The organism is Mucilaginibacter gossypiicola, from assembly GCF_900110105.1.
Classification (GTDB): Bacteria; Bacteroidota; Bacteroidia; order Sphingobacteriales; family Sphingobacteriaceae; genus Mucilaginibacter; species Mucilaginibacter gossypiicola.
In genome coordinates this window covers 1-115,343 of sequence record NZ_FOCL01000020.1, presented here as the reverse complement: position 1 = coordinate 115,343, position 115,343 = coordinate 1, and the positions used below count along the sequence as shown (strand labels likewise).

At 42.2% G+C, this 115,343-nt stretch carries 97 protein-coding genes (1 of these 97 running past the window's edge); 31 read left to right on the top strand and 66 right to left on the bottom strand.

The window, feature by feature from the left end; translation table 11 throughout:
• Positions 1-408 carry the 5' portion of a Fur family transcriptional regulator gene (locus tag BMX50_RS33190; RefSeq protein ID WP_091222155.1) on the bottom strand. It extends 60 nt beyond the left edge of the window, so 408 of the gene's 468 nt are visible here — the first part of the coding sequence; the start codon lies at positions 406-408; its stop codon lies off the left edge, out of view.
• Positions 409-542: 134 nt separating this feature from the next.
• Positions 543-2,765, bottom strand: coding sequence for a RelA/SpoT family protein (locus tag BMX50_RS33185; protein WP_091222197.1), 2,223 nt, complete (start codon positions 2,763-2,765; stop codon positions 543-545).
• 109 nt (positions 2,766-2,874) lie between these two features.
• Here BMX50_RS33185 and BMX50_RS33180 point away from each other — a divergent pair, with 109 nt between their 5' ends.
• From BMX50_RS33180 to bshB1, 3 genes are read left to right on the top strand one after another with little or no spacing between them, the layout of a single operon-like run.
• Positions 2,875-3,489, top strand: a complete 615-nt coding sequence (locus BMX50_RS33180) for a DUF4294 domain-containing protein (RefSeq protein WP_091222150.1) — start codon at positions 2,875-2,877, stop codon at positions 3,487-3,489.
• A 4-nt stretch (positions 3,490-3,493) separates the two neighbouring features.
• A complete protein-coding gene (locus BMX50_RS33175) occupies positions 3,494-3,997 on the top strand; it encodes a glutathione peroxidase (RefSeq protein ID WP_091222145.1) in 504 nt (167 codons plus the stop codon).
• Positions 3,998-4,013: 16 nt separating this feature from the next.
• On the top strand, positions 4,014-4,739 hold the full coding sequence (gene bshB1, locus BMX50_RS33170) for a bacillithiol biosynthesis deacetylase BshB1 (protein WP_091222143.1): 726 nt from the start codon (positions 4,014-4,016) through the stop codon (positions 4,737-4,739).
• A 95-nt stretch (positions 4,740-4,834) separates the two neighbouring features.
• Here the strand turns inward: bshB1 and BMX50_RS33165 are convergent, their stop codons facing one another.
• Both BMX50_RS33165 and lat read right to left on the bottom strand, forming a co-directional pair.
• Positions 4,835-5,272, bottom strand: coding sequence for a hypothetical protein (locus BMX50_RS33165; protein ID WP_091222140.1), 438 nt, complete (start codon positions 5,270-5,272; stop codon positions 4,835-4,837).
• 226 nt (positions 5,273-5,498) lie between these two features.
• Positions 5,499-6,830, bottom strand: coding sequence for an L-lysine 6-transaminase (lat, locus tag BMX50_RS33160; RefSeq protein WP_091222137.1), 1,332 nt, complete (start codon positions 6,828-6,830; stop codon positions 5,499-5,501).
• A 334-nt stretch (positions 6,831-7,164) separates the two neighbouring features.
• On the opposite strand from lat, the gene BMX50_RS33155 reads away from it, so the two are divergent.
• Positions 7,165-9,204, top strand: a complete 2,040-nt coding sequence (locus tag BMX50_RS33155) for a PAS domain S-box protein (RefSeq protein ID WP_091222133.1) — start codon at positions 7,165-7,167, stop codon at positions 9,202-9,204.
• Positions 9,205-9,270: 66 nt separating this feature from the next.
• Here BMX50_RS33155 and BMX50_RS33150 read toward each other — a convergent pair whose 3' ends face one another.
• Positions 9,271-10,161 carry a 1-aminocyclopropane-1-carboxylate deaminase/D-cysteine desulfhydrase gene (locus tag BMX50_RS33150; protein WP_091222128.1) on the bottom strand — a complete coding sequence of 297 codons (891 nt, stop codon included), beginning with the start codon at positions 10,159-10,161 and terminating at the stop codon, positions 9,271-9,273.
• 75 nt (positions 10,162-10,236) lie between these two features.
• On the opposite strand from BMX50_RS33150, the gene BMX50_RS33145 reads away from it, so the two are divergent.
• A complete protein-coding gene (locus BMX50_RS33145) occupies positions 10,237-11,271 on the top strand; it encodes an RluA family pseudouridine synthase (RefSeq protein WP_091222125.1) in 1,035 nt (344 codons plus the stop codon).
• Positions 11,272-11,347: 76 nt separating this feature from the next.
• Entirely contained in the window at positions 11,348-12,184 is an 837-nt protein-coding gene (locus tag BMX50_RS33140) for an aminotransferase class IV (protein WP_091222120.1), read from the top strand.
• Positions 12,185-12,437: 253 nt separating this feature from the next.
• On the opposite strand, the gene BMX50_RS33135 is transcribed toward BMX50_RS33140, so the two are convergent.
• Positions 12,438-13,112 (bottom strand): DUF3050 domain-containing protein, encoded by a 675-nt coding sequence (locus tag BMX50_RS33135; protein ID WP_394332331.1) that lies wholly within the window; start codon positions 13,110-13,112, stop codon positions 12,438-12,440.
• Positions 13,113-13,273: 161 nt separating this feature from the next.
• Here BMX50_RS33135 and BMX50_RS33130 point away from each other — a divergent pair, with 161 nt between their 5' ends.
• Together BMX50_RS33130 and tnpA are read left to right on the top strand one after the other, a co-directional pair.
• Positions 13,274-13,987 (top strand): hypothetical protein, encoded by a 714-nt coding sequence (locus BMX50_RS33130; RefSeq protein WP_143065326.1) that lies wholly within the window; start codon positions 13,274-13,276, stop codon positions 13,985-13,987.
• A gap of 150 nt (positions 13,988-14,137) precedes the next feature.
• Positions 14,138-14,605 carry an IS200/IS605 family transposase gene (gene tnpA / locus BMX50_RS33125; protein WP_091222107.1) on the top strand — a complete coding sequence of 156 codons (468 nt, stop codon included), beginning with the start codon at positions 14,138-14,140 and terminating at the stop codon, positions 14,603-14,605.
• 171 nt (positions 14,606-14,776) lie between these two features.
• Here the strand turns inward: tnpA and BMX50_RS33120 are convergent, their stop codons facing one another.
• From BMX50_RS33120 to BMX50_RS33100, 5 genes are all read right to left on the bottom strand, one after another.
• Positions 14,777-15,547, bottom strand: coding sequence for a YqjF family protein (locus tag BMX50_RS33120; RefSeq protein ID WP_244281164.1), 771 nt, complete (start codon positions 15,545-15,547; stop codon positions 14,777-14,779).
• Positions 15,548-15,557: 10 nt separating this feature from the next.
• Complete coding sequence (locus BMX50_RS33115) at positions 15,558-16,358, bottom strand: M48 family metallopeptidase (RefSeq protein WP_208864853.1); 801 nt, start codon at positions 16,356-16,358, stop codon at positions 15,558-15,560.
• 5 nt (positions 16,359-16,363) lie between these two features.
• Positions 16,364-17,017 (bottom strand): glycerol-3-phosphate 1-O-acyltransferase PlsY, encoded by a 654-nt coding sequence (gene plsY / locus BMX50_RS33110; protein ID WP_091222098.1) that lies wholly within the window; start codon positions 17,015-17,017, stop codon positions 16,364-16,366.
• A 102-nt stretch (positions 17,018-17,119) separates the two neighbouring features.
• Complete coding sequence (gene nadC / locus BMX50_RS33105) at positions 17,120-17,965, bottom strand: carboxylating nicotinate-nucleotide diphosphorylase (protein ID WP_091222092.1); 846 nt, start codon at positions 17,963-17,965, stop codon at positions 17,120-17,122.
• Positions 17,966-18,239: 274 nt separating this feature from the next.
• Complete coding sequence (locus tag BMX50_RS33100) at positions 18,240-18,635, bottom strand: DUF4783 domain-containing protein (protein ID WP_091222088.1); 396 nt, start codon at positions 18,633-18,635, stop codon at positions 18,240-18,242.
• 194 nt (positions 18,636-18,829) lie between these two features.
• On the opposite strand from BMX50_RS33100, the gene gpmI reads away from it, so the two are divergent.
• Together gpmI and BMX50_RS33090 are read left to right on the top strand one after the other, a co-directional pair.
• The gene (gene gpmI, locus BMX50_RS33095; RefSeq protein WP_091222083.1) at positions 18,830-20,353 is read left to right on the top strand and encodes a 2,3-bisphosphoglycerate-independent phosphoglycerate mutase; all 1,524 of its coding nucleotides are present in this window, start codon (positions 18,830-18,832) and stop codon (positions 20,351-20,353) included.
• Positions 20,340-20,906 (top strand): hypothetical protein, encoded by a 567-nt coding sequence (locus tag BMX50_RS33090; RefSeq protein WP_091222079.1) that lies wholly within the window; start codon positions 20,340-20,342, stop codon positions 20,904-20,906. The genes gpmI and BMX50_RS33090 overlap by 14 nt, the downstream gene beginning before the upstream one ends.
• Before the next feature lie 277 nt (positions 20,907-21,183).
• Here BMX50_RS33090 and BMX50_RS33085 read toward each other — a convergent pair whose 3' ends face one another.
• Entirely contained in the window at positions 21,184-21,834 is a 651-nt protein-coding gene (locus BMX50_RS33085; protein WP_091222075.1) for a tetratricopeptide repeat protein, read from the bottom strand.
• Positions 21,835-22,202: 368 nt separating this feature from the next.
• On the opposite strand from BMX50_RS33085, the gene lon reads away from it, so the two are divergent.
• Positions 22,203-24,677, top strand: a complete 2,475-nt coding sequence (gene lon / locus BMX50_RS33080; RefSeq protein ID WP_091222072.1) for an endopeptidase La — start codon at positions 22,203-22,205, stop codon at positions 24,675-24,677.
• A gap of 292 nt (positions 24,678-24,969) precedes the next feature.
• Positions 24,970-25,929 carry a lipid A deacylase LpxR family protein gene (locus BMX50_RS33075; RefSeq protein ID WP_091222067.1) on the top strand — a complete coding sequence of 320 codons (960 nt, stop codon included), beginning with the start codon at positions 24,970-24,972 and terminating at the stop codon, positions 25,927-25,929.
• Between the two features lie 161 nt (positions 25,930-26,090).
• Here BMX50_RS33075 and arfB read toward each other — a convergent pair whose 3' ends face one another.
• Positions 26,091-26,501 carry an alternative ribosome rescue aminoacyl-tRNA hydrolase ArfB gene (arfB, locus tag BMX50_RS33070; RefSeq protein WP_091222063.1) on the bottom strand — a complete coding sequence of 137 codons (411 nt, stop codon included), beginning with the start codon at positions 26,499-26,501 and terminating at the stop codon, positions 26,091-26,093.
• Positions 26,502-26,572: 71 nt separating this feature from the next.
• On the opposite strand from arfB, the gene cmk reads away from it, so the two are divergent.
• Positions 26,573-27,250, top strand: a complete 678-nt coding sequence (cmk, locus tag BMX50_RS33065; RefSeq protein WP_091222059.1) for a (d)CMP kinase — start codon at positions 26,573-26,575, stop codon at positions 27,248-27,250.
• A 122-nt stretch (positions 27,251-27,372) separates the two neighbouring features.
• On the opposite strand, the gene BMX50_RS33060 is transcribed toward cmk, so the two are convergent.
• Positions 27,373-27,825, bottom strand: coding sequence for a deoxycytidylate deaminase (locus BMX50_RS33060; RefSeq protein ID WP_091222055.1), 453 nt, complete (start codon positions 27,823-27,825; stop codon positions 27,373-27,375).
• 89 nt (positions 27,826-27,914) lie between these two features.
• A complete protein-coding gene (locus BMX50_RS33055) occupies positions 27,915-29,549 on the bottom strand; it encodes an MFS transporter (protein WP_091222052.1) in 1,635 nt (544 codons plus the stop codon).
• Positions 29,550-29,716: 167 nt separating this feature from the next.
• Here BMX50_RS33055 and BMX50_RS33050 point away from each other — a divergent pair, with 167 nt between their 5' ends.
• Positions 29,717-30,373, top strand: coding sequence for a LysE family translocator (locus tag BMX50_RS33050; RefSeq protein WP_091222049.1), 657 nt, complete (start codon positions 29,717-29,719; stop codon positions 30,371-30,373).
• A gap of 249 nt (positions 30,374-30,622) precedes the next feature.
• On the opposite strand, the gene BMX50_RS33045 is transcribed toward BMX50_RS33050, so the two are convergent.
• From BMX50_RS33045 to BMX50_RS33035, 3 genes are all read right to left on the bottom strand, one after another.
• On the bottom strand, positions 30,623-32,530 hold the full coding sequence (locus BMX50_RS33045) for an amidophosphoribosyltransferase (protein ID WP_091222045.1): 1,908 nt from the start codon (positions 32,528-32,530) through the stop codon (positions 30,623-30,625).
• A 170-nt stretch (positions 32,531-32,700) separates the two neighbouring features.
• A complete protein-coding gene (locus tag BMX50_RS33040) occupies positions 32,701-34,683 on the bottom strand; it encodes an amidohydrolase family protein (protein ID WP_091222042.1) in 1,983 nt (660 codons plus the stop codon).
• 480 nt (positions 34,684-35,163) lie between these two features.
• Positions 35,164-35,772: an alpha-ketoglutarate-dependent dioxygenase AlkB family protein gene (locus tag BMX50_RS33035; protein WP_091222038.1), complete on the bottom strand. Its 609-nt coding sequence runs from the start codon at positions 35,770-35,772 to the stop codon at positions 35,164-35,166.
• A 312-nt stretch (positions 35,773-36,084) separates the two neighbouring features.
• Between BMX50_RS33035 and BMX50_RS33030 the strand changes: the two genes are divergently transcribed.
• On the top strand, positions 36,085-38,082 hold the full coding sequence (locus BMX50_RS33030) for a KUP/HAK/KT family potassium transporter (protein ID WP_091222034.1): 1,998 nt from the start codon (positions 36,085-36,087) through the stop codon (positions 38,080-38,082).
• A 445-nt stretch (positions 38,083-38,527) separates the two neighbouring features.
• Here the strand turns inward: BMX50_RS33030 and BMX50_RS33025 are convergent, their stop codons facing one another.
• From BMX50_RS33025 to BMX50_RS32935, 19 genes are all read right to left on the bottom strand, one after another.
• Positions 38,528-39,835, bottom strand: coding sequence for an ammonium transporter (locus BMX50_RS33025; RefSeq protein WP_091222030.1), 1,308 nt, complete (start codon positions 39,833-39,835; stop codon positions 38,528-38,530).
• Between the two features lie 95 nt (positions 39,836-39,930).
• Complete coding sequence (locus BMX50_RS33020; protein ID WP_091222026.1) at positions 39,931-41,424, bottom strand: NADH-quinone oxidoreductase subunit N; 1,494 nt, start codon at positions 41,422-41,424, stop codon at positions 39,931-39,933.
• A gap of 7 nt (positions 41,425-41,431) precedes the next feature.
• Entirely contained in the window at positions 41,432-43,417 is a 1,986-nt protein-coding gene (locus BMX50_RS33015) for a DUF4139 domain-containing protein (RefSeq protein ID WP_091222023.1), read from the bottom strand.
• Positions 43,418-43,424: 7 nt separating this feature from the next.
• A complete protein-coding gene (locus BMX50_RS33010) occupies positions 43,425-45,029 on the bottom strand; it encodes a complex I subunit 4 family protein (protein ID WP_091222019.1) in 1,605 nt (534 codons plus the stop codon).
• Positions 45,030-45,034: 5 nt separating this feature from the next.
• Positions 45,035-47,092, bottom strand: coding sequence for an NADH-quinone oxidoreductase subunit L (gene nuoL, locus BMX50_RS33005; RefSeq protein ID WP_244281163.1), 2,058 nt, complete (start codon positions 47,090-47,092; stop codon positions 45,035-45,037).
• The gene (locus BMX50_RS33000; RefSeq protein ID WP_091222015.1) at positions 47,089-47,832 is read right to left on the bottom strand and encodes a hypothetical protein; all 744 of its coding nucleotides are present in this window, start codon (positions 47,830-47,832) and stop codon (positions 47,089-47,091) included. The genes nuoL and BMX50_RS33000 overlap by 4 nt, the downstream gene beginning before the upstream one ends.
• A 3-nt stretch (positions 47,833-47,835) precedes the next feature.
• Positions 47,836-48,141: an NADH-quinone oxidoreductase subunit NuoK gene (gene nuoK, locus BMX50_RS32995; RefSeq protein ID WP_091222011.1), complete on the bottom strand. Its 306-nt coding sequence runs from the start codon at positions 48,139-48,141 to the stop codon at positions 47,836-47,838.
• Complete coding sequence (locus tag BMX50_RS32990) at positions 48,138-48,686, bottom strand: NADH-quinone oxidoreductase subunit J family protein (RefSeq protein WP_091222006.1); 549 nt, start codon at positions 48,684-48,686, stop codon at positions 48,138-48,140. The genes nuoK and BMX50_RS32990 overlap by 4 nt, the downstream gene beginning before the upstream one ends.
• A complete protein-coding gene (locus BMX50_RS32985) occupies positions 48,683-49,273 on the bottom strand; it encodes a 4Fe-4S binding protein (RefSeq protein ID WP_091222003.1) in 591 nt (196 codons plus the stop codon). Before BMX50_RS32985 ends, BMX50_RS32990 begins: the two co-directional genes overlap by 4 nt.
• Before the next feature lie 97 nt (positions 49,274-49,370).
• Positions 49,371-50,441 carry an NADH-quinone oxidoreductase subunit NuoH gene (nuoH, locus tag BMX50_RS32980; protein ID WP_091222000.1) on the bottom strand — a complete coding sequence of 357 codons (1,071 nt, stop codon included), beginning with the start codon at positions 50,439-50,441 and terminating at the stop codon, positions 49,371-49,373.
• A gap of 390 nt (positions 50,442-50,831) precedes the next feature.
• The gene (gene murI, locus BMX50_RS32975) at positions 50,832-51,677 is read right to left on the bottom strand and encodes a glutamate racemase (protein WP_091221997.1); all 846 of its coding nucleotides are present in this window, start codon (positions 51,675-51,677) and stop codon (positions 50,832-50,834) included.
• Between the two features lie 66 nt (positions 51,678-51,743).
• Positions 51,744-52,256: an OmpH/Skp family outer membrane protein gene (locus BMX50_RS32970; protein WP_091221994.1), complete on the bottom strand. Its 513-nt coding sequence runs from the start codon at positions 52,254-52,256 to the stop codon at positions 51,744-51,746.
• A gap of 226 nt (positions 52,257-52,482) precedes the next feature.
• Positions 52,483-52,995, bottom strand: a complete 513-nt coding sequence (locus tag BMX50_RS32965) for an OmpH/Skp family outer membrane protein (RefSeq protein ID WP_091221989.1) — start codon at positions 52,993-52,995, stop codon at positions 52,483-52,485.
• 48 nt (positions 52,996-53,043) lie between these two features.
• Complete coding sequence (locus BMX50_RS32960; RefSeq protein WP_091221985.1) at positions 53,044-53,574, bottom strand: OmpH/Skp family outer membrane protein; 531 nt, start codon at positions 53,572-53,574, stop codon at positions 53,044-53,046.
• A 16-nt stretch (positions 53,575-53,590) separates the two neighbouring features.
• Positions 53,591-56,143, bottom strand: a complete 2,553-nt coding sequence (gene bamA, locus BMX50_RS32955) for an outer membrane protein assembly factor BamA (RefSeq protein ID WP_091221981.1) — start codon at positions 56,141-56,143, stop codon at positions 53,591-53,593.
• A gap of 63 nt (positions 56,144-56,206) precedes the next feature.
• On the bottom strand, positions 56,207-56,947 hold the full coding sequence (locus tag BMX50_RS32950; protein WP_091221977.1) for an isoprenyl transferase: 741 nt from the start codon (positions 56,945-56,947) through the stop codon (positions 56,207-56,209).
• A 371-nt stretch (positions 56,948-57,318) separates the two neighbouring features.
• Complete coding sequence (locus tag BMX50_RS32945; RefSeq protein ID WP_091221973.1) at positions 57,319-57,846, bottom strand: ExbD/TolR family protein; 528 nt, start codon at positions 57,844-57,846, stop codon at positions 57,319-57,321.
• Positions 57,847-58,021: 175 nt separating this feature from the next.
• On the bottom strand, positions 58,022-58,807 hold the full coding sequence (porG, locus tag BMX50_RS32940; protein ID WP_091221968.1) for a type IX secretion system protein PorG: 786 nt from the start codon (positions 58,805-58,807) through the stop codon (positions 58,022-58,024).
• A 9-nt stretch (positions 58,808-58,816) separates the two neighbouring features.
• Positions 58,817-59,698 carry an NAD kinase gene (locus tag BMX50_RS32935; RefSeq protein ID WP_091221965.1) on the bottom strand — a complete coding sequence of 294 codons (882 nt, stop codon included), beginning with the start codon at positions 59,696-59,698 and terminating at the stop codon, positions 58,817-58,819.
• Positions 59,699-59,964: 266 nt separating this feature from the next.
• Here BMX50_RS32935 and BMX50_RS32930 point away from each other — a divergent pair, with 266 nt between their 5' ends.
• A complete protein-coding gene (locus BMX50_RS32930; RefSeq protein ID WP_091221962.1) occupies positions 59,965-60,627 on the top strand; it encodes a response regulator transcription factor in 663 nt (220 codons plus the stop codon).
• A 111-nt stretch (positions 60,628-60,738) separates the two neighbouring features.
• Here BMX50_RS32930 and BMX50_RS32925 read toward each other — a convergent pair whose 3' ends face one another.
• The 6 genes from BMX50_RS32925 to ubiE form a co-directional block, all read right to left on the bottom strand.
• The gene (locus tag BMX50_RS32925) at positions 60,739-61,401 is read right to left on the bottom strand and encodes a CBS domain-containing protein (protein ID WP_091221957.1); all 663 of its coding nucleotides are present in this window, start codon (positions 61,399-61,401) and stop codon (positions 60,739-60,741) included.
• The gene (locus BMX50_RS32920; RefSeq protein ID WP_091221954.1) at positions 61,402-62,175 is read right to left on the bottom strand and encodes an alpha/beta fold hydrolase; all 774 of its coding nucleotides are present in this window, start codon (positions 62,173-62,175) and stop codon (positions 61,402-61,404) included.
• A gap of 218 nt (positions 62,176-62,393) precedes the next feature.
• The gene (locus BMX50_RS32915; protein WP_091221950.1) at positions 62,394-62,843 is read right to left on the bottom strand and encodes a GatB/YqeY domain-containing protein; all 450 of its coding nucleotides are present in this window, start codon (positions 62,841-62,843) and stop codon (positions 62,394-62,396) included.
• A 140-nt stretch (positions 62,844-62,983) separates the two neighbouring features.
• Entirely contained in the window at positions 62,984-63,742 is a 759-nt protein-coding gene (locus tag BMX50_RS32910) for an SDR family oxidoreductase (RefSeq protein ID WP_091222185.1), read from the bottom strand.
• A gap of 222 nt (positions 63,743-63,964) precedes the next feature.
• A complete protein-coding gene (porT, locus tag BMX50_RS32905) occupies positions 63,965-64,699 on the bottom strand; it encodes a type IX secretion/gliding motility protein PorT/SprT (RefSeq protein ID WP_091221945.1) in 735 nt (244 codons plus the stop codon).
• Entirely contained in the window at positions 64,696-65,427 is a 732-nt protein-coding gene (gene ubiE, locus BMX50_RS32900) for a bifunctional demethylmenaquinone methyltransferase/2-methoxy-6-polyprenyl-1,4-benzoquinol methylase UbiE (RefSeq protein ID WP_208864852.1), read from the bottom strand. The genes porT and ubiE overlap by 4 nt, the downstream gene beginning before the upstream one ends.
• Before the next feature lie 354 nt (positions 65,428-65,781).
• Here ubiE and BMX50_RS32890 point away from each other — a divergent pair, with 354 nt between their 5' ends.
• Positions 65,782-67,152 (top strand): Gfo/Idh/MocA family protein, encoded by a 1,371-nt coding sequence (locus tag BMX50_RS32890; protein WP_091221933.1) that lies wholly within the window; start codon positions 65,782-65,784, stop codon positions 67,150-67,152.
• Positions 67,153-67,174: 22 nt separating this feature from the next.
• Positions 67,175-67,912 (top strand): 3-keto-disaccharide hydrolase, encoded by a 738-nt coding sequence (locus BMX50_RS32885; RefSeq protein ID WP_091221929.1) that lies wholly within the window; start codon positions 67,175-67,177, stop codon positions 67,910-67,912.
• Between the two features lie 221 nt (positions 67,913-68,133).
• Here BMX50_RS32885 and BMX50_RS32880 read toward each other — a convergent pair whose 3' ends face one another.
• Positions 68,134-68,622 carry a VOC family protein gene (locus BMX50_RS32880; RefSeq protein WP_091221925.1) on the bottom strand — a complete coding sequence of 163 codons (489 nt, stop codon included), beginning with the start codon at positions 68,620-68,622 and terminating at the stop codon, positions 68,134-68,136.
• A gap of 148 nt (positions 68,623-68,770) precedes the next feature.
• Here BMX50_RS32880 and yihA point away from each other — a divergent pair, with 148 nt between their 5' ends.
• From yihA to BMX50_RS32855, 5 genes are all read left to right on the top strand, one after another.
• On the top strand, positions 68,771-69,394 hold the full coding sequence (gene yihA, locus BMX50_RS32875) for a ribosome biogenesis GTP-binding protein YihA/YsxC (protein WP_091221921.1): 624 nt from the start codon (positions 68,771-68,773) through the stop codon (positions 69,392-69,394).
• 13 nt (positions 69,395-69,407) lie between these two features.
• On the top strand, positions 69,408-70,262 hold the full coding sequence (locus BMX50_RS32870; RefSeq protein ID WP_091221917.1) for a UbiA-like polyprenyltransferase: 855 nt from the start codon (positions 69,408-69,410) through the stop codon (positions 70,260-70,262).
• The gene (locus BMX50_RS32865) at positions 70,250-70,855 is read left to right on the top strand and encodes a Crp/Fnr family transcriptional regulator (protein WP_091221914.1); all 606 of its coding nucleotides are present in this window, start codon (positions 70,250-70,252) and stop codon (positions 70,853-70,855) included. The genes BMX50_RS32870 and BMX50_RS32865 overlap by 13 nt, the downstream gene beginning before the upstream one ends.
• Before the next feature lie 210 nt (positions 70,856-71,065).
• Positions 71,066-71,986, top strand: coding sequence for an NAD-dependent epimerase/dehydratase family protein (locus BMX50_RS32860; RefSeq protein ID WP_091221909.1), 921 nt, complete (start codon positions 71,066-71,068; stop codon positions 71,984-71,986).
• Positions 71,987-72,228: 242 nt separating this feature from the next.
• Entirely contained in the window at positions 72,229-73,932 is a 1,704-nt protein-coding gene (locus BMX50_RS32855; protein ID WP_091221906.1) for a M3 family oligoendopeptidase, read from the top strand.
• A gap of 240 nt (positions 73,933-74,172) precedes the next feature.
• Here BMX50_RS32855 and BMX50_RS32850 read toward each other — a convergent pair whose 3' ends face one another.
• From BMX50_RS32850 to BMX50_RS32795, 12 genes are all read right to left on the bottom strand, one after another.
• Positions 74,173-75,177 (bottom strand): glycosyltransferase family 4 protein, encoded by a 1,005-nt coding sequence (locus BMX50_RS32850; RefSeq protein ID WP_091221902.1) that lies wholly within the window; start codon positions 75,175-75,177, stop codon positions 74,173-74,175.
• On the bottom strand, positions 75,178-77,454 hold the full coding sequence (locus BMX50_RS32845) for a glycosyltransferase family 4 protein (protein ID WP_091221898.1): 2,277 nt from the start codon (positions 77,452-77,454) through the stop codon (positions 75,178-75,180). It abuts the gene before it with no gap.
• A 392-nt stretch (positions 77,455-77,846) separates the two neighbouring features.
• Positions 77,847-79,037 (bottom strand): aspartate aminotransferase family protein, encoded by a 1,191-nt coding sequence (locus BMX50_RS32840; RefSeq protein ID WP_091221894.1) that lies wholly within the window; start codon positions 79,035-79,037, stop codon positions 77,847-77,849.
• Positions 79,038-79,316: 279 nt separating this feature from the next.
• On the bottom strand, positions 79,317-79,823 hold the full coding sequence (locus BMX50_RS32835) for a hypothetical protein (protein WP_091221890.1): 507 nt from the start codon (positions 79,821-79,823) through the stop codon (positions 79,317-79,319).
• A 17-nt stretch (positions 79,824-79,840) separates the two neighbouring features.
• Positions 79,841-80,866 carry a hypothetical protein gene (locus BMX50_RS32830; RefSeq protein ID WP_167668170.1) on the bottom strand — a complete coding sequence of 342 codons (1,026 nt, stop codon included), beginning with the start codon at positions 80,864-80,866 and terminating at the stop codon, positions 79,841-79,843.
• A gap of 63 nt (positions 80,867-80,929) precedes the next feature.
• Entirely contained in the window at positions 80,930-81,484 is a 555-nt protein-coding gene (locus tag BMX50_RS32825; protein ID WP_091221884.1) for an RNA polymerase sigma factor, read from the bottom strand.
• A 31-nt stretch (positions 81,485-81,515) separates the two neighbouring features.
• The gene (locus BMX50_RS32820) at positions 81,516-82,481 is read right to left on the bottom strand and encodes a transketolase family protein (protein ID WP_090531969.1); all 966 of its coding nucleotides are present in this window, start codon (positions 82,479-82,481) and stop codon (positions 81,516-81,518) included.
• Between the two features lie 104 nt (positions 82,482-82,585).
• Positions 82,586-83,431: a transketolase gene (locus BMX50_RS32815; RefSeq protein ID WP_090531971.1), complete on the bottom strand. Its 846-nt coding sequence runs from the start codon at positions 83,429-83,431 to the stop codon at positions 82,586-82,588.
• A gap of 52 nt (positions 83,432-83,483) precedes the next feature.
• On the bottom strand, positions 83,484-83,945 hold the full coding sequence (gene bcp / locus BMX50_RS32810; RefSeq protein ID WP_091221880.1) for a thioredoxin-dependent thiol peroxidase: 462 nt from the start codon (positions 83,943-83,945) through the stop codon (positions 83,484-83,486).
• Between the two features lie 14 nt (positions 83,946-83,959).
• Entirely contained in the window at positions 83,960-85,681 is a 1,722-nt protein-coding gene (locus BMX50_RS32805) for a M23 family metallopeptidase (RefSeq protein ID WP_091221877.1), read from the bottom strand.
• A gap of 2 nt (positions 85,682-85,683) precedes the next feature.
• A complete protein-coding gene (locus BMX50_RS32800; protein WP_091221873.1) occupies positions 85,684-86,295 on the bottom strand; it encodes a fumarylacetoacetate hydrolase family protein in 612 nt (203 codons plus the stop codon).
• A 222-nt stretch (positions 86,296-86,517) separates the two neighbouring features.
• Positions 86,518-86,961, bottom strand: a complete 444-nt coding sequence (locus BMX50_RS32795; protein WP_158286892.1) for a T9SS type A sorting domain-containing protein — start codon at positions 86,959-86,961, stop codon at positions 86,518-86,520.
• A gap of 269 nt (positions 86,962-87,230) precedes the next feature.
• On the opposite strand from BMX50_RS32795, the gene BMX50_RS32790 reads away from it, so the two are divergent.
• Positions 87,231-89,180, top strand: a complete 1,950-nt coding sequence (locus tag BMX50_RS32790; RefSeq protein ID WP_091221864.1) for a KUP/HAK/KT family potassium transporter — start codon at positions 87,231-87,233, stop codon at positions 89,178-89,180.
• Between the two features lie 226 nt (positions 89,181-89,406).
• On the opposite strand, the gene BMX50_RS32785 is transcribed toward BMX50_RS32790, so the two are convergent.
• Both BMX50_RS32785 and BMX50_RS32780 read right to left on the bottom strand, forming a co-directional pair.
• Positions 89,407-89,820 carry a DUF5655 domain-containing protein gene (locus BMX50_RS32785; RefSeq protein WP_244281162.1) on the bottom strand — a complete coding sequence of 138 codons (414 nt, stop codon included), beginning with the start codon at positions 89,818-89,820 and terminating at the stop codon, positions 89,407-89,409.
• 5 nt (positions 89,821-89,825) lie between these two features.
• Positions 89,826-91,760 carry an amino acid permease gene (locus BMX50_RS32780; protein ID WP_091221857.1) on the bottom strand — a complete coding sequence of 645 codons (1,935 nt, stop codon included), beginning with the start codon at positions 91,758-91,760 and terminating at the stop codon, positions 89,826-89,828.
• A gap of 79 nt (positions 91,761-91,839) precedes the next feature.
• Between BMX50_RS32780 and BMX50_RS32775 the strand changes: the two genes are divergently transcribed.
• Positions 91,840-92,523, top strand: a complete 684-nt coding sequence (locus BMX50_RS32775) for a phosphatase PAP2 family protein (RefSeq protein ID WP_091221854.1) — start codon at positions 91,840-91,842, stop codon at positions 92,521-92,523.
• Here the strand turns inward: BMX50_RS32775 and BMX50_RS32770 are convergent.
• Together BMX50_RS32770 and BMX50_RS32765 are read right to left on the bottom strand one after the other, a co-directional pair.
• Positions 92,520-93,188, bottom strand: coding sequence for a hypothetical protein (locus BMX50_RS32770; RefSeq protein ID WP_091221851.1), 669 nt, complete (start codon positions 93,186-93,188; stop codon positions 92,520-92,522). The two genes, BMX50_RS32775 and BMX50_RS32770, sit on opposite strands and share 4 nt — an antisense overlap.
• Before the next feature lie 238 nt (positions 93,189-93,426).
• Positions 93,427-94,890, bottom strand: coding sequence for a glycoside hydrolase family 130 protein (locus BMX50_RS32765; protein ID WP_091221846.1), 1,464 nt, complete (start codon positions 94,888-94,890; stop codon positions 93,427-93,429).
• Positions 94,891-95,102: 212 nt separating this feature from the next.
• Here BMX50_RS32765 and BMX50_RS32760 point away from each other — a divergent pair, with 212 nt between their 5' ends.
• Positions 95,103-95,780 (top strand): response regulator transcription factor, encoded by a 678-nt coding sequence (locus tag BMX50_RS32760; RefSeq protein ID WP_091221836.1) that lies wholly within the window; start codon positions 95,103-95,105, stop codon positions 95,778-95,780.
• A 12-nt stretch (positions 95,781-95,792) separates the two neighbouring features.
• Positions 95,793-97,112, top strand: coding sequence for a sensor histidine kinase (locus BMX50_RS32755; RefSeq protein WP_091221830.1), 1,320 nt, complete (start codon positions 95,793-95,795; stop codon positions 97,110-97,112).
• A gap of 501 nt (positions 97,113-97,613) precedes the next feature.
• Here the strand turns inward: BMX50_RS32755 and BMX50_RS32750 are convergent.
• From BMX50_RS32750 to BMX50_RS32740, 3 genes are all read right to left on the bottom strand, one after another.
• The gene (locus BMX50_RS32750; RefSeq protein WP_091221826.1) at positions 97,614-98,534 is read right to left on the bottom strand and encodes a DUF58 domain-containing protein; all 921 of its coding nucleotides are present in this window, start codon (positions 98,532-98,534) and stop codon (positions 97,614-97,616) included.
• A gap of 103 nt (positions 98,535-98,637) precedes the next feature.
• Positions 98,638-98,958, bottom strand: coding sequence for a thioredoxin (gene trxA, locus BMX50_RS32745; protein ID WP_090531998.1), 321 nt, complete (start codon positions 98,956-98,958; stop codon positions 98,638-98,640).
• A gap of 489 nt (positions 98,959-99,447) precedes the next feature.
• Positions 99,448-100,212 (bottom strand): SDR family oxidoreductase, encoded by a 765-nt coding sequence (locus BMX50_RS32740; protein WP_091222180.1) that lies wholly within the window; start codon positions 100,210-100,212, stop codon positions 99,448-99,450.
• Positions 100,213-100,344: 132 nt separating this feature from the next.
• On the opposite strand from BMX50_RS32740, the gene BMX50_RS32735 reads away from it, so the two are divergent.
• Positions 100,345-100,755 (top strand): winged helix-turn-helix transcriptional regulator, encoded by a 411-nt coding sequence (locus BMX50_RS32735; protein WP_091221823.1) that lies wholly within the window; start codon positions 100,345-100,347, stop codon positions 100,753-100,755.
• A 56-nt stretch (positions 100,756-100,811) separates the two neighbouring features.
• Here the strand turns inward: BMX50_RS32735 and BMX50_RS35245 are convergent, their stop codons facing one another.
• The 3 genes from BMX50_RS35245 to dnaE form a co-directional block, all read right to left on the bottom strand.
• Positions 100,812-101,117, bottom strand: coding sequence for a type II toxin-antitoxin system RelE/ParE family toxin (locus tag BMX50_RS35245; protein ID WP_091221820.1), 306 nt, complete (start codon positions 101,115-101,117; stop codon positions 100,812-100,814).
• Between the two features lie 5 nt (positions 101,118-101,122).
• Positions 101,123-101,353 carry a hypothetical protein gene (locus tag BMX50_RS32725; RefSeq protein WP_091221816.1) on the bottom strand — a complete coding sequence of 77 codons (231 nt, stop codon included), beginning with the start codon at positions 101,351-101,353 and terminating at the stop codon, positions 101,123-101,125.
• 176 nt (positions 101,354-101,529) lie between these two features.
• Complete coding sequence (dnaE, locus tag BMX50_RS32720) at positions 101,530-105,114, bottom strand: DNA polymerase III subunit alpha (protein WP_091221812.1); 3,585 nt, start codon at positions 105,112-105,114, stop codon at positions 101,530-101,532.
• 210 nt (positions 105,115-105,324) lie between these two features.
• Here dnaE and BMX50_RS32715 point away from each other — a divergent pair, with 210 nt between their 5' ends.
• The 3 genes from BMX50_RS32715 to BMX50_RS32705 all read left to right on the top strand — a co-directional run.
• On the top strand, positions 105,325-110,493 hold the full coding sequence (locus tag BMX50_RS32715; protein WP_091222175.1) for a translocation/assembly module TamB domain-containing protein: 5,169 nt from the start codon (positions 105,325-105,327) through the stop codon (positions 110,491-110,493).
• A gap of 4 nt (positions 110,494-110,497) precedes the next feature.
• Positions 110,498-112,780, top strand: coding sequence for a translocation and assembly module lipoprotein TamL (gene tamL / locus BMX50_RS32710; RefSeq protein WP_091221809.1), 2,283 nt, complete (start codon positions 110,498-110,500; stop codon positions 112,778-112,780).
• A gap of 217 nt (positions 112,781-112,997) precedes the next feature.
• Positions 112,998-115,343, top strand: a 2,346-nt coding sequence (locus BMX50_RS32705; RefSeq protein WP_091221804.1) for a two-component regulator propeller domain-containing protein, incomplete at its 3' end; no start/stop codon positions are given.

Genomic DNA, 115,343 nt, shown 5'->3' with positions numbered 1-115,343 from the left:
AGAGTGGTGTTTGATGTCAAATTTCAATATATCGCCCATCATACTCTGGATCTGCTGGATACGCGGATCACAAAATTCAACCACCTTACCGCAGTCGATGCAGATGATGTGGTCATGCTGTTTGTAGCCGTATGATTTTTCGAACTGGGCCATGTTTTTGCCAAACTGGTGTTTAGTAACCAGATCGCATGAAACCAATAGCTCAAGCGTGTTGTAAACCGTAGCACGGCTTACACGGTATTTCTTATTTTTCATGTGGATATACAACGACTCCACATCAAAGTGATCTGTACGGGAATATATCTCTTCGAGTATAGCAAAACGTTCAGGGGTTTTCCTGAGATTCTTATTTTCGAGGTAGGCCTCAAAAATTTTTTTAACCATTGGTATGGTATCCTGCTGTGACATAATGATGTATTAACGGGGCAAAGTTATTAATAATTTGTTAAGTGGTGAGTGGTTGATTATGTGAATGGTTGATTATGTTGACTTTCATTGCATAAAGCAACTACTCACCTAATCAACTCAATCAACTACTCACTTCACGACGCTTTTTCAATAGCCGAATCAAAACGGTTAACTGCTGTAACGCCTTTTACTTGTTTTAGGTTTTTAATTAGGGTATCAAGGTGGCTGGTATCGTTCACATATAACATCAGCGACCCTTCAAATATACCATTATCGCTGTCAACTGTTATAGATCTGATGTTTATTTTAAAATCATTTGATATTACGGTAGTAAGCTTGTTGATCAAACCAACCTCGTCAATACCGGTAATGCGTAAGCCGGTTAAGAAAGCAAGTTCCTGCTGATTTGTCCAGCGGGCTTTTACTATTCTATAGCCATAGTTGGCCATTAACTTGGCTGCATTAGGGCAATTGGTACGGTGTATCTTGATGCCATCGCTCACAGTAACAAAACCAAAAACATCATCACCCGGAATAGGGTTACAGCAATTGGCCAGCTTGTAATCTATCTTTTGCATATCCTCGCCAATAAGCAGTATATCACTGTCTTTGGCCTTGATATTTTTGATGAGGTTTTGAACCTGTTCCTGGTCTATCTTATCCTGCGGCTTGTTATCAATTACTTTTTCAGATGCCTGGTACTCTTTCAGGTCCTTCATATCAATAATGCCTTTGGCAACATTGTAAAAAAGATCCTGGGTGGCCTGTAGCTTAAAGAAGTAACTGATCTTTTGCAGGTTTTCGGAATTGTAAGTGATCTTGAGCGATTTCATTTTGCGCTCCAGGATCTCCTTACCATCTTCGGCTATTTTGCGTTTCTCCTCTTTTAAAGCCGATTTGATCTTGGCCTTGGCCTTAGCGGTAACCACAAAGTTAAGCCAGTCTTCCTTAGGGGTTTGCTTGCTCGATGTAATGATCTCTACCTGGTCGCCGTTTTGGAGCTTGTAGCTTAGCGGTACCAACTTATGGTTCACTTTGGCACCGATACAACTCGCACCTACATCGGTATGGATCTCAAAAGCAAAGTCAAGCGCTGTTGCGTTTAACGGCAACTGGATCAACGCACCTTTAGGCGTAAAGATGAAAATCTCATCGCTGAAAAGGTTCATCTTAAAATCGTCGATAAAGTCGAGCGCATTGGTATCCGGGTTTTTAAGCATCTCGCGCACTTTGTGTACCCATTGGTCAAGGCCGCTATCGGTGCTGGCTTCTTTGTATTTCCAGTGTGCTGCAAAACCTTTCTCGGCAATCTCATTCATGCGCTTGGTACGGATCTGTACTTCAACCCATTGTCCGCGCGGACCCATTACCGTGGTATGCAATGACTCATAGCCGTTGGCTTTGGGCGATGAGATCCAGTCGCGCAGCCTGTCGGGATTTGGGCGGTACTGATCGGTTACAATCGAATAGGCTTTCCAGCAATCGGCCTTTTCATGCTCGGGGGCGCTGTCCAAAATGATCCGGATAGCAAAAAGATCATACACCTCTTCAAAAGGTATCGATTTCTTTTTCATCTTATTCCAGATGGAATGGATGGATTTAGGCCTGCCAAATGTATCGGCCTCAAGTCCCTGGCTTTGCAATGATTTATTGATAGGCTCAATAAAATCACGGATAAAACGCTCACGTTCGGCCTTTTTCTCGTTCAGTTTATTTTTAATGAACTGGTATGTTTCACGTTCCATGTATTTCATGGAAAGATCCTCCAGTTCAGATTTTATAGCGTATAAACCTAAACGGTGAGCAAGGGGGGCATACAGGTAAACGGTTTCTGACGATAGTTTAAGCTGCTTGTCCCGGGGCATAAATTCCATGGTACGCATGTTATGCAGCCTGTCAGCAAGCTTGATCAGTATCACCCTTACATCGTCGGCAAGGGTAAGCAGCATTTTGCGGAAATTTTCGGCCTGCAATGAGCTGTTGGTATCAAATACGCCTGATATTTTGGTAAGGCCGTCAATAATTTTGGCTACCTTTTTACCAAACTCCATCTCAATTTCATCAAGCGTCATGTTGGTATCTTCAACCACATCATGCAGCAGGGCACACACTATTGAGGTGGTACCCAGGCCAATTTCTTCGGCGGCTATCTGGGCAACAGCAATAGGATGGTATATATAGGGTTCGCCGCTTTTACGGCGCATATCCTTATGGCTTTCAAGGGCCATATCAAATGCCTTGCGTATCATGCGTTTATCGCCCTTTTGCAGGGTTGATTTACAGGCACGCAATAAAGCACGGTATCTTTTTAGTATCTCGTTCTTCTCGGCTTCCAGGTCTATCACTAAGTCTTTCATGTACGGGGTATTAGCGGTATTCAATCATAAACATGCAGCAAATAAATATTATTGCAGGTATTAGTAAAATACCAAAAAAAATTACATTATTTTTGTATTAAGTAAAAATATGAAATTTATTGGTTTTACGCTGCTGTTATGTTGCTTAATGGGTGCTGCAAAGGCCCAAACAGCTACGCCTGCACCTGTAACCCTTGGCAAAAATGATACCATCAGAACAGCTATGACCAATCTTGACGGTGAGCTTGTACCATGGATAGTTGAGCCGGAGGTCAGGATTGTAGATACCCGTATTTTTGCGAGCGAAGCCGACAGGCAAAACTACCGCCGTTTGCGCTATAATGTAATGAAAGTACTGCCCTACGCACGTTTTGCAGGGCAAAGGTACCGCCAGCTACAGCGCGATTTGGCCGTTACTGCCGACAGGAAAAAACAAAAAGAATTAGTAAGCACCTGCGAGGGTGAAATAAAAAACCTGTTCAATAAGGAAATCAAGAACCTGACAATTAGTCAGGGAGAGGTTTTAATTAAGCTTATTGACCGCGAAACCGGGCAAACCAGCTTTGCCATGGTTAAAGAATTAAAGGGCGGTTTTAAAGCTTTCATGTTCCAGTCGGTAGCAAGCATATTTGGTCATAACCTCAAAGAAACCTACGACCCTGAAGAACAGAAGGATATCGAGGCTATATTAAACCAGGCCGGATATAATTCATACAGCAATTAGTTTAATGGATAATAAAAGTATTTACCGGTTTAACGTTAAAAAGTTAAACGGTGAAGAGATCAGTCTTTCCGAATATAAAAACAAAGTTCTTTTAATAGTAAATACAGCATCGCAATGCGGCTTTACCCCTCAGCTAAAAGAACTGGCAGCGTTAAAAGCCGGGCTTGCCGGCAAGGATTTTGAAATCCTCGCATTTCCCTCAAATGATTTTGGAGGCCAGGAACCATTAGATGGCGAAGCTATTGCTGTTTTTTGTGAAAACTTTGGCGCTAATTACCCCATATTTGAAAAGATACGGGTACGCGGTCCTTATGCCGACCCTTTGTATCAATTTTTTGCCGATAAAAAAGAGAATGGAAATGTACGGTCGGTTCCGCGCTGGAATTTTCATAAATTTTTGATCGACAGGGAAGGCCATGTAGTTGATTTTTACTACCCTTTTACCAAACCCAACTCGTCAAAGATCAGGCGAAAGATTGACCGCCTGCTGACAGCGGCGTCTAACTAATGAATTACTTTTGCGCATGCTTAAATTAGATATATTAGTTTTATCCGTACACCCTGATGATGCTGAATTAGGTTGTTCGGGTACAATTTTAAAACATATTGCCCTTGGCTATAAAGTTGGTATTGTTGACCTCACCCGCGGCGAGCTGGGCACCCGTGGCTCTGCAGAGATCCGCAAACAGGAAGCCGCTGCCGCTGCCGAAATATTAGGTTTAGCTACACGTGAAAACCTTGGCCTGCCCGACGCCTTTTTTGAAAACACCCGTGAGCACCAGGTAAAGGTGATTGAAGCTATCCGCAAATTTCGCCCTTCAATAGTGATAACCAATGCCTACCATGACCGTCACCCCGATCATGGCCGCGCCAACGAGCTTGTAGAAGCTGCGGCATTTTTAGCAGGCCTTCGCAAAATAGAAACATTTGATGCTGATGGCCTGCCACAGGAAGCCTGGCGACCAGATATGGTATTGCATTTTATACAGGATAATTATATAACCCCTGATATATTAATTGATGTTACCGAGCATTGGGATAAAAAAATCGAAAGCATTTATGCATATGGCTCACAATTTTATAACCCAAGCTGGGAAGGTGAACCACAAACCTATATTTCAACGCCCGATTTTATTGAAATAGTTACAGGCCGCGCACGCGAGTATGGCAAAAGCATCCAGGCAAAATATGCAGAAGGATTTACCAGCCGAAAAATTTTAGGGGTAGATAATTTATTTAACCTTAAATAATATAATATAACTATAATTACACATAATTAATTTAACTTAATAAAAAAGGAGCCTGATATCAGGCTCCTTTTTTATTAATAAGAATATTGTGATGCTTAGGCCCTGATATATTCAAAGCGATTATTTTCATTACTTCTTTCTCTTCTAAGCTTATTTTCATTAGCTAATTTCAAGAGAATACCCGATAGTTCAGAGGTTTTAAAATCAGAATCGTACTGTTCTTTACAATAGTTAGCAATTGACGAAATAGACCGCTGGCTATCAAAAAAATCAGTATTTAACAGCTGATTAAGTATTTTTGTGGCACCTGGTTTTTTCCGTCCGGAAACGGCTCCGCCTTCATCCTCAATACGTAATTTCCTTGCTTTTTTACCAAACATTTCAACACCTTCGGCATCTACTTTCTCCGATTCGATCATAACTTCCAGTAAACGGTCGATTATCCGAACCTGCACAGCCTCAGACTTGAATGAGTTTACAACCTCGGCTACTTCAACCAGTTGTTTCTTTAATTTCTCTATGTGTTTGCTCATGGTGCTTGAAATAGAACTACGTCACTTTAATAGGGTTGCAACAAATCTAATTGGAATAATAACAAAAAATATAGCGTATTTTGGAAAAAAAGTAGCGTATTTTAATATCTTTTGCTTTTTACAAATAATAGATGTCGTTTTTACCTTATTAAATATTAGTTAATTTCATCCGTTTCATGAGCGGATTTAGCTGTAGCCGGAGATTGATTTTCCTTTATTTATTGTGTTATAAGGTGGCCGAAAGCTGTTCCAGCATGTCAAGGCCTATATCAATGTGGCTTTTTTCAATGATCAGCGCCGGGCGGAAACGTACGCTCCTTTCGCCGCAGCCAAGGTACATAATATTATTATCAAAACCTTTTTTAATAAAACTATCTCTTATCGCTTTGTCGGGGAAATCAAAAGCTGTAAGCAGCCCCTTTCCTCTTACATTACTTACAATCGGGTGCCTTTCGGCAATTTCACTTAAGCCGTTTTGCAGGTATTCTCCCATTACCGCAGCATTATCACAAAGGCTGTCCTCCTCAATGATCTCCATTATTTTTGACGAGCGCACCATATCAACCAAACTGCCGCCCCAGGTTGAGTTTATCCGGGATGATACTTTAAATACATTATCTTCCACTTCATCAATGCGCCTGCCGGCTAATATCCCGCAAACCTGCATCTTTTTGCCAAAAGCCAGGATATCCGGGCGGGCTTTTTCGCCAAAGTGTTCATGGCACCAGAATTTGCCAGTTAAGCCCACTCCGGTTTGCACTTCGTCATATATCAGCAATGCTTCATACTCATCGGCAAGTTCGCGCAGTGTCTCCAAAAACTCTTTACGTACATGATTATCACCACCTTCTGATTGTACCGGCTCAATTATTATGGCACATATATCATCCTTATTATCTTCAAATGCCTGCCTGATCTGTGCTACCGATAGTTGTTCCCTTCTTAACAAATCTTCGTGGTTAGCATCACTGTAAGGGAAGTTCATATAAGGTACGGATACCCGTGGCCAGTCAAACTTTGCAAACCATTTGGTTTTATTGGGCAACGTATTGGTAAGGCTCAGGGTATAACCCGAACGGCCATGAAAAGCATGCTCAAAATGCAATACTTTAAAACCTTTTTCTTTGGTATAGCCTCTGGCAAAGTTCTTTTGTACTTTCCAGTCCATAGCTACTTTCAGCGCATTTTCTATAGCCAGCGCGCCGCCCGCAATAAAAAAAGCGTGCGGCAGGTATTCCGGGATCCCTATCCTGTCAAACGTTTCAACAAATTGAGCGTATTGCGTAGTGTAGATGTCTGAATTTGACGGGTTAGTTAAGGCCGCAAGCATGAGGTTTTTCTTAAATTCTTCGTCATTCAGCATTTTGGGATGATTGTAGCCCAAAGGCACAGAAGCAAAGCAGGTAAAAAAGTCGAGCAGTGTACGATTATATTTTGCGTCATAAATGTAAACACCCTTACTTTTTTCCATATCAAAAGTGAGGTCAAAGCCATCGGCCAGTACATGCTTTTGAAGCGATGCCTGGACATCCTGCGGAGAAACAAGTAGGTTATACATATCAATTGGGTTTACTACAAATTTAACAAAAACCGCTTAAAATCAAAATTTAAGCGGTTTTTGAACCGATTAACCAAAAAGTAACTTTAAATTGTTTAAAGTTACTTTTTGTACCAAACTCAAAACCGGTACACCATTTTTAGTTGTAACGTTTGCAAAAAATAATGTGTAAAAATTGCTTTTACCTCCCAATAAAATTTAAATCGCTACAAACGATGAGCCTAAATTGCTATGATCTTTCTTAATAAATTTTTCTTTTTAATTAATTTAACGATGGATGGATATTTTAATATTAAATTAGTAGCGAATACAACCAAAGGGTGTGTTAATAACTATGGGAGAAAAACCATTATCTGCCAATAAGCCAGTCTTAGCCCCACCAACAAACTTCAGTGAGCTTACAGGCTGGGATTTGCTTGAAGATTTGCCAGTTGCCGTTTACACCTGTAATAAAGAAGGTTATATAACTTCATATAATAAGGCGGCGGTAAAACTTTGGGGAAAAACGCCGGAAGCCAATAAAGATAAGTGGTATGTAAACTGGGCGATGTTTAACGCCGATGGTGTACCATTAGCATCCGACGAAACACCAACCGGCAGGGTATTAAAATACGGCAAGCCTGTAAAACAGCAGGAAATACTTATTAAACGGCCCGACGGAAGCATAAGCTATATATTATCTAATCCTAAACCCCGCTTTAATGAACATGGCGAGCTTACCGGCGCCGCCAACACGCTGATAGATATCACCGAACAAAAAAATGCCGAATCAAAACAAGGCATGCTGGCATCCATCATTGAATCATCGGAGGATGCCATTGTAAGTAAAAATCTTAATGGCATCATTACCAGTTGGAACCAGGCAGCCCAACGTTTATTTGGTTATACCGAAGATGAAATTATAGGCAAACATATCACCATTTTGATCCCTGAAGACCGCTATGATGAAGAAGAACTGATCATTAGTAAAATACGGGCCAACGAGCGGATAGAACATTTTGAAACTATACGTAAAACAAAAAGCGGCGAGGAAATACAAATTTCGCTCACCATATCTCCTATAAGGAACAAAGCTGATAAGGTGATTGGGGCATCAAAAATAATACGGGATATAGGCAGGCAAAAAAAATCAGAAGAAAAGCTGCAGCAATATGCCGAAAGATTGGAGATCTTAAATTCGATAGGCAAGGTCATTTCGGCCGAACTGGATATCCAGGGTATCCTTCAAAAAGTTACCGACTCCACTACCCAATTGTGCGGGGCCCAATTTGGCGCTTTTTTCCATAACCAGGTTAACGAGCAGGGCGAATCATACATGCTATTCACCCTTTCGGGTGCACCGCGTGAAGCTTTTGAAAAATTTGGGATGCCCCGCAACACAGAAGTCTTTCATCCTACTTTTAGTGGTGAAGGCACAGTAAGGGTTGATGATATTACCAAAGACCCACGTTACGGAAAAAATGCGCCTCATTTTGGTAAGCCAAAAGGACACTTGCCAGTAGTAAGTTACCTGGCGGTTCCGGTGAGGGCCAAATCGGGCGAGGTGATTGGCGGTTTGTTTTTTGGACACGAGCAACCAGGCAGGTTTACCAACGAACACGAACAGCTTGTTTTGGCTGTTGCCGCCCAGGCAGCTGTAGCGCTTGACAATGCCAAATTGTACGAGGACATTAAACAGCTTAATGAAAAAAAGGACGAGTTTATAGGCCTTGCAAGCCACGAGCTAAAAACACCAGTTACCAGCCTAAAAGGATACCTGCAAATCATAGCGCGCAATTTATCTCCCGATGATAAAAACAAAGTGCTTGCCAACCGCGCACTGGAGCAAGTAGGTAAATTAACTACTTTGATATCAGATTTGCTTGATGTTACTAAAATACAAACCGGCAAGCTCCCTTTTACCTATGCCAGTTTTGATGCAATAAAACTACTTAACGATTTAAGAGAAATTTTACAGCAAACCGGTCCCTCCCATCAACTTATTTTAAATTTACCGGCCGGAGAATTAATTGTCCATGCTGATAGCCAGCGCATTGAACAGGTTATTATTAACCTGGTAACAAATGCTGTTAAATACTCACCAAAGGCAGATAAAGTGATCATCGAAGCTGTTGTAACCGACAATAAATTAAGAGTTTCGGTACAGGACTTTGGTATCGGAATCCAGCCTGATCAGCAGGAGCGGGTTTTTTCGCGGTTTTACCGGGTTGAGAACCTGGCTTCCCACATGTCGGGATTAGGGATAGGCTTGTACATCTGCCAGGAAATAGTTAACCGCCACCAGGGCAGGCTTTGGGTTGAAAGTATATATGGAGAAGGTTCGACCTTTTATTTTGAAATCCCAATAAACACGAATGATCTGTATGACGCCTAACCATTAGAACGAATTACACGAATTAACCTGATTCGAGAAAATCCAAACACATTCGTGTAATTAGTGCTATTTAAATTTTTCTTTCATCCCCAATAATCCCCAAATACCTCCGCTGTGAATGGCAAGGATCCGGCTGCCGGGTTTGAAATGTCCTCTGGTTATCAGATCATATAAAGCATACATCATTTTGCCGGTATATACAGGCTCTATCAATATCCCGGTTGCGGGTACAAACTGTTTAATGAAATTAATAAGTTCATCATTTGCTTTGCCGTAGCCCCCAAAGTGATAATCGGTATGGATATCATAATTTGCAGGGGCGGTTAAAAAACGGTCTATTTCTTCCCTGATAAACCCGCCGTTTTTAAAAACAGGCACTGCATTGAATTTTGTTTTAAGCTGATGATCATTTAATCCGTTAATGATACCTGCAGCTGTTGTGCCGGTGCCGCAGGCGCAAAAAAAATGGTCGTAGGTTTCGGTGAGTTCATTAACCAGTTCGCTGCAGCCTTTGGCCCCTTCGGCAGATGCACCACCTTCGTCAATAAAAAAAGCCTGCTCATCATTGCCGAAATATTGATTGAACAAGGCCGGTTTATCACGATAACTGTCACGATCAGTAAACTGCAATTTCATACCATGCAGACGGCATAAAAATAGGGTATCATTATCAACCTCCTCACCACGAACAATCCCGGTTGATTTATAGCCAAACTTCGCAGCAGCAGCAGCTGTAGCCATCAGGTGGTTTGAGTAAGCGCCCCCAAAGGTTACAAGATGTGTTTTATCTTCAGTTTGAGCTTTTTTAAGCACATATTTAAGCTTACGCCATTTATTGCCCGATATCATAGGATGAATGAGATCATCGCGCTTGATAAAAACTTTTACGCCGTGGCTGTCAAACAATGGGCTATTGATTTGCTGTACCGGGCTAAAAATTTCAAGATCAATGTTCATAAAATAATCTGGCGTTAATGCTATTGCAATATTACGTTTAACCTACCACAAAAAACGATTACTTTTGCGCCTCAAATGGCACACGAACCCGAACTTATAGAGCAGGAAGAACAGGACTTGTACGAGCACTTACGCGTAGTGGTTGACAAGGGCCAGTCGCTTTTGCGGATTGATAAATTTTTGATGCACCGCGTGGAAAACGCTTCGCGCAACCGCATTCAAAATGCCATTGAGTTAGGGAACGTGCTGGTGAACGATAAAACCATCAAATCGAGCTATAAGGTAAAACCGCTCGATGTGATTTCGGTAGTACTGCCCCACCCTCCGCGCGATACTGAAGTTTATCCCGAAAACATCCCCATTAATATTGTTTATGAAGATGATGATGTGCTTGTTGTTGATAAGGAAGCGGGAATGGTGGTACACCCCGGCTATAACAATTACACGGGTACGCTGGTAAATGCGCTTGTATATCATTTTCAGCAATTGCCAACCCTGCCGGGTAACGATGGCCGGCCGGGACTTGTGCACCGTATTGACAAAGACACTTCAGGCTTATTGCTCATCAGCAAAAATGAGCGCGCCATGAACTGGCTGGCCAAGCAGTTTTTTGATCATACCATCACCCGCAAATATATTGCGCTTGCCTGGGGCGATTTGCCCGAAGACGGTACGGTAACAGGCTATATTGGCCGTAGCGTGGCCGACAGAAGAGTAATGTCGATATATGACGACCCTGAAAAAGGGAAATGGTCGGTAACGCATTATAAGGTATTGGAGCGAATGGGTTATGTAACCCTTATTGAGTGCCAGCTGGAAACAGGCAGAACCCACCAGATTAGGGCACACATGAAGCATATTGGTCATCCCCTGTTTAGCGACGCTACTTACGGCGGTGATAAAATTTTAAAAGGAACCATGTTCAGCAAGTACAAGCAATTTGTTGAAAACTGTTTTGAGCTGATGCCAAGGCAGGCCCTGCATGCACAAACGCTGGGCTTTTTACATCCTACGTTAAAAAAACAGGTGCATTTTGAATCGCCATTACCGCCTGATTTTGAAGCAGTACTTGCAAAATGGCGAAAATACAGCGATACAGATACGAAGTAACAGACGTTAGATAAAGCAGAGAAAAAATACCCGGTAACCAATTTAAGCACGATCAAATTATAATATCTACCTGTCCATGATGCCCGTATTCATCAATTTTAACGGCGAATATCTCCCTCAAAACACCCCATTGCTTTCCATTGGCAACAGGGGCTTTAAATATGGCGACGGCCTGTTTGAAAGCATGCGGTTAATGAAGGGGAAACTAAAATTTGCCGAACTGCATGCCGACCGGCTTCAACGTGGCATGAAGGCCCTCAAAATTGATGGCTATTCGCAAATGGATACCTGGTTTTTAAACGATATTGTTAATGAGCTTGCCCGCAGAAATAAAGTAAAACACGGCAGGTTGCGCCTGACGGTTTACCGTGACGCAGAGGGCTTATATACCCCCACTCAAAACAAAATGGGCTATTGTCTGGAGTTAACCCCATCAGAAGAGCCCCGGTATTTTTTGAACGAGAAAGGCCTGATCATGGATGTGTTTACGGAACTGCCCAAACCCTCCAATTACCTGTCGAACATTAAAACCTGTAATTCGCTTATTTACGTAATGGCGAGTCTGTATAAAACGCAGAATAAGCTGGATGATGTTTTTTTGCTGAACCAAAACGGCAATCTGTGTGAGGCCAGCAGCTCCAACATTTTCATTAACTACCAAAACCATTTATATACTCCGGCACTAAGCGAAGGCTGCGTTGAAGGCGTAATGCGAAATGTGGTGATTAAACTGGCAAAGGAAAATAATATTGAGATTACCGAAGCCCAGATCAATCCCGACATCTTATACGAAGCCGATGAAGTGTTTTTAACCAACGCTACCCGTGGCATACAAACGGTGATGGGTTTTGGCGTAAGGCGCTATTTTAATCAGTACAGCAAGGTGCTGATGGATGAGTTGAATAAATTGTAGGGGCTATCAGCGTTTGATCATATTGGGCGATTAAATCCAACGACTTTAAACATTAGGTGGAGACGGCCCGTCATCCTGAGCCTGTCGAAGGACGCGCGCAGAGGCCTACCCGCCATGCTTCGACGAGCTCAGCAGGACACCCATTTTTAACTTGTCATGCTGAGGAACGAAGCATCTTCTTCGATATGCACATCGGCTTTGTATATCTCAGAAGATCCTTCACTATCGTTCAGGATGACAAAAGGAAACAGAATTAAGCCACAGATTCCTGTACTTTAATCGCCTCCAAAATCCCGTCCCAAAGCGCAATACGTGCCTGTAAAGCTTCGTTAACAGCCGTAGTAGCCTCAGCCCATTTGCTGTCATCCTCTCCACAAAGTTCAGCGGTCATTTGATAGGCGAGTTGCGAATGATGATCCCCATCTACTTCAATATGGCGCTCAAGGTAATATAGCAGGATATCAACTTTACCAGGCAATTGCCGGCTTAGCTCTTTAACGATGCTTACAAACATATCCGGGATCAAATCTTCACGACCAAAGGTGAATACCGCTGCCTGCAGATAATCTTTATTGGTATCTATAACATCAAAAGTATGCTGCACAAAGTTGCGGGCCGCAACCGGAATATTGGCTATGATCAGCGCCTCATCGATATGCTTGCCGAAATTTAATTCATTAAACAGGTTATTGATACCTTCGGCTGTACTACCGGCTTGCTGCATAGCACGCAGGTAAAGTTCGAAATGGCTTGCGCGGTTACCTTGCTCGTCGATATCGCTTTCCTCGCCGGCAACAATTTCATTAATCAGGTAACGGGTATTAGCATTGCCTGTAGGCATCCATGGCGTAACAGTGCAGGTAAGCTTTTGCTGCAAAGCTTTCAGCAACGACATAAAGTCCCACACAGCAAACACATGGTGCTCCATAAAAACGGTAAGCTCTTCAAGCGAGGTAATATTTTTATAAAGCTCATGATTTATAAGCTGGTCGCGTAAAGGCTGAATCTCGTTTTTTAAATGTGCAATGCGGTTGCTGTAATTTGCCATGTATCAATAAAATTATATGGGTTGCAAAAATAGCAAACAGGGTGATTATTAATGAAGTGATTATTTTTTTTGACGGGATGGTGATAGGACAAGATAGTTTTATCAGAGGTGTAGCATTTTGTAATAACAGAACAGTATATTTAATTATGAAAACCGTTACCCTATCGCTTATTGCGCTGCTCTTGATATTAGTATCATGTAATCACATTTCTTCAAAAAAAGCAGATCAGCAAACAGCGGTTCCGAAGCCTTTACAGGATGATATCGATGACTACAGTATAAAAAAATCGAGAGGAGATAATCTATTACAAGATATTTATGCCGATCAGGTAGGAAAGCAGCCCGAGCTGCAAAATCTGGAAAACTTAATGAAGCATTTTTACGATGGATTACCTGATAGCCTGAAGAGCTTTCAAGTTTATGACAATAAATCCAACGCCTACTATAGATCAACCAACGACGCATTAAATAATGTGCAGGACACTGTTTTAAGGGATCGTTTACGTGCGTTAATTAATGAGAGTAAGCATAAATACCTTGATACCATCAAAAGATTTTCAACTTTGATGGCACATATAGATAGTAATAAAATAAAGATCGAGGATTATCATACCGTTTTAAAAATCGTTACCACCCTTCCTATTATCGAAACCTATCAATATAAAAATCTGCCTGATATTAAAAGTGTGGCAAATTTGGCCAATGAAGCACAACGGTTAAAAGCCAAAACAATTCAATTGGCAAATAAACATTAGGATCACAGGTATTAATTGAGATGAGCTTAAGGACAGTTAATTTAATGTGATTAAGGGCAAGCTGCCCCAGAGGGGCAAAAGGTTTGTAGAAAAATAATGTAAATTTGGTTAGAGCACCAGAGGTGCTCAACTTAACAAACCTGATCACAAGTGGCAAGTAATAACACGTATTCTCAGCTATATATCCACATTGTTTTTGCTGTAAAATATCGCATGGCATTAATTGAGAACAATTGGGCTGAACGATTAAGAATGTATATAACTTCAATTATTCAAAACCAAGGGCACAAATTAATAGCCATTAACAACATGCCCGATCATCTGCATTTATTTATAGGTCTGAATCCCAATCAATCTATTTCTGAAATTGTAAGATTTGTAAAAAGTGATTCATCCGAATGGATCAATAGGCAAAAGTTAGCGAATGAAAAATTCTTATGGCAGGATGGATACGGGGCTTTTAGTCATAGCAAATCACAAGTTGATAAAGTGGTAAATTATATAGCAAATCAACAAGAGCATCATCAAAAAACAACATTTTTAGATGAATACAGAAAAATGTTAAATGACTTTAATATCGAATTTGATGAGCAATATATTTTCAAATTGCCTCAATAGATCTGCTGATTTATGTTGAGCCCCTCTGGGGCTCCAAAATAGAAAAGATCGAATAGCTACAAACCTTTTGCCCCTCTGGGGCAGATAAGCATGTTCAAGAATTCACCTTTATCAATGCTAATTTATTCAGCGTTCAAAAACCTTTCGCATCGCAAGCCACAAATAAACTTATCATTCGCCCACCACTATCTTCTCCCCCATCCGCACTGTAATATCCGACCCAAGCGCGTAAAAAGCTGAAACGGGTTCTTTTTCCAGAAACGGTTTAAGTGCTTCGCCGTACAAGGCGGCAACATCGGCATCAAAAACATACTCGCGTACCAGCCCGGTTTGCCATGAGATATGCTCAACCTGGTATTCCATAGTTTTGGTGGCGCTTAAACCGTTGTAGCCCCAGTAGTGTTCTAAAATAAACTCTTCGGGGCTACCCGCCTTAATGTCGACTAATTCATTACTTGCAGTAGCGCCAAGCTTGTTCCAGCGGCCGTTTAGTTTCCACTCATATAAAAACTGGGTATGGTTATCTGCAGACCCCGTAATGGAACTACGCATAGGCAATGCGCGGTAATGTTCTTTATAAAGATTGTTCGCAATAAGCACTATCATGCCTTTAGGTACTATCTCACTTATAAAAACCGCACCGCGTTTCCATTCAGTCCCATTGTAGTATCTAACATAAAACCGAAGGTTCACCTCTTCAAAATTCACATGCCATGGCCATTTGATGCCCATTACCTGCGTATCCAAAAACATAAAACCAACCATACTAACCAGGGCCTTTCCTTCCCATAAATCGAGTACTGTACCTACCGGGATGTAAGGTTTTAGTATTGCGGCTTCAACTTCGTAATTGAGCATTACGAGGTTCTTCCACTGCGCTTTTAAAAATTCACTTTTAGCCATAAAAAGAAAAATCCCGCCTTGTTTATCGGCGGGATTCATTTAATGATGATTATTTTTTATAATATTTCATGGCCTCGGGTATGAGGTTTTGGATATTGGCAATACGGGTAGCATCGGCAGGGTGAGTGCTTAAAAGCTCAGGCGGGGCTCCGCCTTTATTTTGTGCGGCCATACGCTGCCAAAAAGCAATGGCATTATGTGGGTCATAGCCGGCCATAGCCATAAAAGTTAAGCCCAAACGATCAGCTTCTGATTCCTGGTTACGTGAATAGGCCAGTAATTTCAATTGGCTGCCTACGCCATATAATGTGCTTATGGCAGTTTGCGTTGCCTGTGATTGCTGACTTGTTGCCGCACCTACCAATTGTCCGCCGCCTTGTACAATCATTTCCTGCGAGATCCGCTCGGCTGAGTGACGGGCAATGGCATGACCAATTTCGTGGCCCATAACTACAGCAAGATAAGCATCGGTATTAGCTACGGGTAATAAACCGCTGTAAACAGCCACTTTACCGCCGGGCATACACCAGGCGTTAACTTCGCTGCTCTGGATCAGGTTAAATTCCCAATTAAAGCTGTACTGATCGCCATAACCGTTATCTTTAAGATATTTTTCGATGGCCGATGCCAGCCTGTTACCAATGGTTTTAACTCGTTGAGCGTCGGTTCCCGTAGCAATAACCTTTGTTTTAGGATCTGTAAGCAGTTGCTTGTAGCTTGCCGCTGCCGATTGGTTTACTTCGGCATCGCCAACAAGGTTTAATTGTTTACGGCCGGTTAGCGGCACAGTTGAACATGAAAAGATAGCCATGACGGCTATCAGGACTAATGCAGGTTTAAACTTTTTCATGGAGATCAGGCAGTTGTTGTTTTCTTTTTAAAAAAATTAACTTTCGATTCTTTGCCCCTTATCAAGCGCTCAATATTTTTTTGGTGGGTTACCAGCACAAGCACACAAATGCACATGCCATAAATTACTATCGACCGGATAGATGTCGGAAAAACAAATGTAACGCCTATAGGATAGGTAAAGGCAGCTGCAATTGAACTAAGCGACACATATTTTGAAATCAATAACACCGTTATAAATACAATTACACATAGTAAGGCGGCGTGAAAATGTATAGCCAAAATCATTCCAAACAAGGTTGCAACCCCTTTGCCCCCCCTAAAACCCGCAAAAATCGGGAACAGGTGGCCCATAACCGCTGCTATACCTAAAGCAAGCTCATAATTAGTATATGCGGTTGAATTGATGGCGCCAGTGGCAGATGCCCCAATAAAATAAGCAAAGTTGGTAGCTGCCCAGCCTTTAAATATATCAAGCATCATCACCGGGATGCCTGCTTTTTTACCAAGCACACGAAAAGTATTTGTAGCACCTGCATTACCGCTTCCGTACTCGCGTACATCCACATTGTAAAAAGCCATACCTATCCAAACAGCCGTAGGTATTGAGCCGCACAGATAAGCCATTATAAGCGCTGTAACAGAGTAAACGGTTATCATTCTCCTGCAATATTACAAAATTGAAGCGGTAAAAGCGTTTTAATCTCAGCGCTTTTACCACTAAACTTTGTTTAACAATATGTTACTTGATGTTTAATTACCCTATTTTACGGCTTTAAGACTCAGATCGAGACTTTTAACAGAATGTGTTAGCGCTCCTACAGAAATGTAATCAACTCCGCAATCGGCATATTCACGAATATTGTCGATGGTGATACCACCCGAAGCTTCGGTAATAAAACGGCCTTTGTTCATGGCCACAGCCTGACGCAGATTGTCGAAATTGAAGTTATCTATCAAAATGCGGTTTACATTACCGGTTTGTAAAACCTGCTCCAGTTCATCAAGGTTGCGCACCTCTATTTCAATGGCCAGTTTTTTTCCGTTATCGGCAAGGTATTGGTTGGCATTTTCAATGGCCTGTCGTATCCCGCCTGCATAATCCACATGATTATCCTTAATCAGGATCATATCATATAAACCAAACCTGTGGTTTACGCCGCCGCCTATGCGCACTGCCCATTTTTCGAGGTAACGCAAACCTGGAGTAGTTTTGCGGGTATCTAAAACTTTAGTATTGGTTCCTTGCAGCAGGTCAACTATCTGCCGGGTTTTTGTAGCAATTCCCGACATACGCTGCATACAATTCAGTACCAGGCGCTCCGCAGTTAAAATACTGCGCGAACTGCCTTCAACCTCAAAAGCTACCTCGCCATATTTAACAGGTACGCCATCCTGCATAAAAACCGTCATTTTAAGATTGGGGTCAACCACATGAAATATTTCGGCAGCCAGCTCAACACCGGCCAATATTCCTTCGTCCTTAACTAAAAGTTTTGCTTTGCCGGTAGCATCGGCAGGGATGGTTGAAAGTGAAGTATGATCGCCATCGCCCACATCTTCACTTAAAGCATTATTTATAAACTGATGTATTAGTTCCTTATCCAATTGTGTACTTTTTAAGTGTCAAAAGTAACAACAATTTTTAGACCGATGTGCAGATTTGCAAATTTCAGATGTGCAGATGATGTTTGATGTGCGAATGTGCAGATAACGCTTGATGTGCAGATTTCAAACGTGCAGATGAATTAATATGTTGATTGAGTAAATTTCTTACGTTAAATGAACATGCTTCTTCAGCAAAAATCATCTGCATATCTGCACATTTGAAATTTGCACATCGAAAAATCATCTGCACATCTGAAATTTGCACATCGCAAAATCACTTCACCTTTTCATCCTCAATTTTTAACTCAACAACATTGGTGCCTTTACCAGCGTCTTTTAAAGTAATAGCAACCCGAAATTCACCTTTATCGGTATTTAAAATATAAACACCAAAATGGTAATTGCCTCCCGAGTTTACTTTATGGAGGAGTTTGATACCCTGAGGTTTATTTTTAGCGAAAAACTTATCTAAAATAACTGCGGCCTGGGTTTGGGAGTAAACATTTTCATCTTCCATGATGGTTATCTCCACATTATTGGCAAACAGCCTTGAAAGTTCTTTGGTATTACCTGCTTTTAAAAGATTAGCCACGTTGTCTATCGCATCAGCCGGTGAGGCATGCGGAAGCAACAGCAAAAAAATAAACGATGACAGGTATAATAATTTCATACTATAATAACGTGCTATTAGGTGTTAAAGTTACAAATAACTACTACTTGTTTAGTAGATTTAATGAAACATGCAACGACGCTTCAAAATATTGTGTACTACATACTAACACCGAAGTTGCACTTTTATTTCGGGTTGCTAACCTAAATTAAAAAATTATATATAAAGTACCCCTTTGCCTTTATATTTGCAATGTGGAAAACAAAAAGAAACTCGCATTAATAATACTTGATGGCTGGGGTTACGGCCGCAACGATCAATCAAACGCTATACTTGCTGCCAATACGCCTTTTGTTGATGGCATGCTTAAGCAATATCCAAATTCAAAACTTGAAGCGTCAGGAACAGCGGTAGGTTTACCTGCCGGGCAAATGGGCAACTCAGAAGTTGGTCACATGAACCTTGGCGCCGGTCGTGTGGTTTACCAGGAACTTGGCCGCATCCATAAAGCGGTTGATGACAATGAGCTGCCAACTATCCCGGTATTGAAAGATGCCTTTGAATACGCCAAACAAAACAATAAAGATGTACACTTCATCGGTTTAGTATCTGATGGTGGCGTACACTCGCATATCCGCCACGTTAAAGGTCTTTGCGATGCTGCTAAACAACTGGACGTTAACAATGTATATATACATGCTTTTTTAGACGGACGCGATACCGATCCTAAATCAGGCTTGGGTTTTGTTACCGAATTAGAAGAGCACATTGCCGGTACCGGTGCTAAAATAGCTTCGGCAATAGGCAGGTACTATGCTATGGATCGTGATAACCGCTGGGAGCGTGTTAAACTGGCTTATGACCTGTTAGTAAACGGTGTAGGTGCGCCAACTCAAAACGTTACCGATCTCATCAAGCATTCATATCTTGAGGATGTTACCGACGAGTTTGTAAAACCAATAGTTGCCGTTGATAGCGAAGGAAAACCATTAGCCGTTATTAAAGATGGCGATGTGGTAATCTGTTTTAACTTCCGTACGGATAGGGGCCGCGAAATCAGTATCGCGTTAACCCAAAAATCATTCCCTGAGTATAACATGCACCCGCTGGATATCCGTTACATCACCATGACCCCATATGATGAAACGTTTAAGAATGTCCAGGTTGTTTTCAACAAGGAAGACCTTACCAAAACTTTGGGCGAAATCCTGCAAAATGCGGGTAAATCGCAGATCAGGATTGCCGAAACTGAAAAATACCCTCACGTAACCTTCTTCTTTTCGGGTGGCCGCGAAAAGGAATTTGATAACGAAAAACGTTTATTAGTACCATCTCCAAAAGTGGCTACTTACGATCTTCAGCCCGAAATGAGCGCTGCGGGTATCCGTGACGCCATTATCCCGGAACTGGAAACCGGCTGGCCTGATTTTGTTTGTCTAAACTTTGCCAATACCGATATGGTTGGGCATACCGGTGTTTTCAGTGCCGTAGTAAAAGCAGCCGAAACTGCCGACAGTTGCACAAAAGCCGTTGTTGAAGCCGGTTTAGCCAATGGCTATTCGTTCATTATCCTGGCCGACCATGGTAATGCCGACTATATGGTCAACGAAGATGGCTCACCAAACACAGCACACACCACCAACCTGGTACCATGTATCGTGATTGATAAAGATGTTAAAGAGGTAAAAGACGGAAAACTGGGCGATGTGGCGCCAACCATATTAAGCATATTAGGTGTTGCCATCCCTCCCGAAATGACTGGTAATGTATTGGTATAATCCAAACAAAATAAGCAAAGCCGCCCTTGTGGGCGGCTTTTTATTGTTAATAGCAAATTTATTTTCGTGCCGGCCCGATAACAGGCAAAGCGGTGCAAAACTGGTTTACTTTGATCTGAAAGCATTTTTCAGAACGGATTCGGCACGGCTTGCAAAACTAAATCCTGCCGTAACCAAAACGGTTACCCATAACGGCGTTACCGAAACTAAAACTGTACATATAGGCAACTGGAGCCAGGAACTTAATTTATTTATCCAATCGGATATTAACCGCCCGGCATGGAAAAACAGCTATACAGTTAGCACCAGCGATAGTGCTATCCTATACAGGGCACGTACGCCTGAGCTTAAAACCCGCCGCATTATCATCAAAAAAGCCGGCGATAAAGTTGAATGGATCCTGATCTATAACCACACCAAAAACCTGTTGTACGAAACCAACGAGAAGCTAAGCTATTTCCCCGATTCGCTTTACCTGATCCAAAAAACACAGCACGTGAAACTGATGGGCCGTAATGATTATAAAGTACAGGGAACTTTGCCGAAGCGGTAAAAAGATACTGTTTTTTTAGGTTAGAAAAAATGCAACCGCCAGCTTCTCCAAATTATATAGCTGCGCCGTATACCTACATTTTTTAGCCCCATAGCGTAAATAAAAACGATGTCATTTCGACAAACAAACGCAGGTAATTGCGCGTCGGGGTGAGGAGAAATCTTATACGTCAGTCATGAATAGTTTGCTTTGCGTCACGTATAAGATTTCTCTTTCGCGCCGCCCAAAGGCCATCTCATGCTCTATGGAAATGACAAAAACAGATATTTAAAAAGCTTTAGTGTTGCTTAACCAGCGTATTGCTACCAGTAGTAGCCTGTATGAGTTTTTCTTTGGACTGATCGATCAGCGCAGAAATATCCATGCGGCTCGGGTTATCGGCAAGTACTTTTTCCAAATCGGCAATAGATGCCTTCAATGAATTGATCCCCCGGGCTTTATCATAAAAATGAGAAGTATTTTGCAGCTTAAACATACCATAATCGCGGTAGGCTATGCCCCTGTTTTGGTAGTATTTATTGTCCCTCATATCACTGTTGATAGAAATGGCCTTCGTAAGATCGACAATAGCCCCCAACAGGTATAACTCCTTATCTGCAGCCGAAGCCTGGTTATCCCTTCCAAGATAGCTTTTTGCCCTTGCCCTGTAATAATAAGCAGTAGCATCGGCAGGCTTTACAGCAATTACTTTGGTATATGCCAGTATCGATTTTTTGTAGTTATCGCTATGATAATAAGAATAACCCAGCATCCACATAGCATTGGCATTGGTTGAATCAGTTATACATGCCTTTTCCAGGTGCGATACCGCCGAACGGAAATCGCCATCCATGAGCGCCTGCTGACCAAGACGAACATACGCATTTTGCGCTATTGCCGACTCAAGCGAAGACATGATCAGAAGGGGCAGGATAACTGATAACTTCATTAAACGGATTACTGGTAAAACAAAAATGGTATTATATTAACTATCAATGCATCAAATTATTATGCCATATAGCAGTTTTGTGAAAAAATATTTCACATGTGCATAAAATTGTGAACAGCGATACTATGACTTTTTTTCATCTTTACCAATAAAATCTTAATTATTTACAATACTTGCCATAAATTTGTAACAAACATATAACCAACACGTTAAATCAACGTACTATTTATTACTGGTTATTGGCACAACTTGGCACAGCTCTTGAACCGTAGTAAGGTGCGATTTACAATCGCAATTTAACCTGCAATTGACGTAGATACTATTTTGCAGGCTGACAACATGGCGTTTTATTCTATAAAATATAATTAATGAACTTCGATCCGTTTGATTTTAAAAGTGCTTTACCGGTTATAAATGAGGATTCAGAATTTTTCCCGTTAATGTCATCGGAAGATGAGGAGGAGATGAATAATGAGGAGCTTCCCGATGTAATGCCTATTTTACCCTTACGCAATACCGTACTTTTTCCTGGTGTGGTGATCCCAATTACAGTTGGAAGGGATAAATCAATAAAACTAATCCGTGATGCTAATAAAGGCAGCCGCATGATTGGGGTGGTTTCACAACAGGATGTGGGTATTGAAGACCCTACCTTTGATCAGCTTAATAAAGTTGGTACAATAGCACTCATTGTAAAAATGCTGCAAATGCCCGATGGTAACACAACAGTTATTATACAAGGCAAAAAACGTTTTTATTTAAAAGAAGAAGTACAAAGCGAACCTTATATAAAAGCTACAGTTGAGCCTTTCCATGAAATAAAAGCCAAGGAGGACAAGGAGTTTAAAGCCATGGTATCATCCATTAAGGATATGGCCATGAGTATTATCCAGCTTTCGCCAAACATCCCGAGCGAAGCAGGTATAGCTATCCGCAACATCGAGAGCACTTCGTTCCTGATCAACTTCATATCATCAAATATGAATGCTGATATGACGGCCAAACAACACCTGCTTGAAATTGCCAATCTGCGCGAACGCGCAAACCTGGTGCTGGAGCACTTAACGCTCGACCTGCAAATGCTGGAACTAAAAAACCAGATCCAGACCAAAGTACGTGTCGATTTAGATAAGCAGCAAAGGGATTATTTCCTTAATCAACAGCTTAAAACCATACAGGAAGAACTGGGAGGTAACACTCCTGACCTGGAAATTGAGAGCCTGCGCCAGCGTGCCGTTAAAAAGAAATGGGCTAAAGAAGTTAAAGACCACTTCACCAAAGAACTTGAAAAACTGGCCCGTACCAACCCTGCAGCTGCTGACTATTCTGTACAGATCAACTACCTTGAATTGCTGCTTGATTTGCCATGGAACGAATTCACCAAAGATAACTTCGACCTTAAGCGTGCGCAAAGGATCCTTGATAAAGATCACTTTGGTTTAGATAAGGTAAAACAACGTATTATCGAATACCTGGCCGTGCTTAAATTAAAGCATGACATGAAGGCTCCTATTCTTTGTTTAGTTGGCCCTCCGGGAGTTGGTAAAACATCGCTGGGTAAATCAATAGCCAAAGCTTTGGGGCGTAAATATGTACGCATGGCATTGGGCGGCATTCGCGACGAGGCCGAGATCCGCGGTCACCGTAAAACATATATTGGTGCTATGCCAGGCCGCATTATCCAATCTATAAAAAAAGCAGGCGCTTCAAACCCGGTATTTATTTTGGATGAGATAGATAAAGTAGGTAACGATTTCAGGGGCGATCCATCATCTGCCTTGCTTGAGGTACTTGACCCTGAGCAAAACGGCACTTTTTATGACCACTATGTTGAGATGGATTTCGATCTTTCAAACGTAATGTTCATCGCAACCGCTAACTCTCTGAGCACCATTCAGCCGGCTTTGTTAGACAGGATGGAGATCATTGAGGTAAACGGTTACACCATTGAAGAAAAAATTGAAATAGCCAAACAACATCTTGTGCCTAAACAGCGCGAGGCTCACGGCCTAAAACTAAAGGATGTAAGCCTTAAGGCCGATGTGCTTGAAAAGGTAATAGTTGACTACACCCGCGAATCGGGCGTGCGTTCATTGGAAAAAAAGATAGGTTCGGTTGTACGCGGCGTGGCTAAAAACATAGCTATGGAAGAGCCTTACAACAGTGCCGTAAGCAAAAAAGATATTGAGAAAATTTTAGGTGCTCCTATTTTTGATAAAGACCTTTATGAAGGCAATGACGTAGCCGGCGTTGTAACAGGCCTGGCCTGGACATCGGTAGGCGGCGACATCCTGTTCATTGAAGCCAGCTTAAGTCCGGGAAAAGGCCGCTTAACGCTAACAGGCAGCCTTGGGGACGTAATGAAAGAGTCGGTAACCATTGCCCTCGCCTATTTGCGTGCGCATGCTGCCGATTTTGATATTAACCCCAAGCTATTTGATCAGTGGGATGTACACGTACACGTACCTGCCGGCGCTACCCCTAAAGATGGGCCATCGGCAGGTGTTACCATGCTCACAGCCTTAGTTTCGGCCTTTACACAACGTAAAGTAAAACCTAACCTGGCTATGACAGGTGAGATCACACTCCGTGGTCGTGTATTACCTGTAGGCGGTATCAAAGAAAAGATCCTGGCAGCCAAACGTGCCAATATCAAAGAAATCATCCTGTGCAAATCAAACCAAAAGGATATCCTGGAAATTAAAGAAGATTATATAAAGGACCTTAACTTCCATTACGTTACCGATATGAGAGATGTAATAACTCTTGCTTTACTTAACGAAAAGGTTAAAAAGCCCATTGATCTTACTGTTAAAGAAGACGATAAAGCGGCCGTTAATTAATCGGTTAGTTTACACAAACAAAAAAGGATTCATAGCATGCTGTGAATCCTTTTTGTTTGTGTATGAAATCAAGAAAAAGGGTGGGAAAGTGCGATTCCCCTCTTGAGAGGGGTGGAGGGATGTGTTTTTGCTTCAATAATCAATAGTATAAACACACCCCTGCTACCGCTCTTTCCAGCCGCGCCCCCTCTCAAGAGGGGAATTTAAAAGCTACAATCCCTGTTATTTTATAACTACTTTATTTGCATTGGCTTTTTTATATATTAGCACGCATATACTATACTAAACCCCAATGCCTAATAAACTATTTTTAACACTGGTATGCCTGTTAAGCGCTACCTGTTTATTTGCACAAACCCGCGGTCACGAATTCGGTATCCAGTCTGATAATGATTCATTCCTTGCCCAGGGATCTGACAGGTATTACACCAATGGCATTTTCTTTTATTACCGAAAAGCTTTAACAGTAAAACCAACCGAAAACGATCTTCAAAACAAAGTTTTAGGATTTGAATTGGGGCAAAAAATGTTTAACCCGCAATCGGGCTATGTTCGCGGACCGTTTGATATCGACAGACCTTTTGCGGCATATACTTATTTAGGTTCAACACTTAACTTCCTATATAAAAACGAAAGCAACCTCAAGCTTGGTGCTCAATTAGGAGTTGTAGGCCCTGCCGCAGGCGGTGAGCCGGTTCAAAAGCTTATCCATAACACATTTGGCTTTTACCAGCTTAACGGCTGGCAATACCAGATCAAAAATGATGTGGAACTCAACCTTTCGGCCGAATATAACAAGTTGCTTGCCCGCGCCTCGTGGATCGACCTTACATTTAGTTCATATGCCAACCTGGGTAATGGCTTTACTGGTGCCGGAGCCGGCGGTATGGTACGTTTAGGCAATTTTAACCAGTTGTTCAATTCCATCAGCACACAAAGCACAGTATCAACCGGAGGCGAAGAGAAGTTACTGCATAAGCACGAGATCTTTTTCTACTATAAACCTTTAGCCAATTTGGTTGGTTACGATGCCACCATACAAGGCAGCCTGTTCCGCAAACATGACGATCCTAACAGCCTGGAAGTTGTTTCAGAAAAGAAACCGTTTATATTTAGTCAGCAGGTTGGCGTAGCTTTTACCACCAGCCGCTTTGCATTTGATATAGCTGCAGTATTCCATACCAAAGATGCCAAGGAGATGATCCGCTCGCACCAATGGGGATCAATTACCGGGTTTTATAGGTTTAAGTAAGGAGATTTAGAGGTTGGAGGTTAGTGATTAGGAGAACCGCGCTACATCAACCACCATGTCATTGCGAGGAACGAAGCAATCGCACGGAAGCATTGCCGCTCTGTATAGTATGCGATTGCCACGCTTCGCTCGCAATGACGTAGTTTTAGTGAATCCTCAAACTACTCCCTAAAATCAATTTTTCTGCTTTCCTTCTTAGCCGATTGCATTTTCTTACTGTCCAGTCTCGCGGCTTTAGCGGCTTTGCTTACTTTGGTTGGCTTGCGTATTTTGGGCTTTTGGAGGGCCTTTGTCAGTAGCAATGTTAACCTTTCAATTGCTTTTTCTTTATTGAGATATTGGCTCCGCTCCTCATCGCATATCACCTGTACGTAACCATCTTTGTTAAGCCTGTTTTGCAGCTTATCGGTTAACAACAGCTTCTCTTCATCTGTAAACAATGCCGATGAAGCTATTGAAAATAACAGTTCAACCTTGCTCGAAACCTTGTTTACGTTTTGGCCGCCCTTTCCTCCGCTTCTTGATGTTTTATAGGTAGTTTCCTTTTGGAGCTCGGCTTTTGTAAAATTCATCTTCAAAAATAAGTTTAATCGGCTTAGCTCCCGCAGGTCATTTGCCGATAATTTGTTAATTTAGCAGTTCTATGAACAACAACATCGTAGTAGCCATTGATGGTTATTCTTCGTGCGGAAAAAGCACCCTGGCAAAAGCCTTAGCAAAAGAGCTTCATTTTATTTATGTAGATAGCGGCGCTATGTACCGCGCCGTAACCTTATATTTTTTAAGGCATAACATTGATCTTGAAAACCATGCCCAGATAGCCGAGGCCTTGCATAATATCCATCTTAACTTCCATACGCAAAACCATAAAACTTTCATCACTTTAAATGAAGAGGACGTATCTGATGAGATCCGCCAGATGCATGTGGCCGAAAAAGTTAGTTCGGTAGCTGCTATTAAAGAGGTACGTGTGGCTATGGTAAGGCAGCAACAGCGATTAGGCCGTTCGAAAAACATCATTATGGATGGCAGGGATATCGGTACAGTGGTATTCCCGGACGCACAGGTAAAGCTGTTTATGACTGCCGATCCGAAGATCCGCGCCGAACGCCGCTATAAGGAGTTGTTGCCAACCAACCCTAACATTACATTAGAAGAAGTTTTTGACAACCTGGCCCACCGCGATTACCAGGATACCACCCGCGAAGAAAGCCCGCTTACCCGCGCCGAAGATGCCATTATATTAGATAACACCGACCTGAGCCAGGACGAACAACTGATGTTTGCCATAAGCCATATCGAACCGTTTATTGCGGAGTAGCGTGAACCATGATTTTCGGGATTAGAGGATTTCTTGATACTGCAAAAATGTATCAGGAAATCTTTTAATCAAGCAAATCAAGGTTTTAAAATATATCAGCGAAATCAACGCAATCAAAACCATCAACGGTCAAACTTCTCCGCTTTCACCCCAAATCTGTTCAAAAAATCAACCCCTTCGTCGCTTTGTAATCCCTTATATTCCGCATACGATTTATCATAGTAAACCTGAGTGATCCCTGCCGAATAAATGAGCCTTGCACAAGGTAAGCACGGCGATAGTGTTGTATAAAGCGTGGCTCCTTCAAGCCTTGCCCCGTTTTTTACCGCGTATAATATCGCGTTTTCTTCGGCATGCAATGCCAATGAACAACTCCCTTTCGAATCGCGTGCGCAGCCTGTTTCAGGCCATTCTACGTCACAATTGTGCGTACCTGCCGGCGGACCATTATAGCCAATAGAGATGATCCTGGTATCACGCGTTAAAACCGCTCCCACATGTGCCTTAACACAGTGCGACCGCTCGGCCAGATCTGTGGCCAGGTTCATAAAAATCTGATCGAAGCTGGGTTTCATAGTTTAATTCATTATGTCATTAAACGTCATTGGGTCATTACTTCATTAAAAAATGACTTAATGACCCAATGATTAATGACCGTTAAATATTAATGTCCGCCTTTAACTTCAACGTGGTCAAGGTCGATGCCCTGGCTACGGAGTTCGCGGCTTACTTTCCATGCAAAATAAGCAAGGTACGCAAAGCCAATTACCGGCACAATGTACGAGAAGTGGATACCGCTCACACCCGGGATAACACCGGTTGCTCCATCGGCAATTTTACCTTGCAGCGGCGGAATGATTGAACCACCCAAAATCATCATGATCAGGAATGCCGAGCCCTGGCTGGTATATTTACCTAAACCGGTAATTGCCAATGAGAAGATAGATGGCCACATAATAGAGCAGCATAAACCACCACTAATGAAAGCGAAGGTTGCAACCTTACCTGTAGTAAATAAACCTGCAAGCATAAATGCAACACCCAATAAGCCAAGTACCGATAAAGTACGGGTTGGTTTTTGCTGCCCGATAAAGAAAGCCACAACCAGGATAGCTACACAAACTGCATAAGCATACAGGTTACTCACATTAACGCCGGTAGCAGCATTCACCAGTAATACAATACCGAAAGCGAGGAAAGGAATTAATACATATAATATGTATTTAACTGATTTTGAAAGGTTGAACGCATCAATAGAACCGGCAAAACGGCCAATCATCAAACTACCCCAATATAGGGAAATATAAGGTGCGATATCAGACTCGGCGAAAGAACCAAATTCTGGCGTTTTTAGTAAAGCGCCCATGTTACTTTGAATAGTTACCTCGGTACCTACATAAGTAAATATGGCCAGCATACCTAATATCAGTTGAGGGTACTGCATAGCACCCCAACCTTCTTTGTTCTTCTTAGCAGCGAAAATAGTACCTACCAGTGTAAAAATGATTATAGCCAATGAAGCATATACAAAATACTGACTTGGCACGCCGGTAGCCTTGCTGATAGGATCGGCAGCGAGTATTAAACAAAACGCTACAAACATTACCAATAATGGTGTATTTGCTTTTGAGCTTGACTCTATCTTTTCGTCGCTGGTTACTTTTGGCAGGTTTGAGAACCAGAAGAACAAAGCAACTGCAATGAACAAGCCGGCCAACAAATAATACAGGTTATTAATTGATGATATTTTAACATCAGCAGCAGCTGTTTTAGCGGTTGCCGAGCCAAATAATACCACGCCTACTACAACCGGGCCTAATAATGCACCAATGTTATTGATACTGCCTGCAAAATTTAAACGGTTTGAACCGGTTTCGGGTGGCCCCAATGCTACCACAAATGGGTTTGCTGCTGTTTGTTGTAATGAAAAACCAACTGCTATAATAAAGAATACAGCCAGGATAAAACCAAACGCGCCTGAAGCCACAGCAGGGATCATCCCTAAAGCTCCAACGGCCGAAATAACAAGGCCTAAAATAATACCATTTTTATAACCTAACTTATTCATGATATCAACTTTGCTGGCTTGTGAAGCAAAGTAAAGTATCAGTGAGCCAATAAAATACCCACCATAAAATGTAAAGTCAATTAATTGGGATTCGAACTGGGTAAGGTGAAAGTGCTCTTTACAGAAAGGTATGAAAATACCGTTGGAGGCAGCTAAAAAGCCCCAAAAGAAAAACACGGTAATCAGCGTATACAGAGCTGTACCGTAGTTCTTAGCATTGTTTTGTTCCATTTTAAAGTAGGTTGTACTGATTTGATTTTTGAATCTCTAAACATAATTCAATTTTGGTAAAACTCTCGTCTCTTTTTTAAATAATTTAAATCACAATTTTAACTTTCGTTGTTTATGAGATAAAATTGCATATTCGCAATGTTCAAAAAAGAACAAAGCTTAACTTAATGATAAAAGCCATTGTTTCGGGTATCGGGTTTGGATTAGTACTTACATTTATTACCGGCCCGGTTTTTTTTGCGCTCATTAAAACCAGTATCGAAAAAGGATTTCATGCCGGTGTTTCGCTTGCCCTTGGCGTGGTGTGCAGCGATGTGGTTTTTGTAGGCGCAATCCTGTTCGGCTCACAATATATCGATGTATCTGACCATACCAAAGTTATAGCCGGTGTTGTTGGCAGTGCTATATTATTTGCACTTGGGCTGTACTACATGTTCAAGAAAAGTGAGATCAACTACGAAAATAAAGTACCTTCAAGTGCCGACCGCTTTGGTTACGTACTTAAAGGTTTCCTGATGTGCATTTTCAACCCTACCCTCCTCTTCCACTGGACAGTGGTAATCGGCGCAGCCAGTACAACATTCCTGGTAGGTACCCCCCACAGGTCCTTTCATATAGCCGTTATGTTTTTAACCATATTGATCATCCAGTTTGGTATGGACACCCTTAAAGCTTTCTACGCCAATAAACTCAGGGCACGTATTTCGGTTAAATTTATTCACCGTTTAAATGAGGTTGCCGGGATTGCGCTTATTATCGCTTCATTGGTGTTGATTGATAAGCTGGTTACTCATTTTTTATTTGCCGCTCCGGCAGGGTCATAATAATTCAGCTGTCGTAAATAAGATCGAATCCCTGCTTAATACTTGATTTTTTTTAGAAGAAAAAACTTCTCCGCATCGTCATTGCGAGGTATGAAGCAATCCCCGACTTTACAGGGCGGATCTGCTAATAGGGGATTGCTTCATACCTCGCAATGACGCCCTTAGATATTAAATTATTTAAAAACAAAAAAGGCGATGAAAAATCATCGCCTTATATATTATCATTCCCCCTTTAGGGGGTTAGGGGCTTTACATGTAAGCTCTTTGGTTTTTACCTTCCATCCAGTTAACAAAGGCGCGGTTAACAACCTTATTACCACCTGGAGTTGGGTAGTCGCCGCTGAAATACCAGTCGCCAAGATTATCAGGACAAGCTATGTGCAGGTTATCTAAAGTTTGATAAATTACCTGTACTTCGCAGTTTACATTTTTAGGAGTGATGATCTTTGCAATGCGGTCAGAAATCTGCTGATCGGTGAACATAGCATAAATCTCTTTCACGTAGTTTTGAACGTCCTCCTTAGGTAATTTCTGGCTGTCCTTACATTTTTGGTAAACATCCAGTATCACATCTTCCCTGTCCATTTCCTTCAACAGGCTGATTGCTGCTTCAAAAGCAACAAACTCACCCATACGCGACATATCGATACCGTAGCAATCCGGATAACGGATCTGCGGAGCCGATGAAACTACAACAACCTTTTTAGGGCCAAGCCTGTCCAAAATTTTCAGGATACTTTGTTTCAATGTAGTACCGCGAACAATTGAGTCATCCAATACCACTAAGGTATCAGTGCCTTTTTTGATCAATCCGTAAGTAGTATCATAAACGTGCGCCACCATTTCGCTACGATCCGCGTCCTGGGTAATAAAGGTACGCAGCTTAACGTCTTTAATAGCGATCTTTTCAACACGCGGCGCAACCTGAAGTATTTCGGCAACCTTCTCTTCGGTAATATCGGCTCCAAGCTTCACTAATTCCTCGTGCTGATATTTTTTCACGTACTTGTGCATACCTTCAACCATGCCGTAAAAAGCAACTTCGGCGGTGTTAGGTATGTACGAGAAAACAGTGTTTTTGATATCGTGATCAACAAAATCCAATATTTGCGGACAAAGCAGGCGACCTAATTGTTTACGCTCACGGTAAATGGCCGCATCGCTGCCGCGTGAAAAGTAAATCCGCTCAAACGAGCAAGCTTTTCTTTCCTGCGGCTCGCTAAACATATCTTCGGTTATCTTACCGTTCTTTTTAACGATCAAAGCATGACCCGGGCGAATTTCCCTGATCTGTTCCATCGGTATGTTAAAGGCAGTTTGGATAGCCGGGCGCTCAGAAGCAGCAACAACGATCTCATCATTATAATAATAATAAGCCGGGCGAATGCCAGCAGGGTCGCGCATTACAAAGGCGTCGCCATGCCCAAGGATGCCGGCAATGGTATAACCACCATCCCAGTTTTTGGCAGATTTACGCAGGATTTTGGCAACATCCATATCATTAGCTATAAGCTTACTGATCTCCCTGTTATCGTCCAATCCTTCGCGTTTGTACTGATCAAACAAGCCCTGGTTTTCGGTATCAATAAAGTGCCCTATTTTTTCGAGCACGGTAACCGTATCGGCTTTTTCTTTCGGATGCTGGCCCAAAGCATATAGTTGTTGCAGTAACTCATCAACATTGGTCATGTTAAAATTACCTGCAATAACCAGGTTACGGGTCATCCAGTTATTTTGCCTTAAAAAAGGGTGGCAGCTTTCAATGCTGTTTTTGCCATGGGTACCATAACGCAGGTGCCCTAACAAAACCTCGCCGGTAAAACTAACGTGTTCTTTAAGCCATTCGGCATCGGCCAGCTTTTCGGGAGTTTCTTTCTGAATTTCCGCAAATTTCTTTTGGATGTATTCAAAAATATCAGCAACAGCATTTGAAGCCATTGAGCGGTGACGGCTGATATACCTTTTGCCCGGTTCAATATCCAGTTTAATGGTAGCAACACCTGCGCCATCCTGGCCGCGGTTGTGCTGTTTTTCCATTAAAAGGTAAAGTTTGTTCAGGCCGTACAGTGCAGTTCCGTACTTTTTCTGATAATAAGATAGTGGCTTTAGTAAGCGGATAAATGCCACACCGCATTCATGTTTAATCTGATCGCTCATGATTCGGAATGAGGCTGCAAAGGTATCATTTTTAAATTAACTATGGCTACATCCAATTGTCATTAATTAGTAGTTTGTTTTTTGTTCTGCCGATTGGGTGAATAGCCAATTAAATGCGCGGTAATTACTGAAAACCAACTATTCATCCAATCAATTCAACAACTAATAGCTTAATTTTTAAACCCAACCATCCGGTGCAGCTCAACCGGATCATAGATCCTGCCTTGCTTTATTACTCCTGATACTTTCCTGATATCGCTGATATTCTTCAGCGGATCACCATCGATAATAACAATATCGGCTTGTTTACCCACTTCAATTGAACCTGTTGTTTTATTAAGGCTCATTACAGTAGCAGGTGTTATCGTTGCTGTTTTGATAGCCTGTGCCGGAGTGAGACCAGCTTCTACATAAAGCTCCAACTCCCTGTCAAGACTATAACCGGGAAACCCCATATCAGTCCCCGCAACTATGGGGATCCCTGCATCATACAATACCTTCACCGTTTTCTTCATACTTTCATACAAGGGCTTAAGCTTGGCTGCCTGTGCCGGCTCTTCACCCATATTTTTGAACAAGGACTGAAGCGGCAGCGGCAGGTTGTAATAATTAGGTTCAAGTTTGGTTATATCATCTTTAACGTTGCGCAGGGCAAGTTCAAAAACACCAACAGTAGGGTCAATAACCACGTTATGATCTTTTATAAACTTAACGGCTGCTATACTTACAGAATCATCAAAAATAATCGCCCTGTCCTTATCCCGTTTCATGATGGAATACACGTACTGAACATGGTTAACCATATTCATCCCCGAATCCACTCCCTGTTGCAGGGTCATCCCGTTGGGGATATGGCCTGTTACGGTTAAACCCAAGCGGTGCGCCTCGTCGCAAATAGCTTTAACTATGGCAGGCTTTACCGAGCTGTAGATCTTGATTTGCTGAAAGCCGTTTTCTTTATAACGGTCAACCGCCTTAATTGCCTCTTCCTTTGTATCGGCCTGGATGATGCCCAATGCATACGGCCCTTTACCGTCAATGATACCGGCTTTAATAATATTAGGGCCAACGCCTTTGCCCCCATCAATTGCCGCTTTTATAGCATTGATGTAACCGAATTCATTGCCGCAATCGCGCACGGTGGTTACGCCTGCCGCAAGATAGGCCGGCCCCCATTCTGCTTGTTCAAAGTGTGCGTGCATATCCCACAGGCCAGGTAAAATTGATTTTCCCTTAGCATCAATAATCTTAGCTCCCGCCGGTATTTTAACCTCGCCAACTTTGCCTGTTTGTTTGATAATGCCATTTTCTATCAACACAACAGCATCTGGTGTAATTATACCTGTATTTACATCAACCAGGTTTCCGCCGGTAATAGCTATTATCTTATCAACTTTACCCGTTGGCGCAGTTGCTTTGGCAAATAGCTCCATGCCATAAGTTGCGGCCTTACTGATGAGCTGCGGTAATAAGGCCTCATAAGGCACGCGCATCATTTCCAGTTTATCGCCTTCGGCATCATTGGTGATGAGGCAAATGAGCTTACCATTATTATCTGTCCAAACCAGTTCATTGCCCCAAACCAGGCCGCTAATGGTAAGCCGGTTTAAAGTAAGCGGCGTACCATTGAAAGTAAGCTGATCAGTGCCTGATCTTTTGATCTGTACGGCCCCGAACGGCAGCGTATGGATACTTTCGGGCTGTTTGTGCTTATTCCAATATTGGATGAGCACCTGTTGCACCGCACCCGGAGAATAGCCGGCTACCGGGAAGCTGAGTGGCAGTACTTTTTGTGTATACGACGAATCATTGACCCTGATTGACGCTTCCCCTCCGCGAATGGTCATTTTATCGTCAATGGTCGAAAATCTTGAGGTATTGCCTTTTATGGTCAATTCCAGCGGATCGGCCACAGGGTTAACCTTTAGTTCGGCAGTAAGCGGCACAGCTGAACCACGATCAACAAATTTAAAATCGATATTATAATGAACGGCATCTTTATACTTGTGCACATAGTAAGTCTCCTTACCAATATGTTGTTCAAACTTGTGAAGAAAGAAAGTTCCGCTATCAACAGGTAAGTCGGTTTGGGCCCGGGCATTGGTCATCAAGGCCGCAACAGCGGCAAATAATAATAATAAAGGTCTTTTCATAAGGTCAGCAAATGTTAATGTAAGATAGCAGTTTGTTGGGGATGTTGCAAAACCACTTGTGTGGATTTTGGCCAAAGCCCTACGTGGCCTGCCTTTGACCGTCGGTTAAAACCGACGGCAATGAATATCTACCGATTGAAATTTAGCGATAGCGTAACTTTTCGCCGTTGCTGGTGTTGTCTCCATACGTGTTGGAAAGATGGAGATAGGTTGAAAAAGCTGGTTAAAAAAGCTATGTCATTGCGAGGAGCAGCACGGGCAAAAGCACTTGGCGCGACGTGGCAATCCCGTTGCTATACAAGGCGGATATGCATTGGCTACGAGATTGCCGCGCTACGCTCGCAATGACATTTTTTATTTAAAAGTTGAGATGATTTCATCTTCCAAAAACTTGCTGTAACAACGCCCACAACGGCACGAGTATAAACGCACAATCGCATCTCTCCGATCACAAATCACCCACAGTAAATACAAAACAATCTACCCTATATACCTAAACGTAATATTGATCCTCGCCCCCTGCATCTTACTTGTTTTGGGCACCTGGTGAAGCCAGTGATGCTGCGTTTGCCCCTCCATGATCAGCAGATCGCCATTATTGAGGTTGACAGAAACTTTCGCGTTTTTTTCGCGCTTATGTTTAAACTGAAAAATCCGCGAAACACCGAATGATACTGAGGCAATAACCGGGTTACCACCAAGCTCGGTTTCATCGTCGCTGTGCCAGCCCATGCTATCGTTACCATCACGATAGTAGTTGAGCAAAGCAGTATTGAACCGGTGACCGCATTGCCGCTCTGCCGCCTGCTTAATGTTGCTAAGCAGCGGACTAAACTTAACCGGAACATTCACTACGCCTGAGTACACATACACTTCATCGCTTTCACCGTACCAGGCTGTAAGCCGGGGAAAGTTGATCTCCCTGCCATAAATCTTCATCTTATCCTGTTTCCATGGAACTTCATTCACCAATTGTTCAAATACATCTTGTTTAAAAAAGTGTGGGTATAATAACACCTCGCCATCAAAAGGCAACAAGTTTTTCGATTCGCTAAACAAGTTAAACTGATCATTATTGAATAGGTCCATACTCAAATATCTGCAATATCACTTTAAAAACACCACTCCCGGATTGTTCTCAAAATGATAAAACCTATCATTTTGATAGCTTTCCCTCAAAATGAGAAAATGCTTCTCATTTTGATAAACACCTATAAAACAAGTATCTAAATAGAAATAATTTCTACTGGCATGCTTATTGGCCATGCGAATTCATAGTACAAATACAATTTAAAATGACATTGTTTATCGCTGCAGCGGCAATATTTATAAAATGGACCACAAATTCCATTTCCGCAGTAGCTATCATCCCCTCTTTTTCCCCTATAATTTATACAATTCATGAATTCGCACGTTAAGCAACTCACTTTTGCAGGTTTAATCGTTACCCTCGGTATTATTTTTGGCGATATCGGTACTTCTCCCCTTTACGTTTTTCAAACCTTACTGGTTGAAGGCGGTAAAGTAAATACTGCGCTGGTATTAGGCTCTATTTCCTGTATCTTTTGGACATTAACCCTCCAAACCACTTTCAAGTACATTGTTATTACATTGCAGGCCGATAACAAAGGCGAAGGCGGTATTTTTTCGCTATATGCACTGGTTAGGCGCTATGGTAAATGGCTGGCTATCCCTGCCATTATAGGCGCAGGTACCTTACTTGCCGATGGTATCATCACTCCACCTATCTCCGTAACATCTGCCATTGAAGGCTTAAATTTAGTACCGGCATTTTCAACGGTGATAGTCCCCGGTAATAACCTCATCCTCATTATTGTAATTACCATTATTTTATTGCTGTTCTTTTTTCAGCAGTTTGGTACAAAGGTGGTTGGCTCGGCATTCGGACCGGTGATGTTGATGTGGTTTATCATGTTAGGCGTATTAGGCACTATGCAGGTTGCACACTTCCCATCTATTTTTAAAGCCCTTAACCCATACTATGGAGCCCGTTTACTAATGGACCACCCTAAAGGTTTCTGGCTGCTTGGTGCAGTGTTTTTATGTACAACGGGCGCCGAAGCTTTATACTCTGATTTAGGCCACTGCGGCAGGCGTAACATCCAGGTAAGCTGGATTTTTGTAAAAACAACCCTGATATTAAACTATCTTGGGCAGGGCGCATGGGTGCTTTCTCAAGCGCCAGGCAAAGATTTTACCGGTGTTAACCCTTTCTTTGAAATTGTTCCCCATGCATTCTTACTACCCGCAGTTGCATTGGCCACAATGGCTACCATTATTGCCAGCCAAGCATTAATCAGCGGTTCGTTTACGCTCATCAGCGAGGCGGTAAGCATGAACTTCTGGCCGCGGATCACCATTAAATATCCGTCAAACATCCGCGGACAAATCTATATCCCGAGCATTAACTGGATGCTATGCATAGGCTGTATCCTGGTATCGCTGTACTTCCGTACTTCGAGCGCTATGACCGCTGCTTACGGCTTTAGCATTACCATTGCCATGCTCAGCACCACCATTTTAATGTACTACTTTATGCGCTATGTAAAGCACTGGCCGGTATGGTTAGTTACCATTATCCTATGCGTGTTTGTAACCGTTGAATTTTCCTTTTTTGTAGCTAACGCAGTTAAAATATTAAAACGTTTATTCTTTGTAGGCTTTGAGGTTGGATTAATCTTTACCATGTACACCTGGTTTAAGGCTCGTAAAATCAACAACCGCTTTCTTCATTTCACCGATATTAAAGAGAAACTACCATTGCTTAGCGCCTTGAGTAACGACACTACGGTAAATAAATACGCTACTCACCTTATTTATTTAACTAAGGCCAATAACAGTAAGCAAATTGAAGAAAAGATTATCTATTCGATCATGAGCCGCCGGCCAAAACGCGCTGATACCTATTGGTTTGTGCATATTGAACGTACAGATGAGCCTTACACCATGGAGTATAGCGTTGATCAAATTGAGCCTGGCAAAGTTATCCGCGTAGAGTTCCGTTTAGGTTTCAGGATCCAGCCGCGGGTAAACGTGTTGTTCCGCAAGGTGGTTGAGGATATGGTTGAACGTGGTGAAATTGATATCACCAGCAATTATCCATCATTAAAACAATATAAAATGGCTGCCGATTTCAGGTTTGTAATCATGGAAAAATTCCTGTCATACAATAACCTGTTCAGTGTATCCGAAGGCTTTATCCTGAACAGCTATTTTGCCATCAAAAAATTGGCCCAGTCTGAAGCTAAAGCTTTTGGTTTGGATACCAGCGAAACACGCGTTGAAAAGATCCCACTGGTTGTAAAACCGGTTAATAACATCCATATCAAACGGGTGGACGACCCGGTAAACAATTTGGTTGCCGAGTTTGCTGATTAAAAAGCATTCACCCAACGTCGCGCGCGTGTTACCCCTCTTTGCTTTGCAGAGAGGGGTTTATTTTTTTAATTTAACCTAAAACCATGTCATTGCGAGGTACGAAGCAACCGCACGGAGGCATAGCCGCCCTGTACGGCGTGCGATTGCCACGCTGCGCTCGCAATGACCGATTTGCTTTGTTTTTACACCTTTCGCAGGTACAAGCGTCTTTCGCTTGTGCCATTCCAGCAGTAAGCGTCCACGCTTACCACACCTTTTTTTGGCGCAAGTCTTGAGTACAGGCCGGTGCCGGGCCGACTTGTGACCCCGCAGCCCAAGTTATCCAACGCTTATTCCATCCCACAAAACTTGAGCTAAGACAATAAAGTATTTTGCTCTTAAAACAAAAAATCCGGCCTTTCGGGCCGGAAGTTTCTTAGGTTAATTGATTGGTTTGAAAGTATTATTATAATTTTTCGCCGTGCTGACTGATATCAAGGCCCTGCTCCTCTTCCTCGGCAGATACTCTTAATGGCGAGATCATGTCGGTGATCTTCAATAATAGCAGTGAGCCAAAGAAAGCGAATATAGATACGCACACAAGTGCTACGAGTTGTACAATGAAAAGATGGGTTTCTCCAAAAAATAAGCCATTACCTGTTGTATTACCATGGTTAACTTGTTGACTGGCAAATACACCTGTCAATAACATACCAACCATACCGCCTACACCATGGCAGGGGAATACGTCGAGCGTATCATCAATTGAAGTACGAGTGCGCCATTCAACCACCAGGTTACTCACCACCGCCGATATGATGCCGATAGCCAGCGAGTGTGGTACTGATACAAAGCCCGCAGCCGGTGTAATAGCCACTAAACCCACAACTGCACCAATACAGGTACCCATTGCCGATGGTTTGCGGCCAAGCAACATATCAAAAAAGATCCAGGTAACACCTGCAGCCGCCGAAGCAGTTGTACTGGTTGCCAGAGCAGTAACCGCCAAAGCATTAGCGCCGAAAGCTGAACCTGCATTGAAACCGAACCAGCCAAACCACAGCAAACCAGTACCTATCATTACATAAGTAATACGGGCGGGTGCATGGTTAGCCTCATTACGGCGCTTTAAGTATAATGCAGATGCCAAGGCAGCCCATCCGGCCGACATGTGCACTACCGTGCCACCTGCAAAGTCAAGCACACCAAATTTAGCTAATATGCCATCCGGGTGCCAGGTGCAATGTGCCAGCGGCGAGAATATGAAAATAGAAAACAGTACAAGGAAAATAATGTACGAGTTAAAACGGATCCGCTCGGCAAAAGCACCTGTGATAAGCGCCGGCGTAATAATGGCGAATTTTAACTGGTACATAGCAAATAACAACAGCGGGATAGTTGGCGCCGCTTTCCAGGTTGCGTTACCCAGCATCCCTTTCATCATGAAATAGGTTGATGGATTACCGATAATCCCGTAAAAGCTATCGCCAAAAGCTAAGCTGAAACCAAAAATGCCCCACATTACCGTAATGATCACCATACAAACAATGCTTTGCAGCATGGTTGAGATTACGTTCTTTTTGTTGACCATACCGCCGTAAAAAAACGCGAGACCCGGAGTCATGATCAAAACCAGCGCCGTCGACATCAGCATCCAGGCAATATCACCCGTATTAAAATTGGGATGACCGGTATCCTTATAATCAACCGACGGAAAAATGAAAGTAAGGGAAAGTATAATTAAGATCAGAAAAAAAGGGAAATACCTCTTCATGTATTCAGAAAAAATATGTTTTAAATCGGCATGAAAGTTAGTGTTTTTTCTAAAAACAAAAGAAACTAATTCACTTTTATTAAAAAAAACAACAACTATAGATATTTCAGGATAGAATTCGGGAAAATCCCTAATAAAACGAGCAGAAAACTAATAACAATAGCTAAAACAAGTAAATTATACGACCTTTCGCTGGCAACTTCAGCGTTTTCTGTTCTTTTCAGAAATAAATACAAAGGAATTTTAAGGTAATAAAACAACGACACCACCGTGGTTAACGCCCCGGTTATCATCAAAGCCATCAACCAAATGCTGTGTGTTTGCTCATATGCACTATAAACTGCCGAAAAAACAAATAGTTTACCGGTAAAACCGACTGTAACCGGAATTCCGGTGAGGGAAATGAGGATAATTACAAAACAAACCGAAGCCGCCGGGTATTTTAAGCCCAAACCTTTGTAATTTTCTACATCTTCGGCATCAACAATATTGCTAAAATACGATGCAAGCGCCAGAGCCCCAATATTTGCCAAGGCATATACGGCAAGATAGTAGGTAAGTGACGATAGCCCCTGCACATTAAAGGTAACTACGGCCATTAAAGCAAAACCCGTATGGCCAATACTTGAATAAGCCAGCATCCTTTTCACATTGCTTTGTAAAACAGCCGCAAAGTTTCCGGCTATCATGGTGATGATCCCGATAGCTGACAATAGTATTCCAAAATCAATCCCTTTCCAATCTGCCGAGAACAGGAACAGCGGCATCACATTAACCAGTAGCGCAAAAGCTGCTATTTTAGGTACAGTTGAGAGATATGCTGTAACCGGCGTTGGCGCACCCTGGTATACATCCGGCACCCAGAAATGCATGGGCATAAATGAAAGCTTAAAGCCGATGCCTATCAACACCAGTACTAAAGCAAATGATACACTTACCGGGTTTACATTTGGCAACTGTTGTACAATGGCCAACAGATCGATCGAACCGCTGAAACCATACAATAATGAAATTCCATACAACATAACAGCCGATGATGCCGCACCGAACAGCACATACTTTAAACCGGCCTCGGTGCTTAAAGCTGTTTCTGAGCGATAAGCCACCATTAAATAGGATGCTACTGATACCATCTCGATAGCAAGGTAAACCGATAGCAGGTTAATAGCCATAGCCATTAAATGCAGGCCTAAAATAGATGCAATAGAAATGGTATAAAGATCGGATATGCCTTTTGGGTGCCCCTTCAGCTTATCATCCCAGGTAAAATTCAACAGCAGGATGAATGAGAGCAGGTCGATAATGATCTTAAAAAACACTGTTGAGCGCCTGAGCAGTAACATGCTGCCGAAAATAACGTGGTCGCCATCAAGAATCAGGGCTACCTGCTGCAGATCTTTAAACAAAACAAGCAGCAAGCCGGTGCAGGCTACTATTTTGCAAAGCCTTACAGATCTGCGCCCAAATATCAGGTCGGTTATCAGCACTACCAAAAACAGCACTGTCAGATAAATTTCGGGCATGAAATAGGGAATACTGCCAAAAACATTGGTTAACTGAGCTGATATATGGGGGAGCAGATCGTGCATTTATATTTTATTGTACTATTACTGATTGATTTTTGGGGTATTTAACCTGGTATTTCAGTTTCACCTTCTTTTCATCGAGCGAATTTAGCATGAAATTCCATGAAATCTTTCCTGTTGTTACATCAGGTTTTGCGCCAGATGTTTCCTGCGCCTCTACTTCGATATCTTTATTTTGCGAAACCGGTACCTGGTCTTCAACTAACAAATTAACAGGCTGGCTTTTCCTGTTTTTTACGTCGATAAGCCAATTGCGGGTTTCCTTTTGGTTGGAGCCTGATGACTGGCGCATAACCAAACCTTTTTCCAGTGTACGGGTAACTACAATATTTTTATCTGTTCCTAACGAAAGGTTCAGCGTATCGGTAGTAGCATCGGTATTAATCAGCGACTTGCCAATGTATGTTCCTTCAAAAAACAAGTTGGCCTCGCCAGATAGGAAACTGTATTTATTCCAGTTGGTAAGCTGCGCTGTCAGGAACACATCAGTACTCAGTTTAGGCGCTACATAATACTGATAAGTAGCATCAATATTATATTGGCTAATTTCAACGGCATATTGTTTACCATCGCTTGGCACCGTATAAGGGTTGGCGATGTTAAACTCAATATTGGTCTGATTCTCTTCTTTTTTTACTTCAATGGGAACAGTGCTAACCAAAGCCTTTGATTTTATTACAGAAACAGCGCCCGTACTCTCACTTCTGTAATCGGATGAAAAACCATATCCAACTACAACTACTTCATTAAGCTGTTTTGAAGATGGGTTTAGCGCCACGTTGATCAATGGTGTGTTAGCCTGCCTTTCTATGGTTTCATAGCCTACAAAGCTGTAAGTAAGTACTGCATTAACATTAGGTAGCTGAATGCTGTAATTCCCGCCTGCGTCGCTTACCGCCCCTATTGACGTTCCTTTTACGCGAATGGCAACGCCCGGTAAAGCCTGACCATCATCACCGGCTACTACCCTGCCCATCACCTTGGTTAAAGAGGCGGTAGCCCCGGAGTAATACATACCAAAGTTAAGATAGGTAGGTGTAAGCTCGGGCTTGGCCCCATTTACCGCTGGGTTACCCGTTGATAAGGTAAGCTTGGCACTTTTCCAGTCCTCACCGGTTTTTTGTGATACGTTAGCTTTGTAAACAATAGTTATTGGGCTGTTTACGTTTTTAGCACGAATATCGTAGGTAGGGAACCAACTCGCGTTTCGCACCAGGTAGCTTAAAGTAAAGTTTGCCTGTAACGGGGCTTTTGATGATACAGTCACCAAAACATTGCTGGTAGTTTTAACACCTGCCCTGTTAATTTCGGCAATTTGCTTGTCATAACCTTGCAGTTCGTCGTTAAGCAGGTCAATCTGGTCATTAACCACCTGCTGGTTCTTTTTGATCTCGTTTAAACGGGCTGTCTGAAAATCGAGCGTCTGTTTCAGCTTAACTGGATCCAAAGCAACATTGGTACCGTTGCTTATTGGATTTTTAGCTAAGGTATTTGCTTCTTCCTGGTATATGGAGAGCATATTGTTTTGCAACGCAATCTTATTCCTTACCAGTTTTTGTTTTGCCTCAATAGCCTGAATATTTTTCTGCCTGATGTCGTTATCGGCAAAATCAAGCTCGTGGTTAACCGAAAGAATAGTAAAATCGCCACCGGCATTTACCTGAATACTTTGCACATCAATACCCGGCGACAGGTTTTCAAATACCAGCGTTGAGGTGCCGGGATTGATATTCACCAACGCTGTACGGCTCACCTGTGCCCCGTTTAAAAACACGGTTACTTTTTGAACTTTGGAGGCTACCTTCTGGCCTTCGTCGGCCCTTGTTGCTGCAGCAATAAAAAATAATGCTGCGGCGATAGATAATTTTTTAAACATAATTCCTTCGGTTAAATACACACCATCTGTTATTTCGCTTATGCCCGGGTTGCCGGGGGCAGCGTAAATAAAAGATGCAGGGGCATGCACTTTTCCATAAATGAATTTATGTTGAAACACTATTTTTTTATTTAGCCTGTAAAAACTGTATTAATGCCAGTACCGAATCATTGATTTTTCCAAACACCAACGATGGCATCAAGCCTAAAGCAAGCGCCGCAGCAGCCATTGGTATTAGTGCCAGCTTTTCGCGAATACTTACATCGGTGAGGGCTATTTTCCAAACCTCGCCACCTTTAAGCGATACTTTTCCGAAGAACATGCGTTGCAATGTCCACAGGAAATAGGCAGCACTTAATAAGATCCCTATCGAACCGCAAATGGCCATCCAGTATGGCAGCAAGCCATTTACCGTTGGCGATTTAAATGTGCCGGCCAGTGTAAATGCTTCGGCCACAAATGCCGAAAAGCCAGGCAAACCTAAGGAGGCAAAAAAACCAACCATCACAAAGGCAGTGTATTGCGGCATCTGGGTACCCAATCCGCGGAAATGATAAATATCCCTGTCGTGTACGCGGTTGTAAACCACACCCACCAAAAAGAATAGCATTGATGATAAAAAGCCATGGCTAACCATCTGCATTACCGCACCGCTTACACCTTCGGCAGTTTGCGAGGCTATACCCAGTAATACAAACCCCATGTGCGATACAGATGAATAAGCGATCATCCGTTTCAGATCGCGCTGGGCCAGCGCATTGCAGGCACCGTATAATATCGAAACTACACCAACCAACCCAAGCCAGAAAGCACCGGATGAAGCTATCTCCGGGAAAATCCCGAGGCAGATCCTGATAATACCGTAGCCACCAATTTTAAGCAGCACGCCCGCAAGTATGATAGATACCGGTGTAGGTGCTTCAACGTGTGCATCGGGCAGCCAGGTATGTAAAGGCACAACCGGCACTTTAATAGCGAATGCAATAAACAATACCACAAAGCCAACCGTACGTGCAGGCACCCCCAATATGGTTTGATGCGCTGCAGCAGAAAATACCGAACCCGGAGCATAGTTGGCTGGGTTCATCATCTGGATGATATTAAAAGTATGGCTGCCGGTTGCCGGATCATTTACAGATAGGTATAAACCTACCATCACCAGTAACATAAATACCGAACCAAACAGGGTATACAGGAAAAACTTGATGGCCGCATACTCCCGGCGCACGCCACCCCACATCCCAATCAGGAAATAAAGCGGCAGTAACATCAGCTCATAAAACAGGTAAAACAAGAAGAAATCCAGCGCGCAGAATACGCCCATCACGGCCATATCTAACAGTAAAAACAACAGGAAGAAACCTTTGAGATTGCTCTTGATTTCCCATGAGGCGAGCGTAGCAACCACCATCACCAGCGCCGACATTACTAATAACGTCACCGAAATGCCGTCTATCCCCACAAAATAATCTATCTGCAGTTTGCCCATGCTGCCCAGGTTAAGACCTATCCATGGCAACTTTTGTACAAACTGAAACTGATCTTCATGATTGATCCCCGCCGAAGCCGCCCCGGTTTTGAAATTAATATATATATATATGCTGATTCCTAACTGCAAAAGCGTAGCCAGCAGCGTAATATACTTAAAACTGCCCCGCTGCGACGATGGTAGCAACACGATCACCAACGCAAACAGTACCGGTATAAATATGAGTAGGGTTAACAGGTTCATTAAATTCAGATCAGTATTTTTAAAATAAAGAGTACCAACACAATGAGCAGCATACTGTACAGGTAATACTGCACCTTGCCATTTTGAAATTTACGTGCAAAATTGCCAATACTTTGCACTAATGCCGCCATTAAATGCAAAAATCCGTCGACAATGTGCTTATCGCTCCAGGCTGTTAAGCTCGCAACCATCCGGCTTGTACGTTCAATTAAGTGGATCAAACCATCTATCACATTCCTGTCAAACCAAAAGCAGGTTTTACCCAAACCAAGTATAGGCTTTACAATCGCTTTTCTGTATATCTTATCCAAATACCACTGATTATAAGATAAGCGGTAAAAGAAGCCCGTTTGCGGGAATGAGAACGTATTTTGTTTTACGTAGATGGCATAGGCAGCGTAGATCACAAATACGCTTAAAATGTTTACCCCTATGGGGATAATGGTATGATAAATGTTTTCGCGGGCCATGAACTCGGCAGGCTTCAAGCTCTCGAACAGCCAGGCTTTTTCATAAAAGAAAGGATTAAGCGAAAATAACGGGAATAAGCTGCAAACCGCCAGTAATATCAACGGAACACGGTATTGCCAGCCACCATCGCTGATATGAAGTTTAATTTCGGGATATTTCTTTAACAAACGAAACTCTCCGAAAAATACTTTTACTATCAGCCTTGATACATAAAAAGCCGTAAGCCAGCTGGTAAACAATGCACCTGCGGGAATCAGTTTGAGCCATGCGCTTCTGCCCTCGCTCCATTCAAAAGCCTGGATCAGGATCCCGTCTTTTGACAGATAGCCCGATGTAAGCGGAATGCCAATAAGCGCCAGCGAACCAACAACTGCGACAATAAATGTTAGCGGCAGCTTTTTACGCAGGCCACCCATATACTGGATATTCTGCGGGTCGATATCCAGGTCATTTTCCTCCTTGATATGCTGCATTTCGTGGATCACCACACCGGCTACCAAAAACAGCAAACATTTAAAAAAAGCATGCGTAGCTAAATGGAATAAAGAAGAACCATAAGCTCCCACTCCCATAGCCAGGATCATGTAACCCAGTTGCGATATGGTTGAATAAGCCAAAACGCGTTTCAGATCATTTTGCGTTAGCGCTATGGTGGCCGCCATAAACGCGGTAAAACAACCGATAACTGCCAAAACGGTCAACTCACTATCAGTAAACAGCGGGTAAACCCTACCCAGTAAAAACACACCGGCCGCTACCATGGTAGCAGCGTGAATCAATGCGGAGACCGAAGTAGGCCCCTCCATTGCGTCCGGTAACCAGGTATGTAATGGGAACTGTGCCGATTTAGCGGCCACAGCCATAAATACCCCTATACAGGCAACATATTGCCATACAGCAGGGATCTGCCCGGAGGCGGAGATCCATAAGCCGTCATGGATAACCGATTTAAATACCAGGTTATCGCTTATAAAAAGTGTGGCAATATCAAAAGTATGGAATTTGGCAAAAAGGATAATGATAGCACTTAGCAAACCAATATCGCCAATACGGTTCATGATAAAGGCTTTTTTATTGGCCTGTACCGCTTTGTCCTTAGTGAACCAAAAGCCGATTAATAGGTATGACGAAAAGCCCACCAGCTCCCAGAAAGCGTAGAACAGCACAAGACTATCTACCACAACCAAACCCAGCATACTGAAACAGAAAAAGCTGAGGTAAGTAAAATAACGACTGTACCTGTCGTCATACTTCATATACGCAGTAGAGTAAATATGTACTGGCAAAGCGATCAGTGATACCAGCAGCAACATCATCACCGAAAGATTATTAAGTAATATCCCCGCAAAAATTTTGGTAGTTCCAATAGTAAACCACATGGTTTGGACATGCTGAGGTTGCTGATCCCAAACTGCAGCAAACACCATAGCCGAGAATACACAGCCCAACAAAATAGCCAGCGTAGATACCCAACCTGCCAATTTACTTTTTACCGGCAGGCAAAAGTTGATCAGCGAGGCCACCAACGGCAAAGCCACAGCTGCGATGGTGTAGCTGATGATGGTATCGGTATATGGTAATAAGCTACTCAATTGGTATTAATATTTAGAGAAGAAGGTATTGAGTCGATTCCTGAAACATAGGTTAATTCAAATTTATTAGAAACTCCGTCATTGAAAAATATGTTATACAGTTTTTCAATTCTCTCTCGCGAAGAAAACTGATATTTTACACCATTAATTATGAACAATAATTTATCATCATTATGATACGCTTTTAGATACTGTTCATACTGCTTAGAAAGACTGCTTAACTTGTCCTGATAACTTTTAATAGCGTATGATTTAGTAATAACCATTAAGGTTTTTACCCTTTGAGATCCGTTGGAAAGTGAATCCTGGGCATTTTTTAGAATATTAATGGTCAAGACACTATTTGGATCCAAGGTCTTTAGTTCTTTTTCAGTTGACGGTTTCCCGTTTAAAATGTATGTAATACTATCTAATTTAATAGAGGCGTAGGTATCAGCAGGAACTGTTTGAAGGTTTTTAGTATTTATTAAGATAGCTCCATCTTTAGCTCTTTTGCCATAAATATTTTCTGATCCCGGAGGATTTAAAACCTCAATAGCAGCGATGTCATTTGTATCAAACGGTTTGCTATCTTCATTATAAATAATCCCATCAATCACTATAAGCGGTTTACCCTTTATGTGTATCAGATCATAAATCTTTTTTACAGAGTTGTTTTTTGAAGAATCTGCTTTTTGAGCAAATACAACAACCGGCAGCAATAAACCCACGTAAAACAGTATAATACTCAGCTTCTTCATTCACTAATCCCTCAAATTTTTAATCTCATCCGGATCAATGGTTTTATACCGCCGGTAAACATTCAGGATAATAGCCAGTGCTACGGCCGTTGTGGCGGCCGCCAGCACAATGGCAAACAGGGCAAATACTTGCCCCCCGTTGTTTAACTTATCATACTTACCAAAAGCCACCAGGTTTAAAATAGCTGCATTCAGCATTAATTCGATGCCGATCAACACCTGGATAGAATTACGTTTAGACACAATCATGTACATACCGGTACAAAACAGCAATGCTCCTACCAGTAAAAAATCGGTTAGCGTGATCATGCCCCGCCCTCCTTCCGTGATAAATGCGCCGCACCCACCAAAGCCATCAGCAGTAAAACAGAAATAGCCTCAAAAGGCAACAGGTAGGTGGTCATGAGGTTAACGCCTATATTATCAATGGTTGATGATGTTGGAGTTATTTCGTTTTGCTGTGCGATAGCCTGTTTTATCCATGGCAAGTTATCGGCATCGGCTTTAAGGATAATGTTTACAATCACCGCTAAAAACAGCACGGCCAGTATAACCGCCGGTACTTTAGCCATATTAATGAATTTCCCTTTCTGATGTTGAATTACATTCAAGGTTTCTCGACCGGAAAGCATAAACGCAAAAAGTATCAGCACCAGGATGCCACCCACGTAAATCACTACCTGCGTTACGGCCACAAAATCGGCAAGGGCTATTACATACAGACCTGCCAGTGCAAACAAAGTCACGAAAAATATAAAAATACTCCTGACCAGGTTTTTACTTAAAGCGGCATACAAAGCCGAAGCAATGGCAATAAAACTCATTACATAAAACAGCAAGCGGACTAAAGTCATGCCCCGCCCTCCTTTTGTTTCATGGCAGCTAATTTGGCAGCCTGTTTTTCGGCCTGTTGTTTATCAAAAAGCGCACGCTTTTCGGCTGCATCTTCGGGCGTCATATCCGAAAACTGGTAAACCAGATCGCTCAACTGAAAAACAGTTTTATCATACTGGTTGGTCATGGTGATGCATTCGGTTGGGCACACGATAGTACACAAACCACAATACATACACTTGGCCATATCAATATCAAATTTGGCAGCATACAAACGCTTGGTAGTACCATCGGATGTTTGGCCGATAGCTTCTGTTGCTTTAATTGATTCTATATCGATGCAATTAACCGGGCAAACCTTAGCGCACAGATCACATACGATGCAATCATCCATCTCCACATCCAACTGATAGCGGCCCACTTCAGGTACCGGCAACTGCTGTTTAGGATATTGAATGGTATTGGTACCATGTTCCAGCTGTTTAAAGTAATTGCTGTTGCTCACGGTCACAATCTCCCTTTTTGTGTTACCCACAAAAAGGTGGCGTATGGTAAGACTTAAACCTTTCCATGCAGTTGTAAACGCTTTTATTACTTTCTGAACCATGATTTTTAGGATTTTAGGATTACCCTGAATTTCCTACGTAAATTATATTTTATTATTTTTTCCTAATCTCTAAACTCCAACCTCTAATCTCTCGCACTTACATTAACCACAACCTCCACACGCCCGATATCAACATACAGGCAAAGGCCAGCGGGGTTAATACTTTCCAGCAAAGGTTCATCAGCTGATCAACCCTTAAACGGGGCAATGTCCACCTGATCCACATTTGTACGGCTACCAGTGCCAATGTTTTTACTACGACCCAAAATATTCCCCAAGGCACATTGGTTGTCCAGGTCGCCAGTTTAACGCCGGCTATATTTGGCAGCGGCGTATTCCAGGCGCCTAAAAATAATATTACTGCTATCATGGATACCAGGAACATCATCGAATATTCGGCCAAAAATACCAGTGCAAAGCGGATACCTGTAAACTCGGTATGAAAACCGGCCACCAGTTCCGACTCCGCTTCCGGGATATCAAAAGGCGCACGGTTACTTTCGGCCAGTGAAGCTATAAAATAGATCACAAAGGCTATCAGTAAATGTGGTGCGCGAAACACATTCCAGCTAAATAAGCCGCCTATTTGAGATACATCCCAAAAGCCGGCAAATTTTATCTTTTCCGTTGCTAAAATACCCTGCTGAGCAGAGATCAACTGCAAGTCCAGTGTTTGCGCTATCATTACCACAGATATAATGGCAAAACCCGCCGGTATCTCGTACGAAATAATTTGGGCTGCCGAGCGCATGGCGCCTAATATTGAGTATTTATTGTTTGATCCCCATCCCGCCATCAGGATTCCCAATGTCTCGATAGAGATAATAGCGAAAATATAGTAAAGGCCGATATTAGTTTTTGAAGGGATAAGTCCCGGTGCCCAGGGTAATGCGGCAAAACCAAGATATACGGCTATGAATATTACCGCCGGAGCCAACATAAACAACCATTTATCGGCTGCTGCCGGGATGATCAGTTCTTTCTGAAGCATCTTTAAAATATCGGCCAGTGTTTGCAGTGAACCGTATTTACCGGTTTCTGTAGGGCCAAGCCTGTCCTGTATAAATGCTGATATTTTACGCTCGGCATATACTCCGAATAAAGCGAAAAAGGCCGAAAAACTGAACAACCCAATTGCCGCAATAAAATATGTAAAATAATAGTTCAACAGGAATATTTGCTTAAGGGTGCAAACTTACTAAATGTTGAGTTATTTAGAATGATTAAATTATATATTAAGTTGATAGGGATTGTTGGGGATTGACTGATTGTACAGGTGAGTGGTTGATTGGGTTGATTAGGTGAGTGGTTGGTTAAATAAGATATCTGCCGCGGGTTTAGCGTAGCGTAACCCGTGGTTGGCCATGACTTAAGTTTTTAACTTAAGTCCCACCTGAATTAGAGATTGAATGACACAAGTCAACCTTCCTTTAGCCCAGCCTACAAGACTTGCGCCAGGAAAAGGAGGAACGAAGTAATCCCCAAACTACAAAGCGGCTATGCAACTTCACCCTGTACAGTTCGCGATTGCTTCGTTCCTCGCAATGACGACTTGGGACTAACACTTCACCAGATCATTTGCCGATATAAATGTAGATTTTACCGGAGCAGAGAAAAACAGCGAGGCATGATGATCAAAATCGGCAGTATCATCGGTTGTGGTATAAAACTTATTTTCGCCGTTGCGGCTTATCTTTTGTTCAATTTCGGGGTGGCGGTTTAAATAATCAACCAGGCTTTTTGCTACAATATCGCCCTGCCCCACTACATTAATGCCTTCAGGCAAGTGGGCTTTTATTTTTTCCTGGATGATGGGATAATGCGTACAGGCTAACAATATGGTATCAATATTGGGCGACTGCGCCATGATCTGATCCAGGTATAGTTGTACAAAGAAATCAGCACCAGGCTTATCGTATTCGCCGTTTTCAATTAGCGGAACCCAAAGCGGGCAAGCTTGTTGATGTACTTTAATATCAGGGAAGAAATTATTGATCTCCAAAAGGTATGATCCCGATTGTACTGTTCCCTTTGTGCCAAGCACCCCAATTTCCTTGGTCTTGGTATAATCACCAATAATCTCGGCTGTTGGGCGAATTACGCCTAATACCCTTTTGGTAGGATCGCTGATATTTTTAAGGTCTTGTTGCTGGATAGTGCGCAGGGCTTTGGCCGATGCCGTATTACACGCCAGGATCACCAGCGGGCATCCCTGGTCAAACATCCATTGCACGCACTCCCAGGTGTACTGGTGTATGGTGCTAAACGAACGGTTACCGTAAGGCGCACGGGCATTATCGCCCATATAAATATAATCATAGCCGGGCAATTGCTCAATGATAGAACGGAATACGGTTAGCCCGCCAAAGCCCGAATCAAAAATACCAATGGGTTGATTTGACATATACAAACATAAAAAAAGCGTCCCGTATATACGGAACGCTCTTATATAATTTACTTAAAGGTGATCTTATTTTAAACCTAATTTCAATTTTACAGCAGCCATTAAATCGTCGCCCGCCGGAGATACGATCATGCTAACTTGTGATGAATCCAATACGTAAGCGTAACCTTTTTCTTTAGCTACTGCTTGTACAGCCTGGCTAACTTTATCAATAATTGGTTTGCCCAATTCTTGTTTTTTAGCGTCAACCTGTTGTTGAGCATTATTTTGATAATCGTTCATGCGTTTTTGGATATCCTGCAATTCAGAAGTTTTTGCCTGACGTACCGCATCAGTCATTGAAGCTGCATTTTTATCCAAATCAGCACCTTTAGTTTGTAATTCATTGTTCATAGTAGTTAACTGATCAATGAATGTTTTTTGATAGGCCTGTAATGTTGTAGAAACAGTTTTAGTTTCAGGCATCTGATCAATAACCTGGCTAAAATTAACATAACCTATTTTTGTTTGCGCTTTAGCGAAACTACCCACGAACAACATACCTGCTGCAACTAAGGCGACTTTAAATAGTTTTTTCATTTTGTTTTTGTGTCCTGTGTTTAATAATGGATAATAATTATCTGTTTGTTTTTGTAACGTGTATCGTCAAATTACTTTATGAACTTCTCCGGCAACAATCTGCAATGAACAGGAACATTGGCAGCTATTCTTTCCGGGCTAAAATAACAAGGCTGTAATTTGCCTGGTAAACATAAAAAAAGCGTCCCGTTTAATCAGGGCGCTTTTTCAATGTCATTTGTAATTTTTATTTCAAACCTAATTTTAGTTTTACAGCAGCCATCAGGTCATCAGCATCAGGAGATACCAATAAAGTGATCTGTGATGAATCTAATACGTAAGCATAACCTTTTTCTTTAGCTACGGTCTGTACAGCTTGTGTAGCTTTATCGATAAGCGGTTTACCTAATTCCTGCCTTTTAGCATCAACTTGTTGCTGGGCATTGTTTTGGTAGTCATTCATACGTTTTTGAATATCCTGCAATTCGCTTTCTTTAACTGCACGTACGGCATCAGTCATGCTGGCCCTTTTTGACTGGTAGTCCTGCCCTTTTGTTTGATACTCATTGTTCATAGTAGTTAACTGATCAATGAATGTTTTTTGGTAAGCCTGGATAGACGCAGTTACAGTTTTAGTTTCGGGCATCAAATCAATCAGCTGATTGAAGTTGATGTGGCCGATTTTAGTTTGAGCATTTGCAAAGCTGCCCGCAAATAATAAACCTACTGCAACCAAGGCAACTTTAAATAGTTTTTTCATTTTCCTTTTTCTGTGTTTAAATAATAGTTCTATTTATCTTAATTCAAATTATTTAGCAAATACCCCGGGTTTTAGTCCTAACCTTGTTATTACATCCGCGCTTTTATCATATCGCGGACTGGCATATAACATGATCACCTCGCTGTTTTTATCAAAGATCATATCCAGGTTATCGCCCTCGGCTACTGCTTGTACAGCTTTAGACACTCTATCCTGAATTGGTTTAATCAGCGCTGTGCTTCTTTGCGAAAGCTCACCATCCGGACCAAACTTCTGGCGTTGAAAATCTTTCGCTGCCTTTTCTTTTTCTACAATTTCGGCCTCACGGCGTTTTTTCATATCAGGGGTCATTAACACCTGATCGGCCTGATAGGCTTTGTACAGACGGTCAATTTCCTGAAAACGGCCATCAACCTCTTTCTGCCACTGATCAGATAATGCAGCCAGCTGCTTTTGTGATGAAGCATACTCAGGCATGTGCTTTAATATGTACTCCGAATCAACATAAGCAAAACGTTGCGCATAAGCACCTGCAAAAGCAGTTAACGTTAAAAAGGCTACTAAAATTATCTTCTTCATATATTCGGTACGCAAATTAATTAAATCCGCCGGATAAACTCTGAGAAATTGTAAAATGGAACTGGCCTTTATTTGCATCCGGTTGTCCCGGTATTTTGTCAAAGCCATAACCATAATCCAACCCAAGCAAACCAAATATAGGTAAAAATATCCTTGCGCCCACACCTACCGAACGTCTTACGTTAAACGGATTAAACTGGCTAAACTGGTTCCACGCATTACCGCCTTCAGCAAAAGCTAACAAGAAGATAGTTGCCGACTGACTTGCAATAACCGGGTGACGAAGCTCCAGTGTATATTTATTGTAGATAGCGCTACCGGTGTTTGTATTCTGATTTTCGTTTGAGCCTTCAGGTACAATCGAGAAGTTTTGGTAACCACGCAAACCGATGATCTCACTACCCTGTAAAAACTGATAGCTCTGCATACCGTCACCACCCAATTTAAAGCGCTCAAATGGTGATGGGCCAACTTCGTGGTTGTACTGACCAAGGAAACCAAACCTTACCTGCGACATCAATACAAACTTACCTACCAGTTTCGAGAACCATTGTGCATCGTATTTAAATTTATAATACTCAACAAAATGGTAACGCTGCTCCGGAGTAGCTATTTTATAGTTGATATCGTTAAATAACGAGTAAGGTGGGGTAGCCTGAATAGTAAGCTTGATATTTGAACCCTGGGTTGGGAAAATAGGAGCATCTATCGAGTTACGGGTCAACTCCTGGGTTAATTTAATGTTGTATGATGTGCCATTCGTAAACAGATAACCGGTATAGTTATCAAGGCTATAATGGTCAAAGTTAAGCGAGTAGTTTAACTGGAAATAGTTATCAGGCCATTTTAAACGTTTACCCAACGTAACCCCAATACCGTTGATACGCAGGTTATTGTAGTAAGGGCTTGATTTTGGATAGTACTGACCGGTTGAACTTCCCTGTGTATAAGCTGATAACGCAAAGTAGATTGGTTTTTTACCACCTAACCATGGCTCAGAGAAGGTGAACGAGAAGTTTTGATAAGTACGGCCGCTTGATTGCCCCCTTAAGCTCAGTTTCTGACCATCACCTTTTGGCAGCGGCTTGTAAGCTTTAAGGTGGAAGATATTACGGATAGAGAAGTTATTGAAGGTTAAGCCCAAGGTACCTACCAGCTGGCCACCACCAAAACCACCCGAAAGTTCGATCTGATCTGAAGGTTTTTCAACTACGTTGTAAACCAAATCAACAGTACCATCCTGCGGATTGATGTTGGTTGGCTTAGGTTCGGTTTTTTGTTCATCGAAGTTACCTAACTGGCCAATTTCACGTGCACTACGGATCAGCAATTCTTTATTGAATTTCTGCCCTGGCTTGGTCTGGATTTCACGCATCACCACTTTATCGTTGGTAACATCGTTACCTTTTAACATAACACGGTTAATGGTGTATTGCGGGCCTTCATAAATCCTTACGTCAACGTCTACAGTATCATTATATACCTTTGTTTGTACCGGGTCTGCATTGAAGGTTAAATAACCATCATTAAGATATAAAGACGAAACGTCGTCATTACCCGGGGTTGGGCCGCTTAAACGCTTGTTCAATTCGTCTTCGCTAAACACATCGCCTTTTTTAACGTGAAGAATCCTGGTTAACAGATCGGTGTTATATTTAGCATTACCCGAAAACTTAACGTTGCCAAAGTAATATTTAGGACCTTCGTATACTTTAAGTTTTACGTTTACGGTTTCATCGTCATGCTTCCAAACGGAGTCACTCAGAATCTCGGCATCACGATATCCCCTGGCCTGCATTTTTTCAACCAGGTTTTGTTTATCCTCTTCGTATTTGTCCTGCTTAAACTTCTTCGAGCCAAACAGGTTATACCATTTACGCTTACGGGTCTTACTTAAAAATCCGCGCAGTGTACCTGTTTTAAATGCCTTGTTACCTTCAAAAATAACATCGTTAATTTTGACCTTGGTTTTTTTATCAATGGCAACATCCAATATAACGCTGTTAACATCACCCTGATCTTTACGCTGGGTAATGGTAACTGTGGTGTTTAAGAAACCTTTTTCATTAAAATGTTTTTTAATGATAGCAGTTGTGGTGCTGATAAGGTTTTCGTTTACGATTTTACCTACACGGTCATTCAGTTTTTTCTGAACGTCTTCAATTTCGCCTTTACGAATGCCTGTTAAGTGCATACGTGATAAACGCGGACGCTCTAAAACGGCAATCTCCAGGTAAATGGTATCCATGTTAATTTTGGTGATGTTTAACTGAACATCATCAAATAAGCCTTGTTGATATAAGGTTTTAATTACCTCGGCATTACGTTCGCCCGGCAGGTTGATACGATCGCCTTTGGTTAATTTAGATAACTGGATAAGGATGTCTTTATCAAGATATTTTGCGCCACTAACAGAAATACCACCAATAATATAATCTTTAGGATTAAGATAACTTAAACTATCAGCCGGTATCGATTTTGTAAGCGTAGGCCTCGGCCCATTGGATATCTGGGCGAAAGCCGTAGTAGCCAAAACCGAGAAAAGAATAGCAAAAAGAAATTTATACATTCGAATATTTTAGTGGGCTAAAAATAATTTATACAGTTGTTAAAATTTGTTAAAAGTAAAAATTTAGTTCACCTGCTCGCTTGTTAAGCCAAAACGGCGTTCACGTTTCTGGAAATCAATCACTGCTTCATACAGGTCTTCTTTCCTGAAATCGGGCCATAACTTAGCTGTGAAGTACAACTCAGCGTAAGCAATTTGCCATAATAAATAATTACTTATACGGTATTCACCGCTGGTTCTGATCAGCAGTTCGGGGTTTGGCATATCGCCGGTAAAAAGGTTTTGTTCAAAAACCTCTTCGTTAATATCGTTCACATCCAACTCGCCGTTTTTAACTTTTATGGCGATATTTTTTGCTGCACTCACAATTTCCCTGCGCGAACTATAGCTCAAAGCCAGTGTAAGCACCACACCTGTATTGCCAGATGTTGTTTCGATAGCACTGTTAAGTTCACGAAGACATTTTTCGGGCAGCATATTCAGATCGCCGATGGCATTAAGCCTGATGTTGTTTTTCATAAAGCCCGGAACTTCCTTGTGAATGGTAGTTACCATCAGTTCCATGATAGCCATAACTTCGAGCTTGGGGCGGTTCCAGTTTTCGGACGAGAATGTATATAAGGTGATATATTTAATACCTAATTTATCAGCGCCCTCAACAACATCCCTAACAGATGTTACACCGTTGTGATGGCCAAATATTCGCAATTTACCTTTGCCTTTTGCCCAGCGCCCATTACCATCCATGATGATAGCCACGTGCCGCGGTAGTCTCGACAAATCAATCTGATCCAAATAATCCATATTACTACTTATCAAAAGCCACCCTGTACAAACACACTTGTGTAAAATTTTTCATCAATACTATGGTATGCTATATTCGGTTGTTAGAACTAATCAATTATTTATTACCTGTATCTGCCATTTAAACCACGCAAATTGACGGATTTTTCAGGGTACAAAGGTAAAACTTACTTTGTATTTTTTTAGTATCCTGCACTAAAAGAAAATGTTATTGCGAATAATACATTAAAACTGCCTAAATAGTTATCAAAACCATGATTTTTCATAATATTTAGTTTAAAATAAAAAGCCGGCAGCCACTATCTTCCTGATAATGAAAACTGCCGGCCCTGTAAAACCGCTGCAAATTTGCTTACAATCGCATTACATTTTTATATCCCTTTTTGATTAAGCGCATCAACATCCTCGGGCTTAATATCAACAATGGCATATTGCTGAATACCGGTAATGGCCAGCTCATCAAGCGTACTCACCAAATTGCTGTATTGTGATTTATTACTGGGCTTTACCAATACGATCATGCTTTTGCCTGAACTATCATGTACTTTTTTATTGGTTTCCATTATAGCTTTGCGGATACCATTGGCACTAAAGTCGGTAACTGAGGGCGCTATCATAGGTTTCTTTAACTCACCCAGGAAATACATAGCTTTATTATCTTTTCCTAAAACAACTGTTAATGTTCGGCTTGCGGGAACCGGCAGTCCGGTATCGATATTAGTTTTATCAGGCATAGCCAAATCCATCGCCTTGGGTTTAGCCAACGTAGTTGTCATAATAAAAAAGGTAATGAGCAGAAAGGCGAGATCGACCATTGCAGTAAGATCAACACGGGTATTCATTTTTTTGCGTTTGTACCTACCGCCGCCATTTTGTGAAGATGAATTTAATTCGGCCATGATTTTAAAGATTTAAGGTTAACAATTAATTTCGATACTAAATTAGTCAATACAATATTCAAACAAAATTAAATGCCGTATTTTAAATTTAAAACGAATTAAATATCGTTATATTATCAAAAAAAGCACAATAATTTCACAAGGCCCCTCTATGGCTATTGCGGCAATAAAGTAATCAGAAGTAACAGTTTGAGGTTACGAAAGTAAATGAGATGGTAAAATTGAGGAAGAAGTAGGTATCATGTGATTTAAAGTCACCACGCTGTGAGCCAACAGTGCCGGTATAAACGCCAGTCTTTTCGCCTGAGCGGTCAGAAAGCGCAGCGGCTATAGCAGTCATCTTGCTTTTATCTGCATAAACACCGCTCACATCATCAAGATAGTCGGTAAAAGCATACCGGTATCCCATATCGGCCATGATGGTAAATTTACCCGAAAGATTGTACTTAATACCTAAGCCATAGGGAATCACAACGGTATTATTTCCATAAGGTTTAACCTGGCCTTCAGTTTTAAGTTGCCTTAAGCCAACCTCCTTGCCTTCAAAATCCTGGGCCCGTGGAGCGTAAGAAGTGATACCTATACCTGTAAATATATAAGGTGTATATTTATTTCGTCCTGCGTCGGGAATATAATTCATGAAGTTAAATTCGCCGGTAAGGCTTACTTCACGCAGCTGATCTTTAAAATTAAGGTTGCGGTCGCGAAATTGAGGATACCCCGACCTATTGTCATAGGCAGCAATGTTACCGATACCAACGTTGAGTTTAGCCGAGAAATAACCATCAAAATTCCTTTTACCAAATACCCCTGCCGAAACACCACTTATTTTTACCGGGTTATTAGGATTAAGATCGCCAATGTAACCTGCACCTCCTATCGATCCGCCTATTTCCCAGGTTTGGGCATTAAGCTGATAAGTGAAAAACAAGAGTATGGTAAGAAGTAGATATTTTGGCATCAATCAAATTTAGTAGTTACGGGCATCAAGGCCCCAAAGCAATTTATTTCTTAACGTAGTTAAGTAACTTTCATTACTAAGGCGGATTAAATTTAACTGAAAATCGGCTTTTTGAACATGAAACTTAACTGTTTGGTCTAAAACCTCCGTTCTTGAGTCGCACGAAATGATATAATTAGCGCTACGGCTTTCAACCTCAAAACAAAGTTTGCTGGTATCAGGGATCACTATTGGCCTCACATTAAGGTTATGGGGCGATACCGGCGTTACCACTATGCTATTTGATTGCGGGAAAATAATGGGACCGCCGCAACTTAGTGAATATGCCGTTGAGCCTGTAGATGTAGAGATGATAATGCCATCGCCCCAGTAAGAATTTAAAAACTCGTCGTTTAAAAACACGTGGGTTATAATCATCGCTGCGTCATCGCGCTTATGGATAGTTACATCATTAAGGGCGAAATTATTGCTTCCAAAAACATTGGGATTAGAGTTGACAGTAAGCAGCTCGCGGCAATCGCATGTAAACTGCCTGTTTACTACCGCATGAATGGCTGCAGTAATATCACTTTTGTTAACACTGGCCAAAAAACCAAGACGCCCAAAGTTGATACCTATAACCGGGATCCCCGAATCACGGATCAAGGTAACCGTATCAAGCAGGGTTCCGTCACCGCCAAGCGTAATAAAAATATCAATAAAGCCTTTTAAAGTTTCGGCCGGGCGCAACACTTTATATTGCACTGTTGTTAATTTATCCTGCAAATATTCGTGGAGTTGCTGGTGTACATAAATATCAACACCATGCTGTGCAAGGCTATCAAAAACCTGCTGTATAAAAGGTAAAACAGATGGCTCATTAAACGGCCTGCCGTAAACTGCTATTTTCATTTTTTAAAAAAGCGAATATCGAACTTTGAAAGTACATTAATGCAGCAAGGGATAAATAATTAATACCACATAATTTATATACCACAACCGGCGTCCATCCGTAGCGTTACATATTCGTATAATGGTAAATCATGTACTATTGTTTGCTTATATTTCCGAATAAACCCGTTTTAATTGCTTTAACAGATAAATAACTTCAAAGTAAAATAATTAAGTTTAACTATTTTGACCTACCTTACAAATATTAAACAACGGTTATTCTATTGATGGATCAAACTTTTACCCAAAAATTACTAAATATACAATCAATTGCCGATGAGCTTCCTTCTGCATTGATAGTTCATGAAGTTGAAACATTGCAGATTGTATATATGAACAGTGTAGGCCTTAATATATTGGGTACAACGCTTGACGAACTGAAGGCAATGGGACCGGAAACCTATCACGCAAGATATTTTAACAGCGAAGACAGTGACGAATATGTGCCTAAAATATTGCACCTTATAAAAAGCCGTACCCAGGAAAAGGTATCTTATTTTCAGCAAGCCCGATCTTCAAAACATACCGAATGGCAACTTTTTGTTAGTACTACCAAGGTTTTTGCGCGTAATGAAGCGGGAGATGCTACGCACATTTTAACTTTAGCCAGTATGCTCGATCCCGTTCATCATATCACCACTAAAGTTAACCGGCTTATGGATGATATTTCGTTTTTACGGCAAAATAACCTACTGTTTTTAACCCTTACCAGGCGCGAAAAGGAAGTGCTGAAACACATTGCGATGGGCATGAGTTCGGCCGATATAGGTGCTAAGCTTTTCATTGCCCCAGCTACAGCCGAAACACATCGCAAAAATATCAAGAACAAGCTGCGGTTAAAAAATCATTACGATGCAGTGAGATTTGCGCAAGCCTATAATTTGGTTTGATGTTCTAAGTCGGGTGTACTAAGTCGAAAGTCCGAAGTCGGTGGTTTAAATTATGTAAAAAGCGATATATACCCAACTTAAGACGCCTGGCTTAAGACTTAGAATTTGAGACTACAAATTAAGGTAGTTCATGAGCGAATCATACCTGTCGCGGGTAGTGTCATTAACATCGGTATGATTGAAAGTGGCTTTGATTTCGTATTCGTAACGAAGGAAACTGGCAGTTATGGCAGAAATATCCTGTTTGTTGATTTTAAGCGTTACTTCCATCCGGGTTGAATCGGGAAAGGATTGAACATAGGAGCTTAGTATCTGCGCATTATCTGACTCCACTATCTGCGCCATGTGTGCCAGCGAATTATTTTTATTATTGATCTCCAGCACAATAATGCCTCCTGGTTGTGACACCGAAGTTATTTGGGCAAAATATTCTGTAATGGCATTAATAGATATCAGCCCAAGATAATTGCTTTTAGCATCGAGCACCGGCACAACAGTAAGCTGCTGCTCATAAAACAGGCGAATAACATCGTAGATATGCTGATCTTCCAGCACATATGGATTAACCAGCGAAAGCGCCAGTGCACCTATAGGGGTTTGATAATCGCTTTCGGCTATCAGGTCATCCTCGGCAAGCAGGCCTAAAAACTGCTCTTCGTTTACAATAGGCAAATGCCTGAGGCGAAACTCAACCATACGGTCAAGCACTTTCTGAATGGTATCAGAGGTGTGTACCGGCGGTATCGAATCAGCTATCAGGTCAAGTGCTATCATTTATGCATTTACTTTGGTCTCTAATTTAGCTAAAAACTGTTTAAGTAAAACATTAAATTCTTCAGGGTGCTCCATCATCGGCGCATGTCCGCATTTATCAATCCAGTGCAATTCAGAATCGGGCAACAGTTCGTGAAACTCAACAGCTACCTCGGGCGGTGTGATCTTATCGTTACGGCCCCAAATCAAAGATACAGGAATTGTGATCTTATGCAGATCTTTCTTCATGTTATGCCTGATGGCAGATTTTGCCATAGCCAATAAACGGATCACCTTGTGCCTGTCGTTAATGGTTTGAAAAACATCCTGTACCAGGTCATCGGTAGCAATAGCAGGGTCGTAAAAAGTAAACTGCACTTTTTCGCGTACAAAATCGATGCTTTCCCTGCGTGGAAATGAACCGCCAAATGCATTTTCATACAAGCCTGAACTGCCTGTTAAAACCAACGCTTTGATATTTTCGGGATGTGTGGTTAAATAAACCAGAGCCACATGGCCGCCAAGCGAGTTACCCAGCAAAGTGATATTACTAAGCTTTTTAAACTTTATAAACTTATGTACAAATTTCGACAAACTTTTAACCCCCGTGCTTATCAGCGGCATATCATAAACAGGCAGTATGGGAATAATAACCCTATACCTTGATTTAAACTCATTGATAACGCCATCCCAATTGCTCAGTGCGCCCATTAAACCATGCAGCAGTAACAGCACCTCTCCTTCGCCCTCATCGATGTAACTAAAACCGTGTTCCTCTTTAAGCACGAGCTCCATATAAATATTAAAAATTAGTTTGTCAAAATTAGCTTATACCAAAACCGCTTTCAGTATAAATTCCCTTTAATCCGCTGTAAAATTAGTTTATTACCAACGACATTTAGCAAGTATAGTAATTATTTATCAATGTAGTAATGTTAAGCTTTTATTAAATAGCTTAACATTAATTCAACATTACTGTTTAAAAAGCTCAGTGATAATTAAATGCTAAAAGCCTATCCCAGCAACTGTTTAACCACTTCTGATATTGTTTTACCATCGGCCTTGCCGGCAAGTTCTTTACTGGCCATACCCATAACACGGCCCATATCTTTCACCGATGTAGCGCCTATCCTGCCAATGAGTTCTTCCAGGTATCCTTCAATTTCAAACTTACTCATTTGCTGCGGAAGATACTCTTCAATAACCAGCATTTCGGCTATCTCAACCTGGTAAAGATCCTCACGGTTTTGTTCTTTATAAATATCCGCCGATTCCTTACGCTGCTTCACCAGCTTTTGCAATACCTTGATCTCCGCATCTTCGGTCAATTCATCGGCTGCACCTTTTTCGGTTTTAGCCAACAGTAATGCCGATTTAATGGCACGCAATCCCTGTAAACGATCTGCCTGCTTTGCAAGCATGGCCAGTTTAATGTCCTGGTCTATTTGTGTAATTAATGACATATCTTTAATTAGTGTTTTAAAAGTGCAAATTTCAGATGTGCAAATGTGCAGATTATTAAAGCCTGCATTTTCAAATCTTCAAATTGACAAATTATCAAATTAAAATCTGCACATCTGAAATCTGCACATCTGCACATCGACTACCCCCTGAATATAGTTCCCGCATTTGCTTGCGCCGTTGGCATGATCAGGATATCGTTGATATTAACATGTGCCGGGCGCGAAGCAATAAACCAGATAGTTTCGGCTATATCATCGGCCTGCAATGGTTCAAAGCCTTCATACACCTTTTTGGCCCTTTCCTTATCACCTTTAAAGCGAACTTCCGAAAACTCGGTTTCCACAGCACCGGGGTGTATGGCAGTTACCTTGATGCCATGAGGCAGCAGGTCAATTCTCATCCCTTTATTTAAAGCATCAACAGCATGCTTGGTAGCGCAATATACGTTTCCATTAGCATAAACTTCCTTACCGGCAATTGAACCTAAGTTTATAATATGGCCTTTGCCGTTTTCAATCATCCAGTTAGATACTACCCTGCTTACGTATAGCAGGCCTTTAACATTAGTATCAATCATGGTTTCCCAGTCGTCGATATTGCCTTTTTGAATTGGATCAAGTCCCTGGCTTAGGCCTGCGTTGTTTACCAGCACTGTTACTTTTTTCCATTTTTCGGGCAAGGCCTCCAGGTTGCTGATGGTATCCTCCCGGTTACGTACATCAAATGATGAAACAGCAACCTCTACATTATATTTATCATTCAGGTGCCTGGCCAGTTTTTCCAACCGCTCCAACCGCCGGCCGGTTAATACCAGGTCATATCCCTCACGCGCAAAAACGTGCGCACATGCCTCGCCAATGCCGGCAGTAGCTCCTGTAATTAAAGCAATTTTACTCATAGGTTTGATAACTATAAACAGCGAAATTATGTTTTTTAGTTTAAAATTTTGTCGGTTGGGAGTAAGGTTGTTTTTGGAAGGAGGATTTATCACCTATTGCGTTAAAAACGCAAACCCATTTTAAGCACTCATTATAAATGAGCGCAAGAAAGTCAAGAAAATAAAAAAACTTTGCGTCTTAGCGCCTATGCGAGAAAACAATCAGCAACGAAAGTTAAGCCTCTACTCAAAAATCAAACTAAACATAATGGTGTGCAATCCCAACCTGCTAAGCGGCGCCGAATAAGGATTATTTTCGCGCATCAGCACGTTGCCTAACGAGTTAGAGATCTTGATCTCAGGCGAGAGCTTAAAGAATTCGAAATAGATATCACAACCTACGCCGGCTTCATACGAAGCAAAACCGCCAACATTTTTCACCAGCTTTTCGGAAAGATCAAGATTGGCATCTGAGTTTTTCTTGGAGCCTATGGCCTGGGTATATTTCAAACCGCCTACAACGTAAGCCCTGAAATCACCCAGCCTGTCTGATTTTAGTTTTAATTGCAGCGGAATGTCTACGGATGTGGTTTGTACTTTTTTGTCCACGTCTTCTGATGGATCAACATAAGAATAATGCAGAGCCCTGTCGGCAAATATTAAAGATGGCGTTGTCCGCACCTCAAGGTGCTCAGTAATCCTGTAGCGGGTTAAGAAACCTACCCCGAAAGCCGGTGAGCTTTTTGAGCTGATGCTATTAAGCGGCCCTTTAACCTGTACTCCATTTTCGTCCAAAAACGGGTCACGAAAATTGGGTTGATTAACGATCTTGAAATCGGTGCTTACATACGTGAAACTGAAGCCAAAGCTCAAGTCCTGCTGATCGGCACCGCCACCCCATGCAGGTACATGCTGAGCAAACAATAAATTGCTGCTAAAAATAAGTACAACTACAAGCAGGTAACGGTTTATAATCATTTAATACCGGTGTATATTGAACAGATACCAAACGTTAAAGGCCGGCATTTCGTATTCTTAAAACCTACTTTATCCATCAACGCCACAAAAGTTTGCCCATCGGGAAAAGCAGCTACCGACTCGGGCAAATAACTGTAAGCCCTTGCATCTTTACTGAACAACTTACCGATGCCTGGTGTAATATAGCTGAAATAAAAATTGTACAGCTGTTTTATCGGAAATGCTTTAGGCTTTGAAAACTCAAGCACTACTACTTTTCCACCGGGTTTAAGTACACGGTTGATATCAGCAAGTCCTTTTTCCAGGTTTTCGAAGTTACGCACGCCATAGGCAACCGTAACTGCGTCAAACTCTGCGCCCTCAAACGGTAATTTTTCCGAATCACCAAGTTTTACGCCAAATTTATCGCCTAAACCACGCTTGGCTATTTTTTGCTCTGCGATGTCAAGCATCCCTCTTGAAATATCAACACCGATAATTTTTTCGGGCTTCAGGATAGATAGCGCTTCAAAAGCAAAATCGCCGGTACCGGTAGCAACATCCAGTATCAGTTTTGGTTTGTCGTTCTTTAATTCGTTGATGGCTTTTTTACGCCAGATGATATCAATACCAAGCGACATGAAGTGGTTCAGAAAATCATATGTTTTTGAGATGTTGTTAAACATATCTGCCACCTGCTCTTTTTTGGTAGCCTGCTCGTCATGGTACGGTGTTATGGTTTTGCTCATCGCGGGCAAAGATAGTGATTGTATGCTGAATGCTTTAATATTAAGACAGGCGAAAATGAATACTGAAACAGGGCTGACAAGTTACTCACCCCGACATCGCTGCGCTAGTCACCCCTCTCTGCTTCGCAAAGAAGGGATTAAATTTTTCATTTCGTTTACCCTCTTTGCGGCGAAGCCGGAGAGAGGGTGGTCCAGCGAAGCGCAGACCGGGTGAGTCAACTATACGCCAGGAAGTTAATACCCGATATTAAGTTACCCTGATTATATAAATGTTAAGTCAATTCACTATTTTTAGAAACCAATTATGTCGGTACATGCCGACAAATCACACTTAAAATTTGTTTCCTTATCCTTATGAAAGACGAACAAGAATCCTCGCGCCGTAGTTTCATTAAAAAACTAACCACCGCAACCGCGGCTGTAGCTGCCGGGTCGGGCCTTTTAACCAGCCAAAGCCAGGCCAAAACTTTTTCAATCCAGAAACGCCTAATCGGCAACAGTCCTAACGACCAGGTAAACATCGCCCTCATTGGTGCCGGAGGCATGGGCACACAGGATACCATCACCGCCTTGCAGGTGCCTGGTGTAAAACTGGTAGCCGTTTGCGATTTGTACGATGGTCGGCTAAAAGATGCCAAAACCCGCTGGGGGGCCGACATTTTTACCACCCGGGTTTATAAAGAGATCCTGAACCGTAAAGATGTTGACGCGGTAATCGTTGCCACGCCAGATCATTGGCACCAGCAAATTTCTGTTGATGCCATGCACGCCGGCAAACACGTATATTGTGAAAAACCCATGGTACATGCTATTACCGAAGGCCCTGCGGTGATCAAAGCACAGAAGGAAACAGGAATGATTTTCCAGGTAGGCAGCCAGGGTGTATCATCATTAGGTAACGAAAAAGCACACGAGCTGTTGAAAAGCGGAGCCATTGGCGAATTAAATTATGCCGAAGGTTTCTGGGCACGCCGCGCACCGCTTGAGGTTTGGCAATATCCTATCCCTGAAGACGCATCGCCCCAAACTGTTGACTGGGAAACCTATATCAGCAACACTAAAAAACGTCCGTTTGATGAAAAGCGTTTTTTCCGCTGGAGAAACTATACTGATTATGGTACCGGCATGGCAGGCGACCTTTTCGTCCACTTGTTCTCAAGCCTGCATTTTATAACTGATTCCGTAGGGCCTAATAAAATTTACGCATCAGGCGGTTTACGCTTCTGGAACGACGGCCGCGAAGTACCCGATGTACTTTTAGGCACTTTTGATTATGGCAAAACACAGGCACATCCGGCCTTTAATCTTTCTTTACGATGCAACTTTGTGGATGGCACCAGCGGTACAACGTATCTTAAACTGGTAGGCAGCGAGGGCTCAATGGATATAACCTGGGATAAAGTGACCTTAAAACGCAATAAAGTGATGGATTCTGATGATCCGTTCTATTTGGATAAGCTCAAAAAAGCTGGTAGCGGTTATGCCGAACGCAAAAAAATGCTACCGCCTGAAGAAATCACGTACGATGCCGAAAAAGGGTATAAAGGTGGGCCGTATGATCATATGGTGAACTTTTTTACCGCCATCCGCAACAAAGGCAAAGTAACCGAGGACGCTATTTTTGGTTATCGTGCGGCGGCCCCGGCTCTATTGTGTAACGATAGTTATTACAACAACACGCCAATGTTCTGGGATCCTGAAAAAATGCAGCTTATCAAAAAATAACCACTCACAGCAATACCTTATTATGAAACAACAATTCAAAAAACTCGGTTTAGTACTGGCCGCTGCAGGTTTAGTTTGTGTACAAACATCCGGCATCCCTGTTAATCATCATAAACCAGCCAAACAGGCTACCCCTGCAAAAGGTGGCTGGGTAAACCTTTTTGATGGCAAAACACTAAAAGGCTGGCATGGCTTTAATAAAAAAGGGCCGGTAAAAAACTGGACCATTATTGACGGAGCCCTGGTTTGTCTTGGTGCTGCACAGGGTGATACCGGCGGCGATATCGTAACCGATAAAGCCTATACCAATTTTGAACTTTCATGGGAATGGAAAATAGATAAAGGCAGCAACAGCGGCGTGATGTATCACGTAGTTGAAGATCCTAAATACCATGCCAGCTATGAAACCGGCCCCGAGTACCAGATTATTGATGATGCCGGATGGCCTGATAAACTGGAAGACTGGCAAAAAACAGGCTGCGATTATGCGATGCACCTGCCCAATTCTTCAAAAAAAACAGCCCCGGTTGGTACCTGGAACACCAGCAAAATCGTTTTCAATAACGGGCATGTTGAACATTGGCTCAACGGCAAAAAGATCATTGCTTTTGAAGCTTGGACCGATGATTGGAAAAAGAAAAAAGCCGAAGGCAAATGGAAAGATTATCCCAACTATGGCACCGCTAAAACCGGCTTAATTGCCTTGCAGGATCATGGCCATAAGGCCTATTTCAGGAGTATTAGAATAAAGGAGTTATAAAATTTATAACTTTTTGCTTCGTACCTGCGTACAACAGTTTTATCTTTATAAAAAACTCATTGCGAGGTACGAAGCAATCCTTACACTGCAAGCAACCATGCAATATCGCCGGCAGTGGACTGCTTCGCCGTTCCACCTCCCAATGATCGGGAAAGAAAAAATCTTTTGATCCCCCGTTGAATATATAACCCGCAATGAGTTTTTTTGTTTGCTATAACCTGTTAATTAGCCAGTTGCAGTAAACCTTCTATATCTAACCGGCGGGTAAACATCGTCAAATTACCATCCTGATCTACAGGCCATAGCTCTTTTGGCCGGTCCCAGTAAAGCTCAACACCATTTTGATCGGGGTCGTTCAGATAGATAGCCTCTGATACCCCATGGTCAGATGCACCGGTAATCTGATAACGGGCTTCAATTAACCTTTTTAGTATAACGGCAAGGTCTTTTCTTTCAGGATATAAAATTGCGGTATGGTACAAGCCCGGTGCATATTCCGGTGCCGGCGAAGCGCCTTTACTATGCCAGGTATTTAAACCTATATGGTGATGATAACCACCGGCAGATATAAAAGCAGCCTGATCGCCGTACATTACCATCTTTTCAAAGCCCAACAAACCGCAATAAAAATCAAGCGACTTTTGCAGATCACTTACCTTTAAATGTACGTGGCCTATTCGGCTTTGGGCGGGTATTTTATAATCGTTCATTATATTACATGTTTAAACATCAAATTTAACTATTATTGCGTTGTTTTTTGTTTTCCTATTGTAAAACAAGCTTATAAATAGGTAACCACCATTTACGTTAGCATTTTACTACAGTGAGCGCATAAAGTAAAAATACTACCTTTGCAGAATGATCGTAAAATCGGCCGACTTTATTTGCAGCAATACCCAGATTAGTAAACTGCCTCCACCGGTAAAACCGGAGTACGCATTTATTGGGCGCTCAAATGTGGGCAAGTCATCCCTCATCAATACCTTAACCGGTAAAAAGGGTCTTGCCAAAACATCGCAAACCCCTGGTAAAACGCAGCTGATCAACCATTTTTTGATTAACGAAGGCTGGTACATTGTGGATTTACCCGGCTATGGTTATGCCCGCGCATCAAAAAGTGAGAAAGCCAAGTGGGATAAATTTATCCATACCTACCTGGATAAGCGCGAAAGCCTGCAATGTGTAATGGTGCTGATAGACAGTCGCCTGGAGCCACAGAAGATCGATGTTGAATTTTGCAACTGGCTTGGCGAAAAAGGCCTGTCGTTTGTATTGGTATTTACCAAGGCAGATAAACAGTCTTCAGTTAAAACAGATCAAAACGTAGCTAAATTTCGCAAAGCAATGCTGGCTACTTTTGAGGAAATGCCACAATTTTTTATCACATCATCAGAAACACAACTGGGCCGTGAAGAGATATTGGCATTTATAAGTAATATAAATCAGCACTTTGAAGTGCCGTTGTTCAACCCTCCGGCCTGAGTATAATAAAACCATGAAAAAATACTTATCCTTAGTAACCTTCGCCCACACAATTTTTGCCATGCCGTTTGCATTTATCGGCTTCTTTTTGGCGGTAACTACAACAGAATATCATTTCGACTGGCTTAAGCTGGTTTTGATGGTGTTATGTATGGTATTTGCACGCAATTCGGCTATGGCATTTAACCGCTATCTGGACAGGGACATCGACATTCAAAACCCACGTACCAAACAGCGTGATATCCCGGCGGGGAGGATTAGTCCGCGGGCTGCTTTAACCTTTGTTATTATCAACTGTTTGCTGTTTATTACGGCAACATGGTTTATTAACAGGCTTTGCTTTTTCCTTTCGCCGGTAGCTTTATTTGTGGTGATGGGTTATAGTGCAACCAAACGTTTCACTGCGCTTTGCCACCTGGTATTGGGATTGGGCTTATCGCTTGCCCCTATTGGTGCTTACCTGGTAGTTACCGGGCAATTTGCTATTACGCCTATATTCTTTTCATTATCGGTATTGTGCTGGGTAAGCGGATTTGATATTATTTATGCCCTGCAAGACGAAGATTTCGATCGCAGCAAAAACCTGCATTCTATCCCGGCCTATTTAGGTAAGGTAAATGCTTTAAGGTTATCCACCTTTTTACATGTGCTTTCGGCTATATTTATCATGATGCCTGCTGTTGAAACTCATGTAGGCTTCCTGTATTATATCGGTATCGCATTCTTCTGCGCTATGCTGATCTACCAGCACCTGCTTGTAAAACCAAACGACCTGAGCCGTGTTAACTTTGCCTTCATGACAACAAACGGTATTGCAAGTGTGGTATTTGCTGTATTGTTCTTGCTCGACAGGATATGGATCCACTAAGCGCCCTCCAAAAGTTCCGGGAATATTTTGAAAGATATGTTCCGCTTACTGACGAAGAGTGGCAGGCTTTATCGCACTACTTAACTGTAGATACCTTAAAAAAGAAGAAGTTTTACGTAGAGGCGGGCAAAGTATGCGATCATATCGGCCTGGTGGTAAAAGGAGCTGTACGCTACTACCATGTTAAAGATGGCGAAGAAATAACCGGCTATTTCAGCTTTGAAGATGAAATGCTGAGCTCCTACAAAAGCTTTTTGACCCGTACCCCGGCCGCAAACTATATCCAGGCGTTGGAAGATTCGGTGATAGTGAATCTGAGCCATAAAGGTTTGCAGCAAGCCTGCATGAATGAACTGCTTGGCTTTAAAATGGAACGCTTTGGCAGGTTAACAGCCGAGCATTACCTCATTTGTTACGAAGAACGCATTACCGCTTTCATCACCCAATCGCCCGAGGAGCGTTACAGCGATCTTTTACAAACAGGAGGCGAAGCCCTTTACCGTATTCCTCAACATTATATTGCCAATTACTTAGGCATAACCCCGGTTTCACTTTCGCGGATCAGAAGAAGGATCATGAAGATAAGCGCCTGATAAGGAGGTGAAAGGTAAAAGGCGAAAGGATAAAGGTTTTTGAGGAGAGCTAAAAGCAGAAGGGAAGGCTTAAGGCTCAACGCCAGTTCAAAATTCAAAATCCAACTAAATCCGAAATCGAACATCCGAATTCCGAAATTCGTTATCTTTTGTTAACGTTTTGATTTACAAAGGCCGCCTACCTTTGTTATACACAAAACGAAAAAGATCATGCATACTATATTAGGAGCCGGCGGTCCGGTAGCGAACGCCCTCACCAAAGAGTTAATTAATCATAACGAAACCATCCGTTTAGTTAGCCGCAAACCGGTTAACACCAATAATAACCAAAAAGTAACCTGGCAAAAAGCCGACCTGCTCAATTACGAAGAAGTACTGGCGGCAGCAAAAGGATCAACAGTAATTTATCTTGTTGCAGGCCTGGTTTACGACAAAGACATCTGGCGGGCGCAATGGCCGGTAATCATGCAAAATGTGATTAACGTTACCAAAGCCACAGGGGCGCGTTTAATATTTTTTGATAACGTATATATGTACGGATTGGTTGATGGGGCCATGACCGAAGATACACCTTACAAACCCAGCAGCGTTAAAGGTGAAATCCGTGCGGGCATTGCTAATATGCTCATGGACGAAGTTAAAGCAGGCAACATTAACGCAACCATTGCCCGCGCACCTGATTTTTACGGTGCTGTAATCAACAGCTTTATTGACATGATGGTGCTGAGCAACTACGCCAAAAAACAAAACGCGCAATGGATAGGCAATCCTAATTGTAAACACAATTTTATTTATGTGCCCGACGCAGGTAAAGCCATGTTCATGCTTGGTCAGGATCCCGATAGCGGCAACCAGATCTGGCATCTCCCTACCCCACCTGCGATCACCGGTAAACAGTTTTTAGATATTGCCGCCAGGGTTTACAAAGTTGAGCCAAAATATACACGCGTTAATAAAGCAATGCTGTGGATGTTTGGTTTGTTTAAAAAAGTGGTAATGGGTACGGTAGAAATGTATTATCAGTACGATCATGACTATATTTTCGATAGCAGCAAATTTGAGAAAGCATTCAATTTTAAACCAACAAGCTACGAGGATGGTATAACCGAAATATCGAAGAAAACTTTATAAGGGTTGAGTATGGAGTTGTAAGGAACTGTTTAAAAACAAAAAAACGTCATTGCGAGGCACGAAGCAATCCCCGACCTACAGAGCCGATCTGTATAGTTTGGGATTGCTTCGTGCCTCGCAATGACGTTATTGGATATCCTTTCGGTTTGTCAAATTAGTGTACATTTACACATCTATTATTTGCACATCTCCAACCATAATCTGCACATTTGCACATAAGCATATCTGCACATCTAAAAATTATGATCCACAAAAAAACAAGAACATATATTCCTTCTTCCCTCGATATTAAATGGGAAACGCTTGAACCTTTTTATAAAGAATTACTTGATCGCCCTATTAATTCGGTTGAAGAACTGGAAAAATGGCTGCGCGATAAAAGTGAGCTTGAAGCCGCATTAGAAGAAGATTTTGCCTGGCGCTATATCCGCATGACCTGCGATACTACCAGCGAAGAACTGCTGCAAAAATTTCAATATTTTGCTACCGAAATTGAACCTAAAATTGCTCCATTCAGTAACGAACTAAACAAAAAACTGGTTGCCAACCAATATGTAGATAAATTGGACAGTGAGAAATATTTTGTATTCCTCCGTGCGGTAAAAAAAGCATTGGAACTTTTCCGCGAGGAAAACATTCCTGTACAAACCGAGATCCAGGTAGAGCAGCAGAAATACCAGTCAACCACCGGTGCAATGTCGGTTCACATTGATGATAAAGAATTTACTTTAGAGCAGGCTTCCGTATTTTTAAAAGGTACCGACCGGGCCAAACGCCAGGAAGTTTGGGAAAAGATCACCAGCCGCCGTTTACAGGATAAAGAAAAACTGAACGAACTTTTTGATCACCTGCGTAAGCTTCGCCACACGGTAGCCACAAACGCGGGCTTTGAAAATTTCCGCGATTACATGTTCCAGGCTTTGGGCCGTTTTGATTATACTCCACAGGATTGCTATGCTTTCCACGCTGCCATTGAAACTGAAATAGTTCCAATTCTCAGGGCGCAGGCCGAGAAACGCCGTGCGGCCTTAAACTTACCCGCCCTTAAGCCATGGGATATGGATGTAGATATTTCTGGCAAACCAGCCCTTAAACCATTTCAAAATGGCGAAGACCTGATCGAGAAATCTATCCAATGCTTCAGCAATATTAACCGCTATTTGGGTGAGCGTTTGGAGATCATGAAAGATAACGGGTTGTTTGATGTGGAAAGCCGTAAAGGTAAAGCTCCTGGCGGTTACAACTATCCGCTGGCCGAAACAGGTGCGCCGTTTATTTTCATGAACTCGGCCAATACCTTCCGCGATTTAACTACTATGGTACACGAAGGTGGTCACGCGGTACATACTTTCCTTACCGCCGATCTGGAACTGAATGATTTTAAACATTGCCCTTCCGAAGTTGCAGAATTGGCTTCTATGTCGATGGAACTAATATCGATGGATAACTGGAATGTTTATTTTGACAACGAGGAAGACCTAAAACGCGCCAAACGCGATCAGTTGGTTGACGTACTGAAAACCCTACCATGGGTAGCTGTGGTGGATCAATTCCAGCACTGGATCTACACCAATCCTGACCATACCGATGCCGACCGTACAACTGCCTGGATCGAGATCTTTGAACCTTTCGGTGCAAACTTTGCTGATTGGAGCGAACACCCGGAAGCTTTAGCTAACCTGTGGCAAAAACAACTGCACATTTTCGAGGTTCCTTTCTACTATATTGAATACGGCATGGCCCAGTTAGGTGCAATTGCTGTTTGGAAAAACTATAAAGAAAACCCTGAAAAAGGCTTGCAACAATATCTTAACGCTCTTAAATTAGGCTATACCAAAACCATCAAGGAAATTTATGAAACCGCCGGGATCAAATTTGACTTCAGCGCTGCTTATGTAAAAGAACTGGCTGCGTTTGTTAAAACTGAGTTGGATAAGTTGAATTAAGATATTCGCTAACAAAAGCGCCTCATCAAATATGTCATTGCGAGCGCAGCGTGGCAATCGCACGGAAGCAAGGCCACCCTGTATAGCATGCGGTTGCCACGCTGCGCTCGCAATGACATGGTTTTAATTATCCCCCTGGTTGGCTATGATTAAAGCTTTCAGCTTTATCTACTTGGGCTGAAAGCCCAAATTATGTTACACCACGGGTTACGCTGCGCTAAACCCGCGGCAGTTTTTCTTTTATCCCAATATTTTTTTATACAGGCCCCAATAATCACTCACCATTTTTTCACTTGAAAACTGCGAGTTTGCCCAGTCATAACAGTCAGCCCTGCTGATCTGATCAAGCCAATCAACAGCGTCAACCGCTTCATCGACCGTATTTACTAAAAAGCCTGTCTGGGCATCCTTGATCAACTCGGGCATCGAACCCCGGTTAAAAGCGATGACCGGCGTACCACAAAGCATAGCTTCGGCTACACTCAGGCCAAAAGGTTCATTAAAGCTTATAGGGTGTAGTAAAGCGTAGGCCTTTCCTAAAAGCACCCGGCGCTTATCAGGCCCGGCATGACCTATATATTCAATCTCCTCAGATAACTGCGGTTCTATTTTTTCTTTAAAATAATTGGCATCCTGCACTATGCCAGCTATCAGCAGCTTTCTTTTACTTTTTTTGGCGACCTCAATCGCCTCGGCAGTGCCTTTATCAGGATGGATACGGCCGAAGTATAACAGGTAATCATCCGGTTGTTCATAAAATTGAAAATCACGGGTATCAAGTCCGTTGTATACCGTGGCTAAATAATCAAGTTCGCGGCTCCGGTCGGCATTACTGATGGAGACATAATGCCCCCGGCTGTTATACTTTTTATACACCGGGATGATCTTCGGTGATGAAAAACCGTGTATAGTAGTGATCACCGGCGTTTTAATCAACCCCGAATAAGTAAGCGGCAGAAAGTCGAAGTTATTATGAATGATATCAAATTGCCCTGCTTTCTCCATCAGGTTGCTGATGTGCAGGCATTCCAGCACTTTTGCGTCCTGGGTACGGTTTTCTTCATAACCAGCAGCGCAAATGGCATCAAGTGTACCGGCGGTTATCGAATCACCTGTAGCAAAAAGTGTTACTTCGGCCCCAAGGTTAATAATGCCTTCGGCTATGTTTGATGCTATCTGCTCCCAGGGCCCGTAATGCCTGGGCGGTGTGCGCCATGCAACAGGGGCTAATATCGCTACCTTCATTTAACAGATCTGCATTTTTTGACCGTATTTATTGTACTCATATTCCAGCTCAAAAGCTTTCAATACCGTTAAGTGCGATATTAGGTAGGCAAGCGTGCTTTCGGCACCCTGGTTACGGTTTATACCTCCCGGCAGCAATCCATCACAGCAACCCTTGGTTTCATGGTCGTACAGCGGTGCGCGCAAGGTATTTTCGCCCAGAAACCACTTATAGCTCAGGAACATTTTTTCAATATACTGTGGTACCCTGAAAATCTGGTAAGCCTGGAAGTGCATCAGCACCATAGCCATTGTTTCAATAGCCTGCTGATCAAACGTTGGGAAAGTACCTCCGCGGTAATACCAGCCATCGTTGCCGACAGGGCTCAGATAGCCGTTTGACAATGTAAGCTGATCGAGAAAAGCCATAGTTGCCAAAGCTATTTTTTTAGCTTCTTCATTCCCGGTTATTTCGCATGAATGCAGCAATGCAAGTGGAAGAATGGCGTTATCATAAGTCATTTTCTCCTCAAACCATTGCCAATCGTCAGACTGGGTATTGTTGTAGGCATCTATCAATGGCTGGGTTAAGTTAGCCAAGATCTTCACCATGCCCTCATCTGTAGGGTAAACCTGCAGGTATAAGCTGATACCAATTATGGTATTGGCCATTCCCCTTAAATGTTTCAGCGCTGCAAAATGTGGTACCGATTTATGAAAAATCTCTAACGAAAACTCCCGGTATGAATTACTCGCAGCACAGCCAATCAAATGGCCAAGCGCCCAAATGGTACGGCCAAATGAATCCTCCGAGCCTACCTCATCCAGGTATCGCCTGTCAAAACTCAGGAAGTTGCGGAAGTTACCATCGTCGGTCTGCATGTAGTGGATGTAGCTCAGGTATATCGGCAACAGTTCAAATGCCTCGCGGCTCCCGTTACGCTGATAAGCCATCAGCGCCATGATGAGGGCACGTGCGTTATCATCCAAACAATAACCTTCTTTCAGATTTGGGATGCCGTATTTGGCATGCTGTACTATACCTGTATCATCCGTTAAACGCAAAACATGAGTTAAACTGAATTTCGGTAATATCTCCGGATCAACAATACTATTGCGGAGAATCTTATCGCTAAAGTCATATCTAACGAGGGATTCCTGTGCTACTTTAATAAATTCGGCGCCAATTACCGGCCAGCGTAAATGCAGCCCGTATTGATAAGCATTTTCTTTTAGCTCATTTAATACGCGATCCTGATCAAGCAGTTCGATAACCGTATCAGCTAATGCATCTGAATTTTTAAAGTCGAATAACCTGCCGCGTTTATCGGCCAGCAATTCTGTTGCATGCCAGTATGGTGTTGACACCACTGCTGCACCTGCGCCTACTGCGTAAGACAGCGTGCCGCTGGTGATCTGTGCTTCGTTCAAATATGGGGTGACATAAATCTCGCAGGCGGTAAGATAGTTTACCAACTCTTCTTCCGATACAAACTTGGCAATAAACGCAAGGTTTTTGGAAACACCCAACTGTGCAGCAAGCGATTTAAGGTGATCGCGATATTCTTCACCAGAGCTTTTGATAACGCCGGGGTGTGTATTGCCTAACACCACGTACATTACATCGGGATGTTTTTCTACTATTTTAGGTAATGCTTTTACAACGGTTTCCAAACCTTTATTGCGGCTCAGCAAACCAAAGGTTAACATCACCCTCTTATTTTTGAACGACGACAAGTTCTTAACCGGATTTTCGGCAGGAGCTTCCACATCGGGTACGCCGTGCTCTATGATCTGGATTTTGTCCACAGGGATTTCATAAATGCTGGTCAGAAACTCAACCGCGCGTTTACTCATCACCACAACTTTTGATGACTGTTCGGCTATTTCACGAATAATGATGCGCTGCACATAGCTCGGATCTTTTAATACGGTATGTAAAATAGAGATCAATGGCTTCTCGAGGCGATTGATCAGCGGTAAAATGTAAATGCCGCTTTCCCCTCCGTAGATGCCAAACTCATGCTCCATAATGCATACATCGGCATTACTGGTGTTGATGTAGTTGGCCGCCCGGATATAATCCTTTTGATGATTTTGACGGATAACATATTTAACCTCCTCCGGGTATTCATACTCCTGCAGGTTCTCCGAATCATTAAGCGCCACAACAAAACCGTTTTGTGCTAAGGTTTGCCGCTCGGGAAAATTTGAGCTGATGGCACGCATTAAATTGTTATTAAATGTTGCAAGGCCGCATTCGCGGGGGGGATAGGTTGATATATATGCTATTTTCATATGTAGATTATGTATAGATGCTTTGCTTTAGATGCTTTTCATTACCATAATTTTAATTAATTGTAAAAAGCAAATGACTACAAAAAAGTGCAGTGAGTGACCTCAATTATTCCCTCGGATACATTCAAAGCGCTATTTTCGTAGATACACATATAAATACACAAACTATACCAATTTAATTCAAACTTAAATTCAAGGAGATTATCGAGACGTTGTAACAGGCAAGTTACAGGGGCGAATAGTGAGTTATTGCAAACGGTGTCATTTCGATAGAGCAGTGATCGGATTGTGCGCTGGAGCGAAAGAGAAATCTTATACGCCATGCGGCTTTGCGTATAGTACAAGATTTCTCACTCGTTCCTCGCTCGAAATGACAAGGAGGATATTGTATTTTATTTACTGTGGAAATCAATAGCTTCAACAATCACATCACAAGCCTTCCTGATCTCATCATGCGTAATAATAAGCGGGGGAGCTAAACGCATAGAGTTGCTGCAATGCAAAAACCAGTCGGTGATAACACCATTTTCGATACAGCGGTCAATTATTTTTTTATTGAGGTCGAAGTTTTCCAGCTCAACGGCCATCATTAAACCTTTACCGCGAACCTGGTGTATAGCAGGATGTACAAGCAATTCCCGAAACAAAGTCTCTTTTTCGGCTACACCGGATACCAATTCGTTATCCAGCAGATATTCTAAGGCGGCCAAACCCGCCGCACAACATACCGGGTGCCCGCCAAACGTGGTGATATGGCCAAGAATAGGGTTTTCCTTCAGCACATCCATGATCTCATTAGATGAAATAAATGCACCAATAGGCATGCCGCCACCCAAAGCTTTTGCCAAAAGCAAAATATCGGGAACAATACCAAAATGTTCAAAAGCGAAAAGCTTACCTGTACGACCAAACGCCGCCTGGATCTCATCCAGTATCAACAGTGTACCCATTTCGGTACAACGTGCCCGTAAGGCTTGCATATAAGCAATATCCGGTACGCGGATACCAGCCTCACCCTGGATGGTTTCGATGATGACACAGGCCGTTTCTTCAGTGATCAGCAGGAGATCGTCCGGGTTATCAAACCGGATGAAATTAACACCCGGCAACAAAGGCCGGTAAGCCTGCTTAAACTCCTCATTACCCATAACGCTCAATGCGCCGTGTGTGCTGCCATGATATGAGTTAAGGCAGGCAACAACCTGCTGCCGGCGGGTAAAGCGCTTAGCGAGCTTTAATGCCCCCTCCACAGCTTCGGCGCCCGAGTTGGTAAAATAAACCGACTGTAAATTATCCGGCAATACAGAAACAAGCTTTTCGGCAAAACGCACCTGCGGTGTTTGTACGTATTCGCCGTAAACCATCAGGTGCATATATTTATCAACCTGCTGTTTTATAGCATCAATAACATAAGGGTTGCTGTGGCCTAAGCTGCTTACACCAATACCTGAAATCAGGTCGATATATGGCCTGCCCTCCGCATTGTACATATAGATACCTTCGGCACGCTCAAATTCAAGTAATAAAGGAAAATTGGTGGTTTGTGCGTTATTGGCAAGAAAAAGCTGGCGAAGAGTTGGCATGTTGTTAAGTTCTAAGTCTTAAGTTGTGAGGGCCTAAGTTAATTTCCAAACCGTCATTACGAGGAACGAAGTAATACCAAACTGTACAGGGCGGACCTGTCTACAGGGGATTGCTTCGTTCCTCGCAATGACGGTTCTTATATAATATTTAAGACCTACAGTATGTATGCAAAGATAGTTCAAACCCTCAGATAGAAAACCATCTAAAAATTAAAACTAATCTCAGTAAATATTGACTTAATACTTCTAACTAAAGACTCGCGACTTAAAACTTCAACCTCAATTCCCCGCTCTTTCGCTGCGTTCGCTAAGCTGTTTGATGAGCTCGTCGTTAAATTCCTGCTCGCTTTTGTACAGGATGCTCACCTTTTCGGGCGGAAGGATCTTTGAAAAAGAATCACGGTAGCGTTTACGGATTCCAACCAGTTGGCTTTCATAATAGATCTCTTTATCTATTTGCTCGGTTCCGTTGGTTGATGAAGTTGAGTTGTTTAAACGCTTAAGGATGCGCACAGCAGTAAGCTCCTGCTGATATTGATTATAAAGCGGCCAAAATTTGGTCGCTTCATCATCGGTAAGATCAAGCTGACGGCTAATATACCTGTTACGGGCAGCCTCAAGTCTTTTTCCCATAGCACCTTTTTTGTTGCCATTAGGGCGAACGGGATTAAGCTCGGGCCTTGAAGGCGTTTGAGCCGGAACAAAGCGGTTAACCTGTCCCACAGCTTCATAGCCCATAGCCATAACAAATAGCACAATACAAATATGCCTGATCAGTTTACTCATTAAATATTTTCCTCTGTTTAATTATCTATATAATCCGACAGATCTTCATCTGCATTACTTGTATTACTTTTTTGATTAGCATCCATCAGTGTACGGGTATCGCTTGCGTCCATATGTAACTGAAGATAGCTTTTTATTTCATCAACCGGAACTGATGACACCTGCTCATGTAAATAAGAGTGGTTATGATCTGCCGGCTGTAAATCTGCCCTGAAAATAACACCTACACCAAGTATCAAAGCAAAACAAGCGGCTGTAGCATACCTGATGGTTGGTGAAGACCAAAGCCTCCTTACCATGCCTTTTTTCTGTACAGGTTTGGCTTTATTAATGCTTACAACATTATCTACCTCTTGCTCCTCTTCAACCTCAGCATTAACAGTTTTATCTAAAATGCGCTGGCTAAGCTGATCAAAGTAGTTTGCAGGCACTTCAAAGCCTTCATGTTCCATGTTCATGGCTTCCTCTATCGCAATTCGGCTTTGGATGTTGGCGCTTAATTCCTCAAAATAATTTTCAGGAACGGTAAAGCCTTCATCCCCCATGGCCTCCTCCACCGCAATGCGGCTTTGGATATTGCTGCTCAGTTCGTCAAAATAATTTTCAGGAACCGTAAAACCTTCGTCGCCCATGGCCTCCTCCACCGTTATACGGCTTTGGATATTGCTGCTCAGTTGGTCAAAATAATTTTCGGGCACCGTAAAACCCTCGCCCGCATCCATGGCTTCATCTACCACAATACGGCTTTGAATGTTGCTGCTAAGCTCATCAAAATAATTTTCGGGAACGGTAAACCCCGAATCACCGGCGCTAAAAGCACTCTCAATATTTATACGGCTTTGGATGTTGCTGCTTAGCTCGTCAAAGTAATTTTCAGGTACCGTGTACCCTGCAGATGGATAGTTTTTTAATCCCTCAAGCCTTATGCGTGTTGTAATGTGCTGCGCTAACTCATGAAAATAGCCTTCAGGCACTGCGAACGGGTTAGTTTTGCTAACCTGTTTCAGCGCGATGAAATCATCCAGCCATTCCCTATTGTCCATATCGCTTTTCATACACAACTATAGATTGGTATTGTGCTAAAAGGTTTAACGTAAATTAAAAAATTAATCGTGACCAAGCAAATGAGCTTCTATCTTCTTGACTGCCAAGTGAAAAGAAGCTTTTAAAGCCCCTACACTGGTACCCAAAACCTGCGACATTTCTTCGTACTTCATGTCTTCATAGTATTTCATATTGAAAACAAGCCGTTGTTTTTCGGGCAGGGTAAGCAGTGCTTCCTGCAGTTTACGCTGCGCTGCGTCGCCGTTAAAATAGGTTGAGTCGGCCAGTGTATCAGCCAGCTCGTAAGCAACATCATCCAACGAAACATTATTTTTTTGTTTTTTCTTATTCAAAAAAGTAATGCATTCGTTGGATGCTATCCTGTACATCCAGGTGTACAGTTGCGCGTCGTTTCTGAAACCAGCAAGGTTTTTCCAAACCTTTACAAAAACATCCTGAACCAAATCATCGGCATCGTCATGATCAACAACCATGCGCCTGATGTGCCAGTATATTTTTTGCTGGTATTTTTTCAACAACAGGTTAAACGCCTCATTTCGGGTTTTTTCGTCCTGAAACTTGCTTAATATCTCTGAATCTTCAACCTGTACCGACATTTTTAGAATTTTATTAATGTTAAAGGTTTAATTAACCTTTTTTGTTTTTTCTTTCTATCACCTTTTTAACTGCGGCCACAATATGATCTGCATCCAGGCCATATTTGGTCATCAGTTGTTCAGGTGTACCGCTTTCGCCAAAGCTGTCATTAACAGCTACGTACTCCTGTGGTGAAGGGTTGTGTACCGCAAGTACCTGCGCAACGCTGTCACCTAAACCACCAAGGCGGTTATGCTCTTCGGCAGTAACTACGCAGCCTGTTTTAGCAACCGATTTCAAAATAGCTTCTTCATCCAATGGTTTAATAGTGTGGATGTTGATGATCTCGGCATCGATACCTTGTTCAGCTAAAATTTCGCCTGCCAAAATAGCCTGCCATACCAGGTGACCTGTAGCAAAGATACTTACATCGGCGCCTTCATTCACCATCCATGCTTTACCAATTTCAAATTTTTGATCAGGATCGGTAAAGATAGGAACAACCGGCCTGCCGAAACGCAAGTAAACCGGGCCGTCGTACTCAGCAATAGCAACAGTAGCAGCTTTAGTTTGGTTATAATCGCAGGTGTTGATAACAGTCATGCCCGGTAACATTTTCATCAGGCCGATATCTTCCAAAATCTGGTGGGTAGCACCGTCTTCGCCCAAAGTTAAACCGGCGTGTGAAGCGCAGATCTTAACATTTTTGTTTGAATAAGCTACTGACTGGCGGATCTGGTCATAAACCCTGCCTGTAGAAAAGTTAGCGAAAGTACCTGTGAAAGGGATTTTACCACCGATGGTCATACCAGCAGCAATACCGATCATGTTAGCTTCGGCAATACCTACCTGTACAAAACGCTCAGGGAATGCTTTAATAAAATCGTTCATTTTTAACGAACCGATGAGGTCGGCACAAAGGGCAACAACCTGATCGTTTTTCTGGCCTGCTTCCAGCAACCCGGCGCCAAAGCCCGAGCGGGTATCTTTTTTATCTGTGTAAGTGTATTTTTTCATTGTTCAAATTCCCTCTGCACAATTGAGAGAGATTGGCATTAAATCGTAACTAAATTAAACTGACGCTTTTTTAACTCTCCCCCTTTGGAGAGCCGGAGGGGGGATTAATAATCGCCCAGTGTTTCTTCTAACTGATCTAAAGCCAGTTTAAGCTGCTCATCATTTGGCGCAACACCGTGCCATTTGTGGCTGCCCACCATAAAGTCAACACCGTAGCCCATTTCAGTATGCATCAGGATCATGATCGGTTTGCCCTGACCTGTACGGCTTTTTGCTTCTTCAAGCACCCTAACCACATCGGCCATATCATTACCTTTCATATCCAGTACATCCCAGCCAAAAGCTTCCCATTTAGCGCGAAGATCGCCTAATGAAAGCACCTGTTTGGTTGGACCATCAATTTGCTGACCGTTAACATCAATAGTTGAGATCAGGTTATCAACATGATTGTGAGGAGCAAACATTGCTGCTTCCCAGATCTGGCCTTCCTGGATCTCTCCATCGCCATGCAGGGTAAACACCAATGATTTATCACCGTTTAATTTCTTAGCTAATGCAGCACCGATAGCTACTGATAAGCCCTGACCTAATGAACCCGAAGCAATACGGATACCAGGAAGGTGCTCATGTGTAGTTGGGTGACCTTGTAAACGAGCGTTTAGTTTACGGAAAGTTGCCAGTTCGGCTTTATCAAAATAGCCTGCATGTGCCAGTGTGCTGTAAAACACAGGCGAAATATGACCGTTTGACAAGAAGAAAATATCTTCGCCAACAGCATCCATATTAAATTTAGGATCGTGGTTCATTACCGAAAAATACAGTGCGGTAAAGAAATCGGTACAGCCCAGTGAGCCGCCCGGGTGGCCTGATTGACAGCCATGTACCATGCGTACAATGTCGCGCCTTATTTGCGACGCGGTTTTTTCTAAAGTTTGTAAGTCTGCTTTCATTAATGGAATTTAGGAACTGCTAAAGTAGCTATTTTGATTGTGTTTTTAACACTTATTTTACAAGATCAAGCACCTGCTGTGATGAGGCCTTAGTATCAACCTTACTGATCACGTGCGTAATAACTCCCTCTGCATCAATTATGAATGTAGTACGGGCCGTACCCATATATTTTTTGCCATACATATTCTTCTCAACCCATACGCCATAAGCTTCAACAATTTTAAGCTCATTATCGGCAATAAGGGTAAATGGCAGACTGTATTTGGTTTCAAATTTTTTGTGCGATTTTTCATCATCGGTGCTTACACCTATCACTTCAAAACCCTTGCTTAAAAGCGATTGATAATTATCCCTGAAATCGCATGATTCGGCAGTACAACCTGGGGTATCATCTTTTGGATAAAAATAAAGGATCACATTTTTGCCTTTGTAATCAGCAAGGGATACTTCCTTACCGTTTTGGTCTTTAGCGGTAAAAGCGGGTGCTTTATCGCCTTCTTTTAATGTTGTCATGGTTTATCTGGTACTTATCTGGAAAAATCGGCGGAAAATTCCGAAAAATTATTCTTGTTATCAACTAAAGCCAACTTAAACACGTGTTTACCGGGTGCAATATCGTTATTAAACGTGTAACTTAATATTTTACTTTTATAATCATGCTCCATTAGCACCCATTTACCGTCAATTGTACCCGTATAGCTCTTAATTCCTGATAAATTATCGCTCATTCTGAAATTAATACTGCGTGCAGCCTTCATATTGCTGCCATTTTTGATATTGAGCGGGTGAATAACGGGCGGTACAGTATCTATTTTGATATAATAATCGCCAAAAGCGCTCACCTGCGATATCACGTAGCCATCTTTAAAGTAGCCACCCTGGCAGCCGCCCCATGAACTTACAATAACCGCCTTATCAGCATACTTGCCCAAATCAACATCCGGCTTGATCCAGATCTCATAGCTGTCATGAATGGGCGTTAACCTATTATGGATATGGTGCATAGCCGAATAAGCCCCAACAGGTTTTGCCGATACCGAATATTGAAAATCAAGATCATCATACAGATTGCCCGGCATAATGATCACCTTAACTTTATCGTTACTAAACTCGCTGCGCTTATCGTAATAAAACATAGTACCTGTAGGTTTTACGGGCTGGGGATTAACAAACGGAGACGATTTAACTTTCAGCTTCAGTGATGATGTATTGCCTGCAACATCTTTCACTACGTATTCTACGTCGTGTGTGGCATTATCGTCAAACGTAATGATGCCATTGTTTACCGACTGCGGATACAACGAAATGCGGCTTCCAGGCAGGATGAAACATTTCTGCATCCACCTGCGGGATGATTCAAAGGCAGGATAATCGATATAAGCGTTGATGGCATGGGTTTGATCAAACGCGAAACGCTCAACCGCAAAGGTATATACCGTTTTGCCGTCCAGCTTTAGTTCGATAGAATAAACGCCGTTATGGTTAAACGACGTACTGTTCATATCTGTAGTATTAATCCCGAAGCCGATATTGCCGCTTAGTTCAAGTGTTTGTGGCTTAATAAGGTGATAATTACCTGCTGATCCGGTAACGCCTAAAAACTCCTTGGATGTTTTTTCGCTAAAGGGTTTCCCGTTAAGGTGATAAATGCCAATAGAGGTAATGGTAGGCGGCACTTTATCGGGGATGGTTAAGCCGAATAATTGTGCATTGATGGTTTCCTCGGTTTTGCTGTCCCTGATCTCGAAGTGCACATGCGGCCCGGCCGATGCACCGGCATTACCTGAAATGGCTACAACTTCATCTTTTTTAACCGGTACTTGTGTTGGTGTAAGGTTAAAATCAGCCTCGTAGGTTTGGTGCTCGTACTGGTATTTTTTCACGAGATCGATAACCGCCGGACTAAAACTTTCCAAATGCCCATAAACCGTAGTATAACCGTTTGGGTGGGTGATGTAGATTGCCCGCCCAAAGCCACCAAACTGTACGCGTACCCTTGATATGTAACCTTCGGCAGCAGCATGTACGGGATAACCGGTGCGCTGATTAGTTTTAAAATCGAGCCCGGAATGGAAATGAGATGGCCTTAGCTCGCCAAATGAGCCAGCGGTGGTAGGCGGTGTAAGATCAAGCGGATACCTGAAATAATTTTGCGGGTATTGCCTGCTTTGTATAATATCATTCTGCGCAAATGTGTTTGAATAAAGTGCCAAACACATAGCACCTGTAACCAATAGTTTTTTGATCATGCTTATTTAACGTAAAAATCGAGCATTTTCTCATCCTCAAGGTATCCCTCAAGCCTGTCGCCGATTTTTACTTTTGATACACCCGGAGGAGTGCCGGTAAATATAAGATCGCCCTTTTTAAGAGTGATGTATTTTGAAACAAAGGCGATGATGCTCTCGAACGAGAAAAGCAAGTCGCGGGTGTTACCCTGCTGGCGGGTTTCGCCGTTGATGTCCAGCTTAAAGTTGATATCATAAACCGATTCGAACTTTGCCTTAGGCACAAAAGTGCTGATAGGCGCCGAACCATCAAAAGCTTTGGCCAATTCCCAGGGTAAACCTTTCTCTTTATGACGGGCCTGAACATCGCGTGCAGTGAAATCAATCCCTAAACCAATCTCTTCATAATAGTTGGCGGCAAATTTTTCGCTGATGTGTTTGCCTTCCTTGCTGATCTTTAAAACCAGTTCTATTTCGTGGTGAACATCTTCCGAAAAATCGGGGTGATAAAAAGGCTTGTTTTCTTTCAGCAAAGCCGTGTCGGGCTTCATGAAGATAACCGGCGTGGTAGGTACCGGGTTATTGAGTTCTTTGGCGTGTTCGGCGTAGTTGCGGCCAATGGCAATAATTTTCATAAATGAACGCTATAATTGCCAAAGCTAAAAAATTTGATGGGTTTGGGGGAAGGTTTATGACTTGTATTAATTATTTGACGTAAATAACGCATGTCATTGCGAGGAGCGGCATGGGCAAAAGCGTCCGCGGCGACGTGGCAATCTCGTAGCTATACAAGACGGATATGCGTTGGCTACGAAATTTCCGCGCTATGCTCGCAATGACATAGTTTTAGCTATTTATTAATTAATAACAGAGATCCTTTTAATAACCGACTCAGTACCGGCTACTACGCGTACAAAGTAAAACCCGCGAACCAGCTTATTGCTGATAGGGTAATTCAGATTATGATCGCCAGACTCAACCCTTTGCGAAAACAGGGTTGAAATATCGTTACCCAGTACATCCATTATTTTAATGGTAACATTGGTATTGCGCGATATAGAGTATTTAAGATTGATCTGATCAGTTACCGGGTTGGGGTACAATTGCACATCACTCAACAGTTTATCATCCGGCCGGGATACGTTAATTTTTACATTTGATGTAACAGCAGGTTTCAGGGGAGGAAGCGAAAGATGCAAGCCATTTTTCAAATAAGAGGTTTTGGTCCCCTTTGTTTTGCCCCTAAGGTTCACGGTATCAGACTTCAGCGAGTGACCATCGGCAACAAAAGCGAAATTCATGAAAATTGCTATCGCAATCATCACGACCCATGTGTAGGTGTAAACATAAGAATATGTAAAATTTCGCCTCATTATTTAGTATGATTCTACAAAAGTATAAATAATGCCCTCATCCCATTAAATAATAATGTTTTTGTAAATCTTTTTAACAAATTTTAACAAAATGTGCAGCCTTATTGTATTGTAGACACAATATTTCCTTATACGTTTAATCGGCATAATGGTTTAACCAAAAAAATTAATATTTTTGCCATCTCTAAATCATAAAAGTGTCAAATCATAAAGATCTGCATAAACTGTCGGCCGCTGGCTTTTTGATCAGTTTAGGAATAATTTACGGTGATATTGGTACCTCCCCATTATACGTATTTAAAGCTATTGTTGGCCAACGCCAAATTTCCGAAACGTTAATTCTTGGAGGTGTTTCGCTCATTTTTTGGACATTAACCCTGCAAACCACCTTAAAATATGTGGTGATAACTTTAAGGGCTGATAACAAAGGTGAAGGTGGTATTTTTTCGCTGTTCTCCCTGGTGCGGCGTAAAGCAAAATGGCTTATTGTGCCGGCAGTTGTAGGCGGTTGCGCCCTTCTTGCCGATGGTATCATTACCCCTCCTATTACCATATCTTCGGCTATTGAAGGTTTGCAAACCTATTATCCGCATTTACCAACAGTGTACGTGGTAATGGCTATTATTACAGCCTTATTTATCATACAGCAATTTGGTACATCATTGGTAGGTAAAGCATTTGGGCCTATCATGTTTGTGTGGTTTACCATGATGGGTTTTTTGGGTATCACCTATATTGTGCACGATCCGTGGGTTATCCGTTCACTAAACCCGTACTATGCTATTAAATTGCTTACATCGAGTTCAAGCGATGGCGCATTTATTATATTAGGTGCCGTGTTTCTGTGTACTACAGGTGCCGAAGCCTTATACTCTGATCTTGGTCATTGCGGTAAAGCAAATATCCGCGTAAGCTGGGTTTATGTTAAGATTTGCCTTATCCTAAACTACTTAGGCCAGGCAGTTTGGCTGTTACAGCGCAATGGTCACGTGATGGACCTTAACGCCCAAAACCCTTTTTATCAGATTATGCCAACCTGGTTCCTAATCTATGGCATCGGTATCGCTACCGTGGCGGCTATCATTGCCAGCCAGGCTTTGATATCAGGTTCGTTCACGCTCATTGCTGAGGCTGTAAGGCTTAACCTTTGGCCAAAAGTGAGGATCAATTACCCATCCGAACAAAAAGGACAGCTATATGTACCCAGCGTTAACTGGCTGCTTTGGGCTGGCTGTTTAGGCGTGGTATTGATATTTAAACATTCGGACAAAATGGAAGCTGCTTACGGTTTAAGTATTACCGTAGCCATGCTCATGACCACCATACTGGTATCCAAATTCCTGAAACGTAAAAAAGTACCCAACTATATCATCAACACGTTTTTGGCGGTTTACCTGCTCATTGAAGGCACCTTCCTTACCGGTAACCTGCATAAGTTTTTAGACGGTGGCTGGTTTACCTTATCTATAGGCTTTATCCTGTTCACGGTAATGTGGACCTGGCATACCGCCCGCAAGATCAGGAACCGCTATGTTAAGTTTGTTGAGATTGAAGACTATTTTGATATCATTACCGAATTAAGCCATGATGAAAGCGTACCTAAGTATGCCTCTCAACTGGTGTACTTAACCAGCGCCAACTTCAATTCAGAAATTGAATCAAAAATTGTTTACTCCATACTGCAAAAGCAGCCTAAGCGTGCCGATGTTTACTGGCTGGTACACGTTGACGTAGTGGACGAACCTTACAAACGCGAATACGAGGTAGATCACCTGGTACCAAACAAGCTGATCCGCATTGACTTTAAGCTTGGTTTCCGCGTTGAGCAACAAATAAACCTGTTGTTCAGGAAAGTAGTTGAAGACCTGGTTAAAAAAGGCGAAGTTGATATTACCAGCACCTACAAATCACTGAACAGGCACAAAATCGTCGGCGATTTCCGTTTTGTGGTGATCGAAAAGATCTTCTCACGCTCACATAACCTGTCATTCATTGAAAGGTTTATTATGGATTACTACAAGCAGCTTAAAAAAGTAAGCTTATCTGAAGAGCGCGGCTTTGGTCTCGATCTGAGCTTTGTAACAGTAGAAAAAGTGCCATTGGTACTTGCAATACCTGAAGCAATTGAGATCCACAGGGTTAATTAAACAGCCTTTTTAATATTGAAAGCCTTCCGGAAACGGGAGGCTTTTTTTATTTATACTACATACATCAACCCCCAAATATCATTGCGAGGAGCTTGAGGGGATATGAGGGAAGGGAGCGACGCGGCAATCGCGAACCCTGCAATTCCGCTCTGTATAGTATGCGATTGCCACGCTATCGCTCGCAATGACATAAGTTTTAATTGAAAGCCTGTGGTAGTTTTTTCTTTTATAACCCGCTCTCCCAGGCCATCCGCATATACTTCCTTACTTCATCATTAATATCTTCCTTAAAAAACATCCTGAAGTAATGATTATACTGATTGGTACCTGGCACCTGTTTTATTTTGCTAAAGCACAGGTTATCATCATAAACCTTATCAAACGGAAATACCACATCAATAAAGTTTTTACCCAGTTGGGTTACATAAGCAAAGTTTACCCTTGCACCTAAAGCAATCATGCTTTTGGTAGGATAAACTTTAACCGGACCAATTTGAAGATACTCATCAACCAAATAGTCAAAAAGGGCAATAGTATGGGGCGATTTTCCGCTTAGCGCTTCTGATAGTTCCCTGTCGCGACATGAGTGCACCTGGTTAGTGACAGTAAATTCACGTTCACATATGGGGCAGGTCCACATGATATTTATGCCGTTTTAGCTTCTCTGCCTAACACACTGTTTTTATAGCTGTAAGTAGCATAAATTACCAGGCCTATTACCAGCCATATCAAAAACCTGAGCCAGTTGGTATAGCCAAGCTCGGTCATGAGGTAAAAACAGCTCATGAGCCCTAAAACCGGGATTAGCGAGAAGTTTTTAATAAAGCTGTAAACCGCTATGATGATGATCAGGATAAAGAAAAGATAGTTAGGAAAATTGTACAGAAAACCATTAATACCAAGGTTATATTTTTTAGCGTCGCTGATGCTGCTTGTTTGCCTTAGCGCAGTATTGAATTTATCTTCTTCAATATCCTTAAAATATTTCTTAGCCGAATCGGGCTGGGCGGCTACGTGGGTGTTGTAAAGTTGATTGGTGGTTTTAAGCAAGCTCAGCTTATCATTATTATCCAGGTTATCAATGATATCGCTACGGTCTTTGAGCTTTTTAAATTGCATCATTTCAACCTGGGCAGCCGGTTTAAACCAGGCAACCGAACCCAAAATCACAAGTGTGATAATTGGAATAATGAATTTGCCATTTACATAAGGCAGGTGAAATTTACCTTTAACCGCTTCTTCGCGCGGAAGCAATAGCACTCCCCCGCAAACCAGCACAAAGGCAAAAAGAGTACCTATACTGGTCAAATCGGTAACTTCGGTAAGGTTCATAAATAACGCAGGAACAGCAACCACAAACCCGGTTACCACGGTTGCAAAGGCCGGCGTTTGATATTTTGGATGGATACGCGAAAAAGCTTTAGGCAATAAACCGTCGCGGCTCATACTCATCCAGATCCTGGGCTGGCCTAATTGGAATATCAGCAATACACTGGCCGTCGCAATAACCGCGCTGATAGAGATCACGTAGCTTATTTTATTTAAACCAACTTTGGCAAAAACAAAGGCCAGTGGGTCGCCAACCTGCAGGTCTTTATAGCTTACCATACCTGTAAGCACCAGGGCTATCAGGATATATAATACCGTACAAATAATCAGTGAGTAGATCATGCCGCGGGGCAAGTCGCGCTGGGGCTTTTCACATTCTTCGGCAGTGGTTGATATCGCATCAAAACCAATGTAAGCAAAAAATACACCCGATACCCCTTTCATAACACCACTGAAACCATTTGGCATAAAAGGGTGCCAGTTGGCTGGTGTTACATAAAAAAAACCTACCACTATTACCGCTATTACGATAACTATTTTTAGTACCACCATGGCATTGGTAGCCTTTTTTGTTTCGCGGATACCGACGTAAACCAGGTAAGTGATGATGATAACAATTAAAAGGGCTGGTAAATTGGCTATCAGTTTAAGGTTGCCTATTCCAGGCGCCTGATCCCAGGCAAGCGCTTCTGCTTTTACCTTGTCGCTAATTTCAGCGAGGTTTTTGCCGGCTGCCAATACCTGCTCATGCCCGCGCAGGGCCGAAACATAGTCCATTGTCAGAAATTTGGGCATATGGATATGAAATCCCTCAAGCAGGTTTACAAAGTACTCGCTCCAGGAAATGGCTACCGCGATGTTACCAATGGCGTATTCCATTAATAAATCCCAGCCGATGATCCAGGCAATCAGCTCGCCAAAAGATGCATAAGCATAAGTATAAGCACTGCCTGCAACCGGGATACGTGATGCAAATTCGGCATAACAAAGCGCCGAAAAGCCACAGGTTACAGCTGTTAAAATAAATAAGATGGAAACCGCAGGGCCACCGTGAAATGATGCTTCACCAATTGTCGAAAATATACCGGCTCCCACAACGGCAGCTATGCCCATCAGGGTCAGGTCTTTTACATTAAGTTCTTTTTTGAGTTGGGATGATGTTGTACCGGGATGCTCACTATCACTAAAACCGCACTCAACATCATTTAAAATTTTCGCTACTGACTTTTTACGAAAGATACTTTTCGACATGTAGTTTAATTAATAAGTCTAATCAATCTCAAAATTAATCATTTTTTTGCATTGAATAAGTATATGCTTACTTTGCACCATGAAGATAGGAATAAAAGACGTGTTGTACAGGATCCGCCCTTTTTTTATCCTTTACCTTATCCTTTTAGCTACCTGTTTGACTATCAAACTGCTATTTACCCGCGAAATTATTTTCTTTACCGTAAACGGATGGCACCAACCCTGGCTTGATGCCATTGAACCTTACGTTACAGATATTGGCGATGGTACTACTGCCGTCATATTATCGCTTGCTATGCTTTTGTTTAGCTACCGCAGCTGGTTATTGCTGGCCTCAAGCTATGCCGTTACATCAATTGTAGCACAGATCCTTAAATACATTTACATTGCACCGCGGCCAAAGCTATATTTTGCCGACCAGTGGAGCAGGGTGCATACAGTAGATGGTGTTTATATTTTAGAGAAATACAGCTTCCCTTCGGGACATACGGTGAGCGCTTTTTCGGCGGCACTGGTTATCACATACCTTTGTAAAAACAAAGGCTGGGGAATCCCAGCCTTGTTTGTTGCCATTATGGTTGGCTATTCAAGAATGTATTTAACCGAGCATTTTTATGAAGATGTACTTGCCGGCTCGGCTATTGGCGTATTTGTTACTATATTTTGGCTCACCTGGCTTGATGGTAAACAGTTCATCAATTCGGCCAAATGGAACAGGGGCCTGCTCGATAGCGTTTTCAAAAAAGCCCCTGCCGTTAATTAAACTCCTGCTTCCAGTTGCCTGTTTTTACGTTTGATGACGGTTAATACGATAATCAGTATGATAACTGCGCCACCGCCATAAATACCTATTTTAGCCGGAGCCGACATGCCCTTTGCATCAGACAGGTACTGGTCACGACGATCTAAAGTAGGCGCTATATGGATAGAGCCCGAAAATTGCTTCAATTCGGCCTTTGCCAGATCGGCCCTTTGTTCAGGATAGTTATACTCAAATGTATAAGTTGCATCCTGGGTGTATAACAGGATAAAGTTCCTTAATTCGGGAGATTCGCCGGTTGAACCGCTGTTATCAATCCTAAGGGTAAATATTTTACCTTCCAACTTACCAATGGTGGTATCACGCGGATACATCACACTGCCGTTAACAGATTGCTTCTGGATGCCATTAATGTAGGTTTTAAATACATCTTTCAGGTCTTTCTCTTTATTCAAAGGTTTGTTATTGGCGTTTGGTACGCGTAAAACAAGAATATTACCTAATGATGCAGCACCCTGGTATATCTGTTGACCTAATGTATCCTTTTTTATAAAGCCCTCTGGCAATGAAACCGTAACAAGGCTATCTATCTTTACAGGTTTAAGTGCCTGGCTAAAACCTGCAAGCGAAATGAGCATTATGCTTAAGCTTAAAATTATCTTTTTCATATTTATTTAACTTAAAAAAGAAGAATAAGTTTTAACTAATAACATATCATGAGATTTAAATGATACTTAACTGACTTATAATCAACAATATAAATACCAGCTAAAAGCAGAAGGCTTAAGGCTGAAAGCTTTATTACATGGGGCGAAATACCAATGCTATCAGGGGCTAATTAAACAAAAACGTCATTGCTGCGAGGTACGAAGCAATGACGGTGAAGAACTTACGAGTTAATAGCTTTCAGCCTTCGGCTTTAAGTTTATTTAAAAGTTCATCCAAACACACTTCAGCAAAAGCGGTTGATGAATCGGAAACACCGTATGGAATAATAAGCTTATTATTATGCACAATGGCTCCACATGAGTAAAGTACATTAGGTACATAGCCTTCACGTTCGTCACTATTGGGGATCAATAAAGGCTCTTTTAAGCGACCAATTTCGACCGTAGGGTCATCCAGTTTGAGCAGGCTTACACCTAATACATAACGACGCATCGGGCCAACACCGTGGGTTATCATGATCCAGCCATCCGGCGTTTCGATAGGTGATCCGCAATTACCTATCTGCACAAATTCCCAGCTAAATTTGGGTTGCTGCAACATCACGGGTTTTTCCCAGATATTGATCTTGTCCGAATACATGATATAGTTATTACAGCCATCTATCCGCGATATCATCACATACTTACCATTTACTTTACGCGGAAACAAGGCCAGGTTTTTATTCTGAGCGCCAGCCCCGTACAAAGGCATGATTTTGAAATTATAAAAATCAGAGGTTTGCAGCAGCTTTGGCATAATCAGCGAGCCATCATAAGCGGTATAAGTAGCATAGTAAAGCTTGCTTCCGTCATCGTTGGTGAACTGTACAAAACGGGCATCTTCAATCCCCTTACGCTCGTATTCAGATATCGGAAAAATCACCCTGTCGGAAATATCGGTATCCAGCGAAAAAACAATTTCATAATAAGAATCGGCAAGCCAAAGGACTTTGTCATATTCCAGCCGTTTCATATCATCTTCCTGCAGCTTTTGCGAATCCATAATGATCCGGCGCAGGTTGGCGTATTCAAAATGATGATCGAGTTTGGATTCCAACTCGCTTATCACATCTATATTAATTTGAGTGATAGCCGCTTTTTCAAAAAAGAGCTTTTTATTATAAACGGCGTTCCTGACAATTTCGGCTTCATCGATGTAGCTGCCGGCAGGCTGAATGCTGATGTTGTTATTCTTATCAATCCACGCCCGGCGAAAAGTTATTGAAGAGATATGCCCCTCACCTACCGCCCTGAAACTAATGATAACGCGGCGCTGTCCGTCTTCTAATTCCGTTTGATCTGGATCCTCAACTATCGAAGGATTAAAGAATGCAGCCGATTCTATTGAATATTCATGCGTAAAATAAGAGCCTATGAGCAGTTTGCGGTAAACAGTAAGCGTATCAAAATCGATATTGAGCTCTAAAAACAAGGGCTTAAGTTTACTGCAATGCCTGTTGAGCACACGGGTAATGTTACGGTGCCTTTTAGAATATTCCTGCAATATCGGCGATACAATGCCAAAGGCATCATCTTCGCTGATAAGCATCACACGCTCAATAACTTCTTTGGCGCGGTCGTTCCCATTAAAAAAAAACCTGGCTATTACACGTTTCGGATCTGGATTCACCCGGATGGGCTTGCGTTCGATGGAAAGTCTCATATAATGAAGTGGTAGCTTTTAATTGGTAACAGCGATAACCGCAAATTGATTTGTGCTTTTTTAATTTAAACGCAACATTTAAAAAATGACACTTTACAGGCCGTTATAAAAGCCTATCTTCATACTTTGTTAATCTTTGGTACGGTATTTTGCCTGCCGTGAATAATCTTGACCCTATAACCCTTATTGATAGCTCCTGTAAATGCACAATTATGAACGTATTAATTGTTGAAGACGAAAAAGGCCTTGCGCTTGAAGTTGATGAATTTTTAAGCCACGAAGGTTTTACCGTTGAGCATGCCCGTACAAAAAAGTCGGCGTCCGAAAAAATCTTCGTAAACAATTATGACTTTATCCTACTCGACCTGGGTTTACCGGACGGCGATGGTTTTGACTTGCTTAAAATGCTTAAGGGTATGAATAACCGCGAAGATGCAGTGATTATCCTTACAGCCCGCGGCGCGGTTGATGACCGGGTATCGGGCCTTGAACAGGGTGCCGACGATTACCTGGCAAAACCATTTTCATTAAATGAACTGCTGGCTCGTATGCATGCCATTACCCGCCGCAAACACCGGCTGGAAAGCAATGATATCAACGTAAAAGGCTTAAAAATAAATATACAAAACCGTACAGTTACCTATAATGATGAACGGATTGCCCTCACCAAAAAGGAATTTGAAATTTTCAACTACCTGGTGCTTAACAAAAACAGAGTAATATCCCGTACCAACCTTACCGAACATGTTTGGGGCGATGTGCTGGAAATAAACTCCGATTCCAACTTTGTGGATGTACATGTTAAAAACCTGCGTAAAAAACTATCGGCATATATCCCTATTGATTGGTTTGAAACAGTGAGGAGCATCGGCTACCGCATTAACATCTGAAATTAACAGCCTATGAAATTACAGGTAAAACTGGCCCTTTACAATACGTTAACCAAGTTAGCCATCATACTTTTTACGGGTCTGCTTATCCTGCTTTCTATCGAGAAGATATCATACGACCATGTTGAACTCAGGCTGGAAGAAAATGAGCGGGAAACACTCAGAAACCTTAATTCAAAAGAGATTAACAGTAAGCTTACCAATCAAAAGCCTTATACCGATTTTAATATTTTAAAGGAAGAGTTTATCACCATAAAGCCCGTAAAGTTTGAACCAACGGTTACTAAAAACGCATCGTTTACCACCGAAACACGTACCAACGAAAGTGTAACGCAAACTTATCGCATATTAACCCACCAGTTTAACTTTAACAACCATACCTATTTGCTTGAAATTGGTGTGTCAATTACTTCAATTGAAGAGTTGAAATCCATTATTAAACGGTTTACCCTCTTAACATTGTTAATAGCCCTCGCCCTTACTTTAGTAAGCGACCTGATATTCACTAAGTTTTTGCTTGCCCCTTTTTACAAGATCATCGACCGCAAACTGATCAAGGTAAATGACCCCATGAACTTTGATTATGAAAAAGTAAAAACAACCACACAGGATTTTGAGCTGCTTGATGACAGTATCAGCACACTCATGAAAAAGATCAGCAACCTGTTTAGCCTGGAAAAACAGTTTATTGCCAATGTATCTCACGAGCTGTTAACTCCGATCTCAATCATCAGTTCCCGGCTGGAGAACATTTTATTGCAGGAAGAACTTAGCGAAGCCAGCGAAAATAAAATGCATGCTTCGCTGAAAACACTAAACAGGCTTAAATCTATCATTAACAGCCTGCTGCTGATATCAAAAGTTGAAAACAACCAATATGATAAAGCCGATGTAGTTATGATAGCAGGTGCAATTATGGAGATTGAGGAAGAACTGGAAGACCGATTGGAAGAAAAGCACCTCACTTTCAATAACAACATCAAATACATCTACTCCATTATGGGCAACCGCCCGCTGATGCACACCCTGCTGTTCAACCTCATTAATAATGCTATCAAGTACAACAAACCTAAAGGCAGCATTACCGTTGCCGATGAATTGAAGGAAGATGTTTATATACTGGAAATAACAGATACAGGTGCGGGGATGGACCAGCAGCAAATAGAAAACGCTTTTAACCGTTTCGAGAAATTTGAAACAGAAGAAAAGGAAAGTTATGGCCTTGGTTTAGCCATTGTAAAAAGTATTACCGCTTTTCATGGCATCAGGGTAAAAATAGATTCGGTAAAAGAAAAGGGCACCAGTATATTCCTCATATTTAATCGCGAGTAAGGCTTCACTTTATCTTCACATTGTATCCATACCTTCGCCAAGTTTATTTTATAAGTAGATCCCCTATTTAACTATAGAGGCCGTTTTCCGTATGGGAACGGCCTTTTTTGTTTCAAAAGAAAATCTTTTATTAATTACTGTCATGCTGAGTGTTTAAATCCTACGGATTCTAAAGGTGAAAATGACAAAAGAGGGCCTGTCAGTCTGAGCCTGTCGAAGACTCGTGCGAAGAGGCCTGCCCGCCATACTTCGACAGGCTCAGTATGACACCCCTTTTTAAGTTGTCATGAGTAGGCACGAAGCATCTTCTTCGCCCTGTACAACAGCCCTGCCTCTCGAAGAAGATTCTTCGCTATCACTCAGAATGACAAATACTTATAAATTCAACTCCCCAAATGGAGCAAGTTTTGTTTGGATGGGTTAAAGGGTGGATAACTTGTGACTATGTTCATGATTACTTCGTACTTTATAATGACGATTTTGTTTTTATAAACACCTCGTTCATATCATTTTATTACGCTTAACCAGGTAGGTATTCAGGATATGATGATAACCTTCATGAATATCGGCATCAACCAGGTCGATATGATATTGCGCACATTTTAATTCCAGTTGATGGCGATACTCTTTCAACGATGCTTTGTAGGCCTCGCGGATGCGGGCCGGGTTTACCTTCAGTTCATCACCGCTTTCAATATCAACAAAATGATGAGGGCGGTTATCAAAATTAAACTCAAGTTCCTTTTGTTTATCAGTTACGTTGAAAATCACCACCTCGTGCTTATTAAACTTCAAATGCTGAATAGCTGCAAATAAAGCCTGCTGTTTTTCGGCATCCAGGTTATTCTCCAGCATATCGCTAAAAATGATCACCAACGAACGCTGGTGGATTTCCTGCGCTATATGATGCAGTACATTGGTGATATTGGTTTGTGTATTCACCTTAGGACTGGCATACGTTTTTTCCAGCTCGGCATATAAATAAAACAGGTGCGTTGTGGTTGATTTTGCCGCGCTGATCCAGTCAATCTTGTCCGAAAACATACAGAGCCCAAACGCGTCGCGCTGTTTTTTGAACAGGTACATCAACGATGCTATAGCATAAACCGAAAACTGGAGTTTACTGGTACCCACTTCGGGGAAATTCATGGATGATGACGTATCCAGCAACAAGAAACAACGCAGATTGGTTTCTTCTTCAAATTGCTTAACAAACAATTTATCGGTACGGGCCAGCAATTTCCAGTCGATATTTTTTACCGACTCGCCATTGTTATACAGGCGATGTTCAGCAAACTCAACCGAGAAACCATGAAAGGGGCTTTGATGCAAACCGGTAATAAATCCTTCAACCACCTGCCGGGCCAGCAATTCAAGATTGGCCAGTTGCCTTATTTGCTGATCATCATTTAATTTGGGCATAGGCTAATATAGGGTATAAAAAAAGCGTTGCAAAATTGCAACGCTTTTTCATTAAGTATGTTGTGTTAATGCTACAGTGGATAGCATTAAATAAGCTTAAGGGTTATGCTAACTGTTTTACCAGTTTATCAGTTAATACTGATTTTGGCACAGCGCCGATTTGTTTATCCACAATTTCGCCATTTTTGAAGAACAATAAGGCAGGGATGTTACGGATACCGTATTTTACAGATATACCGGGGTTGTTGTCAACGTCTACTTTACCAACAACAGCTTTGCCTTCATATTCTTTTGCAATATCTTCAACTACCGGACCCACCATCCTACACGGACCACACCACTCTGCCCAAAAGTCAATTAATACCGGTTTGTCTGATTTCAGGACAAGCTCGTCAAAGTTTGCATCAGTTATTTCTAAAGCCATGATTTCTATTTTTTAAATTTTGTACTTACAAATATATGCTATTCAAATTGCTTGCCACAAGTGTGCTACTGACAATGTGACAATTATATTATTATAATACACGCAGTTAACGCATGCATGACCATTTGTCGCATTTACACCCTTGAATACATCTTTGCGACATGACGTATTAACACAAATTACCTGTTTCCAAAGGAGATTTACAAATATGCAGCCGGGTTACTTTTTAACAATTGAGGTATTAATTAACATAACAGCTATGTACTATGTTAATGTCAGAACTCGAATTTTAAGGAATTATTTGAATTTATTGAATTGGTCTTTCATTCTGTTAATTCGTTTAATTCCTTAAAATTCGAGTTCAGACAACAAAAAATGACCGGAAGCCACAGCCGCCGGTCATCAGTTAATAAATTGTTCGTGTCCTCAATAACAACGTTCACATTACCCAAATTTGTAAGGACCCGGACAAATATTCTCTTTATTTAATTAAGCACCTTTCAAAGTGGCCATACCACCATCAGCAATCAGCTCGGCACCTGTTATAAACGTTGAATCATCAGAAGCGAAGAAAGTTACTGTTTTAGCAATTTCCTCTGCTAAACCGAAACGGCCCATTGGAATCTGTTTTACAAGTTCAGAACCCATACCTTCCAGTTGTTCCTGGGTTAAGCCTAATTTATCCGCAGTATGTAAAGGTGTTACTACTGGGCCTGGGCTTACAGAGTTAACCCTGATCCTGCGTGGCAATAACTCGGCTGAGATGTTTTTGGCTAATGAAAGCAATGCTGCTTTACTTGCTGCATACACAGTTGCACCGGCCATACCAATATGTGCGTTGATTGATGTATTCAGGATGATAGAACCACCATCATTGATCAATGGTAATAATTGCTGAATACTGAAGTAAGCGCCCTTAAAGTTGATGTTCATGATATCGTCAAACATCTGTTCGCTCATTTGTTCGGTTGAATTGAACTGACCGATACCTGCGTTAACAAATACAATATCTATTTTTTCGGCAATAGCTTTTACTTTTTCACCAAGCTGTTTAACCTGATTGATATCGCCGCTATCTGCAATTACACCTTTAGCATCGGCACCAAGTGTTTCAAGCGCTTCGTTAATTGATTTTTGGTTCCTGCCGGTGATGATCACTTTAGCACCTTGTGCAATGAACTCTTGTGCTGTGGCCAGGCCTATACCACTGTTACCGCCTGTTATTACTGCTGTTTTTCCTTGTAACTTTTTCATTATCTTTGTTATTGATACATCAAAGGTACAGTGCGTTATGGCGCCCCACAAGAATGCACCATTTTGTGTGCAACATACTTTTTGGTAGGTTATGGGCCGGTTTGATGCAATCGATATATCGCCTTTTTCAATATGACAAAAAACAGACATTCCGATCATTCATGCACTATGGCAGCAGCCCTTAGCGTGATCAGCGGTAAGTGGAAACTGAGCATAATAAACCAATTATTATCCGGACAGAAACGCTACAGTGAGATAAACCGGGCCATTCCCGGCATGACCGAAAAGATGCTTTCGCAACAAATCCGCGAGCTGGAAGAAGATGGTATAGTATCCAGACATATCTTCCCCGAAGTACCACCAAGGGTTGAATATTCGCTTACTCCTATCGGTCAGGAACTATCATCTATATTTTATACCCTCGAAAGATGGGGCAGCCATTATATGACTATTACCAACGCTAACGGCGAAGTGGTTCAGCCAGATTATACTTGTTATACCTTGGTTAAACAAGATGATGAGGTGGTGAAGGAGATTGTATAAGGCTTTGCGCTCGTTTGCAAACGGGCGCGAGTTGAACCGTATAGAAATAATATTCGTTATAGATTGCTCCTATATTTCTTCCCCGGACGACGGCTTGTGTGGAATATAGAATAAACTGTTACCAGCTTTTTCTGATTATTCACTTTGTAAACTATCAAAAAAGGAAAGTCATCAACCTTACATTCCCGAAAATCAGATTTCTTACTTGGATAAAGAAGTGGGTGATTCGCTATGCTGTTAATTTTCTTCAAAACGGAAAACTCCAATCGATCTCCTAATCCCTCCAATTGTTCATCATACCATTCCAGGGATTTTAAAAGTTCGACTTGTGCCTTTAAAAGGATTTCGACTGTATAAAACATGAATATTATCTATTCCTAATATTCTTTTTAAAATCTTCAAAGGATACTATTTCAGCTCTACCGCTTTCATATTCATCAACACGATCTTTCATTTCATTTAAAAAATCCTGATCTTCCCATAGATTAAGCTCTTCCACTATCTCACTTTCGACCATGGTATATATTGCCTGAACTTTTTTATCGTCGGCAAAACGGATATACTCATGAAGTCTTTCTCTTATCTCAGCTGTTCCCATGTTATAGCTTTTAAACAAATTTAACTTATAAAATCAACTATAACAACCAAGATGACGAGTAAATCCGCCTACTAAGAGAAAACTGTGAACCAGCCGCACAAAAACGTAGCCACTCTGTATAGTATGCGATTGCCACGCTACGCTCGCAATGACATGAATTTAAGTAGTCCTGAAATCTAACTCAACACCGGCTCCTCATTAGTTAAACTATGGATCCCGGCCATAAAATCATCGCTTGGGTTTACTTTAAATGATTTTGATGAGAGTTCAACCAGCATAACCTCCTCCCTATCCTTGATCTGGAAACGGAGTTTACAGTTTTTTACCGGGTACTTTTGGTTATTATCATCTATCATGTGCTGAATATCATCCAACAGTTTACTATTGAGCATTTGCACATCAATACAAACAGTTAACGATTTGGTGAGCTTATCACGCATTTCTGATAATAGGTCCATCACCATGATCCGCAGGTCCCAGTTATCTTTTTGGCGGAATTTCTCTTCAATATTTCCTTTGATATGCAGAAAGTACCCCTCCATCATCATATTACGGAACTTCACATAATCATCGCCAAACAACGCAAACTCGTACGATTCATTATAATCCTCAAACACGAATGTGCCAAATGGCTTACCCGTTTTGGTCATTTTATGCTGAACGCTTGATACCAGGCCGCCAATTCGTAATTCACCGCGACGGCGCAGTTCATTGAACGCCGCCGTTACATCCTCACCGCCTTCGCCCGAGCGGGCTTTTTGCATCAGTTTCAAATCGCTGATGTTGGCGTTACAGAAACGCTTAAGTTCAACTTTATAATTATCCAAAGGGTGACCGGTTAAATAGATCCCGATAACCATTTTTTCATATTTCAGCTTTTCTATCAGCGCCCATTCTTCAACATCAGGCATGGCAGGTTCAGGTACATATGAAGCTACCGAACCGCCGAACAATGACGATTGCGAGCTGCTTTGCACATTCTGATAATCATTGGCATATTTGATCAGCCGTTCAACACCAGTTAGGACACCCAACTCGGTTTTGGCAAAAAACTGTGCCCTGGGAATCCCGAACCCATCAAAAGCACCGCCGTATACGAGGTTTTCGTACGATTTACGGTTAACGCTGCGGGTATTTGAACGACGTGCAAAATCGTATACCGTTTCAAACGGACCGTTGGCGTTACGCTCTTCAATGATACTTTCTACCGCTTTGTCGCCCACACCTTTTACACCGGTTAAACCGAAACGTACCTGTCCGCGCTTGTTAACCGCGAAAGCCATGTCCGACTCGTTGATGTCCGGTCCTAATACCTCAACACCCATACGGCGGCATTCCTCCATAAAGAAGGTAATCTTTTCAATGTTATTTTGGTTATTTAAAACCGCCGCCATATACTCTGACGGGTAATGTGCTTTTAAATAAGCTGTTTGGTATGCCACGAAAGCGTAGCATGTTGAGTGCGATTTATTGAACGCGTATTGGGCAAAGGCTTTCCAGTCGGTCCAGATTTTGGTAAGCTTATCTTTGGGGTGGCCTTTGGCAACGGCACCGTCCATAAACTGGGCTTCCATTTTGTTAAGTACCTCAATTTGCTTTTTACCCATCGCCTTACGCAAAACGTCGGCATCACCTTTACTAAAGCCCGCTAACTTTTGCGACAGAAGCATCACCTGTTCCTGGTATACGGTAATACCATAGGTTTCGCCCAGGTATTCTTCCATATCAGGCAAGTCGAACACAATAGGTTCGCGGCCATGCTTACGGGAAATAAAGTTTGGTATATACTCTATCGGACCCGGGCGGTAAAGGGCGTTCATGGCTATCAAGTCCTCAAACTTATCGGGCTTAAGCTCGCGCAGGTACATTTGCATACCATCGCTTTCAAACTGGAAAGTGCCATTGGTATCCCCACGCTGGTAAAGCTCATAAGTTTTCAGGTCATCAAGCGGTATATAGTCAATATCTATTACTACGCCATGATTTTGCCTGATCATGCGCAGGGCGTCCTTAATAATGGTAAGGGTTTTCAGACCCAAAAAGTCCATCTTAATTACACCCGCATCTTCAATTACACGTCCATCATATTGCGTAACCAACAGGTCAGAGTCCTTAGCCGTAGCTACCGGAACAATATCGGTAAGGTCATAAGGGGCAATGATAATACCCGCGGCATGCACACCGGTATTACGTACTGATCCTTCCAGCTTTTCGGCCTCACGTAGTACCTGTGCCTTAAGATCGTTACCGTTCAGGATCTCTTTTAACTCCGGCACCTGCTCAATGGCATCTTTTAGGGTGATACCCAATGTTTCGGGCACCAGCTTTTTCATAGCACTTACATCGGCCAGCGGCATATCAAGCACACGGCCCACGTCCTGGATACTGGTACGGGCAGCCATCGAACCATAGGTGATGATTTGCGCTACCTGATTTTTACCGTATTTATCAACCACGTAGTCAATAACCCGCTGCCTGCCCGCATCGTCAAAGTCCGTGTCAATATCGGGCATCGATTTACGGTCGGGGTTCAGGAACCTCTCAAACAGGAGGTTGTACTTCATTGGGTCGATATTGGTGATGCCTGTACAATAAGCCACCACCGACCCGGCTGCCGAACCACGGCCCGGACCAATAAATACGCCCATATCGCGCCCTGCCTTGATAAAGTCGGCCACAATGAGGAAATACCCCGCAAAACCCATGGTACGGATAGTGAACAACTCAAAGTTGATGCGCTCCTCAGTCTCCGGGCTAATATCTATATAGCGCTCCTTGGCACCCATAAACGTAAGGTGCTTCAGGTACTCCCATTGGTTAAGGGTATCTGCATCAGGCGTATTGTGAATTTTAAATTCGTCGGGGATGATATAGTTTGGTAGCAGGATATCGCGCTTGAGCTTTAGCGTCTCTACCTTATCAACAATTTCGTTGGTATTGTCCAATGATTCTGGCACGTCATGGAACAGCCGTCCCATTTCCTCCTGGGTTTTAAAATAAAACTGATCATTAGGGAAACCAAAACGATAGCCTTTACCACCTTCTTCATCGGTAGCTATCGGGGTGCTTTGCATATCACCTGTGTTTACGCAAAGCAAAATATCGTGCGCGTTCGAGTCCTGCTGATCCACATAATGCGAATCGTTGGAGCAGATCACTTTTACATTATACTTTTTAGCGTAGGTGAGCAACACATTATTGATGATTTGCTGCTCGGGGATCTCATGGCGCTGAATCTCGATATAAAAATCCTCGCCAAAAATATCAAGCCACCATTTAAATTCCTTCTCGGCATTTTCGGGCGTATCTTTTAAAATAGCCTGCGGTACCGATGCACCAATACAACAAGTAGTAGCGATGATACCTTCGTGGTATTTCAGGATTAATTCTTTGTCAATACGCGGCCATTTACTATACAGGCCTTCCATATACCCTAATGAGCATAGCTTAACCAGGTTTTTGTAACCTGTAGGGTTTTTGGCCAGCATCAACTGGTGGCGGCGTACATCTTTATTTTCCTTAGTAAATTGCTTTTTATGCCTGTCTTCAACCACGTAAAACTCGCAGCCTACAATGGGTTTTACATTGTGTTTACCGGCTTCGGCCACAAACTTAAATACGCCAAACATGTTGCCATGGTCGGTAATGGCAAGGGCTTTCATCCCATCCTTAGCGGCTTTTTTGTACAGTTTGGAAATATCGGCTGCACCGTCGAGCAGGGAGAATTGGGTATGTACGTGTAGGTGAGAAAAATCAGGCATAGTAAATCCGTTTCAACAAAATCTTTAAGAAGTACAAAGTTAAAACAAGTTAGGGATGTAGACTGTTAAAAAGTAGCGCTGTGGAAATTTTTAATTAAAGCCGCTCCCTTAGTTTGTAAATTATACAAAACACACAGCAAACAGCTATACTTAGCATGTTATTTGTTTATATTAAGCAACCCTATCATCACCTTTGAAATACATATACAATTGAAAAAAATACTACGAATAACCCTTAAAACGATACTCTGGATACTGGTTAGTGTAGTACTGCTGGTTATTCTTGTAGTAATTTTGATACAGGTACCAGCTGTTCAAAACTTCGCGAAAGACAAAGCCGTAACTTTTTTACAGAATAAGATCCATACCAAGGTTAAGATCGGACATATCAGCCTTGGCCTGCCTAAGCTGCTGGTGCTGGAAGATGTTTATTTTGAGGACCAGAAAAAAGACACCCTCATTGCCGGCGACAAACTAAAGGTTGATATCAGCATGCTCAAGTTGCTGCACAGCCAGGTTGAGGTTAACGAAGTAAACCTGCAGGGCATTACCGCCAATGTAAACCGTGGGGCCGATAGCGTGTTCAACTTCGATTACATTATCAAAGCTTTTGTGGGCGAACAAAAGAAAGAAATAAAACCTACCGACACCACTTCAACCATGAAGTTTTCTGTTGATAAGATCATCCTCGATAAGATCAACATAAAATATAAGGATGCGATAACCGGCAACGATGTAAAGTTTTTACTCGGCCATTTTGATACCCGCGTTAAAGATTTTGATATGGATAAAATGAAATTCACCATACCAAAAATTACGCTGAGTGATGTAAACGCTAAGATCATCCAAACCCCAACCGGTCCACCGCCGCCTGATACCGCTACCGCACCTTTGAATATGGACCTGAATTTAGGCGTAATCGATATCTCTAAAATCAAAGTCGATTACCAAAGCGCCGAGATGGGTGCCAAAGTAGACCTAAGCAAGTTTTTGGTGGAGATGGACAAGATCGACCTGAAAAACCAAAAGGTAGGCATCAAAAGTATCGAGCTAAGCGATACCAAAGCTGGCCTTAGCTTAGCCAAGCCCAAAACTGTAGCTAAAGCAGTTGTCAAAGCCGTTAAAAAACTGGATACGCTGGTGTCGTCGCCTACTAAATCGGCATGGCAGGCAACTATCGGTAAAGTTACGTTCACTAACGATAATATTAAGTTCGATAACGAAGCGCAGAAAGCCATACCCAAAGGTTTGGATTTTGGCCATATGGACATCCGCAGTCTGAATGCTGAAGCCGAAAATATTTCATACAGCCCGGATACAATTTCGGGTAAGATCAACTCCTTTACCTTTACCGAAAAAAGTGGCTTGAAGATCAACAAATTCCACACTGCATTTCTGTATGGGCCAACTACAGCCTACATGAATGATCTGCTATTGGAAACGCCTAATACTACCCTCCAAAAATCGGTACAGGTGCGCTACCCTTCTATTGATGCCATTACCAAAAACATAGGCGCACTGGGCATCAATGCCAATTTAGATGGCAGCCGTTTGGGTTTAAAAGATGTTTTATTGCTGATGCCAACCATGGCTACTATGGAGCCATTTAAATCATCGCCGGGCACGGTGTTTAAGATCAATGGCCGGGTAAGCGGACAGGTTAATAACCTGGATATTCCTAATCTTGAAGTTACCGGTTTAAGCAGCACGCACATTAAGGCATCGGCTAAAATGAAGGGGCTGCCCGATGTAAATAAGGCGACCTTTGATGTTAACATTGCCGATTTCAGCACCAGTCGCAGTGATATAGACAGACTCGCTCCTGCCGGTAGTATTCCGCCCAATGTGAGCATTCCCGAAAAAATGAGTTTGAAGGGTAACTTTAAAGGCAGCATGTACACCTTTAGTACTAAAATGGGACTGCGCTCAAGCTACGGTGCAGTTGACCTGGTGGCTGCTTTGAAGAACGGGCAAAACAAAAACGCGGCGACGTATACCGCTAATATTAAAGTTAATGAACTTAATGTAGGCGCGCTTACCAAACAACCGCAAATGGTTGGGCGCATTACCATGAACGCCAATTTGAAGGGTACAAGTCTCGATCCTAAAAAGGCAAGTATCGCATTTAACGGTAATGTAGCAAAAGCCTATGTTAAAGGCTATACTTACCAAAACCTGGCTATGAAGGGGACATCAAGCAACGGAGCTTATACCGCGGTTGCTACCATGAAAGATCCCAACATTAATTTCAGCCTGGATGCTAAAGCTAATCTCAATAAAAAATACCCGGCGGTTAAGGCTACTTTAAATGTGGACAGCATCAACCTCAAAAACCTGAATTTTGTTAAAGATGACATGCGCTTTCATGGTAAGATCGTGGCCGATGTGCCAACTGCCGACCCGGATTACCTGAATGCTGATATTAAGGCTACCGACCTATTGGTTATAAACAAAGGCCAGCGCATCCAGATGGATACCATCAGCCTCACTTCCACAGCCAGCGCCGATAGCAGCACTTTGCGCTTAAAAACACCTATCATGACGGCACACATGGCCGGCAAGTACAAGCTTACGCAGATAGCCCCGGCCCTTCAGGATGTGATCAACAAATATTTTAACACTACCATTGCCGGCGGGCAGCAGGTGGCCGTAAAAACCAAGGGTGGCAAAACCATTAAAACCAAACCGGCACCTGTGGTTAAATACGATGCGCAGCAATTTAAATTTGAAGCCCGCCTGGTTAAAACCCCGCTGCTTAACCAGTTTGCCCCTGATCTGAAACAGCTCGATCCTGTTTTACTAAACGGCAGCTTCAATAGCCAAACCGGCGAGTTGGTTGTTAAAGGTTCCATACCTAAAGTGGTTTACGGTACCAATACCGTTAATAAAGCGTCGCTTAATATCAACACCAATAACAACGCACTTAATTATAATTTTTCGGTTGATGAAGTTAAAGTTGGTTCATCTGTCGATCTGCTGTATACCAGCATCTCGGGCGCAGCGCAGGATAATAAGGCAGGCTTAAGCGTTCAAATCCGCGATGCAGCTAAAAAAGAACGTTTCCGCATTGCAGGTACCTTCAGCCTGTTGCCTGATGAGTACCAGTTTAGCTTTAATAAGGATGGCCTGTTGCTTGATTACCTCCCATGGGCGGTTAGCGATGATAACTTTTTACAATACGGGACAAAAGGTATCCTGGCGCACAACTTTACCATCACTAACAACAACCAGGTATTGAGCGTTAACAGCAGCACGCAGGAGTATAACAGCCCGCTGAATATCAAATTCAATAACTTCCATATTGAGGCACTTACCAAAATGGCCAAACAGGACTCGTTACAGGTAGGCGGTACCATTAACGGCGATGCTACAGTAAGCAACTTCCAGGCTGCGCCTGTATTTACGGCGGCTATCAATGTTAATGACTTTAATTTTAAGGGTGACACCGTAGGTAACATTGCCCTTAAAGTAAACAATCAAACCGAAAATGCTTATGCTGCACAAATGAGCATAACAGGCAAAGGCAACCAGGTTGACCTAAACGGCACCTACTATACCTCGCCCGAAAGCCGCTTCGATCTCGATCTGAATATCGTGAACCTGAGCATGAAGAGTATCGAAGGTTTCAGTTTTGGCAGTTTGCGCAATGCTATGGGTAATATTACCGGGGCGCTGAAAATATCGGGGACCACAGATGCGCCTTCGGTGCGGGGCGATATTAACTTCAACAAAGTGGGCTTTAACGTAGCCATGCTCAACTCCTACTTCCGTATGCCACAGGAAAGCATTACGTTCAACAACGAAGGTATTCGCTTCAATGATTTTACGCTGGTTGATTCAACCGGTAACAAGGCTGTGGTAAGCGGCAGTATCTACACTAAGACTTACACCGACTTTGCCTTTGGTATGGATATCAATGCCAATAACTTCAGGGTCACCAACTCCACCGAAGCTGATAACAAACTTTATTACGGCAAGCTTTATGTTGATACCCGCATCAAGATTCGCGGTAATATGGCCAAACCTGTAGTTGACGCCAATCTTACCGTGAACGATAAAACCGACATGACCTTTGTACTGCCTACCGATGATCCGGCAGTTGAGGACCGTAAAGGTGTAGTTGACTTTATTGATAAGGATGCCCCTAAATTGGATTCGATACTGCTGGCAAAGCAGCTGGACTCACTTAAAAAATCGGATGTTACCGGGTTGGATGTATCTGCTACTATCACCGTAAACAAAAACGCGGCATTTACTATCGTAGTTGATGAGCGAAATGGCGATATCGTGCACCTGAAAGGCGAAGCCAACCTTAACGGCGGTATTGACCCAAGCGGCAAAATTAACCTTACAGGTACATATGTGGTTAATTCGGGCTCGTACAACTTAGCTTACGCTACGGTTAAACGTACTTTCAACTTTAAAAAAGGCAGTACCATAGTTTGGACTGGCGATCCAACCAGCGCCAATATTGACCTGACTGCCATTTACGTAGCCAACGTACCGCCGATAGACCTGGTTTCAAATCAGCTTTCGGATGCGCAAAACAGTACCATGTACAAACAGAAACTGCCATTTAACGTAAACCTGAACCTGAAGGATCAGCTGCTTACACCTAATATCAGCTTTGATATTGTTTTGCCTGATAGTTCGTATTCCGTATCATCAGATGTAGTAAATACTGTAAACACACGCCTTACCCAGATACGGCAAGACCCTAACGAACTTAATAAACAAGTTTTAGGCGTATTAGTATTAGGCCACTTTATAGGCGATAATCCGCTGCAAAGCCAGGGAGCCGGCACATCTATTGAAGGCACTATCCGCAATAGCGTAAGTAGTTTGTTATCTGATCAGTTGAACCGGTTGGCGGGTAGCCTCATCTCGGGGGTTGATCTTAACTTCGGCCTTACATCCGGCGAAGATTATTCGACGGGAACGGCAACTAATCGTACTGACCTAAATGTTGGCCTTTCCAAACGCTTCCTGAGCGATAGACTTACAGTAAGTGTTGGCAATAACTTTAACCTGGAAGGCAACCAGCCGGGACAAAAAGCATCCAACATAGCAGGCGACGTATCAATAGCATATAAACTAAGCAAGGATGGCCGGTATACTCTGCGTGCTTACCGCCGCGATGAATTTATTGTGATACAGGGACAGATCATAGAAACCGGCGTAGGCTTCACCCTAACAGTTGATTACAACCGTTTCAAAGAGATCTTCCGCAAGCGTACCCCTGAAGAACGCAGGTTGCGCCGCGAGTACCAGCAAAAACAAAAAGAAGAAAAACAAAAACAACAGGAAGCAGATAAGGCGCTGGAACAAAAAAACATGCAGCAGCAACAGGACAACAAACCGCAAACTACTTCAAACTAAGCCCATGACCAAACATTTAAAATATATACTGCTTTCAGCATCTGTTTTACTGAGTGCCTGCAGTACCACTAAATTTCTGGCACCGGGCCAAAAGCTATACACAGGCGGCGAGGTGGTGATCAAAGACTCGGTTTTGAAAAAGAGTGAGAAAAGCGCCTTGAGCGAAGAACTTGGCACCTTACTAAGGCCTGTTCCTAACAGTACGATATTAGGTATGCGTTTTAAACTGTGGCTTTACTTTAAAACTAAAACCAACAAAACTAAAGGCCTTGCCAACTGGCTCAATAAAAAAGGTGAACCTCCTGTATTGATCAGTTCCGTAAATCTTGAACAGAACAGTAAAATACTTCAAAACAGGTTACAAAACGAAAGCTACTTCCAGGCGCAGGTAAGTGGTGATACGGTGAGCAAAAAAACAACGTCAAAAGTTGCCAAAGCAGTTTATACCGCTGTAACAGGGCCGGGCTACAAAATCAGGAAAGTAGTATTTCCGCCAGGAAACAGAACTATTGATACCGCAGTTACCGGCACAGCGGCAAAAACATTGTTAAAAGTTGGGGATAAATATAATCTTGATGTTATCAAAACCGAACGTCTGCGCATTGATGCCCGATTGAAGGAGGAAGGCTTTTATTATTTTTCGCCCGAAGATTTGATCATGCATGTGGACAGCACCATAGCTGGTCACCAGGTTGATATTTTTGTAGCTGTTAAAAATGAAACCCCCGGTCGCGCTCAAAATATTTACACAATCAATAAAATTTATGTCTACCCGAGCTATTCGCTAAGAGATACTTCACTAATGAAGGATAAGGCTATATCTTATAAATGGTATAACATTGTTGAACGCCGCAATACCGTGCATACCTACGTATTTGCCAACACCGTGCTGATGAGACCAGGCGAAGTTTACAACCGTACCGCACATAATAATTCGCTTAACCGCTTTATAAACCTTGGCCCCTACAAGTTTGTAAAAAACAGGTTTGAGGATGTATCTGCCGATTCATCAAAACTGGATGTATATTACTTTTTAACTCAGTATAAAAAGAAATCACTATCGCTTGATATTTTGGGCCGTACCACATCGGCTAACTATACCGGCACGCAGGTAAACCTCAACTGGCTTAACCGGAACGCCTTTAAAGGTGCCGAATCGTTAAAAATAACCCTTTTTGGAAGTACCGACGTGCAGGCAGGCGGGCAAAACGCCGGCTATAATGTTTACCAGGCCGGTATTCAAACCACGCTATCGTGGCCGCGCTTTATCGGGCCAATTTACCCCAAAGCCGCCGATGCCTATATCCCGCATACCAACCTAAGCCTCGGTTATTCTATTGTGAACCGTCAAAAGCTATATAATCTAAATTCATTCAATTTGTCATTCGGTTACCAGTGGCGCGAAACAGAACATCGTTCGCATGAGCTTAACCTCATCAATTTCCAATTTGTAAATCCATTGAGCGTATCTGACGAATATAAGGCAAGTATCAATCCGGCTAATGGCCCCGTTAATCCGGCCTTGAAGCATGTAATTGACAAGCAATTTATATTAGGTCCAAGCTACAGCTATATCTTTACCAATACCAACGAAGATTACCGCACTAATACTTTTTATTACAATGGTAAAGTAACCCTATCTAATAACATATACGGTTTGGTAACCGGTGCCGATAGCGCGGGCGGAAAACCCAAAAAACTTTTCGGCGCAATATTCAACCAGTTTGTAAAGTTTGAAAACGAGATCAGGTATTTTCATAAAACTGCGCCCAACAGCACCATCGCTACAAGGTTTATAGTGGGTGTTGGTTTACCTTATGGAAACTCTACCCAGCTACCATACAGCCAGCAGTTTTTCATAGGCGGCCCTAACAGCTTACGCGGTTTCAGGGCAAGGGCTATAGGCCCCGGTTCATTTGATTCTCAAACCGGAGTAGGTACAGGAGGTTTCCTGGCAGATGAATCGGGCGATATTAAAATAGAGGCCAATATCGAATACCGGCCAAAGCTGTTCAGCATTGTACGGGGAGCATTATTTGTTGACGCAGGTAATATTTGGTTGCTCCACTCAAATAGCCAGCAACCCGGAGCAGTGTTCAGCAATAAATTTTATAATGATTTCGCTGTTGACTGTGGCTTTGGTTTGAGGTTTGATTTAACCGTGCTGGTGTTACGTACCGATCTGGGTATCCCGTTACGTACGCCATACATACGTGCCAATGAGCCCCGCTGGGATTTCAACTTTAACCGAAGTGTATTTAACCTGGCAATCGGGTATCCGTTTTAACTTTATTATCAATCATAAGGAAGGCCCGGCCTGCAAGGGTTACCCTATTGATATAATAAATATTTGTTTGCCGGATGCTTGATATTTAGCTTGATATTGCCCGCACGGCATTTCTTTTTATATTTATCAGTTAATATTGCTGCACAAAACTATACAAGTTATATTATTGTATAATGTTAAAAAGGCTGCGATGTTAAATTGATACCGATAAATTAGAATGCCTCTAAAAAGCTATTTTTTTAAACTTTTAATATTAACCCTGCTTTTATTTCCGTGGCGGTTATATGCCGACACGCCATACCAGGTAATTTACCTGAAAAATTATAGTGCACCCGATGGCCTGCTCAGTTCAAGGGTTAATTATTTAACGCAGGACAGCAGAGGGTTTATCTGGATAGCCACGGATAAAGGTGTAAGCAGATTTGATGGTCAGCATTTTAAAAATTTCACGTCGGCAGATGGGTTGGAAAGCAACGAGTGTTTCCGGATAGCCGAAGATAATTACCACCGGATTTTTTTCTATTGTAATAATTTTAGGGTTTGTTACTATGAAAACGGGCTTATACACAAGCTTAACTCACCGCAAAAAGTAATAGTGCAGCCTTTTGCCAATTTCTTTTTTAACCGTTACAATGAGCTATGTGTAAATTATGGACTCAGCACCAAGTTATATCATTTTGACGAATTAAGATCAAGAAGACATGCTATTCAACACAGGAGCGGATGTATTTATGGCCCAGGCAAAGAAGAGATCAGCTTATCTGACAATGACACTCACATACTGGAAAAGGAGCTTCTGAAAGGGCAATTAAGTTATGAAACGGTAAAAAACAATACCAGGCCTTACAGATTGGCCTTACAGCAAAATCATTTGTTATTGATAACCAAAAATTGGGTGCAAGTTTATCGGTATCAAAAAAGCGGTATCATTCCTCTTAATAAAATTAATTTTACCGGTAATGTAACCTCTGTTTATCCTACAGGTAAAAACACTTTTGCTGTTACCACGGTAAAACAAGGCACATACATTATCAACTATATTACGGGCGAGCGAAAAAACTACCTTAATAACCAAATCACCACATCAACGCTTATAGACAAGGAAAATAATTTATGGTTTGGCAGTTATGACAAAGGCTTTTTTCTAAGTACCAACCCCGAAGTAAGAATCATTAACAAGGAGAGTGGTCTGGCAAATGAAGACGTTTTGAAGCTGAGCGTAGCGGGCGGTTATCTTTTTACCGGACACGTGTTAAGTACTCTGAATTATATGAAGCTTGGTGCAAAGCAGATATCGTCAATAGGCACTATAACTATAAACCAAGACCGCTCGGATTTTAACCGGATAACTAACCTGCTTGCAAGTTCGGATAATAAGCTTATCATTGGTACAGATAATGGCATATTCGGATTAAATGTTTCCAATAATAATCCTTCGACATGGCATCCGGTAAAATATTTCTATGGCCCTATAAAAGGCATTGCCCAACAACATGATAGTTTGTGTTTTATTACACAGAATTCAGTTCTTGTATTATCAGATCGGCTCAAACATATACAGGGTTACAAAATTAAGCCTATACGCATGACATCCCTTATCTGGTATAAAAACAGCATGCTAATAGGTTCACTTTATGGATTATACCAGTTTGCACCCACCCCAACCAATATCACCTATTTCCGAATGTTGACCGGGAACGGGATCAATGTTGTTAAATGCCTGGCAGCAAATCGCGAAGCATGCGCAATTGGTACAGAGTCACAAGGTGTGTTTTTATGGGCTGGAAAAAACATTGTTCAATTTAACAAGCCTGCTATTTCTTCGGGCGATATCCGCAAATTAGTATGGACAGATGCCAATACATTATGGGCCTGTACAGCAAATGGTGTAAGCATCATCAGCTTTTATAATAATTATCAGAGCTACCGGATCAGCCTGCTTAATACCAGTAACGGGCTTCCTTCGGATAATGTTGCTGACGTAGTGCAGAACGGTCCTGATTACTATATAGCCACAGATCAGGGAATAGCAGTGACTCAAAATTTAGGGAACACCAATCTGCCCAGGCCGATAATGATTAACGACGGAGCCACCGGAAATCAAAGCAGCTTTACTTACGGCCAGCCCGTTGTATTTAATTGCGTTGCCCTATCCTACAAAAGCATGGGTAAAATACAATACCGGTTCAGGCTGAAGGGCGTTGACAAAAATTGGAGCGTTGCACCATCCGGCGAAAAAAGGTTTGACCTGTTGCCTCCGGGGAGTTATGAGTTAGAAGCGGTGGCTGCCGATCGTTTTAATCAGTTGAGTTCGTCGCTTATTTTTAAATTTACCGTTATGCCTTTATGGTACCAGCAACTATGGTTGCAGGTACTGGCAGTGCTAAGCGCTATCGTTGTAGTTTTTTTACTGGTACGAAAATATTATCAGTCCATTATAGGCTTGCAAAAAAAGGACTATGAAAATACGCTTGCCCTGCAACGCGAACGCCAGCGTATCAGCAGTGAGGTGCATGATGATTTGGGTGCAAGTATATCGGGTATTAAGCTGCGAACCGAATTG

Bases quoted from the DNA above. Each gene is read 5' to 3' on its own strand.
- BMX50_RS32735 (WP_091221823.1), top strand. From the start codon at position 100,345: ATGACAAAAAACAGACATTCCGATCATTCATGCACTATGGCAGCAGCC.
- porT (WP_091221945.1), bottom strand. From the start codon at position 64,699: ATGATTATAAACCGTTACCTGCTTGTAGTTGTACTTATTTTTAGCAGC.
- BMX50_RS32850 (WP_091221902.1), bottom strand. From the start codon at position 75,177: ATGAAGGTAGCGATATTAGCCCCTGTTGCATGGCGCACACCGCCCAGG.
- BMX50_RS32925 (WP_091221957.1), bottom strand. From the start codon at position 61,401: ATGATAGCACTTGACCTGATAGCTGATTCGATACCGCCGGTACACACC.
- BMX50_RS32845 (WP_091221898.1), bottom strand. From the start codon at position 77,454: ATGAAAATAGCATATATATCAACCTATCCCCCCCGCGAATGCGGCCTT.
- BMX50_RS33155 (WP_091222133.1), top strand. From the start codon at position 7,165: ATGGGAGAAAAACCATTATCTGCCAATAAGCCAGTCTTAGCCCCACCA.
- porG (WP_091221968.1), bottom strand. From the start codon at position 58,807: ATGCCAAAATATCTACTTCTTACCATACTCTTGTTTTTCACTTATCAG.
- BMX50_RS33185 (WP_091222197.1), bottom strand. From the start codon at position 2,765: ATGAAAGACTTAGTGATAGACCTGGAAGCCGAGAAGAACGAGATACTA.
- BMX50_RS32885 (WP_091221929.1), top strand. From the start codon at position 67,175: ATGAAACAACAATTCAAAAAACTCGGTTTAGTACTGGCCGCTGCAGGT.
- BMX50_RS32945 (WP_091221973.1), bottom strand. From the start codon at position 57,846: ATGGCCGAATTAAATTCATCTTCACAAAATGGCGGCGGTAGGTACAAA.
- BMX50_RS32825 (WP_091221884.1), bottom strand. From the start codon at position 81,484: ATGTCGGTACAGGTTGAAGATTCAGAGATATTAAGCAAGTTTCAGGAC.
- BMX50_RS32950 (WP_091221977.1), bottom strand. From the start codon at position 56,947: ATGGATTATTTGGATCAGATTGATTTGTCGAGACTACCGCGGCACGTG.
- murI (WP_091221997.1), bottom strand. From the start codon at position 51,677: ATGTCAAATCAACCCATTGGTATTTTTGATTCGGGCTTTGGCGGGCTA.
- nuoK (WP_091222011.1), bottom strand. From the start codon at position 48,141: ATGATCACGCTAACCGATTTTTTACTGGTAGGAGCATTGCTGTTTTGT.
- BMX50_RS32750 (WP_091221826.1), bottom strand. From the start codon at position 98,534: ATGCCCAAATTAAATGATGATCAGCAAATAAGGCAACTGGCCAATCTT.
- bamA (WP_091221981.1), bottom strand. From the start codon at position 56,143: ATGTATAAATTTCTTTTTGCTATTCTTTTCTCGGTTTTGGCTACTACG.
- BMX50_RS32795 (WP_158286892.1), bottom strand. From the start codon at position 86,961: ATGAATTTCGCTTTTGTTGCCGATGGTCACTCGCTGAAGTCTGATACC.
- yihA (WP_091221921.1), top strand. From the start codon at position 68,771: ATGATCGTAAAATCGGCCGACTTTATTTGCAGCAATACCCAGATTAGT.
- BMX50_RS33020 (WP_091222026.1), bottom strand. From the start codon at position 41,424: ATGCACGATCTGCTCCCCCATATATCAGCTCAGTTAACCAATGTTTTT.
- BMX50_RS33045 (WP_091222045.1), bottom strand. From the start codon at position 32,530: ATGAGCGATCAGATTAAACATGAATGCGGTGTGGCATTTATCCGCTTA.
- BMX50_RS33145 (WP_091222125.1), top strand. From the start codon at position 10,237: ATGGCACACGAACCCGAACTTATAGAGCAGGAAGAACAGGACTTGTAC.
- BMX50_RS33055 (WP_091222052.1), bottom strand. From the start codon at position 29,549: ATGGAACAAAACAATGCTAAGAACTACGGTACAGCTCTGTATACGCTG.
- BMX50_RS32990 (WP_091222006.1), bottom strand. From the start codon at position 48,686: ATGACTTTAGTCCGCTTGCTGTTTTATGTAATGAGTTTTATTGCCATT.
- BMX50_RS32985 (WP_091222003.1), bottom strand. From the start codon at position 49,273: ATGGTTCAGAAAGTAATAAAAGCGTTTACAACTGCATGGAAAGGTTTA.
- BMX50_RS32785 (WP_244281162.1), bottom strand. From the start codon at position 89,820: ATGTGGACCTGCCCCATATGTGAACGTGAATTTACTGTCACTAACCAG.
- BMX50_RS33085 (WP_091222075.1), bottom strand. From the start codon at position 21,834: ATGAAGTTATCAGTTATCCTGCCCCTTCTGATCATGTCTTCGCTTGAG.
- bcp (WP_091221880.1), bottom strand. From the start codon at position 83,945: ATGACAACATTAAAAGAAGGCGATAAAGCACCCGCTTTTACCGCTAAA.
- BMX50_RS33010 (WP_091222019.1), bottom strand. From the start codon at position 45,029: ATGAACCTGTTAACCCTACTCATATTTATACCGGTACTGTTTGCGTTG.
- BMX50_RS32870 (WP_091221917.1), top strand. From the start codon at position 69,408: ATGAAAAAATACTTATCCTTAGTAACCTTCGCCCACACAATTTTTGCC.
- BMX50_RS32820 (WP_090531969.1), bottom strand. From the start codon at position 82,481: ATGAAAAAATACACTTACACAGATAAAAAAGATACCCGCTCGGGCTTT.
- BMX50_RS32755 (WP_091221830.1), top strand. From the start codon at position 95,793: ATGAAATTACAGGTAAAACTGGCCCTTTACAATACGTTAACCAAGTTA.
- BMX50_RS33140 (WP_091222120.1), top strand. From the start codon at position 11,348: ATGATGCCCGTATTCATCAATTTTAACGGCGAATATCTCCCTCAAAAC.
- BMX50_RS33180 (WP_091222150.1), top strand. From the start codon at position 2,875: ATGAAATTTATTGGTTTTACGCTGCTGTTATGTTGCTTAATGGGTGCT.
- BMX50_RS32765 (WP_091221846.1), bottom strand. From the start codon at position 94,890: ATGAGACTTTCCATCGAACGCAAGCCCATCCGGGTGAATCCAGATCCG.
- BMX50_RS32960 (WP_091221985.1), bottom strand. From the start codon at position 53,574: ATGAAGAAGATAATTTTAGTAGCCTTTTTAACGTTAACTGCTTTTGCA.
- BMX50_RS33025 (WP_091222030.1), bottom strand. From the start codon at position 39,835: ATGAAGAGGTATTTCCCTTTTTTTCTGATCTTAATTATACTTTCCCTT.
- plsY (WP_091222098.1), bottom strand. From the start codon at position 17,017: ATGATAACCGTTTACTCTGTTACAGCGCTTATAATGGCTTATCTGTGC.
- BMX50_RS33030 (WP_091222034.1), top strand. From the start codon at position 36,085: ATGAATTCGCACGTTAAGCAACTCACTTTTGCAGGTTTAATCGTTACC.
- BMX50_RS32965 (WP_091221989.1), bottom strand. From the start codon at position 52,995: ATGAAAAAACTATTTAAAGTTGCCTTGGTTGCAGTAGGTTTATTATTT.
- BMX50_RS32840 (WP_091221894.1), bottom strand. From the start codon at position 79,037: ATGCCAACTCTTCGCCAGCTTTTTCTTGCCAATAACGCACAAACCACC.
- BMX50_RS32760 (WP_091221836.1), top strand. From the start codon at position 95,103: ATGAACGTATTAATTGTTGAAGACGAAAAAGGCCTTGCGCTTGAAGTT.
- BMX50_RS33150 (WP_091222128.1), bottom strand. From the start codon at position 10,161: ATGAACATTGATCTTGAAATTTTTAGCCCGGTACAGCAAATCAATAGC.
- BMX50_RS32805 (WP_091221877.1), bottom strand. From the start codon at position 85,681: ATGATCAAAAAACTATTGGTTACAGGTGCTATGTGTTTGGCACTTTAT.
- BMX50_RS32800 (WP_091221873.1), bottom strand. From the start codon at position 86,295: ATGAAAATTATTGCCATTGGCCGCAACTACGCCGAACACGCCAAAGAA.
- BMX50_RS32770 (WP_091221851.1), bottom strand. From the start codon at position 93,188: ATGAAAAAGATAATTTTAAGCTTAAGCATAATGCTCATTTCGCTTGCA.
- BMX50_RS32835 (WP_091221890.1), bottom strand. From the start codon at position 79,823: ATGAGTAAACTGATCAGGCATATTTGTATTGTGCTATTTGTTATGGCT.
- BMX50_RS33050 (WP_091222049.1), top strand. From the start codon at position 29,717: ATGATAAAAGCCATTGTTTCGGGTATCGGGTTTGGATTAGTACTTACA.
- BMX50_RS32855 (WP_091221906.1), top strand. From the start codon at position 72,229: ATGATCCACAAAAAAACAAGAACATATATTCCTTCTTCCCTCGATATT.
- BMX50_RS33090 (WP_091222079.1), top strand. From the start codon at position 20,340: ATGTATTGGTATAATCCAAACAAAATAAGCAAAGCCGCCCTTGTGGGC.
- BMX50_RS32740 (WP_091222180.1), bottom strand. From the start codon at position 100,212: ATGAAAAAGTTACAAGGAAAAACAGCAGTAATAACAGGCGGTAACAGT.
- ubiE (WP_208864852.1), bottom strand. From the start codon at position 65,427: ATGAGCAAAACCATAACACCGTACCATGACGAGCAGGCTACCAAAAAA.
- lat (WP_091222137.1), bottom strand. From the start codon at position 6,830: ATGTATAACCTACTTGTTTCTCCGCAGGATGTCCAGGCATCGCTTCAA.
- BMX50_RS32830 (WP_167668170.1), bottom strand. From the start codon at position 80,866: ATGGACAATAGGGAATGGCTGGATGATTTCATCGCGCTGAAACAGGTT.
- BMX50_RS32930 (WP_091221962.1), top strand. From the start codon at position 59,965: ATGGATCAAACTTTTACCCAAAAATTACTAAATATACAATCAATTGCC.
- BMX50_RS32910 (WP_091222185.1), bottom strand. From the start codon at position 63,742: ATGAGTAAAATTGCTTTAATTACAGGAGCTACTGCCGGCATTGGCGAG.
- BMX50_RS33060 (WP_091222055.1), bottom strand. From the start codon at position 27,825: ATGAAACCCAGCTTCGATCAGATTTTTATGAACCTGGCCACAGATCTG.
- BMX50_RS32725 (WP_091221816.1), bottom strand. From the start codon at position 101,353: ATGGGAACAGCTGAGATAAGAGAAAGACTTCATGAGTATATCCGTTTT.
- BMX50_RS32880 (WP_091221925.1), bottom strand. From the start codon at position 68,622: ATGAACGATTATAAAATACCCGCCCAAAGCCGAATAGGCCACGTACAT.
- dnaE (WP_091221812.1), bottom strand. From the start codon at position 105,114: ATGCCTGATTTTTCTCACCTACACGTACATACCCAATTCTCCCTGCTC.
- BMX50_RS35245 (WP_091221820.1), bottom strand. From the start codon at position 101,117: ATGTTTTATACAGTCGAAATCCTTTTAAAGGCACAAGTCGAACTTTTA.
- BMX50_RS32775 (WP_091221854.1), top strand. From the start codon at position 91,840: ATGAAGATAGGAATAAAAGACGTGTTGTACAGGATCCGCCCTTTTTTT.
- BMX50_RS33040 (WP_091222042.1), bottom strand. From the start codon at position 34,683: ATGAAAAGACCTTTATTATTATTATTTGCCGCTGTTGCGGCCTTGATG.
- BMX50_RS33165 (WP_091222140.1), bottom strand. From the start codon at position 5,272: ATGAGCAAACACATAGAGAAATTAAAGAAACAACTGGTTGAAGTAGCC.
- BMX50_RS33120 (WP_244281164.1), bottom strand. From the start codon at position 15,547: ATGAATCCCGCCGATAAACAAGGCGGGATTTTTCTTTTTATGGCTAAA.
- BMX50_RS32920 (WP_091221954.1), bottom strand. From the start codon at position 62,175: ATGGAGCTCGTGCTTAAAGAGGAACACGGTTTTAGTTACATCGATGAG.
- cmk (WP_091222059.1), top strand. From the start codon at position 26,573: ATGAACAACAACATCGTAGTAGCCATTGATGGTTATTCTTCGTGCGGA.
- bshB1 (WP_091222143.1), top strand. From the start codon at position 4,014: ATGCTTAAATTAGATATATTAGTTTTATCCGTACACCCTGATGATGCT.
- BMX50_RS33135 (WP_394332331.1), bottom strand. From the start codon at position 13,112: ATGGAGCACCATGTGTTTGCTGTGTGGGACTTTATGTCGTTGCTGAAA.
- trxA (WP_090531998.1), bottom strand. From the start codon at position 98,958: ATGGCTTTAGAAATAACTGATGCAAACTTTGACGAGCTTGTCCTGAAA.
- BMX50_RS32860 (WP_091221909.1), top strand. From the start codon at position 71,066: ATGCATACTATATTAGGAGCCGGCGGTCCGGTAGCGAACGCCCTCACC.
- lon (WP_091222072.1), top strand. From the start codon at position 22,203: ATGAACTTCGATCCGTTTGATTTTAAAAGTGCTTTACCGGTTATAAAT.
- BMX50_RS33035 (WP_091222038.1), bottom strand. From the start codon at position 35,772: ATGGACCTATTCAATAATGATCAGTTTAACTTGTTTAGCGAATCGAAA.
- BMX50_RS32890 (WP_091221933.1), top strand. From the start codon at position 65,782: ATGAAAGACGAACAAGAATCCTCGCGCCGTAGTTTCATTAAAAAACTA.
- BMX50_RS33115 (WP_208864853.1), bottom strand. From the start codon at position 16,358: ATGAAAAAGTTTAAACCTGCATTAGTCCTGATAGCCGTCATGGCTATC.
- BMX50_RS32865 (WP_091221914.1), top strand. From the start codon at position 70,250: ATGGATCCACTAAGCGCCCTCCAAAAGTTCCGGGAATATTTTGAAAGA.
- BMX50_RS33175 (WP_091222145.1), top strand. From the start codon at position 3,494: ATGGATAATAAAAGTATTTACCGGTTTAACGTTAAAAAGTTAAACGGT.
- arfB (WP_091222063.1), bottom strand. From the start codon at position 26,501: ATGAATTTTACAAAAGCCGAGCTCCAAAAGGAAACTACCTATAAAACA.
- BMX50_RS33075 (WP_091222067.1), top strand. From the start codon at position 24,970: ATGCCTAATAAACTATTTTTAACACTGGTATGCCTGTTAAGCGCTACC.
- BMX50_RS33100 (WP_091222088.1), bottom strand. From the start codon at position 18,635: ATGAAATTATTATACCTGTCATCGTTTATTTTTTTGCTGTTGCTTCCG.
- tamL (WP_091221809.1), top strand. From the start codon at position 110,498: ATGACCAAACATTTAAAATATATACTGCTTTCAGCATCTGTTTTACTG.
- BMX50_RS33000 (WP_091222015.1), bottom strand. From the start codon at position 47,832: ATGAAGAAGCTGAGTATTATACTGTTTTACGTGGGTTTATTGCTGCCG.
- BMX50_RS32970 (WP_091221994.1), bottom strand. From the start codon at position 52,256: ATGAAAAAACTATTTAAAGTCGCCTTAGTTGCAGCAGGTATGTTGTTC.
- BMX50_RS32935 (WP_091221965.1), bottom strand. From the start codon at position 59,698: ATGAAAATAGCAGTTTACGGCAGGCCGTTTAATGAGCCATCTGTTTTA.
- BMX50_RS32815 (WP_090531971.1), bottom strand. From the start codon at position 83,431: ATGAAAGCAGACTTACAAACTTTAGAAAAAACCGCGTCGCAAATAAGG.
- BMX50_RS32780 (WP_091221857.1), bottom strand. From the start codon at position 91,760: ATGTCGAAAAGTATCTTTCGTAAAAAGTCAGTAGCGAAAATTTTAAAT.
- BMX50_RS32915 (WP_091221950.1), bottom strand. From the start codon at position 62,843: ATGTCATTAATTACACAAATAGACCAGGACATTAAACTGGCCATGCTT.